The organism is Enterobacter cloacae complex sp. 402C9 (assembly GCF_050030745.1).
GTDB classification, from domain to species: domain Bacteria; phylum Pseudomonadota; class Gammaproteobacteria; order Enterobacterales; family Enterobacteriaceae; genus Enterobacter; species Enterobacter intestinihominis.
This window is the reverse complement of the sequence record NZ_JBLGUW010000001.1, coordinates 2120174-2235516: the sequence shown is the minus strand read 5'-3', so window position 1 is coordinate 2235516 and position 115343 is coordinate 2120174. Positions and strand designations below refer to the sequence as shown.

Genomic DNA, 115343 nt, shown 5'->3' with positions numbered 1-115343 from the left:
ATGGGTCGTCTGGCCGCTGTTACCGGCTTTATCGTTGACCACGGCGGTCACCGTCAGCGCACCCTGGTTCAGTGCGACCAGGTCTGCCGCCGGAACGTCCAGCGTCCAGGTGCCATCGCTGCCGACAAGCGCAGTGTAGGTTTTTCCGCCCAGCGTGACGGTCACCGTCTGGCCTGCTTCCGCGCTGGAAGAGCCGTGTACGGTGAGCGGCTGCTGGGCTTCCGCCGCATTCAGCACGTCGTCGCCCGACAACGTGTTCACGCTAATAACCGGCGCGGTGGTGTCCACGCTGATGGTATGCGTCGCCGAGGCGCTGTTCCCGGCGCTGTCCTGCGCCGAAACAGAAATCTGGTAGCTCGCGCCGTCGGCCAGAGCGCCCACGTCGGCGGCCGGAACGGTGGTCTGCCAGGCACCGTCGCTCTGAATGGTGGCCGTATAGCTCTTACCATTCAGGGTGATAGTGACCTGCGTACCGCTGGCGAACTGCGCACTGGAACCGTTGATAACCAGCGACGCGCCCGCTTCTGCCGCATTGATCACGTCATCACCGCTGAGGGTGTTGACGGTCAGCGCGACCGATGCGGTATTTACCACCACGTCATGGGTCTGAGTGCTGCTGTTGCCTGCGCTGTCGGTGATAGTCGCGCTGAGGGTTACGGTGCCGTCGGCCAGTGCGGAAATCACGCTGGCAGGAACGCCCACGCTCCATTTGCCACTGGCGTCAACGGTGGTGGTGTACTGATTCGAACCGATGGTGATAATTAGCTTATCGCCGACGCTGGCGCCGGTTGCGGTGCCGCTGACGATCTGCGCCTGCCCGTGCTCCACGCTGTTGATGACGTCATCGCCCGCCACAACGTTAAAGCTGACGGTCGGCGGTGTGGTATCAAGCGTAATCGCTTTACCCGCGCTGCCAGGGTTACCCGCGGCGTCACTCACGCTCACCTGCACGGTGTAGCCGTTATCCGCCAGGGCGGACAGGTCTGTGCCCGGCACGTTAACGCTCCAGACGCCGCCCTGCTGAACCTGCGCGGTGTAGCTGTTCCCGCCGAAGGTTACGGTTACCGTCTGACCGACTTCCGCCGTGGTGGTGCCGGAAATGGCCACGCCCGCAGCCGCTTCGCTGCCGTTGATCACGTTGTCGCCTGCGACCGTGTCAATCGTCACGGTTGGCGCGGTGGCATCTACACTGTATTCGCGGCCCGCCGAAGCGCTGTTGCCGTGCGCGTTGGTGATGCTCACCTGCACGCTGGCGTCGCCGTCTTTCAGACCCGCCAGATCCGAGGAAGGCACGCTCGCCGTCCAGTTGCCGTCGGCATCGACTTTGGCGGTGTAAGACTTGCCGCCAAAGGTGATGGTCACGGTCTGGTTCTCTTCCACATTGGATGTGCTGCCGGAAAGCACCAGATCCGCGCCTTTCTCCGCCGCATTAATCACGTCGTCGGTGGCGATGGCATCGATGCTGATTGCCACGGCTGCCAGATCGACGGTGACGTCGTGGCTGATGGAGACCGGATTGCCCGCCGCGCTCTGGCCCGCTACGGTGACGGTCATCGTGCCTGCGGCCAGAGCGCCCACGTCTGCCGCCGGGATCGCCGCGGTCCAGGAGCCGTCTGCCAGTACCGACGCGGCATAGGTCTTGCCATTCAGGGTCACGGTGAGCGTAGTGCCCGCCGCCAGCCCGTCGCTTGAGCCAGTGACGATAAGATTCTGACCATGCTCAATGCTGTTGATCACGTCATCGCCCGCCACGGTATCCACGCGCAGCCCCGGCAGGCTGGCGTCGATAGTGATATCGCGCTCGCCCGTTCCCGAATTGCCATGGTCATTAGTGACGGTCGCAGACACCGTTAAATCGCCGTTGCCCAGCGCCGTCAGAACCGACTCAGGCACGTTCACGGACCAGGTCAGATCGCTCTGCACCGTCGCGGTGTAGCTGTTGCCGCCGATGGTCACCGTCACGGTGTTGCCCGCCTCAGCGTTCGTTACCCTGCCGCTGAGGGTCTGCCCCGCAGCCACTTCCGCCGCGTTAATCACGTTGTCGCCCGCCACTGTGTTGATGGTGACGGTTGGCAGCGCGGTGTCGACAAGCAGGTTCGCGGTATTGCTCACGCTGTTGCCCACGCCGTTGGTGGCGGTCGCGCTCAGGGTGTAGTTGGCTTCGCCCAGGCTCGCCAGATCCGCCGCCGGAACGGTCAGGCTCCAGGTGCCGTCTGCCGCAGTTGTCGCCGTGTAGTTTTTGCCGTTCAGAATTACGGTCACCACGGTGCCTTCCGTCAGGTTGGCGCTGGTGCCGCTGACGCTCAGGTCCTGCCCTTTTTCAACGGCGTTCAGGACGTTGTCATCGCTGATGGCGTTGAAGCTGACCGACGGCAGACCAGTATCGACGGTCACATTATGCGTGCCGCTGCCGGTGTTGCCCGCCGCGTCGGTGACAGACGCAGTGACGGTCACGGTGCCGTCGCTGAGGCCTGAAATCACGCTGGCCGGGACGCCCACGCTCCAGTTACCCGCCGCGTCCAGCACGGTGGTGTAAGTCTGGCCGCCGATCGTGACGGTGACCTTATCGCCCGCTGCCGCGCCGGTGGCGGAGCCGCTGACGATCTGCGCCTGATTGTGTTCAGCCGCGTTAATCACATCGTCACCTGCAACGGTGTGGATGGTCACCCCAGGAACGGTCACATCCACCGTCAGAGTGTGATCAACCGATGCCGGGTTACCCGCCTTGTCGCTGACTGAGGCAGTGACCGTCACGCTGCCGTCGGTTAATCCTGCCAGATCCGCCGCCGGAACGTTCAGCGTCCAGCTGCCGTCCGCGCTCACGGTTGTGGTGTAATCTTTGCCGTTCAGCGACACGGTCAGCGTCTGGCCCGCTTCGGCGGTGCTGGTGCCGGAGATTGCCAGGTCAGACTGCGCTTCCGTGGCGTTGAGGATATCGTCTGTGGCAATCGTGTTGATGGTCACGGACGGCGCGGTAGCATCCACGCTGTACTCGTGGCCCGCAGACGCGCTGTTGCCGTTCACGTTGGTGACGCTCACCTGCACGCTGGCATCGCCGTCCTTCAGGCCAGCCAGATCCGCTGACGGCACGGTGTAAGTCCAGTTGCCGCTGTCGTCCACGGTGGTGGTGTAGATCCTGCCGTTCAGACTGATGGTCACGGTCTGCCCGGCTTCCACGTTGGTGGTCGCACCGGACAGCACCAGATCCGCGCCCTTCTCCGCCGCGTTAATCACGTCGTCGGTGGCAAGCGCATTGATGCTGATGGCAACGGTAGCCAGATCCACGGTCACATCGTGGCTGATGGTGATCGGGTTACCCGCCGCGCTGTCGCCGGTAACGCTGATTTTCACGGTGCCTTCCGGCCACGCGCTCACGTCGGTGGACGGGATCGCCGCGCGCCAGGTGCCGTCTGCCAGTACCGTTGCCGCGTAATCTTTACCGTTGACGGTAACCGTCAGCGCCGTGCCCGGCGCCAGCCCGTCGCTGGAGCCTGAAACAATCAGGTTCTGCGCGTGCTCAATGGTGTTGATCACGTCATCACCCGCCACGGTATTCACGCGCAGGCCCGGCAGGTTAGCGTCGATAGCGATCTCGCGCTCGCCGGTCCCGGTGTTGCCGTGGCCGTTGGTGACGGTTGCCGTCACGCTCAGGCTGCCGTTGCCGAGTGCGGTCAGCACGTCAGACGGCACGTTGACGGACCAGGACAGATTGTTCTGCACCGTTGCGGTGTAGCTGTGGCCGCCGATAGTCACCGTCACGGTGTTGCCCGCTTCGGCATTCGCCACGGTGCCGCTCAGGGTCTGACCTGCCGCCACTTCCGCCGCGTTAATCACGTTGTCGCCCGCCACGGTGTTGATGGTGACGGTTGGCAGCGCGGTGTCCACCAGCAGGTTCGCGGTGTTGCTCACGCTGTTGCCCACGCCGTTGGTGGCGGTCGCGTTCAGGGTGTAACTGGCCTGACCGAGACCGGCCAGATCCGCCGCCGGAACGGTCAGGCTCCAGGTACCGTCTGCAGCAGTTTTCGCCGTGTAGTTTTTACCGTTCAGAATTACGGTCACCACGGTGCCTTCCGCCAGGTTGGCGCTGGTGCCGCTGACGCTCAGGTCCTGGCCTTTTTCTACCGCGTTCAGGACGTTGTCATCGCTGATGGCGTTAAAGCTGACCGACGGCAGACCGGTATCGACGGTCACATTATGCGTGCCGCTGCCAGTGTTGCCCGCCGCGTCGGTGACAGACGCAGTGACGGTCACGGTGCCGTCGCTGAGGCCTGAAATCACATTTGCCGGAACGCCCACGCTCCAGTTACCCGCCGCGTCCAGCACGGTGGTGTAAGTCTGGCCGCCGATCGTGACGGTGACCTTATCGCCCGCCGCCGCGCCGGTGGCGGAACCGCTGATAATCTGTGCCTGCTTGTGTTCAGCCACGTTAATCACGTCGTCGCCTGCCACGGTGTGGATGGTCACAGTCGGAACGGTGACGTCCACCGTCAGGTTGTGGTCCACCGACGCCGGGTTACCCGCCTTGTCGCTGACTGAGGCAGTTACCGTCACGCTGCCGTCGGTTAATCCTGCCAGATCCGCCGCCGGAACGTTCAGCGTCCAGCTGCCGTTCGCGCTGACGGTTGTGGTGTAATCTTTGCCGTTCAGCGATACGGTAAGCGTCTGGCCCGCTTCGGCGGTGCTGGTGCCGGAGATTGCCAGGTCAGACTGCGCTTCCGTGGCGTTCAGGATATCGTCTGTGGCAATCGTGTTGATGGTCACGGACGGCGCGGTAGCATCCACGCTGTACTCGCGGCCCGCCGAGGCGCTGTTGCCGTTCACGTTGGTGACGCTTACCTGCACGCTGGCATCACCCTCTTTCAGACCGGTCAGATCCGAAGATGGCACCGTGGCGGTCCATTTACCCTCAGCGTCCACCGTGGTGGTGTAGTTCTTGCCGCCGAAGGCGATGGTGACGGTTTGATTTTCCTCCACGTTCGCAGTGGTGCCGGAGAGCACCAGATCTTCGCCCTTCTCGGCGGCGTTGATCACGTCATCGGAAGCGATGGCGTCAATGCTGATGGCGACGTTTGCCAGATCCACCGTTACATCATGGTTGATAGTCACCGGATTGCCCGCGCTGCTCTGCCCTTCAACGGTCACGGTGACCGTGCCTGCGGCAAGGGCACTCACGTCCGCAGAAGGGATCGCCGCACTCCAGGTGCCGTCTGCCAGCACGGTAGCCGCATAGGTTTTACCGTTTACGGTGACGGTCAGCGCCGTACCCGCCGTCAGGCCGTCGCTTGAACCCGTGATAATCAGATTCTGCCCGTGTTCGATGCTGTTAATCACGTCATCGCCCGCCACGGTATCCACGCGCAGGCCCGGCAGATTCGCGTCTATCACGATTTCGCGCTCGCCCGTTCCGCTATTGCCCACGCCGTTGGTGACACTGGCTGACACGGTTAAATCGCCGTTGCCCAGTGCGGTCAGCACCGACTCCGGCACGCTCACGGACCAGGTGAGATCGCTCTGCACCGTTGCGGTGTAGCTGTTGCCGCCAATGGTCACGGTCACGGTGTTGCCTGCTTCGGCATTCACCACCTTACCGCTGATGGTCTGGCCGGTTGCCAGCTCCGCCGCGTTGATCACGTCGTCGCCCGCCACGGTGTTGATGATGACGCCAGGCAGAACGGATTCCACGTTCACGGTGTGCGAGGTGCTGGTGCTGTTGCCGACGCTGTCCGTCGCGGAGGCCGACACGGTGTAAAGCGCTTCACCCAGTTGCCCCACCTCGCTCGCCGGAACGGTTGTAGTCCATTGGCCATTGGTAGCTACCGTGGCGCTGTACGCTTTGCCGTTGAGCATCACGGTCACCACCGCGCCCGCCGCCAGCCCGGAAGCCGTACCTGTGATGGTCAGATCCTGGGTTTTCTCGGTGTTGTTGATCACATCGTCACCGGACACGGTGTCAATGGTCAGCACCGGCGCGGTGAGGTTGACTTCAACCTCGTGCGTTGTGCTGTTGCTGTTTCCGGCTTTATCGGTCAGCGCCGCGGTGATGGTGTGATCCCCGGCAGTCAGAGCACTCACGTCCGCCGCAGGCACGCCCACGTTCCACTTGCCGGAAGCGTCCAGGGTCGCCGTGTAATCTTTGTTATTGATGGTGACGGTCACCACGTCACCCGCCGCCGCACCGGTCACGGAACCGGTGACAATCAGCGCCTGCGCATGCTCGGCGCTGTTGATCACGTCGTCGTCGGAAACGGCGTTAATGGTCAGCTGTGGCACCGTGGTATCCACCAGCACATCGCGATCCGTCGAGGCCGGGTTACCCGCTTTATCCTGGACGGCTGCCGTGATGGTGTAATCGCCGTCGGAAATCGCGCCGACATCCGCAGACGGTACGGTGACGCTCCAGCTGCCATTCGCCTGCACGGTGGTGGTGTAATTCTCGCCGTTCAGGGTCACGGTCACTGTCTGGCCCGCTTCCGCGTCAGAGACGCCGTTGATGACCAGATCCTGCTGCGCTTCGGCAGCATTGATGATGTTGTTGTCGCTGACGATTTCAATCGACACCGTCGGCGCGGTGGCATCCACGCTGTACTCGCGGCCCGCAGAGGCGCTGTTGCCGTTTACGTTGGTGACGCTGACCTGCACGCTGGTGTCGCCGTCTTTCAGTCCGCCCAAATCGGCAGACGGTACGGTCGCCGTCCAGTGGCCGCTGGCATCCACCGTCGCGCTATAGGTCTTACCGCCGAAAATGATAGTAACGGTCTGGTTTTCTTCCACGTTGGTGGTCGAGCCGGACAGCACCAGATCCGCACCCTTCTCGGCTGCGTTAATCACGTCGTCGGTAGCTACGGCGTCGATGCTGATGGCGACCGGCGCCAGATCCACCTTCACGTCATGGCTGATGGAAACCGGATTACCCGCCGCGCTCTGGCCGTCAACGGTCACGGTGACTGTACCTGCGCTCAGCGCGCCGACGTCAGCCGCCGGAATGGCTGCACTCCATGTCCCGTCCGCCAGCACGGTTGCCGCGTAGGTTTTGCCGTTGACGGTGACCGTCAGCGCCGATCCGCTCGCCAGCCCGTCGCTGGAGCCGGTGATAATCAGGTTTTGAGTATGCTCGATGCTGTTGATCACATCGTCGCCTGCCACGGTATCCACGCGCAGGCCCGGCAGGCTGGCATCAATCGTGATGTCGCGCTCGCCGGTGCCGGTGTTGCCGTGGCCGTTGGTCACGCTCGCTGTTACGGTGAGATCGCCGTTACCGATAGCGGTTAAGACGTCAGATGCCACGTTAACCGACCAGCTCAGATCGTCCTGAACCGTCGCGGTATAGGTGTTGCCCCCGATACCGATCGTGACAGTGTCACCGCTCGCCGCGCCGCTCACTTTCCCGCTCAGGGTTTGTCCGGAAGCCACTTCCGCTGCGTTAATCACGTCGTCGGTGGCAACTGCATTAATGGTGACCTGCGGCAGCGCGCTGTCGACCAGCACGCTATGGCTGGTGTTCGCGCTATTACCCGCGGTATCGGTCACGCTGGCCGTCACGCTGTAGCTCGCTTCGCCCAGTGCCGAGACGTTTGCCGCCGGAACGGTGACGCTCCAGTTACCGCTGGCATCGGTGGTGGCGGCGTAACTGATACCGTTCAGGGTTACGGTGATGCGGGTCCCGTCCGGCTGGTTGCTGGTGCCGGAGACCAGCAGATCCTGACCTTTCTCGGTCGCGTTGATCACGTCGTCAACCGCCAGGGTAGTGATGGCAATCACCGGCGCGGTCAGGGAGACGTCAAACGCGTGCGTCGTGCTGGTGCTGTTGCCCGCTTTATCGGTGAGCGTGGCGGAGATCGTCTGATCGCCGTTAGCAAGCGCGCCCACGTCCGTCGCCGGAACGCCAACGCTCCAGTTACCGGCACCGTCCAGCATGGCGGTGTAGTCTTTGCCGTTCAGGGTCAGGGTAATCACATCGCCCGCCTGCGCGCCCGTCACCTTGCCGGTGACAATCAGCGCCTGGCCGTGCTCGGCAATATTAACAATGTCGTCGCCCGCCACAATGTTGAAGGTAATCTGCGGCACGGTAGTGTCGACCAGCACGGACGCCCCCGCGCTGGCCGGGTTGCCCGCTTTATCGGACACGGTCGCCGTGACCGCCGCGCTACCGTCTGCGATCCCCGCCAGATCCGCCGCCGGTACATCCAGCGTCCAGCTGCCGTTTGCCTGCACCTGGGCGGTGTACTGATTGCCGTTGAAGGTCACGGTGACCGTCTGACCTGCTTCGGCAGTAGACGTCCCGCTCAGGGTCAGATCCTGCGCCGCCTCTGCCGCATTTAGCATGTTGTCGCCGCTGATGGTGTTGATGGTGACCGCTGGCGCGGCGGTATCGACGCTGAATGCCTGCGAGGAAGAGGCCGCGTTGCCGTTCATGTTGGTTACGCTAACCTGTACACTGGCGTCGCCATCCTTCAGGCCGCTCAGTTCGGCAGCCGGTACGGTGCAGGTCCAGTCGCCGTTGGCATCGACCATCGTGGCCCAGGTTTTACCCGCAAAGATAATGGTAACGGTCTGGCCCGCTTCAACGTTCGAGGAGGAGCCGGACAGCACTAGATCCTGGCCTTTTTCTGCCGCGTTCAGCACGTTGTCATCCGTCACGCTGTTGATGCTTATCGCCACCGGGGCGAGATCGACATCCACCACGGTACCGATGTTCACCGGGTTGCCGGAGGTATCCTGCGCGCTGGCGCTGATGGTGAGCGACCCGTCCTCCCACCGGGAGACGTCCGCGGCCGGAACCGCAGCCTGCCAGGTGCCGTCCGCCAGTACCGAGGCGGAATAACTTTTGCCGTTGATGCTCACGGTGACGGTGCTACCCGCCGCCAGGTCGGTGCTGGTGCCGGAGATAACCAGGTTCTGCGCGTGTTCAATAACGTTAATGACGTCGTCACCGGCGACGGTATCAATGCGCAGGCCGGGCAACTGGGCGTCAATGGTGACATCCAGGGAAGACGATCCGGTATTACCGTGCGCGTTCGTCACGCTGGCCGAGACGGTCAGGTCGCCGTTGCCGAGCGCGGTTAACTGACTCTGGGTTAACGGCAGGCTCCAGGTGAGATCGTCCTGTACGGTAGCCGTGTATGTCTGCCCGCCGATGATAATGGTGACGGTATCGCCCGATGCCGCGTTCGATACTTTCCCGGTCAGGGTTTGCCCTGCGGCCACTTCCGCCGCGTTAACGATATTGTCGCCCGCGACGTTGTTGAGGGTAACAACCGGCAGCGAGCTGTCCACCAGCACATCGTGCGTGGCAGAGGCGCTGTTGCCCACATTATCGGTGACGCTCGCCGTCACGGTGTAATTGGCTTCACCCAGCGCGCTCACCGCAGAGGCGGGTACGGTAACGCTCCAGTTGCCGCTGGAGTCGGTGGTGGCTGCATAGTTGATACCGTTCAGATTAACGGTGATGGTGGTTCCTTCCGGCTGGTTGCTGGTACCGGAAAGCAGCAGATCTTCGCCCTTCTCTGCCGCATTGATCACGTCATCCGCTGCCAGCGTATTAATACCGATTACAGGCGTGACTGTATTGACCACCACATCCACTGAACTGCTGCCGGTGTTGCCGGACCGATCGGTCACGGAGACGTTAATGGTCCAGGTGCCGTCCGTCAGCCCCTGAACGACGGACGCAGGCAGGCCGAGGCTCCAGTTGCCCGCCGCATCCACCACGGTGGTGTAGTCCACGTTATTGATGGTGATGATGACCAAATCACCCGCCGCCGCGCCGGTGACGGAGCCGCTCAGGATCTGCGCCTGTGAATGGGCCAGCTGGTTAACGGTGTTGGTGTCGGTGACGAAATCGTTGATGGTCACCTGCGGCACGGTGGCATCCACCAGCCCAACGCGGTCCGCGCTGCTGCTGTTGCCCGCCACGTCACTGACGGTGGCCGTGACGGTGACATTGCCATCGGTCAGCGCGCCAACGTCGGCGGCAGGCACGTTCAACTGCCAGCGACCGTCCGCCTGGACCGTGGTCTGGTAAGATTTACCGTTCAGCGTCACGGTGACCGTCTGGCCCGCTTCAGCGGTTGTGCTGCCGCTGAGCACCAGATCCTGCTGCGCTTCTGCCGCATTAATGATGTTGTCGTCGGTCAGGTTATCAAGCGTAATAGCTGGCGGCTGTGTATCGACAATCACCACGCGTGAGGCGTCCGCGCTGTTGCCGTTGACGTTAGTCACGCTGACGCTCACCTGCGCCCGCCCGTCGATCAGCGTTTCCATCGCGCTCGCCGGAACGGTCAGGCGCCAGGAGCCGTCCTGCTGCACCTGTGCGGTAAAGGTTTGATCCGCGAATTTCACCACCACGGTTTGCCCGGCCTCTACGCCCTGCGTCTGACCGGAAAGCGTGACATCCGCGCCTTTTTCCGCCGCGTTGAGCATATCGTCAGTGGTTACGGTATCGATGGTGACGGCCACCGCGTTCAGGTCAAGCTCGATCGGGTGTTCAGCCGCCACGGTGTTGCCCCAGGCATCTTCCGCACTGACGCTGACGGTCATGCCTCCCGCCGTCCATGCCTGAAGGTCCGCCGACGGCACGCCAATCTGCCAGCTGCCGCTGGCGTTAACCGTGGTGACGTATTCAACATTATTGATGGTGACGGTGATCTGTGTGCCTTCGGCCAGATGAGTGCTGGAGCCGGTCACGGCCAGATCCTGCTGCTGCTCGATGGCGTTAATCACGTCATCGCCAGAGATCGTGTTCACGCGCAGGCCCGGCAGTTCGGCGTTGATGTTGATATCACGTTCGCCGGTGCCGGTGTTGCCGTGCGCATTCGTGACAGAGGCGCTGAAGGTTAACTCGCCGTCGCCAAACGCCTGAAGGTCGGCCGATGGGATGGTCACGCTCCATTTCAGGTCGCTGCCAACCGTCGCGGTGTAGCTCTTGCCGCCCACGGTGACAGAGACGGTATCGCCCGCCGCCGCGCCGGTGACGCGTCCGCTGAGGGTTTGGTCAACCGCCGCTTCGGCGTTATTGACCATGTTATCCCCGGCAAAGGTGTTGAGGATCACCTGCGGCAGCGCGGTATCGACCAGCAGATTCGCCTCGGCGGAGCCGCTGTTACCCACGCTGTCGGTGCCGCTGACGCTCACGGTGTAAAGGGTATTCGCCAGATCCAGCACGTCGGAAACCGGCACCTGAACGGACCAGCTACCGTTCTCAACGGTGGCCTGATAGTTAACGTTGTTCAACGTCACGGTGACAGCGCTGCCGTTCGGCAGATTACTGGTCCCGCTCAGGCTCAGGGGCTGCATGGCCTCCTGCGCATTCAGGACGTTATCCTGGCTGATGGGGTCAAGGGTAAATTCCGGCGGGTTGCCGCTGAGCGTAATGCCGTGCGTCGCGCTGCTGGTGTTGCCCGCCGCATCGGTAACGGAGACCGAAATGCTGTGGCTACCTTCACCCAGCGCGCCAATGACAGAGGCTGGCACGCCGACGCTCCAGCTGCCGTCCGCCTGGACGACACCGGTAAAGTTCTTGCCGCCAACGGTCACGGTGACAACGTCGCCCGCCGCCGCGCCGTTCGCCTGGCCGGAAATAATCTGAGCCTGCCCCTGCTCGCTGGTGTTCAGAATGTCGTCGCCCGCGACAGTGTTGATAGTGACCACTGGCGCTGCGGTATCGACCGTGAAATCGGCGGTGGTGGAGGCCCCGTTACCCGCTTTGTCGCTGACGTTTGCCGTCAGGGTGTGCTCGCCGTTAGCCATCGCCTGTACTTCACTGGCCGAAAGCGTAACGGACCAGGTGCCGTCGCTGCCCACGGTCGCCGTGTGATTTTTGCCGTTCAGCGTGACCGTCACAATCTGGCCCGCTTCCGCATCGGTTTTTCCGGTCAGCGTCAGCGGCTGATTATGTTCAGCCGCGTTGATGATGTTGTCCTGGGCGATCGTGTCGACAGAAATCGCTGGCGCAGCGGTATCGACGCCAATCGTCTGGCTGCCGGTCACGGTGTTGCCCGCCGCGTCTTTGCCGCTGACGTTGACCGTCCAGGTACCATCGCCCAGCGCCTGCGCGTCAGCAGCAGGCACCTTCACGCTCCATGCGCCGTTTGCCCCCACTTCTGCGGAATAGGTTTTACCGTTCAGCGTGACGGTAAGCGCCGTTCCCTGCGCCAGGTTTTTGCTGGTGCCGGACAGCGTAAAGCCAGCGGCCTGCTCGCTGGCGTTGATCACGTTATCGCCCGCCGTGGTGGCGAGCGTCACGCTGGTATCCGCTGTAGAAACGGTTACGGTAATACTGCCCGCAGAGGTCGTTTTACTGCCGTCGATCTGGACGACGGACCAGGTATGTTCCCCGTCCGCCTGGGTCGGAAGTGTTACCGTCCAGGTGCCGTCCTTTGCGACCATGGTGCTGGCGATGGTGCTGCCGCTGCTGTCTTTAACCTGAATGGTCGCGCCCGGCTGCCCGGTACCGCTGAAGGTTGGGGTGTTATCATCCGTGACCTCTTTTGCACTCAGCACCCCCTGCTTGTCACCCGCGTTATCCGTCAGCAAAAATGTTGGCGTGGCGCTTTCGACTTCTTTCGTATTATCAATAACTTTTGTTTTGGTTTCGCCGTCACCGCCGTGAGCCAGCAGTGCGCCAATCGCACCGCCTCCCAACGCCGCTCCGGCAATCCAGCCCCACGGCGCATCGCTTAAGACGCTTCCCTGCTCCAGAAAAGGTTCAATGCTGCTAATGGGTGCAGCCTGGGCGGTTAATTCGGTGGCGGCAACGCCTGATGCTTCCCCGGCATCGGCAAATGAAATATGCGTCAACTCCTGGTTATCGTTAAATACCAGTTCGGAATGATTATGGGTTTCCGTGTCTTCGACAAAATAATTATTGCAGCGGATCACGCTGCCATCTTTCATATAAATGAGGAGGTCATTCCCCTGGCGGACATAACGCACCACGTCCTGAGCAGAACCCTGAATTTCAATCACGCTCGGCGATGAAATAGAGACCGAGAGATTCCCTTCACCGGTTAATTTCGTTTTTTCTGCCGTTTTTCGAATGATAACATCAACAACTTTTGCGTTACTCATATTCTTCTCCTTGCAGGTGCGCGTATTCCTGTGGTTATGTCCACCAGAGGGATGTAACTATCCCTGGGAAAAACCACCCATTATTGTCTGACTTATTTCGCGCAGAAAGGCGCGCCTTTTTTAACTCAAATCAGGTAATTTCGCGGCAGCGTTTTTCTCTATTCCGATAAGCGGCATGAGATTATCCACCGCGGAGGCGTAATTAATCGCCGCGCTCCAGCCATCGTATTCAGCCATTATTTTCGCTGAGGTGGCAGACCAGACATCCTGCTCCACGCTGAGCAGATCGTTAATGCTGCGCTTGCTCAGGGTATATTCATTTTTGTAGACGTCGCGGGCGCGCAACGCATTTTCCAGCTGACGTTTTCCGGCCTCCATTCGTCCTCGCGCCCCGGTCCAGTCGGCCTGTGCGACGGAGGCCTTTTGCAGGACATCAAAACGGGCCTGATCAACCTGAGACGATGCCATTGCCCTTGCGCCCTCGGCCTGACGGACGCGCGCCGAGACCGCGCCGCCCTGATAAAGCGGTGCATCAATATTGAGCTGGATCTGATCATCCCAGTACGCGCGATTATCAGACTCGTACCGGGTGCGGCCCCCTTTCAGGCTTAAGGTTGGCCAGTGCTGTGACTTCGCGGTTTCTACTCCGTACTGGGCTGATCGCTCCATGTTCTGCGCGGCCATCACCGTTGGGATCAGTGAATAATCAATCCGATTGAGAGAATCCGGCTCCACGGCCAGACCTCCCGGAACCGGTGAATAGCGTTCAGTCTGTATGCCAGTCAATACCGCCAGCCGCGCGCGGGCGCTGTTCAGGGACGCATTGTACTGCTCTACCGTCGCCTGCATTCCGGCAATACGGGTGCGGGTCTGAAGCTCATCAGAGGTGGAGCTTACGCCTGCATCGGCGCGGAGTTTTGCCAGCTGCTCAACGTTTTTAAGCGCCTGCACGTTCTCTGTTGCCGCCTGTAGCAGATCGCTGTAGCGTTTCACTTCCACATAGCTGAGGGCCGTTTTTTCCGCGACGGCAGACATCGTGCTCATCAGCTGGTAGCGATAGCTGTCACGCTGAGCTGAAGACTGGCTGATGCTGTTATTGGTCTTGCCAAAATCGTACACAAGCTGCGTCAGGCTCAGCCCCCAGGCTGCGGAATTTCGCAACGAGCCGCTCGAATCGGTGGTCTGGCTGTGACCCGTACTCCCGTTCAGGGCTATTTGTGGCATCCAGCCACTACGCGCTTCGTCTATTTGTGCCTGGCCAATCCCCAGCTGTGCAGCCTGCTGACTCACCGACGGGTCGCGGTCAAGAGCGAAAAGAATACTTTCTTTCATCGTCATTGCCGCAACGGGAGATATCCCTACCAGACCGTTAGTTGCATGAGCCGCAGTCACCACCAGTGAAATTAAGGTCAGGGAAGCAGATAATCTGAGCATCCTGTTATTGCATTTCATCTTTATAATACCCCCGGACTTCAGGTGATGGCTAAATAATTACCAGGAAGAGGTACAAATAATTCACCCTATTTGCCCCACTCCTGTTTGATAAATTCCGCCAATAGTCGCCCACACCCATTTCAATTGAGATGAGAGCCGTACAATCTCTTTTTTTCTTTTAAGAATTTACTTAAATATTTATTGATTCGCAGCATAACAAAATGTGATATGAGCGACCACATCCGTAATGTTAATGTGGTGTTACAAATAAGAAAAAAGATGGGGTTTCTGGACAAATGGCTATTAGATGCGTTTACGCTGAAACATATAAACCCTCTGTAATTTAAGGAAAATTCTGAAAGACCTTGATGTACATTTTTGCGTTTATTTCATCTCGAATCAGACACAAAGATTTTCAAAGAACTGTCAATTTAAGTCATTCGCTGATTAATATTAAATTATTTTACTTTAAAAAGAATATCTAATAGATATAAGCACCAATTTATATTTATAATCTGGTTTTATATTCTTATTCGAACTCCTTATTCGGCAGCTTTAACCAAATTTCTATGTAAAACATAGCGTTAACATCAGGTCTAAACGATACATACATGTTTTTGATGACTGATTAATGCTAATTCAATATTCACCTTATCAAACTGTTTTTGGACAACATCCCCCTCCTGTTACGATTCCCTTTCCTGTAAAATGCTGTAAACTGCATAGTATTGCGACATTTTGCAGGATGCTGCACCCATGCATAAAACCGCCAGACAGAAATATGTACTTGAAATTATTACTGAACAAGGCCAGGCCAGCATCACTGAGCTGGCAGAAAAGTTGCAGGTTTCGGCGGATACCATCCGTCGCGATCTGACCGATCTGGAAAAACAGGGATTGGCGCAAAAAAACCATGGCGGCGCCATCGCGCTGAATCTCTCGACGATGAACCGAGTTAGCAGGAATACCTTACTGCCTGAAATCAAGCAGCGGCTGGGTAAAAAGGTTGCGCAGTGCATACCTGCGGGCTCGACGCTTTTTCTGGACGCCGGAAGCACACTTCTGGCCGTTGCCTCTTTCCTGCAGGGACCGCTGACCATCATCACCCCTTCTCTTGATATCGCCCAGCAGGTTAGCGATCGGGAAGATATCGATCTGATCCTGCTTGGTGGAAAGTGGGATCAGAAACAGCGCCTGTTTGCCGGAAGCGCCACCCTTTCGCTGCTCTCTCGCTACCGGGCGGATATCGCCATCCTTGGCGCATGCGCCATTCATGCCGAGCTCGGATTGAGCGCCAGTCAGGAGGCGGATGCCGAGGTGAAGCGTGCCATGCTGGCCGCAAGCCAGGCGCACTGGGTAGTCGCCGATCATCTGAAACTCAACCAGTGCGAACCTTATCTGGTTTCAGGGTTATCCCAGATTCATCAACTGTTTTTAGATCGTCCCTGGGCAGAGCTCGGGGACCATAGCGCCGTGCAGGTTACCGTTTGCGCGCATTAACGTGGAGAAGGTCATGAATAAAGTGAAGACAATGAATATTGCGCTGATCGGGTATGGTTTTGTGGGTAAGACGTTTCATGCCCCGCTGATCCAGTCCGTCGACGGCCTGAAGCTGGCGGTGGTCTCATCCCGGGATGAAGAAAAGGTCAAACGCGATCTGCCGGACGTCCTCGTTGTTGCCACCCCTGAAGAGGCTATTCAGCACCCGGATATCGACCTGGTGGTTATCGCCTCCCCTAATGCGACCCATGCGCCGCTGGCCACCCTGGCGCTCAACGCCGGCAAGCACGTAGTGGTGGATAAGCCATTTACGCTGGATATGCAGGAAGCGCGAGATCTGATTGCGCTTGCGCAAGAAAAACAGCGCCTGCTCTCTGTCTTCCATAACCGCCGCTGGGACAGCGATTTTCTCGGCATTAAGCAGGTGATTGAGCAAGGCAGTATCGGCAAGGTAAAACACTTTGAATCGCATATCGATCGTTTCCGCCCGGAGGTTCGCGTGCGCTGGAGAGAGCAAAATGTTCCCGGCAGTGGCCTGTGGTTCGACTTAGGCCCGCACATGATTGACCAGACGCTACAGCTTTTTGGTCTGCCGCTGTCGGTACAGGGCAACATCGCCACCCTGCGTGATGGTGCGGAAATTAACGACTGGGCGCACGTGGTGCTGAACTATCCTGAACACAAAGTGGTCCTCCATTGCAGCATGCTGGTGGCAGGCGGCGTTGCCCGCTTTACCGTCCACGGCGATAAGGCCAGCGTGGTGAAAGCGCGCATCGATCAGCAGGAAGCCCAGCTTCTGGCAGGCGTCATTCCGGGTAGCGAAAGCTGGGGTGAGGACAGCGACGCTATGGTGCTGTTTAATGCCCAGGGTGAAGCCAGCGCTATCCCTGCGCCAAAAGGCGACCAGCGGCAGTACTATATAAACGTGCGCGATGCCCTGAACGGCAAGATTGACAATCCGGTCCATCCGGTGGAAGCCCTGGCGGTGATGGCGGTGCTGGAAGCGGCGGTAAAATCTTCAGAAACGGGTACAACTCAGGAACTGGATTTAACGGCGCAGGAGCGCGCGCAACTGCAATAAGCCGCAAAAAAAATGCCCTGCGGGTTGGCAGGGCATTATCGGTCACTGACGCTTTTTCGGCATCATGCGCAGCAGCGTATTGTCTCTCCAGAAATAGTGATGCATCAGCGCGGCAAAGGCGTGCAAACCAATCACAAAATACCCCAGATTCGCCAGCGTTACGTGCCACGCTTTTAGCGTATCCACCAGGTCAAAATTCCCCTCCGCCGCATGCGGCATCGTCAGGCCAAACGCAAACCAGTCATTTCCCCGGTTATACATCATCACCATGCCGATCAGCGGCAGCGCAATAAACAGCAGGTAGATAACCAGATGCCCCAGATGGGACAGCCCGGTGATCATCGCTTTTGGTTTCGGTTGAATGGGCGGAGCCGGGAATTTCAGGCGGATAAGCAGGCGCGCCACCATCAGCACCAGGATGCTGATCCCGCAGGAAACGTGGATCATATTAATAAGCGGACGATCGGTTCGCGGGAACCAACCTGTGAATTCCATGGCGCAATAGGCCATAATCACTAACAGAAAAACCAGCCAGTGAATGCTGATTTGCAGACCCGTATATTTTGTGCGCATGTTGTTTCCCGATAAATAACAGTTATCGCGCCAACATAACCACCTTTCCTGAAAATGTGAACCCCCTTTTACGGAGGGCCGAGTATTCCCAGTTATTTGAAATCAGAAGCATTAACGTGCCTTCAGAATAACGGAGGGATTACAGCGATGCCCAGGTCCGGCTGTAAATCGCTGAGGCGTTTGCCTTCCGGCCGGGGCGAGGCGCAGGGATGCGCCGAGAGGGCGGGCTTTACAGGGATGTTACCTCCGCCCGTCCCCGATAAGCCGGAAGGAATAAGCCGAAGGGACCGCGAAGCGGCGATTTACCGCCGGGAGCCCGGGTCGCCAGGGTGGTGGCGACTGAGCCACCCTGGCACGTTCACCGGTCATTTTGTTACAGAGTAGCAAGGAACCTAAAGTGAACGGAATGACCACCAGAGCCGTATGTTCCCCTCACCCTAATCCTCTCCCCAAAGGGGCGAGGGAACTGCTCCGTGCACACATTATCTCGCATGGAGGGGGCTCCTGATTACGACTGTAAATAGACTACCTGCGTCTGCAAATACTCATTCAGCCCATGTTTGCCATCCGCCCCGCCGATCCCGGATTTCCGCCAGCCCGCATGGAAGCCCTGCATCGCTTCAAAGTTTTCACGGTTAATGTAGGTCTCGCCGAACTTAAGCCCTTTAATGGCTTTCATGGCGACATTCAGATCCTGCGTATATACAGACGAGGTTAAACCGTAGTCGCTGTCGTTGGCCATTTTCAGGGCCTCTTCCAGGGTGTCGAAAGCCACCACCGGCAACACCGGGCCAAAGGTCTCTTCGTGCATGATGGCCATGTCCTGATGTACGTCCAGCAGCAGCGTTGGGGGATAAAAATACCCTTTGCCCTCTGCCGCTTTACCGCCAAGGACCACTTTAGCCCCTTCCTGCACCGCGCGCGCCACCTTCTGCTCCACACGCTCCAGCGCGGCGGCATTGATCAGCGGCCCCATGGCAATATCCGTTCGCTCAGCCGGATTGCCAAACTGGACGGCTTTCATTGCCTCGCCCAGACGATTCACAAAGCGGTCGTAGATCCCCTTCTGAACATAGACACGTTCCGCGCAGTTACACACCTGCCCGGTATTGATGACGCGTGAATCCACAATGGCCTTCACGGCCAGCTCAAGGTCGGCATCGTCCATCACGATGGCCGGGGCTTTACCACCCAGCTCCAGCCCCACTTTGGTGATGTTTTTCGCAGCCGCAGCCATGATCTTTTCACCCGCCCCGACGCTGCCGGTCATGCTGACCATCGCCACTTTCGGGTTCCCGGCCAGCTCCTGTCCGACGGTTTCACCGCGGCCCAGCACCAGGTTGAAGACGCCTTTCGGCAGGCCAATCTCGTCGACGATTTTGGCAAACGCAATGGCGTTGTTTGGGGTAAATTCGCTCGGTTTGATAACGATGGTGTTGCCGGTGATTAGCGCAGGAGCGAGCTTACGGGCAATCAGGAAGAAGGGAAAGTTCCACGGCAGAATGCCGGTGGTGACGCCAAGGGCGCGCTTAAACACCAGAATATTCTCGCCCGGACGGTCGCTCTGAATGATTTCCCCTTCATAACGGCGCGCCCACTCGGCCATATAGTCGATATAGTCAGCTGTAAAGTTAACTTCCACTTCCGCCAGCTGCTGGATCTTGCCCCCTTCGGCCACAATCAGCGCGCTGATTTCGCTGACGCGCTCGCGGATCCCGGCGGAAATTTTGCGTAGCCAGCTGGCGCGTTCAATGGCAGGCAGCGCCTCCCAGCCAGCCTGCGCGCGCTCTGCCGCGTCAATGGCCTTGCGGGCGTCCTCGGCGGTGCCGTCGGGAATACGGGAAATGACCTCTTCCGTGGCCGGATTGATCACGTCAATCCAGGCATCACCCTGCCAGGCAACAAACTGTCCATCAATATACATAGGATGTTGTACGGGTACTGTCATAACCTGCTCCTGTAATCACACTGTTTTTAACAAGTAAACTTAATGTTAAAAACTATAATTACCGGGGCAATTGCCTACTCTATGAGTCTGTTTTTGTGAGATATCTCATAAAAGAAACGGGTCAGCCCGTTTCAAAAATCACAAATCGGCAACAAAGGCTGCCCGTTTGCGTAAAAGATGGCGCAAACGGGCAAGAGCATTACAGCAGAGAACGGCTCACCAGCGCGTCGGTGAGAATGACGTCGTTTCGCAGGATCTGCCACGCGGCGTCCACGTCGGCAGGGATATCGACATGGGCAATGAAATCACGTCCCGCCGGACCGTAGCCGTTGATGTCGTCCCTGAGTCGCGGAAATTCACCCAGCACCAGCGACAGGTAACGTTCTACCGGCCATAACCCCTCGACCGGGCCGCTGAACGCCAGACCGTCGTCACTGTTTTGCAGCACGGGCGTCAGGCCGGGATGACTCATCCATGCGGGCGATGCAGCCTCGTCGCGGCAAACGCGGGCAAACGTAGCCATTATGCGACGCTGCATCGTCGGGTCCTGCACTACCAGCACCCGGGCGGCGTTCAGTCCGGACTGTTTCATCAACGCCCGGCTGAAGCGGGCGTTTTCGCCACAGTTGGTCGACTGATCCTCAACGTGAAGATGCTCAGCCGGAATGTTCCAGAATTCACGGGCGATGTCGGCCAGAATAGCCGCCTCAGCCCGCCCGGTGGTGGGTATCCTGTTATAGCGGGGGTGCTTAGCAATCGCGGCGTAGAGGAAGGTCGTCGAGTGACCGATCCCGCCGCTGATGATCAGAGGAACCCCCTGTTCAGCCGCGATTTTACAGGCAGCATCAATCGCGGGTATCACCGCGTTACCCGCCAGAATCACCAGATCAACGGGCTGGTTGTCCTGATAGTCGTCCTGAGCAAGCCACGCCCCAACGGTATTCACGGCGTCGAGGGTTGTGCCAGGCAGACAGGGGAAAAGTGCCATTGTCATCGTTACCTCCTTACAGCATTAATCTCTAGAGTACTTCACACAACGGGGTTGAAAAGGAGATCACTCTGAAAGCCGAGGTGCTCATTACACTGCATATTTGTCATTTTGATGAAATAACCAGAAACATCCAAAAACAATTGGGTTGCACCCTGGGTTTGTGCTTTTGATTATCTGCCCTTCAACACATCCTGCCACAACAGCGTGCTGAAAAAGCACCAGTTGCTGCTTAATCCATCGTGATCTGACCCGTTTTAGTTCTGGCTGACTTGCCAAACGTAACATCCAACCCTAAGTTGCTTAACAATTTCACAACCATTACACACCGACAGGTTGCACCTGAAGCGCGCCAGGTAACACCTCTATTATCATCCACGTGGCGGAGTTTTGAGTCATGACACAACATGAGAGCACGACAACGGTATTGCGGAAAAACAAAAAGGTATTAATTGCCAGTCTTACGGGAAGTTCTATTGAATGGTTTGATTATTTTCTCTATGGCACCGCTGCCGCGCTGGTGTTTAACAAGATTTTCTTTCCGATGGTCGACCCGGTAATCGGGCTGATCCTCTCCTATCTCTCCTTCTCGTTGACCTTCTTTATTCGCCCCATTGGCGGCGTTCTCTTTGCACATATCGGGGATCGTATCGGTCGCAAAAAAACGCTTGTCCTCACCCTTTCATTGATGGGAGGTGCAACCGTGATGATTGGCCTGCTGCCCACCTACGACATGATCGGGATGTGGGCGCCCGCGTTGCTGATCCTGATGCGTATTATTCAGGGGATGGGTAACGGCGGTGAATGGGGTGGCGCGCTGCTGCTGGCTTACGAGTATGCGCCAGAAAAACGCAAAGGCTTCTTCGGCAGTATTCCGCAGGCGGGCGTTACCATCGGCATGTTGATGGCGACATTTATCGTCTCGCTAATGACGCTGTTCAGCGAAGAGGATTTTCTCTCCTGGGGCTGGCGCATTCCGTTCCTGCTCAGTTCCGTGCTGGTAATATTGGGGCTTTGGATTCGGAAAGATATTGACGAAACGCCTGATTTCCAGAAAGTGAAAAAATCCGGCCAGGTTGCGAAAGCTCCGCTGCGCGACACCATAAAACACCACTGGCGTGAAGTGCTAATTGCCGCCGGGCTTAAGGTTGTGGAGACAGCACCGTTCTATATTTTCTCCACGTTTGTGGTGAGCTACGCCACTACCACCCTGACCTATCAGAAATCCCAGGCGCTGGAGGCAGTAACTCTTGGCGCACTGGTCGCCACTATCATGATCCCGCTGATGGGGCTGCTCTCCGACAGGGTTGGCCGCCAGCGTATGTACGCCGTCAGTGTCTTCGTGCTCGGCCTGTTTATCGTGCCCTGGTTTATGCTGCTGAATACCGGTACCACCTGGGGAATTGTGCTCGCGACCGTTATCGCTTTTGGCGTACTGTGGGCACCGGTGACGGCAGTTCTCGGCACGCTCTGCTCTGAAATTTTCAGTGCCAACGTTCGCTACACCGGTATCACGCTGGGTTATCAACTTGGGGCCGCGCTGGCGGGCGGAACGGCACCGCTAATCGCTACCGGACTGCTGGCGAAATACGACGGCGACTGGGTACCCGTGGCCTGGTATCTGGGCGTGACGGTCTCTATCTCCCTCATTGCAATTTTTTGTGCCAGCCGCATCAACCGTGAACGCCACCTTCAGGCGCAGCCGGAACAGCGATAATATTATTGCGGCTCCGTTCGCGAGCCGCACTTTTTCTTCATCATTCCCTCTACATTTGATTAACATACAATATTCGTATTCACTTGAATTATGATTTGCGTCAGCCGTAGAATCATTAGCCCGCTCACAATTCAACATTTTGAAAGGTAAACCCCGTTATGCGCCTGCCCCAACGCGATCCTTATGCTCCTCGCGAGTGGCAGCCACACGAGAAACCCGCTCTGCTGGGTTCCCCTTCCACCCCGGAACATCCGACGTCGAAACGGATCGCCTATGGCGTGGTCGGCCTGCTGGTGTGTCTGACCGGGGCGCTGGGTAACGCGGTCGTCACCGCCAATCTGCAAAATCTGCAAGGCACCTTCGGCGCCTGGTCGACTGAAATCGCCTGGCTGCCTGCCGTCTATGTCATGACCAACGTCTCCATCAACCTGCTGCTGGTAAAATTTCGCCAGCAGTACGGTTTGCGCGCGTTTACGGAAGGCTTCCTGGTGCTGTATGTGCTGGTCACCTTTTTCCACCTGTTTGTGAACGATCTCAGCTCGGCGCTGATGGTACGGGCGGCACACGGGATGGTCGCCGCCGCGCTCAGCTCGCTCGGCATTTATTACCAGATACAGGCCTGGCCCGCGAAGCACCGACTGAAGGCGCTGACCATCGGCATTACCGGTTCGTCGCTGGCGATACCGCTGGCGCGGCTGTTCTCCACCGAGCTGTTGCAGCTTGATGAGTGGCGTGGGCTGTACTTCTTCGAGCTGGGTTTGGCCCTGATCTCACTGGCCTGCGTGATGGTGCTGAAACTGCCCCCGGGCGATCGACGCAAAGTTTTCGAGAAGAAAGATTTCATCACCTTCTTTTTGCTTGCGCCCGGTATGGCGCTGTTGTGCGCGGTTCTGTCGCTAGGGCGTCTGGAATGGTGGTTTGAAACACCGTGGATCGGCTGGGCGTTGGCTCTCTCGCTGGTGCTAATTGTCTGTGCAATCGTTTTTGAACATAACCGCAGCAACCCGCTGCTCAATACCCGCTGGCTGTCCAGCGGCAGCATCGTACGCCTGGGTTTGATTATGCTGCTGATCCGCATCGTACTGGCGGAACAGAACACCGGCGTCATCGGCTGGCTGCAATATGCGGGCCTACAGAATGAACAGATGACCCATCTGGCGTGGTCTATTTTCGCCGGAATCGTCTGCGGTATCGTCACCAGCTGTCTGACGATCAAACCCACTAAGCTGGCCTGGCCGATTATCACCTCGCTGGCGCTGATGATTGTTGCTTCGCTGCTGGACAGCCAGTCCAACAACCTGACCCGGCCGGATCAGCTGATGTTCAGCCAGTTCCTGCTTGGTTTCGGCAGCGCTTTCTTCCTCGCCCCTGCGATGCTGGCCGCCATTGGCGGGGTGATCGCCGAACCACGCAATCTGGTCAGCTTTTCCGTAATGTTTGGCATGAGTCAGAACCTTGGTGGCCTGCTGGGTTCTGCAATCCTTGGTACCTTCCAGACCTGGCGCGAGAAGTACCATTCCAGCCTGCTGGCTGACCAGCTCACCACCCTCAACCCGCTGGTGAACGAACGCATTCAGCTTTACACCCAGATGTATAAAAGCCTGGTTGGCGACAGTTCCCTGTTGGGAACCCAGGCCATTATTCAGCTTCAGACGGTGACGACGCTTGAGGCAAACATTCTGGCTTACAACGATACTTATCTCCTGACGGCGAGCATTGCCACAGCCACGCTGGTCTGGATTTTATGGCGCTTGCTGCGCCTGCGCATCACCGCCCGTATGGCCCTTAAGAACGCCACTGGCAATAAGTAATGACTATTTTTCAGGAGAAGTTATGAGTCAGCAGGATGCCGCCAAAGAGCAGGCCAACACCCGCAAAAATGTACGCGTCGTTTCCATTTTCACCGCCGCGGCTATCGGCATTGTCGGGGTGCTGGTGATCCTTTATGCCTGGCAGTTGCCCCCGTTCACGCGTCATACCCAGTTTACTGATAACGCCTACGTGCGCGGCCAGACCACGTTCATCAGTCCGCAAGTCAACGGCTACATTACTGAGGTCCATGTTCAGGATTTTGTGCAGGTTAAAAAAGGCGACCTGCTGTTGCAGATTGATGACCGGATCTATCGCCAGCGCGTCCATCAGGCCGAGGCGCAGCTGGCAATGAAAATTGCTGCGCTGAACAACAACCTGCAACAGCGTAAAAGCGCGGAAGCGGTGATTGCCAAAAACGAAGCGGCACTGAAAAACGCCCGTGCCCAAAGTCTGAAAACCCAGGCGGATCTGAAACGCGTGAAGGATCTGACCGCAGACGGCTCCCTGTCCATTCGCGAGCGCGATGCGGCGCTGGCCAGTGCCGCCCAGGGGAGCGCCGATATCGACCAGGCGAAAGCAACGCTTGAGATGTCGCGCCAGGATCTACAAACGGTTATCGTCAATCGCGCTTCGCTGGAAGCGGACGTTCAAAATGCGAAAGCCGCGCTGGAGCTTGCGCAGATCGATCTGCAAAACACCCGCATTGTCGCTCCGCGTGACGGTCAGCTCGGGCAGATTGCGGTGCGTCTTGGAGCGTACGTCACCGCCGGGACGCACCTTACCACGCTGGTCCCGCCGCAGCACTGGGTGATCGCCAATATCAAAGAGACGCAGCTGGCGAATTTACGCGTCGGACAGCCAGTGAAATTCACCGTCGATGCGTTAAACGATAAAGCCTATCAGGGCCGCGTGGAGAGCATATCCCCGGCCACAGGCGTCGAGTTCAGCGCTATAACCCCGGATAACGCCACGGGCAACTTTGTTAAAATCGCCCAGCGCATCCCGGTACGCATTGAGGTACTCGGTGAGCCGGAGGCGTACCGGCTGCTGCGACCTGGCATGTCGGTGCAGGTCACCATCGACACGCGGGAGGCGAAACAATGACGCTTCGCCCGATAGCCGGCCTGCTGATGATGGCTATCCTTGCGGGTTGCCAGTCGGTTGACGTTGAGCCCGCCACATCGTCCCTGCACATCCCGGCCCAGTGGCGCGCGACGTCGGGGCCAACCAGCCCGACAGAACAGCTCTGGTGGCGCAATTTCCACGACAGCAATCTGAACCGCTATGTGGATCAGGCGCTGAAGAACAACAGCGACGTGCTGATTGCCCGCGAGCGGATTAACGAGTATCAGGCCCGGGTGTACGCTGCCGACGGCAGCCTGTTCCCGTCGCTTGACGCGGGCGTGACCGGGACGCGCGCGCGCTCGCAGTCCGCCGCAACAGGCCTTCCGGTATACGGTACGTTGTACAAAGGCAGCCTGACCGCCAGCTACGACGTGGATATCTGGGGGGTAAACCGCAGCACCTCCCGTGCCGCCGAAGCGTCGCTGGAGGCACAAAAGGCGGCGGCCGCGGCGGCAGATCTCACGGTCGCATCGTCGGTGGCCTCCGGGTACGTCACTCTCCTGTCGCTGGATGAACAGCTTCGCGTTACCCAGTCCACGCTGAAATCGCGTGAAGAGGCGTTCAATCTTGCTAAACGACAGTTTGAGACGGGATACAGCTCTCGCCTTGAGCTGATGCAATCGGATTCTGAGCTGCGCGCCACCCGCGCTCAGGTTCCACTGCTTCAGCACCAGATTGCGCAGCAGGAGAATGCGCTCAGCCTGCTGCTGGGCAGCAACCCGGGTGACGTTGTGCGCGGTGAAAGCTTTGATGCCCTGATGCCGCTGAAACTGCCCTCCCAGTTGCCGTCGACGTTACTGAACCGGCGTCCGGATATCGTCCAGGCTGAACGTCAGCTGATTGCGGCGGACGCGACGCTGGCGGCATCGCGTGCCAGCCTGCTGCCGTCGATCAACCTCACGGCCACAGGATCGGTGCAGGATCGCACGCTGTCGGGATTGCTGGATAACCCCCTCCAGCTCTGGAGCGTGGGCGGCAGTATTCTTGCGCCGCTGCTGAACCGACAGACGCTGAATGCACAGGTGGATATCTCCCAGTCTCAGCGTAATCAGGCGTTGTACAGCTACGAAAAAACCGTACGTAATGCGTTTGCCGAGGTGAATGACAGCCTTGATGCCATCACCCGTTATCAGGAACAGCTTAACGAGCTGCTGGCTCAGCAGGCGGTCGCGCAGGAGACGCTGCGGATAGCGCAAAACCGCTACCGCAACGGGTACTCTTCTTATCTGGATGTGCTCGATGCACAGCGCACGCTGTTCTCGGTGCAGACCAGCGTGGTACAGGTGAAAAACAACCTGCTGCTGGCGCAAATTGATTTGTATAAAGCGCTGGGCGGCGGTTGGGTCAGTGAGTGAAAACATGCCGGGTGGCGGCTACGCCTTACCCGGCCTACATTTCGCCTCTGGCGATACCCCCATGGCGCGCGCCCTGCCGCCGGACGGAAAGTTGATTACGCTAGAAGCGGACCCGACACATGCCGCAGTTGCACGACAAAATATTCATCTTGCGGGACTCGGCGATCGTATCGAACTGATTACAGGCCCGGCGCTAAAGTCGCTCGAGAATTTCGGTGACGTCCCGCCCTTTGACCTGATCTTTATTGATGCCGATAAGCCAAACAATCCCGGCTACCTGGAGTGGGCGCTGCACTACTCCCGTCCCGGCACGGTCATAATCGGCGATAACGTGGTGCGCGACGGCGAGGTGGTTAACGGGCAAAGCGACGATGCACGCGTGCAGGGGGTACGGAAGTTTATCGAGATGACTGGAGATAACCACGCTTAACCGCCACCGCGCTGCAAACGGTGGGCGTTAAGGGGTGGGATGGGTTTACGCTAGCGATGGTGGAACGATAAAAAAGCCGGGTGGCGGCTACGCCTTACCCGGCCTGCATGTTCTCCCGTAGGCCCGGTAAGCGCAGCGCCACCGGGCAATGGTTTTAGCCGGAGATCTGCTCCATCGCCTGCAAGATACGCTTATCCGAAATGGGATACGGCGTACCGAGCTGCTGGGCGAAGAAGCTGACGCGCAGCTCCTCGATCATCCAGCGGATCTCCCGCACATCGTCATCATCGCGACGCGCTGGCGGCAGTTTGTTGAGCCACTGCTGCCACGCCTGCTGCACGTTTTCGACTTTCAGCATCTGCGCTCGATCGCGATGCGGATCGACCGCCATTTTCTCCAGACGCTTCTCAATCGCCTGCAAATAACGCAGCGTATCACCCAGACGCTTAAAGCCGTTGCCGGTGACAAAGCCGCGATACACCAGCCCCGCCATCTGCGCCTTCACGTCCGACAGACCAAGGGCCATGGTCATATCCACCCGCCCCTTCAGGCGCTTGTTGATATTGAACACGGCGGTGAGGATCTGCTCGACCTGTTTGGCAATCTCCACCACGGTGTCGTTCAGCTCCGCGCGCACCTTTTCATGAAGCTGAGCAAAGCCCTCTTCCGTCCAGACCGGACCGCCCGCCTCGTGGATCAGTTTGTCCACACCGCAGGAGATGCAGTCGTCGATCAGATCCAGCACCTTACCGTACGGGTTAAAGTAGAGCCCCAGCTTGGCTTTGTTCGGCAGCTTCTCGTGCAGATACTTAATCGGCGACGGGATGTTAAGCAGCAGCAGGCGACGCAGCCCGCGCCACATCATCTGCTGTTGCTCCTGCGGATTGTCAAAGAGCTTAATCGCCACGCTGTCGCGCTCATCCACCAGCGCGGGCCAGGCTTTCACCTTGTAGTTCCCGCGCTTCTGCTCATAGCTTTCCGGAAGCTGACCAAAGCTCCAGATGTGCAGCCCGCTCTGCTCAATACCGTCATCGGCCACCGCAGAGAGCGTCTCCTGGACTTTACCTTTCAGCGCTTCTTTCAGCTCCGTCAGAGAACGGCCTTCGAGCAGCTTTTTGTTTTTATCGTCCACTACGCGGAATGTGATTTTCAGGTGATCGGGCACCTGATCCCAGTTCCAGTCGTCGCGGTCAATGGTGGTCCCGGTCATGCGTCGGAACTCACGCTCCAGTGCGTCCAGCAGCGGCAGTTCCAGCGGCGTGACGCGGCCTAAAAACGCTTCGGCGTAGTTCGGCGCCGGTACAAAGTTGCGCCGCACTGGTTTAGGCAGGGATTTGATTAATGCAATGACCAGTTCGCGGCGCAGGCCGGGAATTTGCCACTCAAACCCGCTCTCATCCACTTGGTTTAACAGCGGCAGCGGAATGTGCACCGTCACGCCATCGGCATCCGCGCCCGGCTCAAACTGATAGGTCAGACGCAGCTTCAGGTTGCCCTGATGCCAGAAGTTCGGGTAGTCGAGCTTGCTGACCGACTCCGCGCCCTCTTTGATCAGCATGCTCTTTTCAAAGTTGAGCAGGTCCGGGGTCTCTTTGCTGGCTTTCTTCCACCAGCTGTCGAAATGGCGCGCCGAGATCACATCGTGGCTGATGCGCTGGTCGTAAAACTCAAACAGCGTCTCGTCGTCCACCAGAATGTCGCGGCGGCGGGACTTGTGTTCAAGCTCTTCCACCTCGGCGCGCAGCTTGAGGTTTTCGCGGAAGAACACATGGCGCGTCTGCCAGTCGCCTTCCACCAGCGCATGGCGGATAAACAGCTCGCGACTCAGCGCCGGGTCAATCTGGCTGTAGTTAACCTTACGCGCTGCAACCACCGGCAGGCCGTAAACGGTGACTTTTTCCGTCGCCATCACCGCGCCCTGCCCGCGCTCCCAGTGCGGCTCACTGTACGAGCGTTTCAGCAGGTGCTGCGCCACCGGCTCAACCCACTCTGGATCGATACGCGCGGCGATACGCCCCCACAGACGGCTGGTTTCCACCAGCTCGGCGACCATGGTCCACTTCGGCGGCTTCTTGAACAAACCGGAGCCCGGGAAGATGGAGAAACGCGCGTTGCGTGCGCCGGTAAATTCCTGTTTATCCGCATCCTTCATCCCGATATGAGACAGCAGGCCGGTCAGCAGGGCGATATGAATTTCGCGGTACTCCGCCGGTTCACTGTTCACCGGGATGCCCAGCTCTTTCACTACCTGGCGCAGTTGGGTGTAGATATCCTGCCATTCGCGCACGCGCAGGTAGTTGAGGAAATCCACCCGGCACTGACGGCGGAACTGATTCGAAGAGAGCGCTTTTTGCTGCTCGCCGAGGTAGTTCCACAGGTTGACGAATGCGAGGAAATCGGACTCTTTATCGTGGAAGCGACGGTGTTTTTCATCCGACGCCTGCTGTTTGTCCATCGGACGCTCGCGCGGATCCTGAATGGAGAGCGCCGAGGTGATGATCATCGCCTCGCGCACGCAGCCGTGTTTTTGCGCCTCCAGCACCATGCGCGCCAGACGCGGGTCGACCGGCAGTTGGCTAAGCTGGCGGCCCAACGGCGTTAGCTTGTAGGCCGTCGCCTGCTCGTCGGTGGTAATGGCACCCAGCTCTTCCAGCAGCCGCACCCCGTCCTGAATATTGCGCTTATCCGGCGCTTCCACAAACGGGAAGGCGGCGATATCGCCCAGCCCCAGCGCGGTCATTTGCAGGATAACGGATGCCAGGTTGGTTCGCAGGATCTCCGGATCGGTAAACTCCGGGCGCGACAGGAAATCGTCTTCCGAATAGAGACGAATACAGATCCCTTCCGACACGCGGCCGCAGCGGCCCTTACGCTGATTAGCTGACGCCTGCGAAACCGGCTCGATCGGCAGACGCTGAACTTTTGTTCTGTAGCTGTAGCGGCTGATGCGCGCCGTACCCGGGTCGATCACGTATTTAATGCCCGGTACGGTCAGCGAGGTTTCGGCCACGTTGGTCGCCAGCACGATGCGGCGCCCGCTGTGCGGCTGGAACACGCGGTTCTGCTCGCTGTTGGACAGGCGCGCATACAGCGGCAGGATCTCGGTATGGCGCAGATCGCGCTTGCTGAGCGCATCGGCGGTATCGCGGATCTCACGCTCGCCGCTCATGAAGATCAGAATGTCGCCAGAACTCTCGTTGCCCAGCTCGTCGACGGCATCGAAGATGGCCTGAAGCTGGTCGCGCTCGGTATCGTCCGCCTCTTCAACAATCGGGCGATAGCGCACTTCAACCGGGTAGGTTCGGCCGGAGACTTCAATGATCGGCGCATTGTTGAAATGTTTTGAGAAGCGCTCCGGGTCGATGGTCGCGGAGGTGATGATGATTTTCAGATCCGGACGCCGGGGCAGCAGCTCTTTCAGGTAGCCGAGCAGGAAGTCGATGTTCAGGCTGCGCTCGTGCGCTTCATCGATGATGATGGTGTCGTACTGCATCAGCAGACGATCCTGCTGGATTTCCGCCAGCAGGATACCGTCGGTCATCAGCTTAACCATGGTGTTATCGCTGACGTGGTCGCTGAACCGCACCTTGTAGCCGATGCAGCCGCCCGGCTCCGTTTGCAGCTCGTCGGCAATACGGTTCGCCACGGTGCGCGCCGCCAGACGACGCGGCTGGGTGTGACCGATCAACCCTTTCACCCCGCGGCCTAATTCCATGCAGATCTTCGGCAGCTGAGTGGTTTTACCTGAACCGGTTTCCCCCGCGACGATCACCACCTGGTGGTCGCGCACGGCCTCAAGAATGTCCTGTTTTTTCTGGCTGACGGGCAGGTTTTCCGGATAGGTAATCTCCGGGCGTGCGGCTTTACGCAGCACAACTTTCCCTGCCGCCTGTTCAATCTCTTTGGCCATCTCCTGGTAAATGGCCTGTTGTGCATCAGGATTTTTAACCTTCTTAACGCCGTGCAGACGGCGCGCAAACCGCTGTTTATCGCGCAGCATCAGCGAATCAAGCTGTTGCATCAGCAACGGGAAGGATAATTTCTGTTGTTCTGTCATAGCGTTAACGGGCAGTGCACTGCCGGATAAAATCTCTTTTTAATGATTGCTATAGAGTACCACATCAGTGCTTTTCGCGCCTTATTCAAAAAATTCGAACATAGGCTTCGATATATTGCGCTATCCCTGTGGCAGGATTGTGAATAAAGTGTCAACAAGCAACGGGGCAACCCCCTCAATCAAATACAAAACAGGAAATTCCCATGAGCAAAGTATTAGTGTTGAAATCCAGTATTCTGGCAGGGTATTCACAGTCTGGTCAGCTGGCTGACTATTTCGTTGAACAGTGGCGTGAACAGCACAGCGCGGATGAAATCACCGTGCGTGACCTGGCGGCAAACCCGATTCCTGTGCTGGACGGCGAGCTGGTTGGCGCGCTGCGTCCGAGCGATGCGCCTCTCACCCCACGTCAGCAGGAAGCCCTGGCGCTCTCCGACGAGCTGATTGCTGAGTTGCAGGCCCACGACGTTATCGTGATCAACGCTCCAATGTATAACTTCAACATTCCTACGCAGCTGAAGAACTACTTCGACCTGGTGGCGCGCGCTGGCGTAACCTTCCGTTACACCGAGAACGGCCCGGAAGGTCTGGTGAAAGGTAAACGCGCTATCGTCCTGACCAGCCGCGGCGGTATTCACAAAGATACCCCTACCGATCTGGTCGCACCGTACATGACGCTGTTCCTGGGCTTCATCGGCATTACCGACGTGAACTTCGTGTTCGCTGAAGGTATCGCTTACGGCCCGGAAGTGGCCACCAAAGCGCAGACCGACGCGAAAGCCGCTATCGACAGCCTGGTCGCAGCCTAAATTTTCCCCCTCTCACCGCCCGGTGGGAGGGTTTTTCTTTCCCCCGTATTTCGTTATCATCCGCACCCACTCTCCAGCCCGGCGGCCTGATGTCTGTCATTATCGATACGTTTATTGCACCACCCTGTCACGACGACATTGAGATCCTCTGGCAGGACGAGCATCTGCTGCTGATCAACAAACCCTCAGGTCTGCTCAGCCTGTCCGGGAAAAATCCGCAAAACCGCGATTCCGTCCACCACCGTCTGGTGCAAACCTTTCCCGGCTGCACGCTGGTGCATCGTCTTGATTTTGGCACTTCGGGCCTGATGGTGATTGCACGTAACAAAGCGATTAACGCCGCGCTTTGCCACCAGTTCAGCCAGCGCGCCGTGACCAAGGTTTACACCGCCCTGTTGTGCGGACATGTGGAACAGGACGAAGGGAACGTGGATGCCCCGATTGCCAAAGATCCGGCGCTGTTTCCGCTGATGACGATCTGTGCGCGCACTGGTAAGCCCGCTCGCTCCCGCTATCGGGTGATGGAACGTATTTACCAGGATACGACAATGCCGTTGACGCGGGTTGAGCTTACCCCGGAGACCGGGCGCACCCACCAGCTGCGCATTCACTGCCAGCAGTTAGGCCACCCTATTTTGGGGTGCGATCTGTATGGGGGTCTGGAATGGCCGGGGGCGGAAGAAACGCCCCGGCTGATGCTGCATGCAAGCGTTCTGAGTTTTATTCATCCGCTGAGCGGCGAGACCATGAATGCCCGTCACGCCGCGCCATTCTGAACGATGTTTACCACATTAAATCGTCAGGGATTTTGAAGTGTGCGTACGGATCGTCTTCGTCCTGCTCTTCCTGACTCAGCGCGCTGTTAAGCACAATGCTGTCCGCATCGCGCTGGGCAATTTTATCCGCCACTACCGCCGGGATAATCGCGTAATCACAGTCGCCATTCGCGTTAATCACCAGTCGGGCAATCGCCAGGCGACCGTTGATCAGCTGGGTTTGCGTCTGCTTATCGACGTCGATTTTTTTGATCAGGCTGCCATCGGTAAAGTTAAAGGTAATGTTGCCCTTCGCCACGGTGATGCGGTTCATCTCAATCAGCTGCTTCACCTGCGCCCTGAACTCTTTTGCCAGCACCGCCTGTTTTTGCTGTTCGCTCAGCTGCTTATCACGCTCCAGCTGGGCTTTCTTATTCTCTTCAACAGCCTCTCTCGCCTCGCGAGCCTGGACGCGGGATTTTTTCGCCGTGCGCTGAACCTTCGCCATCTTTTTACTGCTGACTAAGCCCGCTTTCAGCATCTGCTCTTGTAGGGTGAGTTTTGTCATGATCGTTTAAACCGGTTGGAAATGTCGGGGGATTATACCTGAATCGCGCAGTTCATGAAGAACCCTCATGACGCAGTGAAATTAAGTCACTTCCCCTGCGCCAGTGGCTCAGGCATAAATTATGCATTGATAACGTTTAGGCAACATGAACTTAGGATGCATAACCAAATGAGTCAGGCTTTCACATTTACCCTTAAGCGCAGTTGCTTTGATGAAAATTATAACCCGTCAGAAAACACGCGTACCACCACCAACTTCGCCAACCTGGCGCGTGGCGAGAAGCGTCAGGAGAACCTGCGCAATACGCTGATGATGATCAACAACCGCTTTAACGCGCTGGCGAGCTGGGATAACCCAAAATCCGACCGCTATGCCGTCGAGCTGGAGATTATTTCAGTCGATATGAATATCGGCGGCGATTTTACTTTCCCGGCCATCGAAATTCTGCAAACGACGATCGTGGATAAAAAGACCCACGAGCGCATCGAAGGCATCGTCGGGAATAACTTCTCATCCTATGTTCGTGACTATGATTTCAGCGTCCTGCTGCTGGAGCATAATAAAGATCAGCCCCGTTTTACCCTCCCCGAGAATTTTGGCGAGCTGCACGGCAATCTCTTTAAAAGCTTCATTCATTCTGCGGAATATCAGGCGAACTTTAAAAAAGCGCCGGTGATCTGCCTGAGCGTCTCCAGCAAAGACACCTATCGTCGTACCGGTAACCACCACCCGGTGCTGGGGTATGAGTACCAGCCGGACGGCGAGTCGCTAACGGAACAGTACTTCGCGAAGATGGCCCTCAAGGTTCGCTATTTCATGCCGGAAAACAGCGTCGCGCCATTTGCCTTCTTCTTCACCGGCGATTTACTGCGTGATTACACCAATCTGGAACTGATCGGCACCATCAGCACCATGGAGACGTTCCAGAAGATCTATCGACCAGAAATTTACAATGCCAATTCCGCTGCGGGACAGTGCTATCAGCCCGACCTGAATCAGCAGGATCACTCATTAACAAAAATCGTCTATGACCGTGAAGAGCGCAGCCGGCTGGCCATTGAACAGGGTAAATATACCGAAGAGCGGTTCATCAAACCCTATAAAACCCTTCTTGAGCAGTGGTCTCATCACTTCACGCTTTAATTTAATACGAATAAAAGGTTCTTCTTATGAAAACATTGCTCCCGACATCGACGGCTGGCAGCCTGCCGAAACCCACCTGGCTTGCGCAGCCGGAAACGCTCTGGTCGCCGTGGAAACTCCAGGACGAGGAATTACTGGCAGGGAAACAGGATGCGCTTCGTTTGTCTCTGGATGAACAGATTCGCGCCGGGATTGATATCGTCAGCGACGGGGAACAAACCCGCCAGCATTTCGTCACCACCTTTATTGAACATCTCAGCGGCGTGGATTTTGAAAATCGTCAGACGGTGCGGATCCGTAACCGTTACGATGCGAGCGTGCCGACCGTGGTAGACGCGGTGGCGCGCCAGAAACCGGTGTTTGTAGACGACGCGAAATACCTGCGCCAGCTGACGGACAAGCCGATCAAGTGGGCGCTGCCCGGCCCGATGACCATGATCGACACGCTATACGATGCTCACTATAAAAGCCGCGAAAAGCTGGCCTGGGAGTTCGCTAAAATTCTCAATCAGGAAGCCCGCGAGCTGGAGGCGGCCGGCGTTGACATTATTCAGTTCGACGAACCTGCCTTTAACGTCTTTTTCGACGAAGTGAATGACTGGGGCATCGCCGCGCTGGAGCGCGCCATTGAAGGGCTGAAATGCGAAACCGCAGTACATATCTGCTACGGGTACGGCATCAAAGCCAATACGGACTGGAAAAAAACGCTCGGCTCCGAGTGGCGCCAGTATGAAGAGGCGTTTCCTAAGTTGCAGACCTCAAAGATCGATATCATCTCGCTGGAGTGCCACAACTCGCGCGTGCCGATGGATCTACTGGAGCTGATCCGCGGTAAAAAAGTGATGGTCGGGGCAATTGATGTTGCCACCCAGACCATCGAAACGCCGGAAGAGGTTGCCGATACGCTGCGCAAGGCGTTGCAGTTTGTGGATGCAGACAAGCTCTATCCGTCCACCAACTGCGGCATGGCTCCCCTTTCCCGCCAGGTCGCCAACGGTAAGCTGAAGGCATTAAGCGCCGGGGCTGACATTATCCGTCGCGAGCTTGCCCGCTAACCTTCAGGTTTGCCAGTACAGCGGCGTACCGAACCGCTCTATATAGTAGTCAATCACCGCCCTGACGTTCAGGGGCGGATGACGCGCGTTCGGGTAAATCGCCGCAATCGTCAGTGGCTCCGTATTAATAGAACACTCCATTTCCGGCAGCAGTGCCACCAGCTCACCGCTTTTGAGCCGTTCGCTCACCATCCAGTCCGGGAATAGCACAACGCCCATGCCGCCCAGCGCCGCAATCAGGAGCGTTTCCGCGTTATTGGAAGTCATCAGCGGTACGATGGGATAGTGAACCCACGCCTCGCCCGGCTGCCGGATTAGCCAGCGGTTAGGCCCGGACGAGCCGCGGTAAACCAGACAGTGGTGACGGCTGAGATCGTCCGGCCCCTCGGGTGCGCCATGTTTTTGCAGATAGTCCGGCGAGGCCGCCAGATGGTAGAACTGCTGACCGAACACCCGGGCGTGAAACGAGGAGTCCGTCAGCGCGCCGATGCGGAAGATAACGTCCGCGGCGTCGCGGTGCGGATCGATAAAATCGTCGGTGAGGGTCAGTTCAATGGAGAGACGAGGATAACGCGCCAGAAGCCCCGGCAGGCCCGGCGCGATGTGCCGTTGTCCGAAAAAGACCGGGCCATTGATACGCAGCGTGCCCGACGGCTCGCGGGCGCGTTCATCCAGCTCGCGTCGCGCATCCTCCAGATTTCCGGCCATCGCCCGGGCATAGCGCACAAAAAGATGCCCGCTCTCTGTAGGCATAATCGCCCGCGTGTTGCGGTAGAAAAGCTGTTGCCCGAGGGCGTCCTCAAGCTGGTGGATCACGCGGGAAACCTGCGACGCAGAAATCCCTTCCCGCCTCGCCACCACGGAAAAATTCTGCGTTTCATAAACGTCGATGAAGATCAGCAGCGCGCGAATGCTGATATGTCCGGCATCCATCATTAATGCATTTCCTGCACAGGTGTTTCCTGCATTATGGCATTTTTCTCAATGATGTTCAGACGTAATCTTCTCCGCCTGGAAAAAGGAGAAAAAGCGTTATGCACATTATTTTAATTTTACTGGTGATTGCCGGCGGCATGGGGCTGTCCGTGGAAGCCGGGCTGCTGGGGCCGCTGGGCGCGGAGGTGGGCGACCTGTGGGCGGCGTTCAGCATATTTAGCGTGGGAACCGGGCTGACGTTTCTGCTGATGCTGTTTTTCAGCCCCCGCAACAGTCCCTCATTTTTTGCGCAGCCGTCATGGCACCTGCTGGGCGGCGTGCTCGGCCCGGTCTACGTCATCATTCTCACCATTGCCACGCCAGCGATCGGTATTGCTATGACGATGATCGGCATTCTGGCAGGCCAGGTCTTTAAAAGCCTGATTATTGACCACTATGGCCTGCTCGGTACGCCGCACCGCAGGATCGATACAAAACGCATTATTGCGCTGGGATTTATCATCGCCGCGCTCATTCTCGTGGCGCAGGGGTAACGTTATGACCGTGATTATGATTATTCTGGCGGTGATTGGCGGCGCGACGCTGAGCATTCAGGCTGCCATTAACGGGCAATTAGGCAGCAGCGTGGGGGTATTCAAAAGCGCGTTTCTGACCTTTTCCGTCGGCGCGCTGGTAACCGCCCTGCTCATTTTCTTTTTTGAGCCGAAACAGGCGGTCAGCCTGATGGATGTGCCCAAATGGCAGCTTCTGGGCGCCCTGTGCGGCGTCCCTTATATCGTGATTATGGTGCTCGCGGTGCAGCGTATCGGCACCGCCGTTGCCACGGTAGCGGTGATCCTGGGTCAGCTGGCCATGAGCATGCTGATTGATAACTTTGGCTGGCTGAACAATGAAGCCATTCCGTTTTCAGCGAGCCGTTTCGGGGCCGTGGTCTGCCTGAGTATCGCGCTCTTCTTCATCTACTCAAGCAGTAAACCTCAGCCCGAAGAGGATTAACCGCCCTCTTTGCGGGTAAAGAACAGCGTCACCGTGGCGACGGTGACGCCAAATTTCTTCATCTCGGTTTTATTGAACAGACGGGTGCTGTCCTGCAAATACATCCAGTCATCAAAGTGCAGCAGCCAGGTTTTACCGTCCGCCTTCACGTTCATGCTGTAGCGCCAGTTAAGGGCGTTGCCCGAAACCTGACCGGTCGCGACACCTTCTATGTCACCCGCCGTGCCTTCGTAACGATCGTGGCCAATGCGGCGGATATGCCAGACGCGCTTTTGCTTCTCGCCGTCGTCATAGACAAAATGCTCGTTCAGCGTCAGCGTATCGCCGATGACATCTCCGGCGATCTCGACGTGAAAACCGCGGATCTGCTTACCGCTGCGGTCCTGCACCATCCCCCACGCCTCGGTTTTGCCCTGGAAGTAGTGGAAAATATCAAGCCTTGGCTGCTGCTGACGATACTCGGTCACTTCTGTGCTGCACCCGGCCACCAGCATTGTCAGTGTAAGCGCCATTAACAGGAATCGTTTCATTGTGGTCCTCCGATTAACTGCTGACGCAGTTCAGGATACTCGGTGCGGGGATCGAGCCAGATCGCCAGAAAGCGCGAGCTAAACGCTGCCGACTGGCGCGGCCCGAGGGGCGTAAATTTTTTCTGCGACGCCGTGGGGCGATACCAGAATTGCCCCTGACCGTTATTAACCACAAACGCGAGCTGCGTGCCGGGCGTGACGTCGGGCCAGAGCGCTTTTAGCATCCGCAGCCAGGCTTCACTCTGCGGCTCCTGCTGCAAAATGCCCTGCGCCTGCCACTGGTCACGGGTCGCCTCGACCAGGTCGTCGCCATCGATGTCGCGGGCATAGGTGATAATCAGCGCGTTATCGCTGTCTGTTCCTGTATAGCTGCCGTCGGGCGTCAGCAGCTGAGAGGTATAAACGGTAAACGGCCCCCAGGTGAGGGTGGCATCGCCTACCTTGCGCCAGCTCAGCCAGTCAGTCGCCTGCGCGTTACAGGCCATAACGGTTAGCGCGAGCGCGAGTAACAGATGTCTCATTGTTGTCTCCCCATCAGCAGGTGGAAAAACAGCATCAGCACCAGCCAGCCCGGGATCATCCAGCTGACGACGATAAAAGTCGGATCCAGGAACGTGATGGCCCCCAGACGCTCGCCAAACAGGTAGGCCAGCGGCCCGCCCAGGGTCGCCAGCGCCGTCAGCAGCCAGCCCGGCAAGGTGGTCGTGCGGGTCAGTTGCGTCCAGACGGTGGCAAACATCAGCCACAGCGCCACCATCCATAGCGGCATCAGAGACGTGCCAGTGAATGAAATCAACCCCGTCAGCGCCCAAAGGGCGTCCAGCATCGCGCCCGACGCCGCCAGCACAAGAGCGTATACCCGGTGTGATGGCGGTAACAACAGCCAGGCAATCAGCGCCAGCGCGATCCAGATGACCAGCCCCTGCTCGCGAAACAGCACCACCAGCGTCCAGTAGAGATCAAACCCGATGGCCAGCAGAAAGACCTGCCCGTAGCGCTTCATACGCGTTCCGCAGTCAGTTGCACCACGCTGATGGTGCGGGCGTTAAACCCTGCTTCACAGTAGCCGAGGTAGTACAGCCACATCCTACGGAAACGGTCATCAAATCCGAGCTTTTCAATCTCCTGCCAGGCGTGAACGAAGCGCTGACGCCAGTGCGCCAGCGTGCGGGCGTAGTCCGGCCCCATATCGAAGAGGTTACGCACGACAAAATCGGTATGGCGGGTCATCAGTTCATTCATGGCGGTGATGCTGGGCAAAAAGCCGCCGGGGAAGATGTAGCGCTGAATAAAATCGACGCTTTTGCTGTAGTCGCGATAGCGCTGATCCTGAATGGTGATGGCCTGAATCGCCATCCGCCCGCCCGGACGCAGACGCGCCTGGCAGGTGCGGAAAAACGTTGGCAGGTAGCGTTGGCCGACGGCTTCAATCATCTCAACCGACACCAGCTTATCGTACACTCCGGTCAGATCGCGGTAGTCGCAGAGCAGCACCTCAACGCGATCCTGTAAACCTGCCCGCGCGATCCGCGCGGTGGCCCACTGGTACTGCTCCTGCGATAGCGTGGTAGTTGTTACCCGGCAGCCATAATGACGGGCGGCATATTCCGCCATCGCCCCCCAGCCGGTACCAATCTCCAGCAGATGATCGTTTGCGGTGAGCGCCAGTTGGTCGCACAGCCTGGCCATTTTTGCCTGCTGAGCCGCCGCCAGATCCTGCTCTTCCCCGGTAAACAGCGCGCTGGAGTAAAGGAGTTGTTCATCAAGGAAATGGGCGTAAAAGGCGTTGCCCAAATCGTAATGGGCGGCAATATTTTCCCGTGCCTGCGCGCGGGAGTTGCGCCGCATCCAGTGCCGTAGCCGCTCTACCGGTTTCCCGAGCAGGCGAAACCCTTTTTCCAGTTGCCCGAGGATCTGGCTATTGCGCGCTATCAGCTCCAGCAGCGGCGTCAGGTGGGCCGTCTCCCAGTCGCCATCTATCCACGCTTGTGCCGCGGCGAGGCTGCCCCCGGTTAGAATGCGCCAGTAGACGCCCGGCGCGAGTACCTGCACCTCAGCGTGAAGCGCGGTGGAGGCGTCGCCGAACTGGAATGTCTGCGCGCCTTCACGCAGCGTCAGCGAGCCGCCGCGCAGCCCGTTCAGCAGGCGAAAAAGCAGCCATCGCGCGACGCGGACGTTGCGCGGGATATCGGGTTCAAGCGCAAAGACGGGATCGGTCATGAGCGTTCACTCCTGCTTAGGGGATGGTTATGCAGCGGCACGCGCTTCAGCCACAGCCTGAGCGCCTGCCAGTAAATAGCGAGAACGGTTTTGAGGGTCATCAACGGGATCCGCGCCAGCAGCGACCGCAGCGCTGCGCGCGTCAGCGGCTCACGGCGCAGCGTCAGAGTGGCATCAAACACCTTCGTCTCCTGATGGTTTTCGATATGCATGCGCAGCGTGCTGGCCGGACTGTTGAAGCGCCAGTGGTAGACCATGTCCATCGGATTAAAGGGCGAGACGTGAAACGCTTTTTCCGTCGGCGGGGCGTCCCGCCCCGCTACCGCGTAGTAGTGTCGTTCATTCCACGGCGTGTTGCGGACTTCGGCGAGAACCCAGCGCAGGGTGTCTTCCCCGTCATAGCAGTAGTAAAAATTGACTGGGTTAAAATGAAAGCCGAAATAACGCAGTTGGGTTAGAAGCATGACCCGCCCCGCCGGGCGTTCGCCGGTCAGATTTTCCAGACGCTCAAGGACGCACTCTTTGAGCGGCGTGCCCAGCGGGTAGTCCGCATCATAAAATGCCGCGGGCGCAACGCGGTTACGGCGCACACCGACGGAGGGCAGCGCGTCCAGCTCATCGAGATCGAGCCAGGCCATAAAGACGCTGTAGGTAAAGTGGTGCGCTTTTGGCGAAAGACGGCGATGGCGCAATGTGCCGTGGTAAAGGCAGCTGTTCATCTCAGTTGCCCTCCCCGGCCGCGATAGCGTTTACCACATCCAGCGCACTGCGTACCCCATCTTCGTGGAAGCCGTTGTACCAGTACGCGCCGCAGAACCAGCTCCGCTGGCGACCGTTTATTTCTCCGCGTCGGGCCTGGGCTTGCCAGCTTTGCGGGTTAAAAAGCGGATGCTCATAGACAAAGCGGCGCAGCACATAGCGTTCTTCCACCGGCGTTTCCGGGTTGAGGGTGACGCAAAACAGCGGGCTACCCGGCGGCAGTCCCTGTAAGATATTCATGTTGTAGGTGACGCAGGCGCTGGCCCGATCCTGCTCGCTGAGGCGGTAGTTCCAGCTCGCCCACGCGCGCTTGCGCACCGGCAGCCAGCGCGGATCGCTGTGAAGCACCACCTCGTTACGCTGCCAGCCGATATCACCCAGCACCTCACGTTCAGCCTGCGTTGGGCTGGCGAGCATCGTCAGCGCCTGAGCGGAGTGGCAGGCGAAGATCACCTGATCAAAGTTGTCTGTTACGCCCTCACGCGTTATATCAACCCCGCGATCGTGGCGAATAACCTGCTGCACCGGCGCATTGAGGTGCAGCGTCAGGCGATCGCCAAGCTTGTCCATCATCGCGCGGATGTACTCCCGGGAGCCGCCCGGCACCACGTACCACTGCGGACGATGGGTAATGTCCAGCAGACCGTGGTTCTCGAAAAAGCGTAAAAAGAGCGGCAGCGGAAAGCGTTTCATCTCCTGTAGCGAGGATGACCAGATAGCCGCCCCCATTGGCAGAATGTAGTGACGCGCAAAAAAAGGCGTGAAGCGGTGCTGGTGCAGGAACGTCTCCAGCGTGGCGGACTCGCTGACGTCACCCCGGAGCGTCTGTTTCGCCAGCCGGTTAAAGCGCACGATCTCCTTCAGCAGCGTCCAGAAGGCAGGGTTTAACAGATTACGACGCTGGGCGAACAGCGACGTCAGCGTGTGGCCGTTGTACTCCAGCCCGCTCTGCGGGTTATGCACCGAAAAACTCATCTGCGTTTTTTGCCCGCTGATGCCCAGTTCGCTCAGCAGCCCCATGAAGCGCGGATAGGTGCGGTCGTTGTAGACAATAAAACCGGTGTCGATGGCAAAGTTGCCCTGCGGCGTGTCGACATCCACCGTTGCAGTATGCCCGCCCGGCGTAGCCTGCGCTTCAAACAGCGTGACCTGATGATGTCCGGCGAGCCGCCAGGCACAGGTTAACCCGGCGATACCGCTGCCGATAATCGCGATCTTCATGGTCGCACCATCCTGCGCAGCAGTGCGCGCTGAAGTATATCGGGCAGACCGGAGAGCAGGCGCAGCGCCAGGCTAAACCCGGCGGGAAACGCGATATGATCCTTCCCTTTTGCCAGACCGCGACGAATGGCATGGACGGCGTCCTCCACGCTGACCCGGCCCGGCATCGGGAAATCATTTTTTCGGGTCAGCGGCGTGTCGACAAAACCAGGTGAAACGACCGTGACGGCGATCCCTTTCGGCTCCCAGTCGAGGCGCAGCGTGTCGGCAAACCAGGTTAACGCCGCTTTAGAGGCGCCATAGGCTTCGGCTCGCGGGAAGTGAAGCCAGTGCGCCATCGAACTGATCAGCACCACGCGGTTGCCGGATATCAGATGCGGCTGCAACGCCGCAAGGCAGTTTACCGGCCCCATAAAATTGGTGGTCATGACCCGCGCCACCAACGCGGCATCCACCTCGCCACGGTCGAGATACTCGCAGGTTCCGGCGCAAAGAATCACCGTGTCGGCAGCACAGTCCGCCAGCGCCTGGCGACAGGCGTCCCTGTCTGTCATATCGAACAGGCGCACCGTAATGTTGGGGCTGTGCTGATGCACGGCTGCCAGACGTTGCGCATCGCGCCCGCAGGCAATCACCCGGTAGCCATCGTCGGCAAAAGATTTCGCCAGCCCGGCCCCTATGCCCGAGCTTGCGCCGGTGATCAGAACCGTTTTCATGATTTCACTCTCCGCTTAACGCCGCGTACGGCCCAGCCGAGCACCGGAAGATGTTCGTAAATCATCTCTCCGGCATCGTAGTAATCCCGCTGGCGAACTATGCGATCGTCGCGCATGTCGACCACAGAGCAGCCCGGCAACTGGCGCATTGCCCCCCGAGCAATACGCGGGTGCGACCAGTGCATCATCCAGGTAACAACAAAGCGATCGCCCTGCTGCAAGGGTGCATCGACGGTAAAGCGGCACCGCTGGACGTTAGCCAGCAGGTGAGTGAAATAGCGCTGAATCGCGAACAACCCGCTGTGTTCGCCAAAGGGATCGATAAGCGTGGCATCGGCGCGATAAATCTTTGCCAGAGCCGAAGGTGGCTGGGTATCCAGCGTGGCGTAATAATCAACGAATCGACTGATGACGGACGGCAACGTGCTCATGGGTCGCATCCTGGCTGTAAACAACGTAGCGAAATCGCATAATTAAAACTTACACAATTAGCGTTATTTGTCCAAGTTTGTGCAGATATATTTTTTATACTTCTTTTAATTCAGTACTTTAAAAACTTTCCCTGAGGTGCCAATTTGAGTCAAAAGCAGATTCTCACCGCCGTGCCGTTATTTTTTAGGGATAACCTTAAGGCAAAGGTGCCATTTATCTTCCAGACTTATCCTTTTAATTCATAAGGATGTCACGCGATGAAAAATTTACTGATGGCGCTCTTTTCCAGCCCGGAATCCTTGTTGCAGGTTATGAGTCACCAGGAAATTATCGAAGCCGTAGAGGATGGCGACCGCATCATCATCGATCAGGATGGAAACGCCTCGGTTAACTACAAAAGTAACGAGGTTCGGCAGGACTTTCTGCGCCATGTCAACGCGCTGAAGAGGGCCTGAAATGGGAACGGCAATATTCATGGTATTGATGGTATGCGGCTACTGGTACACCAGCCGCGATCTCTCAACCCGGTTCAAAATTAAGCGTTCATTCGGCTGGGATGTCTATTTCCTTGTGGCGCTGTATGGCTGCATTTTCGTTTTACAGGGCGTGATCGCCACCGGCCTGCTCTGGCTGCTGTTGTTCGCCCTCTCCGCCGCCGACAACACGTTCCATTTCACGTCCGCAAAATACGCCGACTGGCAAATTGATTTTATGAACTGGAGCTTTTTAGGGATTCAGGCTCCGGTCGTGGTGATGCTGGCCTTTGCGATCCTGTTTTGTCTCTATCGTTCTAACTGGGCCGGTAGCGCGCGGCTGGACGGCGAAGGCCGGAAAAAGCTCTACAAGCGGCTGGCACAATCGAGCGGGATTGAACAACTGCTCTATCAGTGCATGGAGGAAGGTGAACTTGCGCACGTCACGCTGAAGTCGCGGCGGATTTATATTGGCATGATCCATACCGCCACGCTGGAGTATGAAAAAACCGCCAATATCGTGCTTATCCCGATGCTGAGCGGCTACCGCGACGGGGAGAACATGCAGCTGTGTATTGAGCACAACTACAGCAAATGGTACGCCGAGCATGAGGTTACGCTCGACTCAGAGCCAAAAAGCGCTATGGATTTCCGTAAGGTGATCATGCTTGATCAGATCGAGAGTATTTCACTGTTCGATCCGGCAAGTGCCAGCGCGCTGGCGATGCGTGAATAAAAAAATGGCGCCTTATTTCTAAGGCGCCAGGATTATGTGGATGAAACCTGAACTTATGGCGTTACTATATTGAACCAGAAGTCAAATTTGTCCATGTAGCTCAGCATCTCTTCCAGCTTCGCCCCGTTTCCACTCACCTTCACGTCACCTTTATCCATCGCCTGCTTCAGCGTCTCTTTCTTAAGGATGATGTTGTTCAGCGTGGTGCGGTCAAGCGCGATAGTTGCGTCGGCATCCTTCGCCTGCGCGTTGGCGGTATGGTTCAGCACGCCGTTTTCCAGCTCCAGCTTGTATTTGCCGCCATCCTTACCGAGATCGACATTGAAGACCGCCTTCGCGTTACCGGCCCGCACCCCGTTGATGTGCACACCCAGGTAGTCGAAGAACATTTCCGGGGTCATCGCTCGCACGGTATCCGGGCTGGCGGTGTTCGGCGTCGGCAGCTTCTTCACGCCATTACGCAGTTCTTGCGCGCCGGTCAGGTAGAAGTTACGCCAGGTGCCCGCTTCCGCCTGGTAACCTAACTGCTCAAGCGCGTCGGCTTCCAGATTACGGGCAGCCTGGTTGTTAGGATCGGCAAAGACCACTTTGCTGACCACCTGAGCAACCCAACGGTAATTACCCTGCTGATAATCCGCTTTGGCTTTCTGCATGATGGCATCAGCGCCGCCCATGTACTGCACGAACTTCTTCGCAGCCTGTTCAGGCGGCAGCTCGTCGAGGGTTGCCGGGTTGCCGTCGAACCAGCCGAGATAAAACACGTAAGTGGCTTTGACGTCGTGGCTAACGGAGCCGTAGTAACCGCGGCTTGCCCACTGTTTCTCGAGCGATTCCGGCAGCTTAAATTCTGCGGCGATCTCATCGCGAGTCAGGCCTTTGTTGGCCATACGCAGGGTCTGGTCGTTGATGTAGCGGTACATATCGCGCTGGCCTTTCATCAGCTTGACGATATTCTCGTTACCCCAGGTCGGCCAGTGGTGCTGCGCAATAATCACTTCCGCGTCCGCGCCCCAGCGCTCAATGGCGGCGTTAATGTACTTAGACCAGGCCAGCGGGTCGCGGATTTTCGCGCCGCGCAAGGAGTAGGTGTTGTGCAGAGTATGGGTCACGTCCTCTGCGGCCTCGATCATTTTCTTCTCTTTGACGTACCACAGCATCTCCGACGGAGCTTCTGAACCCGGCGCCATCATAAAGTCGTAGGTCAAACCGTCGATCACTTCTTCCTGACCGGTATGGGTAATGTAGTCGGTCGGCGGGATGAGGGTGACAGTACCCGCAGAGGTGGTGGTGCCAAGGCCTGCACCCACCTGGCCTTTTGCATCCGGCTTCAGCAGGTTGCCGTACATATAGCTCGCACGGCGGCTCATCGCGTTTCCGGCCATAATGTTTTCGGAAACCGCCTCTTTCATAAAGCCATCCGGCGCGTAGATTTTCACTTTGCCAGACTTGACGTCAGCTTCGTCAACCACGCCGCGCAGGCCGCCATAGTGGTCAACGTGGCTGTGGGTGATCACCACAGCGACGACCGGTTTCTTGCCGCGGTTTGCATAGTAGAGATCCAGCGCTTCTTTCGCCGGTTCAGCGCTTAACAGCGGGTCGATAACGGTAATGCCCTTCTCGCCCTCAATGATGGTCATGTTGGAGAGATCGAGATTACGGATCTGATACACGCCGTCGGTGACCTTAAACAGCCCGCCAATGTTGATCAACTGTGACTGACGCCACAGGCTCGGGTTAACCGTATCCGGGGCTTTTTCACCCTCTTTGACGAAATCATATTTCGCCGGGTTCCAGATAACGTTCCCCTGCTCGCCTTTGATCATGTTTTGCGGCAGCGGGGCGATAAAGCCTTTATGGGCATTTTCAAAGTCGGTTTTATCGGCAAACGGTAATTTGTTATACAGGGCGTTATTAGCCTGCTGGGTTGTAGGAGTGGCATCCTGCGGCTGTACTTCCGCAAACGCGGAAAGCGACAGCGACGTCAACACACCGGCCAGCGCCAGATGTTTAGCGATTATCGTTAATTTCATTAAATGGCCTCATAGATTAATTGCGCCGCCAGCGATATTTAATTGTGGCGGATAATTTTAATGCGAACTCATTGAGGACCATTCTAACCAGAATACCTTCCCTTCATAGTCCCATATGGGACTGGTTATTTATCGATTCGTAATCCGTGGGCTATTGCTGCTATACTCGCTACCATAGCAGACGTTGCGGGGAGAGGCTTAGCGTGAATTTTCAGGATATCCATACCTATTATCAGCAACTCAATATTGGGCAATTTTTTCCGCAAATGCTTTGTGAAGGCGAGGTCTTAACCGTTGCCGCAAATAAAAAACTCACCGTTGAACCTGGCTATATTTATTTCTGTACTGAAGGGTCGCTGACGATATTAATGCCTGATGATGGGCTGAATATTGGCAATACTATTGAGTATATGCCGATCGGGTTAATGGAAAGGTATTGTCCACTGGCGAAGTATGAATATCGCAGCAGTGCCAGGGTGAAACTGGTGAGAATATCCTGGGCCGACTTCGACCAGATATTTTTCCAGGGTGGGCCTGAGCGCATGCAGGCGCTGGCCACCATACTGACTTACATGTCGATATTCACCATCGACCTGCATAACGAACGCAGGCAGGTCACCAGCTACCAGACCATTAAACCCATGCTCTATCGCTATCTTTATCGGCAGGAAACCCACACGGGAGAGAATGAGGGTCTGGCGCTGTTTATCATCAAGCGCACTAACCTGTCGCGAACGCATGTCTTTCGCGTGCTGGCGGATCTTAAAGCCGGGGGCTATATCACCATGAAGCGCGGAAAGCTGGTGTCGATAGACCGTCCGCTGCCGGAGGCGTATTAAATTACGCCCCTGAAGCGAATGCTTCAGGGGCTGGCTGATTAACGCACCAGGTGCAGGAAGTGCAGATGTTTTTCATACTGGTCCAGGATATCGTTAATTAACTGCTCCTGGTTCCAGCCCATCACATCGTAATTTTGCCCACCTTCCTTGAGGTAGATTTCTGCCCGATAGTACCGGTGCTGTTCTGCCTGATTCTCATCATTCTCCATGGCCGCTAGCGCGAAGGTCGGCGAGTTATAGCCACGCAGCCTGACTTCATAAATGAAATTCAGCTCATTGCCTAAATCCACCTCAAGGCGAATACGATCGTCCGACGCGTCGCTGATATGGCTCTGCGTTCCCTGCTTATTCAGTTCATCCTGCACCAGCACCATGGCCGGTTTGATCACCTCTTCCATAAAGCGTTTCACCAGGGAGCGTTTAGGTAAGTATGCGATGTTACGCAGTCTGCGCTGCCACGGAATGGGGTTACGGGCCGCTGTCGGCGCGATCGTGGCCATACTCAGGCTCTCGCGTTTGGTCAAATCGCGTCGGAGCGCCTTCAGCAACCCATAGATTGAGACCAGCAGGATCATCGAGAACGGTAGCGCGCTGGCGATGGTCACGGTTTGCAGCGCACTCAGCCCACCCGCGAGCAGCAGCGCGATAGCGACTACGCCCATCAGCGCGGCCCAGAAGATGCGCTGCCAGACGGGGGTATTGGCCTCGCCGCCGGACGCGAGGGTATCCACCACCATCGCCCCGGAGTCGGCTGAGGTCACAAAGAAGACGATGACCATCGCCATGGCAATAAATGACAGCACGGAAGAGAACGGGAAATGCTCAAGGAAATTAAACAGCGCCAGCGCCACGTCCTGCTGGACGGTATTCGCCAGATCGGACGCTCCCTTGTTCATGATGAGGTAAATGGCGCTATTGCCGAACACCGTCATCCACATCAGGGTAAAGCCCGCCGGGACAAACAGCACGCCGGTCACGAACTCGCGGATGGTTCTGCCGCGGGACACACGGGCAATGAACATCCCGACAAACGGCGACCAGGACAGCCACCAGCCCCAGTACAGCAGCGTCCAGCCTCCCAGCCAGTTGCTGGATTTCGGTTCATAAGCGTACAGGTTAAACGTCTTGCTCACCAGCTCGGACAGGTATCCGCCGGTATTTTCCACAAAGGATTTCAGCAGGAGTACGGTTGGCCCCAGGCACAACACCAGCACCAGCAGCAGTACCGCCAGCCCCAGATTGAGCTCTGATAAAATGCGAATGCCTTTATCCAGACCGGACACCACAGAAATGGTCGCCAGCCCGGTAATCAGGACGATAAGGATCACCTGCACGGTATCGTTGATGGGTACGCCAAAAAGGTGGTTCAGCCCGGCATTGACCTGTAAAACGCCGTAGCCTAACGAGGTCGCCACGCCAAATACGGTGCCGATTACCGCGAAGATATCCACCGCATGACCTATCGGGCCGTAAATACGGTCGCCGATAATCGGATAAAGCGCCGAACGAAGCGTCAAAGGCAGGCCGTGGCGGTAGCTGAAGAACGCCAGAATCAACGCAACGATGGCGTAGATAGCCCAGGCGTGCAGCCCCCAGTGGAAGAATGTCAGCCGCATGGCCTCTTTGGCCGCAGCGACCGTTTCAGGTGTCCCCACCGGCGGGGAAAGGTAGTGCATGACCGGCTCCGCCACGCCGAAGAACATCAGGCCGATCCCCATCCCCGCCGAGAACAGCATCGCGAACCACGAGTGATAGCTGAAGTCAGGCTGGGAGTGGTCGGGCCCGAGTTTAATATCGCCGTAGCGGGACAAGCCGAGGAACGTCACGCTCATTAAAATCAGCGCGACGGCAAGAATGTAAAACCAGCTGGCGTTGGTGAATATTTGCTGTTGCAGTAGCTTAAAGTTTTTATCGGCAACGTCAGGGAAAATCGCGGCAAAGGCGACAAGAAGGAAAATTAACAAAGCAGATGTGTAAAATACCGCTTTGTTAATCTGGCTTTTGGACTGCTTTGGGATAGTGTCGTTTTCACTCATATAGTGTCTTCCATAAACGCATTGACCGCTCTGAATGAGAGGCGTGATCTGCGTCAGGGTAACAAAATCCCTTTATGAATGCAGGTCTGAAACGTTCAATTATACACTATCCCCAAAGGGTATTTGTTGCGCGTTAACGCATCCTCATGCCATTGCATTATTTCGCAGGCAAGAAATGGTTAATTATCCCGGCCAGCCGACTTGGGCCGTAAGTTCTCATCGAATACCAGCCGTTTGCGTCCGGGCTCTTCTTCCCGCAGCGGCTCTACCTGATGCAGCGTTTGCTTACAGCGATCCACCAGCACCTGATACTCCCGCGTGCCCTGCTTTTTCCACTCTATTTCCTGCGCGCTTAGCTCACGAATCGCTTTCGCCGGACTGCCAAGAATTAAGTGATTCGCAGGCATTTCCGCTTTGGCCTTCACAAACGCCGCCGCCCCGACGATGCTGTTTTCGCCGATCGTCGCTCCGTCCATCACCACCGCATTCATCCCCACCAGCGCATTACGACGGATAATGCAGCCATGCAGGATCGCGTTGTGGCCGATATGCCCGTCCTCTTCCACCACCGTGTCCTGCTCCGGAAAACCGTGCATCACACAGTTATCCTGAATGTTCGCGCCGTCTTTCACCACGATCCGGCCAAAATCACCGCGCAGGCTGGCGTTGGGGCCTACGTAAACACCTTTGCCGAGGATCACGTCGCCAATCAGCACCGCGGTCGGGTGAACATAGCTCTCTTCAGGCACGACCGGCGTCAGACCATCAATTTGATAAACAGGCATACCCTCTCCTTATGTGATATTCAGACCACCAAAACGCTGGTGATAAAGCGTGCCGGGCGCGGGCAGCTCGCCGACGGAGGTTTCCCCCTTCTCACTGACAAACGCCAGGGCTCCCGCTGCCACGCGCTGGTAGATGTTAATGCACAGCTGTCGCGCGCTCTGTCCCGCCCAGTGCGCCGGGAGTAACTCCTCCGGCAACAGCGGATCTTTCAGCACCACGCGACGATAAAAATGAATGAGTAACAGCTGGATCTGGAAGCAGCGTTCCGGGGTTAAATCCTCGGGCGACGCCTCTTTCAGCAGCGGCAGCAGCGGACGGAACGAGTTGATAAACGTTTCGTACATCGCGTTTTGTTCGGTCAACTGCCAGCACTCTTCCACGCGGGATCGTAACGCCGCGCGTGACAAAGCCAGCGGCGAATGAGCTTCAAAGAAAATGACGTTTTCCGCCACGCCCGCGTCATGCAACAGCGACTGCACGTCCGCGAGGTTCTGCGACGGCGAGGCCATCAGGCTCGGCGCCAGCGTGCCGAACCCTTGCCAGATGAGCTGTTTTTTCACGTCCGCGAGCGTGGTTTTATCCAGCCCCTCGGAAAGCAGCAGCAGCCATTTACCATCCCACGCCGGCAATTCTGCACGGTAGATTTTATTTTCCGCGCGTCGGGTCAAACGCAGCCCCTTGTCGCTGAGACGGTAAAAGCTGCGGCGGCCAATGCGGGACACGTCCAGCCAGCCCTCTTTGTTGAGGCGAAACAGCGCGGTGCGCACAAAGCGCTCCCCGAATCCCATCCCTTCCAGCAGGGCCGCCAGGCTGCCGAGCCAGATCTCTCCGCCGCGATGGGAAAGCGCGTCGCCATACAGCGAGGAGATAAGCGACGTTCCGCTGACGGGAACAGAGCTGACTGCGTGCTGGATAAAGGCATCAAGTTTATTCATGTGATTCATTCTGTTGTTATTTTTTTCCTGGATGAATCATAGCATAGGAATTTGGGGTTCCCCCCTCACCCTAACCCTCTCCCAAAGGGAGAGGGAACTTAATACACCCTCTCCCTTTGGGAGAGGGCTGGGGTGAGGGAATTCAACCGTTGGCCGCAACCTTACGCAAATCAAACACCCGGCAGGCTTTACCCTCGGATCGCGGTATGCTTCCGCAGTTAACGATCATCACATCGGTTGAAATCCCCACCATCGATTTAATCCGATGACGCAGCTGATGGCAGACCTGACAACGCTGTTCATGCGTCAGCGTTAAGCTACTCTGTTTCAGCTCGACCTTCACCGAAAGTGAATCAAGATGCCCGCGGCGGTTCACCTCCAGCTGATAGTGCGGCGAAAGATGTTCGAACTTGACGATCTCCTCTTCCAGCTGTGACGGGAAGACGTTAACGCCGCGAATGATGAGCATGTCGTCGCTGCGCCCGCTGATGCGATCCATCCGGCGCATGGTGCGTGCGGTGCCCGGCAGCAGGCGCGTCAGGTCGCGGGTGCGGTAGCGGATCACCGGCAGCGCCTCTTTGGTCAGCGTGGTGAACAGCAGTTCGCCCTGCTCGCCGTCGGCCAGCGGCGTGCCGTCATTCGGGTTGACGATCTCCGGGAAGAAGTGATCTTCCCAGATGGTCGGACCGTCAGCGGTTTCAAGACACTCCATCGCCACGCCCGGCCCCATCACCTCGGAGAGACCATAGATATCCAGCGCGGTAATGCCCAGCCGTTTCTCGATTTCGCGGCGCATCGCCTGCGTCCACGGCTCGGCGCCAAACACGCCGACGCGCAGGGAACAGGCGCTGGCATCACCGCCCATCTGACGCTCCAGCTCTTCGATCAGGTTCAGGCAGTAAGAGGGCGTCACCATGATCATATCCGGCTGGAAATCGCGGATCAGCTGCGCCTGCTTCTCCGTCTGGCCGCCGGACATCGGGATCACCGTCGCCCCCAGACGCTCTGCACCGTAGTGCGCCCCCAGCCCGCCGGTGAAGAGCCCGTAACCGTAGGCGACGTGAATTTTATCCTTCGCGCTGCCCCCGGCGGCGCGCAGGGAACGGGCGACGATATTGGCCCAGTTGTCGATATCATTCTGGGTATACCCCACCACGGTCGGCTTTCCGGTGGTGCCCGACGAGGCGTGAATACGCACCACCTGCTCCATCGGCACCGCAAAGGTATCGAACGGGTAGTTGTCGCGCAGATCCTGCTTGGTGGTGCACGGGAATTTTTGCAGGTCCGCCAGCTCGTTGAAATCGTCAGGGTGAACGCCCGCGGCATCAAACTTGCGTTTGTACATCGGAACGTTGTTGTAGGCGTGGTTCAGCGTCCACTTCAGGCGCGCGGTCTGCAACGCCTGCAATTCATCAATGGACGCGGTTTCGATCGGATCAAGCTTTGTTGTATTTATCATCGCAGGGTACTCACATTATTGTTCGCTCAAACACGCTCAAGGATCATGGCAATGCCCTGACCCACACCGATGCACATCGTACACAGCGCGTAGCGCCCGCCGCGTCGGTGCAATTCATTGCTCGCGGCCAGCGCCAGTCTGGCACCGCTCATTCCCAGCGGATGACCTAGCGCGATCGCTCCGCCGTTCGGGTTGACATGCTCCGCGTCATCCGGCAAGCCCAGCTGACGCAGCACCCCCAGCGTCTGTGCGGCGAAGGCTTCGTTAAGCTCAATGACGTCCATATCGGTGATACTGAGTCCGGCACGTTCCAGCACCTTACGGGTGGCGGGAACCGGGCCTAATCCCATCAGACACGGCTCGACGCCCGCGGTCGACATGGCCACAATGCGGGTGCGCGGGGTTAACCCCTGGGCAAGCGCCATCGGCTCGCTGGCGATAATCAGCGCCGCCGCCCCGTCGTTGACGCCAGAGGCGTTCCCCGCCGTCACCACACCGTTCTTGCGAAACGGGGCTTTCAGCGCGGCAAGCTGTTCAAGGGTGGTTTCGGCGCGCGGATGCTCGTCTACGCTCACTTCCGTTACCGCGCCTTTTTTCCCCGTTACCTGTACCGGGATTATCTCCTGCGCCAGAACGCCATTCTGCTGCGCCAGCGCGGTGCGCTGCTGGCTGCGCAAGGCAAATGCGTCCTGATCGGCACGGCTTATATTTAACAATTCCGCTACATTCTCTGCCGTTTCCGGCATGCTGTCAGTTCCGTATTGCTGATGCATGAGCGGATTCACAAATCGCCAGCCGATGGTGGTATCGAAGATCTCCGCCTGACGCTGAAACGCCGCGGTGGCTTTACCCATCACGAACGGCGCACGGGACATGGATTCGACGCCACCGGCGATCAGCAGATCGCCATCCCCGGCCTTAATGGCGCGCGCCGCAAAGCCAAGGGCATCCAGACCGGAGCCGCACAGGCGGTTAATGGTGGTACCGGAAACGGTCTGCGGCAGCCCGGCCAGCAGCGACGACATGCGCGCCACGTTGCGGTTATCCTCTCCGGCCTGATTTGCGCAGCCGAAGATCACGTCATCTATGCGCTCCAGATCGAGCTGCGGGTAACGCGCCAGCAGCGCACGCAGCGGAACGGCCCCTAAGTCATCGGCACGCAGGCTGGATAATCCTCCACCGTAGCGACCGACCGGGGTACGCACACCCTCACAAATAAATGCGTTACGCATCAGGCTTCTCCTGTCACACTGCCGCCGGTGCGGTGGGATTTCCCGCGAAAAAGAGCGACGGTTTTCTGTTGTTGATTCTGAATTTCAATGTCATAGACGCCGGTCAGTTTGCCCTGATGCTTCACCCGCGCGGTAGCAGTCAGCTTATCGCCGCCAAAGCCCGGACGCAGAAAATCGATGGCGCAGCCTGAGGCCACCGCCGCCAGCCCCTGACTGTTGCAGGCGTAGGCAAAGGCGGTATCGGCCAGCGAGAATAGCTGTCCGCCGTGGCAGGTTTTATGCCCGTTAAGCATCTGCGGGGTGATGGTCATGGTCACCACCGCGTAGCCCTCGCCCATCTCGATAATGTCCATCCCCATCGCCTGCGCGCAGGCGTCCCGTTCGTACATCGCGCGGGCGTTATGCCAGGCGTTATGACTCATAACTACTCTCCAGAAGCGCACGCTGGCGCAGCAGTGAACAGGGGCGATAACGTTCCTCGCCGTAGTGACGTTGCAGGTTCTCCAGCAGCGTTAACAGACGCTGCCAGCCAAGGCGCTCGCCCCAGGCGATGGGGCCGCAGGGATAGTTGACCCCTAAGCGCATGGCGGTATCGATGTCTTGCTCACTGGCGACCCCTTTTTGCAGGGCATCCAGCGCTTCGTTGGCAATCATCGCCACCGTGCGCCAGATCAGCAGGCCGGGGTAATCCGCAATCTGGACCACACGTTTCTCCTGGTGCTGCAACCAGTAAATGGCTTTCTGCGTGGCGGCGTGCGGGTTGCCGGGCGCGGCGGCTATAACGGCCACATCCCGCTCGATGCGGTCGACCACCACCACCGGACAGCCGTGGCGCAGCGCCAGCGACTGCGCGGTTTCACCCTGCGTTTCGATCAACAACAAATCGTCAATTTCCGTGACACCGTCACTTCTTCGCTGTGCGCGCATCGGGCTGAAGCTGTGGCTGACCGGGGCGAGCCAGCTGACGGCGGGTTTGTCCTCCTGCCAGCGGTAAACGCCCTGCCCGCTTTTCTTACCCAGACGCCCCGCCAGCACCAGCTCCTGCTGCACCAGCGACGGCAAAAAACGACGCTCCTGCCAGAAGGCGTTAAATACGGAGCAGGTCACGGCAAAGTTGACGTCCTGACCAATCATGTCCGTCAGCTCAAGCGGCCCCATCGGGAAACCCCCGCCGTCTCGCAGGGCGGCGTCGATCACCTCGGGCGCTGCCACCTGCTCTTCCAGCGCGCGCCAGGCTTCCGAGTAGAAAGGACGCGCTACGCGGTTGACGATAAACCCCGGTGTGGACTGGCAGCGTACCGGCTGCTTTCCCCAGCTCAGCGCCAGCTCGCACAGCGCATCGGCCACTTCGGGTGAGGTCGCCAGCCCGCTGACCACCTCCACCAGCTTCATCACCGGGGCAGGATTGAAGAAGTGCAGCCCGGCGACGCGTTCAGGGTGGTTTATCTCCGCCGCAATCGCGGTAACGGAAATAGACGAGGTATTGCTGGCGAGTAGCGTCTGCGGCGGGCAAACCTCTGCCAGCTGGGTAAACAGCGCCTTTTTCACTTCAAGCCGCTCGGAGGCCGCCTCGATCACCAGATCGGCTTTCGCCAGAGCACTGATATTCGTTACCGGCGTCAGGCGGGCGAGGATCTGTTCCCCGGCGTCGGCAGAGAGTTTTCCGCGCGCAACGCGAGAGGACAGCCGCTGGCGAATGCCGTCGACGGCGCGGGAAATCGCCGCAGCGTCAATGTCGTACACCAGAACCGGATGACCGTGGCTGGCTGCCACTTCGGTAATCCCGGCGCCCATGGTGCCGCTGCCAATGACGGCGACCGTATGGATATTCACCATCTTATTTCCCCGTAAAGTTCGGCGCGCGTTTTGCCAGGAACGCGCTGACGCCTTCCCGGTAGTCGTCGCTGCGTCCGGCCAGACGTTGATAGTCGCGCTCCAGATCAAGCTGGGCGTCGAGGGTGTTGGTTTCGGCGGCGTTGATCGCCTGCTTGATCAAGCCCAGGCCAAAGGTCGGCTGCGAGGCAAAATGCAGCGCCATCTGCTGTGCGGTGGCGGAGAGCTGCTCGTCGTCCACCACCTGCCAGATCATTCCCCAGGCCTGTGCCTGCTCGGCGCTGAGCTTGTCGCCCAGCAATGCCAGCCCCATGGCGCGGGCGCGTCCGGTCACGCGCGGCAGCAGCCAGGTTCCGCCGCAGTCCGGTACCAGCCCGAGCTTGCTGAAGGCCATCACAAAGCTGGCTGAACGGCCCGCAATCACCATGTCACAGCCGAGGGCCAGCGTGGCTCCTGCCCCCGCCGCCACGCCGTTAACCGCGCAAATCACCGGCTTCGGCAGTTTTGCCAGGCGGCGCACCAGCGGGTTGTAAAAAGTCTCAACGGACATGCCCAGATCCGGCGCAGGGCCGGTCGGGTCCACGTTACGGTCGTTGAGATCCTGCCCGGCGCAGAAACCGCGTCCTGCCCCGGTGATCAGCAGGCAGCGGATAGCGTCATCGCGCTCGGCCTGCTTCAGGCATTCGGAAAGCTGCTGGTGCATGACGTCGTTAAAGCTGTTCAGGCGCTCCGGGCGGTTCAGCGTAATGGTCATTACGCCCTGCTCAACATGGCTCAGAATAAATTCCACAATTAGCGTCCTTTAAAGTCTGGGGTGCGTTTTTGTAAAAAGGCGTTGATACCTTCCCGGCGATCGTCGGTGGCCGCGAGTAGCGCAAACAACTGACGCTCCTGCGCCAGCCCGGCCTGAAGCGGCACTTCCTGCGACTGGCGAAGCGCCTGCTTCGCCGCCTGTAACGCCAGCGGCGAGTGGCGCGCCATCAGCCCCGCCTGCTTCAGGGCGTACTCCAGCGTCAGCGAGGCCGGGTAGACGTCGCTGACCAGCCCGGCGCTGTGCGCCTGAACCGCCGTGATGCTTTCGCCCGTCAGCACCATTTTGCTGGCCAGCGATTTGCCCACGCTACGGATTAGCCGCTGTGTGCCGCCTGCGCCCGGCATGCTCCCGAGGGTGATTTCCGGCAGGCCAAAGCGGGCGTTATCACCGGCAATCACCACGTCGCAGAGCAGCGCCAGCTCACAGCCTGCCCCCAGCGCGTAGCCGTTCACGGCGGCAATCAGCGGTTTGGTGAAGGCGTTTATCCGCGCCCACAGCTGCGGGCGGATATCGTTCAGGGTGGCGGGCAGGTCTTTCTCCGCCATTTCGTTGAGATCGGCCCCGGCGGCAAAGCAGCGTTCGTTGCCGTAAATCACACAGACGGCGATCTCCGCATCCACGGCGGCGGCTTCAAGCTGCTCCGCGATTTGCGTGAGCAGCGCATTGTTGAGCGCGTTGCGCGCCGCCGGACGGTGAAGCGTCAGCTGCAACACGCGGCCATGACGGGTGACAATCAGTTCGCTCATGCCATCCCCTTCGCATCAAAATCGACGATAACGTCAGCGGTTAACGGCAGCGCCTGACAGCTCAGCACATAGCCTGCGGCCAGCTCGTCCGGCTCCAGGCTGTAGTTGGTCGCCATGTCCACCTTCCCGCGAAGCACTTTGCATTTGCAGGTGGCGCACACGCCGCCCTTGCAGGCGTAAGGCAGATCCGCCCCCTGACGCAGGGCCGCGTCAAGAATGCTCTCGTCGTCCGCCGTCAGGGTGATCTCCCTGTCGCGCCCGTCCTGACGGACGGTGACCTTCTGCCCGTCGGCCTGCACGCTGACTGTCCGTTTAACGGGGGTTCCCGGCGTGTTAAAGCGTTCAAGATGGATCGCTTTTTCCGGCATACCCAGCGCTTTCAGCGCCGCCTCAGCCTCGTCCATCATCGCCGACGGGCCGCAGATGAAGGCTTCATCGTACTGGCGGAAATTCACCAGCGTTTTTGCCAGCGCCTGGAGCTTTTCCCCGTCAATACGGCCATGGAGCAGATCGCTGTCGAGCGTCTCCTGGCTGAAGATAGAGATCAGCTGCAAACGCTGCGGGTATTTATCTTTCAGGTCCGCCAGCGCCCGGCGGAACATCATGCTCTGGCTGCTGCGGTTACCGTAAATCAGGGTGAAGTGGCTGTGGGCTTCAGTGGCCAGCGTAGCGGACATAATCGCCAGCATCGGGGTGATCCCGGACCCGGCGGCAATCGCCAGATAGTGGCCTTCGCGTTCGGCCTGCGGCTGGTAGCCAAAATGCCCCTGGGGAACCATCACCTCCAGCGCCATGCCAGGTTTGATCTCGTCCCGGGCATAGCGGGAAAAACGTCCGCCCTCGATGGCTTTGACCGCCACGCTGATCTCACCGCACGCGGTGCTCCGGCAGATGGAGTAGCAGCGGCGCAGTTCATCCCCGCCAGGACTGGCTTTCAGGGTCAAATGTTGACCGGGACGGAAGCGGTACGCCTCCTGTAACGCCTGCGGCACCGCGAAGGTAATGGTCACCGCGTCGCGGGTTTCGGGTTCCACTTTTGCCACTGTTAATGAATGAAACGTTGTCATGGCAGCCTCAAATACATTTGAAATAGTCGAAGGGCTCACGGCAGGTATTGCAGCGGTAGAGCGCTTTGCAGGCCGTGGAACCAAATTCACTGATGAGCGAGGTATCGGTGCTTGCACAGCGCGGGCAGCTCACCTCCGCGGGAACGTGGGCATGGCAGCTATGGCCGACAGGCGGGCTGATGCCATATTCCCGCAAGCGCCTGCGGGCATCGTCGGTCATCCAGTCGGTGGTCCAGGCGGGCTCCAGTTGCAGCACAATATGTACCGGGGAAAAGCCGTTCCCGGTCAGAGTTTCGCGGATCGCCCCCAGCAGATGCTCCGTTGCCGGACAGCCCGAATAGGTTGGCGTGAAGCCTATAACCCAGCCTTCCCCCTGCGCCTTCACGCTGCGCACCATGCCTAAGTCGGTGATGGTCAGCACCGGCACTTCCGGGTCGGGGATCTGGCTTAACAGCGCCCAAATCTGCGGGATTTGGGCAGGCGCAATGTCGACGAGGCGTTGCATAGTGTTCTCCTTTACCACTGCTGGTCGGGGTAAACGCGCTGGAGATACTGCATCTCAGCCAGCATCGGTCCGAGGTGTTCAGTATGTAGCCCCTTCTTGCCGCCCGTGCGATACGCCACTTCCTCGGGCACGCGGAGGGTAGCTTCCGCCAGCCCCGCAAACACTTCGCGCTCCCACGGTTCCCGCAGGGCGCGCGGATCAACCGCCACGTCGGTGTCAATCAGCCCCAGCTCGACGTCGTCGGCGTCGAACAATTCAGCCGTAAAGCGCCACAGGCTATCCACCGCCTGTTGCATTTTCTGTGAGGAGGTTTCTGTCCCGTCCCCCAGCCGCACCAGCCAGCCGCGGCTAAAACGCAGATGATAGCGCGCCTCTTTAATGGCTTTTGCCGCGATGGCGGCAAGCTGACTGTCGCTGCTGTGGATCAACCGTTCGTACAGCGCTACGTTCCACGCATCCATCAGATACTGACGGGCAATGGTGTCGGCGAAGCTGCCGTTTGGCTGTTCCACCAGCAGCAGATTGCGGAACTGACGCTCATCGCGGCCATAGGCCAGGGTGTCTTCATCACCCTTACCCTCCCGTTCAGCGGCGTAGGTCAGGAAATTGCGCGCCTGCCCGAGCAGATCAAGGCCGATATTGGCGAGCGCCAGGTCAATTTCCAGCTCCGGCGCATGGCCGCACCAGGCGCCCAGACGCTGTGAGAGCACCAGACCGTTGTCGCCCAGACGCAGGGCATAAGCAGATACGTTGTTCATCCCCAACCTCACATATGCTCAATGCCATCAGGGATGGTGTAAAACGTCGGATGGCGGTAGACCTTGCTTTCCGCCGGATCGAAAAACTCCCCGCTCTCTTCCGGCTGGGAAGCGACGATTTCACTCGCCTTCACCACCCAGATAGAGCAGCCTTCGCTGCGGCGGGTATAGGCATCGCGCGCGTTTTCCAGCGCCATGCGGTCGTCGGCAGCGTGAAGGCTGCCCACATGGCGGTGCGACAGCCCCTGCTTCGAACGGACAAAAACTTCGTATAACGGCCAGTAAACATTGCTCATGGTTGATTCCTCTTATGCGGCCTGGCGGGCGCGTTGTTTTTCCGCGTGGGCCAGAGCGGCTTCACGCACCCATGCGCCGTCGTCCCAGGCTTTACGTTTTGCGGCCAGACGTTCGTGGTTGCAGATCCCGCGCCCGTTGATCACCTCGTCAAATTCGTGCCAGTCGATTTCGCCGAAGCGGTAGTGGCCGCTCTCTTCATCGAAACGCAGGTCGGGATCCGGCACGGTCATGCCGAGCATCTCCACCTGAGGCACCGTGTTGTCCACGAAGCGCTGGCGAAGCTCATCGTTGCCAAAGCGTTTGATCTTCCAGGCGAGACTGCGGGCGCTGTTTGGGGAGTTGTCGTCGTTGGGTCCGAACATCATCAGCGCGGGCCACCAGAAACGGTTGATGGCGTCCTGCAACATCTGCCGCTGTGCTTCGCTGCCCTGCGCCAGCGCCATGCAGGCCTCAAAACCCTGACGCTGGTGGAAGCTCTCTTCTTTACAGATTTTCACCATCGCCCGGGCGTACGGGCCGTAAGACGTACGGCACAGCGCCACCTGGTTCACAATGGCCGCCCCGTCCACCAGCCAGCCAATGACGCCGATATCGGCCCAGCTCAGGGTCGGATAGTTGAAGATGGAGGAGTATTTCATCTTGCCGTCGAGCATCTTTTGATAGATGTCCTCCCGGGCGCAGCCCAGCGTTTCCGCCGCGCTGTAGAGGTACAGGCCGTGTCCGGCTTCGTCCTGCACCTTCGCCAGCAGAATGGCTTTCCGGCGCAGCGTCGGCGCGCGGGTGATCCAGTTTCCTTCCGGCAGCATGCCGACAATCTCAGAGTGGGCGTGCTGTCCAATCTGGCGGATCAGCGTCTTGCGATAGGCATCCGGCATCCAGTCCTGCGGCTCGATGGCCGTCTCCTGTGCGATGCGTTGCTCAAAGCGTTGTTCTTGCGTCACATAACCACCTTTGTGATTCGTTAAATCACCAAAAACAGCATAATGGTGAATCATTTGGTTTCTTAAAAGTTACACAAAGGTTAAATATAACCCCAAGAAGCGTTTGTTTATTTTGTGACGACGCTCGCAAGCCTTTTTATGGAAGGCCGATTATACAAGGCTTTCGGGTGGTCAGGCTAAGCAATAGAGATCACAACGTTAACAATTCATTAAAACTCAGCTTGCTTTTTATGATTCGCGATCAAACTATTTATAGTGAAATCACGAAACACCTGGAGAGAAGAAATGCAGCAGTTAGCCAGCTTCTTGTCCGGCACCTGGCAATCAGGCCGGGGCCGCGAGCGCACCATCACCCACGCCATCAGCGGGGAAACGCTATTTGAAGTCACCAGCGAAGGGCTGGATATGGCGGCCGCGCGCCGTTACGCCATTGAACACGGCGGAGAAGCGCTCCGCGCAATGAGCTTTATCGAGCGCGCCGCCATGCTGAAGGCGGTGGCCAAACATCTGCTGAGCCAGAAGGATCGGTTTTATGCCCTGTCAGCCCAGACCGGCGCGACGAAGGCCGACAGCTGGGTGGATATTGAAGGCGGTATCGGCACCCTCTTCACCTACGCAAGCCTCGGCAGCCGTGAGCTGCCGGACGATACCCTGTGGCCGGAGGATGAGCTGATCCCGCTGTCGAAGGAAGGCGGCTTTGCGGCACGTCACGTGTTAACGTCGAAATCCGGCGTGGCGGTGCATATCAACGCGTTCAACTTCCCGTGCTGGGGGATGCTGGAAAAGCTCGCACCCACCTGGCTTGCCGGGATGCCCGCCATCATCAAGCCCGCCACCGCCACCGCGCAGGTGACTCAGGCGATGGTGAAAGCGATCGTCGAGAGCGGACTGGTGCCGGACGGCGCCATCAGCCTGATCTGTGGTGGCGCGGGCGATCTGCTGAACCAGCTCGACAGCCAGGACGTGGTGACGTTTACCGGGTCGGCCAGCACCGGGCAGAGCCTGCGCGTACATCCGAATATTGTCGCGCATTCCATTCCGTTTACCATGGAAGCAGATTCCCTTAACTGCTGCGTGCTGGGTGAGGACGTGACGCCGGAGCAGCCGGAGTTTGCGCTGTTTATTCGCGAAGTGGTGCGCGAGATGACTGCCAAAGCCGGGCAAAAATGTACCGCCATCCGCCGCATCATCGTGCCGGAAGCGCAGGTTGAAGCCGTCAGCCAGGCGCTGATTGCGCGGCTGGAGAACGTGGTCGTCGGCGATCCGGCCCAGGAAGGGGTGAAGATGGGGGCTCTCGTTAACAGTGAGCAACGTGCTGACGTGCAGGAAAAAGTCGATCATCTGCTTGCCTCGGGCTGCCAGATCCGTCTGGGTGGTAAAGCCGATATGCAGGCGGCTGGCGCATTCTTCCCGCCCACCCTGCTGTTCTGCCCGCAGCCGGACGAAACTCCGGCCGTTCACGCCACCGAAGCCTTTGGCCCCGTCGCCACCCTGATGCCGTACCGCAACAGTGAACACGCCATGCAGTTGGCGCGGGCGGGCGGCGGCAGCCTGGCGGGAACGCTGGTCACGGCAGATTCAAACGTGGCGCGCCAATTTATTGCCGGTGCCGCGCGCGCCCACGGACGCATTCAGATCCTCAACCAGGAATCCTCGAAAGAATCCACCGGCCACGGTTCACCGCTGCCGCAGCTGGTGCACGGCGGCCCGGGACGTGCGGGCGGCGGCGAGGAGCTGGGCGGCCTGCGTGCGGTGAAGCACTATCTCCAGCGCACGGCAATTCAGGGCAGCCCGTCCATGCTCGCCGCCATCGGCAAACAGTGGGTCCGTGGCGCGGAGGTGCAGGAAGATCGCGTTCATCCTTTCCGTAAATACTTCGAGGGGTTACAGCCGGGCGACAGCCTGCTGACCCCGCGTCGTACCCTGACGGAAGCGGATATCGTGAATTTTGCCTGCCTGAGCGGGGATCATTTCTATGCCCATATGGACAAAATTGGCGCGGCGGAGTCGATTTTTGGCGAGCGCGTGGTACACGGTTATTTCCTGATTTCCGCCGCGGCGGGGCTGTTTGTCGATGCCGGGGTTGGGCCGGTCATTGCCAACTACGGCATGGAAAACCTGCGCTTTATCGAGCCGGTCAAGCCGGGCGATACCATTCAGGTGCGCCTGACCTGTAAACGTAAAACGCTGAAGAAACAGCGCGCTGCCGAGGAAAAACCGACGGGCGTGGTGGAATGGGCGGTGGAGATCTTCAACCAGCATCAGCAGGCCGTGGCGCTTTACTCCATTCTGACGCTGGTGGCGCGCCAGCAGGGTGACTTTTAATCAAAGCAATGGCATTAACCTTGCTGCCTCGAGTGTTTGAGCGCATCAAAATAAACGGAAGGTAATACAGGGACTGGTTGGCTTTGATTAATCGAACCATCCAGTCTGCCTGGTTTGGATAAGTTACAACCGGAAACACTAAGCAAATTGACCGCATAGTTAGCATAGTTATTATTTATCGCCGGGAATATTCCCGCGTTAAATTACATGGATGATTAACAGACTATGGCAATTCCTGTTTACCTTTTCTTGACTGACGATGGTGGTACAAAAATTACAGGCTCGGTGGATGTTTGTTACCGTGAGGGAAGCATTGAAGTCACTGGCTTTACACACAATCTTCGCCTCCCAACCGATCCATTGACCGGGAAAATTACCAGTAAACGTAATCATGCCCCAGTCGTATTTCAAAAAGAAATCGATTCCTCCTCCCCTTACCTGATGAAAGCCGTTGCGACTGGCCAAACCCTTAAAACGGCCGAGTTCAGGTGGTATCGCATTAATGACGCCGGACAGGAAGTAGAATATTACAATATGCGTCTCGATAATATTCGCGTCGTTTCCGTTACGCCATTGATGCATGACATTAAAGACCCGACGAAAGAAAAACATAATCATCTTGAAGTCGTGGAACTACGCTATGATAAAATAACATGGACATATTGCGATGGTAATATACAGTTTGCAGACTGTTGGGCTGAGCGTTAAATATGCGAAATCCTTCCTATTCAACACCCTATAATATTGCATCCTTTGCACCACCTGGCGTGGACGTCGTTAGCCACATGATAATAGCGCGATTTCATGGTGGCCCCTCATTAATGACCTACATATGGTTTTATCAAATGGTCAGAAACCATGGCCCCTGGGATTATAAACAAGGCCGTGCAGAGTATGCCAATTTTGGCAATTTTCATTACGGTGCCGTTGGTGCGGCAGCAGGCATTCCTGAGGGAATTCTGCTCCGGGGGGCAGGCACTGCACAGATTCTTGCCGGGACAAGCGATCCTGCCGAATTTGCAAAATTCCAGAACAATAATAATTACGGTGATGATCCAGTCGATCAGTTATGGATAAGGGCAGGAATAGATTATGCGCGACGTTCGGGTTTTTAACTGGCGAGCTGGAATTATTATCTTTAGTTTTCTCATATTCATTGCATACCCTTTCCGCGATCTTTTTACCGTGTATGAAAATTTGCAGGAAAAAATCAAGGTTAACGATCGTTTAACTCTTTACATCACCCAGGTTGAGACGGGCTCACTGTCTAAAAACAGGTCTCATATTTATCTCTTTGATGCGAAAAAAAGTCCGGAAGAATTCATGTCTAACATTAAGAATATCAATCCCGTCATGATCACCGATGATGATAAAGCTTCAGTGGCAATTAAAAATGGAGACATTTATCTTCGCGTTCGCGGTACGGTTTATTCGTTCACGACGGTAGGTTTCGATGTCTGCATTCATCTCGACAGTTCACCTTACTGAAGCACACTTTCACTTTCACGGGGTGTGATGCACCCCCGGTCTTTTTTTAACCTGGCAAGACTGACAAACAACCTGGCAGATGCAGGCAAACGCTTTTCGTGCGCGCCTGTCAGGATAAGGCTGACACAACACAATAAACACAACAAGATGAGGTCTGCGATGGGAAGCAATTCTTCTTTTTTTGCCCGTAGAACGGCACTGGCCATGGCCGTTGCGCTCTGTTGCGCCTGGCAATCCCCTGTTTACGCTCACGGCAGCGAGGCGCATATGGTCCCGATGGACAAAACGCTTCAGGCGTTTGGCGCGGACGTGCAGTGGGATGATTACGCCCAGATGTTCACCATCGTTAAAGACGGTGCCTTTGTGAAGGTCAAACCCGGCGCCAACACCGCCATCGTTAATGGCAAACCGCTGACGCTCCAGGTGCCCGTGGTGATGAAGAACAATAAGGCCTATATCCCGGAGACTTTTATCAACGATGTCTTTCAGTCCGGTCTTGATCAGACATTCCAGGTTGAAAAACGCCCCCATCCGTTAAACGCGCTGACGGCTGATGAAATCAACCAGGCCGTAGCCATTGTGAAAGCCTCTGCGGATTTTAAACCCAATACCCGCTTTACCCAGATTGCGCTGGCGGAGCCAGAAAAAGCCAAAGTCTGGGACTTCGTGCTTAACGGCACGGCGGTGGATGCGCCCCGCCAGGCCAATATCATCATGCTTGATGGTAAACACATCATCGAAAGCCGGGTGGATCTGAAGGACAAAAAGATCCTCCGCTGGGAGCCGATCAAAGACGCGCACGGCATGGTGCTGCTGGATGACTTCAATACCGTGCAGCAGATCATCAATGAAAGCCCGGAGTTTGCCGCCGTGCTGAAAAAGCGCGGCATTACCGATCCGAAGAAAGTGATCACCACCCCGCTTACCGTCGGCTTTTTTGACGGCAAGGATGGGCTGAAACAGGAAGACCGCCTGCTGAAAGTGATCAGCTATCTCGACGTGGGCGACGGTAACTACTGGGCGCACCCGATCGAAAACCTGGTTGCGGTGGTGGATCTTGAGCAGAAGAAAATCCAGAAGATTGAGGAAGGCCCGGTCGTGCCGGTGCCGCTCACCCCGCGTCCTTATGATGGCCGTGACCGCGTTGAAACGGTGAAAAAACCGCTGGAGATTATCGAGCCGGAAGGCAAGAACTACACCATTACCGGGGATATGGTGCACTGGCAGAACTGGGATTTTCATCTGAGCCTGGACTCGCGCGTCGGCCCGATGATCTCCACCGTGACCTATAACGACAACGGCAAAAAGCGACAGGTGATGTATCAGGGATCGCTCGGGGGCATGATTGTGCCGTACGGCGACCCAGATATCGGCTGGTACTTTAAGGCCTACCTGGACTCCGGTGATTACGGCATGGGTACCCTGACCTCCCCGCTGGTGCGCGGCAAGGATGTTCCGTCTAACGCCGTGATGCTCAACGAAACCATCCCGGACTATACCGGTGCGCCAATGGAGATCCCCCGGGCGATCGCCATTTTCGAGCGTTACGCCGGGCCGGAGTATAAGCATCAGGAGTTAGGTAAACCCAACGTCAGCACCGAGCGCCGCGAGCTGGTGGTGCGCTGGGTCAGCACCGTGGGTAACTACGATTATATCTTCGACTGGGTATTCCACGAAAACGGCACCATCGGCATTGATGCAGGGGCCACGGGCATTGAAGCGGTGAAAGGCGTGCAGACGAAAACCATGCATGATGCCACCGCGAAGGATGACACCCGATACGGTACGCTGATCGACCATAATATTGTCGGCACCACCCACCAGCACATCTACAACTTCCGTCTGGATATGGACGTGGACGGCATCAACAACAAGCTGGTGGCCATGGATCCGGACGTCAAACCGAACACCGCTGGCGGACCGCGCACCAGCACCATGCAGGTTAATCAGTATGATATTGATACCGAACAGCAGGCGGCGCAGAAGTTTGATCCGGGCACCATCCGTCTGTTGAGCAACACCAGCAAAGAGAACCGCATGGGCAACCCGGTCTCGTATCAGATCATCCCTTACGCGGGGGGCACACACCCGGTGGCGACGGGCGCGAGGTTTGCCCCGGACGAGTGGATTTATCACCGCCTGAGCTTTATGGATAAACAGCTGTGGGTGACGCGTTACCATCCCGACGAGATGTACCCGGAGGGAAAATACCCGAACCGTTCCACGCATGATACGGGCCTCGGCCAGTACAGCAAAGATAACGAGTCGCTGAACGACCAGGATAACGTCATCTGGATGACCACCGGCACCACCCATGTCGCCCGCGCCGAGGAGTGGCCGATAATGCCGACGGAATGGGTGCACACGTTACTCAAGCCGTGGAACTTCTTTGACGAGACGCCAACGCTCGGTAAGAAAAAAGAGCAGAAATAACACGTTGACCGGGCACGATGCCCGGTTTTTCATTCGCTTTCTTGCTGAATACCACTCCCCGATTATAGTTAATGTTACTTCGCTTAATGCTTTTGCAACATCTGAAACATTTTGTAGATATCGAAGTGTCCATGAACAACGCTATACATAACCGAGAGGTTTTAGGATGAAAGTCAATGAGATAGCAAGAAGCCTTGCGCTGGCCGGTTTTTTCATTTCCGCCAGTTCAGCCTGGGCCGCAGAAGCCCCTAAGGATGCAACCGCAGCAACTCAGCAGGCCAACAACGCACTCTTCAACCAGCTTCCTTTCTCCGATAACACCGATTTTACCAATGCCCACAAAGGGTTTATCGCCCCGCTACCTCAGGAAATTATCAAAGGGGAGCAAGGCAACACCGTCTGGGATCCACAGCAGTACGCCTTTATCAAGGAAGGCGATAAAGCGCCCGATTCGGTTAACCCGAGCTTATGGCGTCAGTCCCAGCTGATTAACATCAGCGGCCTGTTTGAAGTCACCGAGGGCGTGTACCAGATCCGTAACCTCGACCTGTCAAACATGACCATTATTGAAGGTAAAGAAGGCATTACCGTGGTCGACCCGCTGGTGTCGGCGGAGACGGCCAAAGTCGGGATGGATCTTTACTATAAAAATCGCGGCAAGAAACCTGTCGTCGCTGTTATTTACACCCACAGCCACGTTGACCACTATGGCGGCGTGCGCGGCGTGGTGGACGAAGCCGACGTGAAGTCCGGCAAGGTTAAAGTCTACGCGCCAGCCGGATTTATGGAGGCCGCCGTCGCGGAAAATATCATGGCGGGCAACGTCATGAGCCGCCGCGCCAGCTATATGTACGGCAACCTGCTGAAGCCGGATGCGAAAGGCCAGGTGGGTGCGGGGCTCGGCACCACCACCTCCGCCGGGACGGTGACCCTGATTGCCCCGACCAATATCATCGAGAAAGATGGTCAGAAAGAGGTGATCGATGGCCTGACCTATGATTTTATGCTCGCGCCGGGCTCCGAAGCGCCTTCTGAGATGCTCTGGTATATCGAAGAGAAAAAGCTGATCGAGTCTGCGGAAGATGTCACCCATACCCTGCACAACACCTACTCCCTGCGCGGTGCGAAAATTCGTGAACCGCTGCCATGGTCGAAATACATCAACCAGGCAATTGTACGCTGGGGTGATAAGGCCGAAGTTATCATGGCGCAGCACCACTGGCCGACCTGGGGCAACGAGAATGTGGTTAACCTGCTGAAAAGCCAGCGCGACCTCTACCGCTACATCAACGACCAGACCCTGCGCATGGCGAATGAAGGGCTGACGCGTGACGAGATCGCCGCCAACTTCAAGCTGCCGAACTCCCTGGCCAATACCTGGGCCAACCGAGGCTATTACGGTTCAGTCAGTCATGACGTCAAAGCCACCTACGTGCTCTATTTAGGCTGGTTTGACGGCAACCCCGCGACCCTGGATGAACTGCCGCCTGAAGAAGCCGCGAAGAAATTTGTGGAGTATATGGGAGGCGCGGATGCCATCCTGAGTAAAGCTAAAACCGATTTTGACCAGGGCAACTATCGCTGGGTGGCTCAGGTGGTCAGCAAAGTGGTATTCGCCGATCCAAACAACCAGGCCGCACGTAACCTTGAAGCGGATGCCCTGGAGCAGTTGGGTTATCAGGCTGAATCCGGCCCATGGCGTAACTTCTACCTGACCGGCGCGCAGGAGTTGCGTAACGGCGTGGTGAAAGGTCCGACCCCGAATACCGCCAGCCCGGATACCGTGCGCGCAATGACGCCAGAAATGTTCTTTGACTATCTGGCGGTGCATATCAACGGTGAAAAAGCAGCGGATGCAAAATCGGTGTTTAACATCGACCTCGGCAGCGACGGCGGCAAATACAAGCTGGAGCTGGAAAATGGCGTGCTGAACCACACGGCGAACGCCGAAGCGAAGGATGCTGACGCGACCGTGACCCTCAACCGCGATACGCTGAATAAAATCATCCTGAAAGAAGTGACGCTTAAACAGGCTCAGGATAATTGCGATATCAAAGTGACGGGCGATGCCGCAAAACTCGATGCCATGCTCGGTTACATGGATAAATTTGAATTCTGGTTTAACATTGTGACCCCGTAAAGGCATGCACTCGCGGGCGGTCTTTCCGCCCGCCACAGGGACATTCTCTCTCATGGAAAAAAGACACAACGCCACTCCGGAGCCCGCGACCTGGCCGACCCGTAACGCCATGGTTGTCCACGGGCTGGCCATGAACCTGCCGTGGCTCGCCTTCGTCAACGCGAGCTTTGCGCTCATGATCCTGCTGCGCAATTCCCTGTTCGGCCAAATTGATACCCTCTTACACGTCAGCCCACCTCTCACACAGATGATTGACGCTTCCATGCTGGGGGTAGTCATCCTTTCCGTGGCGTTGGTAATAATGGCCTGGCGCCACATCCGCGGCGTCAGCGCCGTGCTGTTAATGTGTAGCCTGCTATGGTCGATAAGTTGTTACTGGTTTATCAACGTGATACAGCTTCCTCATCCCTGGCCGATATTCGTTACCCTGCTGATGGCCGGTATGACCGCGCTCTATTTTCATCCGGTGGGGCTGGTGTGCTTTATCGCGCCGCTGTGGATCACCATGCCCGTTGCCAGCATGCTGCTGAATCAGGAGATGAACCTTCGCTTTGCCGGGCTGTGGGTGGTGTTCACGTTCATTCTCGTTTGCGGACGCTACATCCTCTTAAGCTGGTTTGAAGAGGCCTGGCGTCGCAACCAGCAGAATCAGCGTTTAATTTCGCGGCTGGATGCGCTGGCCCATCAGGATCCGCTGACGAAAACGGCCAACCGCAGGGCGATGGAGCTGGTGCTGGAAAATGCGGTGGAGCAAGGCAAACGCTTCACGGTCCTGATGCTGGATGTCGACTACTTCAAACTGTATAACGACACCTATGGTCACCAGGCGGGGGACGCATGTCTCGCGCGGGTCGCGGAGGTGCTGAACACTTCGGTGCGCACGCCAGAGGATGTGGTTTCGCGCTACGGTGGTGAGGAGTTCGTCGTGATCCTCTTTGACTGTGAAGAAAGCGTTGCGGAGAAAGTCGCCGCGCGGATCCAGGCTGGCCTGCGCACCGCAGCCATTGCGCACAGCGCGTCGAAGGTGAGTGAATGTGTGACGGTGAGTATGGGCATTGCCGGCTATACCCCAGGACTGGCCGGCCCGGAAATCATCGCCCGCGCCGATGCGGCGTTGTATCGGGCGAAGGAGTCCGGGCGGGATAGGTGGTCGCTGTAAGTTACGCCGGGTGGCGCTGCGGTATGAACCGGAAACATGGGTAACACTTTAGACCGGATACATGGGTAACAGTTATAACTGGCATAGAAGAGGAGACTCGCTATGCCCTGGACTGAGACGCGACCTATGCAACGCCTTGATTTCATCCGTGCCTGCCATGCAGGTACGGATTCTTTTTCTGCCCTCTGCCGTCTCTTCGGCATCAGTCGAAAAACCGGTTACAAATGGCTTCAGCGTTTTGACCCCTCTGACCTGTCATCTCTCTCTGACCGGTCGCGTGCTCCGCACTCCCACTCCCGGACAGTTCCTGATGATATCGCCGGGCAGCTTACGGCCCTGAGGCAAAAACACCCTGACTGGGGCCCCAAAAAACTGCGGATGTGGCTGCTCAATCATCACGTCGATTTTACCGTCCCCGCTGCCAGTACTATCGGCGATATCCTCAAGCGTGAAGGCCTGGTTCCGGATAAAAAGCGAAAACGCAGAACCCCGGGCAATCGCCAGCCCCTGACCATCATCAGTGAGAACAATCAGGTCTGGAGCGCTGATTTTAAAGGCAAGTTCAGGCTGCTGAGCCGGAAATACTGTCATCCCTTCACCCTCACCGACAATCACAGCCGGTATCTTCTGAGCTGCCGGGGAGCAGACCGGGAGAGCGAGCCCTTCGTCAGGCAGTGCCTGACGGATGCGTTCCTGGAGTACGGTCTGCCGGAAGTCCTGAGAACGGATAATGGTCAGCCTTTCGCAGGAACAGGTATCGCCGGGTTAAGTCGCCTTGCAGTCTGGCTGATAAAGCTGGGCATCAGACCGGAACGCATCAGAAAGGGGCATCCGGAAGAAAACGGCCGTCATGAGCGAATGCATCGTTCGCTGAAAAGTGCAGTAAAACAGGGCAACATATTTATGACGATGGAAGAACAACAGCGGTGGTTCAGTGGCTACCGGGAAGAGTTTAACTACGAAAGGCCGCATGAAGCCCTGGCGGGTGCAACGCCCGGAACGGTATGGCAACCCTCAGGCCGGCACTGGGATGGCAGGGTTCCTGAATATGCTTATCCGGAAGGAGGTACGGTCTACAGGGTGAAATCAAGGGGGACACTCTATATGGGGAAAAAGGGGACGGTGTTCCTGAGTGAAGCGCTGACTGATGAGTACATCATGCTGGAAGAACAAGATGATGGCCTGGAGGCCATCATCTTTAATGGAATAACGCTTGCGTACTACGACCGAAAAACCCAGAGTGTGCTCCGGATAGACTGAAAAGTGTTACCTATGTTCCCGGTCTGATCTGTTACCTATGTATCCGGTCATACACTGCGCTTACCCGGCCTACAAAACCAACCTTTTCCTTGCTCCCGTAGGCCGGGTAAGGCGTAGCCGCCACCCGGCGTTTTTTTAATACCGCACACACACCGACTTAGTTTCGCACCAGCCGTCCAGCCAGTCGGGGCGGAAATCATTGCCCGCGCCGATGCGGCGCTGTACAGGGCGAAGGAGGCCGGGCGGAATCGGTGGTCGCTGTAAGTTACGCCGGGTGGCGCTGCGCTTACCCGGCCTACAAAACCAACTTTTTTCCTCGATCCCGTAGGCCGGGTAAGGCGTAGCCGCCACCCGGCGTTTTTTTAATACCGCACACACACCGACTTGGTTTCGCACCAGCCGTCCAGCCAGTCGGGGCGGAAATCATCGCCCGCGCCGATGCGGCGCTGTACAGGGCGAAGGAGGCCGGGCGGAATCGGTGGTCGCTGTAAGTTACGCCGGGTGGCGCTGCGCTTACCCGGCCTACAAAACCAACCTTTTCCTCGATCCCGTAGGCCGGGTAAGGCGTAGCCGCCACCCGGCGTTTTTTTAATACCGCACACACACCGACTTGGTTTCACACCAGCCATCCAGCCAGTCGGGGCCGAAATCGCGCCCAGTGCCAGACTGCTTCATGCCGCCGAACGGCAGGTTGGCATCTATCAGCGTGTGGCTGTTCACCCACACGGTTCCGGCCTGTAGCCTGTCGGTGTACTCCAGCGCTTTACTGATGTTCTGCGTCCAGACGCTGGCCGTTAAGCCGTATTCAGTGTCGTTCGCCAGCTGAAGCGCCTCTTCCCCGTCAGCTACACGGACCAGATTCACCACCGGCCCGAAGACCTCTTCACGCGTCAGTCGCAGATGATTATCCGGGTTGACCACCAGCGTTGGCGAAACGTAATAGCCTTTGCCGTCTGGCCCCCGGTTCCCGGCGATCAGCTCCGCATTGTGCGCCTTCGCCTCATCCAGAAACGCCTGGACCTTATCGCAGTGGGCGCGCGACACCAGCGGGTTGATAAACGCATCCGGCGACATGCCCGGCCCGACGCTCAGGGATTTCACGGCCTGTTCAAAGCCGCTGACCAGCGTGTCGAACAGCGGAGCTTCAATATATATACGTGAACTGGCCGCGCAGACCTGCCCCTGATTCAGGAAGCTGCCGGTCATCAGCCCTTCAATCACCCACGCCGGATCGGCATCTTTCAGCACGATGGCCGGGTTTTTGCCGCCCAGTTCCAGCGTCACGCCCGTTAGCGTATCCGCCGCCGCGCGGGCAATCTGCTTGCCCGTCGCCGTCGATCCGGTAAAGCTCACTTTGGCAATGTGCGGGTGCGAGGTCAGTGCCGCGCCACAGACGGCGCCACTGCCGGTCACCACGTTGAATACGCCATCCGGGATCCCCGCCTCGCTCGCCAGTTCCGCCACCCGTAACAGGGTGAGCGGCGTGGTTTCCGAGGGTTTGATCACGATGGAGCAACCTGCCGCCAGCGCGGGCATCACTTTCCACATGCCAATCATCAGCGGGAAGTTCCATGGCACAATCCCCGCCACGACCCCAACCGGCTCTTTACGCGTCCACGCCTGATAACGCGCGCCCTGCGGCAGTGGAATCGAGAGATCGAGGGTTTTACCGGCAATTTTGGTGGTCAGCCCTGCCGTGTAGCGCATCCAGTTCAGGGTGCAGCCCACCTCGAAGGCGCGGGAAATGTTAATCGATTTCCCCTGCTCCAGGGTTTCGAGCTGTGCCAGCTCTTCGCCATGCTGTTCCACCAGATCCGCAAACCGCAGCAGGATGCGTTCCCGCTCTGCCGGAAGCCGCCCGGCCCAGCTTCGGGCGATAAAGGCGCGCCAGCCAGACATCACCGCACGATCGACATCATCAACGCTGGCATCGGCGGTGGAGGCAATGACCTCTCCGGTCGCCGGGTTGTAGACGTTCAGACGCTTTTCGCTATCGGATGCCGCCTGACGCCCTTCGATCCACAGGCCGTGCTGGCGATCTAAAAACTGCTGCACGCCAGGCAGGACGGCGACGTGTGATTCGGACATAGGATACTCCTTCGTTATGCTTCGCAGGGTGTGTATGCAGTCTAAGAGGGGATTCGCATTCCTGCTTTTGTCTGTGTGACATTCGCTTTGCCAGCTGTGACAGGCTCCGCAAATCGTGATAATTCCCGCTTATATCGCTGTAACCGTTGAGTGTTCTTTCCTATAGTCAGCCTCGTAGCCCTGACAAAATGCAACATAAATGCAACAATGCGAAAACAGTGACGGTGCAGCGAGAAAATCAATGGCATGTGCAAGCGAACAGGACAATTTTCAGCAGTGGCTGGCGCAAATTAACCAGGTTTGTGGGCGCTTTGCGGCACGTCCGTTAGAGGGGACGTTTCTCGGCGAACTGGAAACCAGCTATACCCAAAGTCTGAAGCTGAGCACGGTGACCGCCGCAGGCGTTAACCTGTTTCGCACCCGTCAGGAGATCAAAAACGGCAACGATGCCTGGTTCTACACCGTGTTTCAGCTGGAAGGCAGCGCCGGAATCGAACAGGACGACCAGCGCGCGCTGCTGAAAGCCGGGGATATCACGCTGATTGACGCCTCCCGCCCGTGCTCCATTTACTGGCAGGAGCGTTCCCGCCAGATTTCGCTGCTGCTCCCGCGACAAATCATTGAGCAACACGCGCGTTTTCAGGAAGTGAGGTGCGCGTTGCCCCTCTCCCGCAGTTTGCCTACCGTACAGCTGAGCTACCGACTGTTACAGGAGAGCATGGGCAATGCCGATCTCAGCGCCAGTGAAAGCGAAGCGGCGCTGGAGGCGATGGTGTGTCTGCTGCGTCCGGCCTTCCAGCAGCATGACGAGGTGCTGCCGCGCAAGGAGCGTCAGTTCCGCCACGTTCTGTCCCTGATTGACGATCATATTCAGTCGGAGGCGTTAAGACCGGAGTGGATAGCCTCAGAGAGCGGCATGTCCGTGCGTAGCTTGTACCGCATGTTTGCCGGGAAAGGGCTGGTGGTGGCGCAGTATATTAAGAACCGTCGCCTCGATTTATGCGCTCAGGCGCTGCGTTCCATCGGCGATGACGAAAAGCTGGCGGGCATTGGCTACAGCTGGGGCTTTACCGACCATAGCCATTTTTCCACCGCCTTCAAGCAACGTTTCGGGGTTTCGCCGGGCGAATACCGTAAGCGTTACCGCTAGTTACTTTTTCAGCCACTTGCCGTTAATCCCCTTCACGTACTCACCCGGCTGCGCGCGGGCCACCAGCTTTTGCCCCGCCATTTTCGCCACCTCGTCGACGGGCAAATTATTGCTGTCAGCAAGCTGCTGGTAACTTTCCGTGCGTGCGGCGTTGATACGGTTCACCAGCGCCAGGGTTTCAGCGTCGTGCTGAACGGGCGCAAGATAGCCGCTCAGGGTTTCCCCTACGCGCCCCTGGGTGCGCGCATCGTTGAGCGTAAGCGTGGCGGCGTGAACGTTCATCCCCAGCGCCAGTAACATCAGAGCTAATCGTTTCATGGCATCCTCAGAACAGATCGCTGCGGGATTTCAGCAGGGCTTCGACGTCTTTATCCACCTTGATATGGATTTCATGCTCGATTTTCACGTTCATGTTGATGGTGATCGGCTCTTTGGGCGCCGCCACTTCAATGCGCGGCGTGCAGCCTGACAGCAGCGCGACGACGGCCACGGTGAGTACACCAGCCCTCTTTTTCATTGTTGTTCCTCACTTTCCTTGCCTGTCGAACCGCGGAGAAGGGGTATCGCCGCATGTTGCTCAAACCATGTTTGCAGATTGTCCCCAAAGCGCAGGCTGCGCCAGAGGGTAAAAATGTTCTCTTCATGGGTGTAATTCAGGTTAACGAAGCTGCTTTTGCCCTCGACGCGGCTGGTGCCTTTAATGGCCGCCTGCATGGTTAACACACCCAGATTATCCACATTGAGTTTTGTCCACGACTGCGAAATTTCCATATAGCGGAGCCAGTTGATCGCCGCCCCGGCAACCACGTTGTCTTTCACAATGGCATCCGCCGTGTCCTGGTCGATGCGCAGCGTCATCGGCCCCGGGTTGGTCAGCCAGCCATCTTTAATGATCCATTTCTCATTGTCCAGCCAGAACGGCAGCGCGCCGCTCACCGGGCCGGACATGGCAAACTGCTTCGGATTTACCGCGCTTATCAGTTCGCTGGAGGAAATATTATCCACGCGCAGTAAAGCCGGATCGTGCTGCGGCATTCTCAACTGCTGCATGGTGATTTTCCCGCCGAGTGCTTCCACCTTCACGTTGGTGAGCAGGAGCGGGTTCGCTTCGGTCCAGGGATAATCGCCCTGAAGATCCGCGGTGAGATTTCGGGCTGTGACCAGGTTTTTCACCTCGTCGATTCGTAACGTTACCGGTCCGCGCGTGCCCAGTGACCAGGTGCCCTGGCTTAAGCGGAACGGCAGAACAAAATCAACGCCGTTGATTTCGTTATCCGGCATCCACGCGCTGCCCGCTTTCAGCACGCCGTGCCCCCCGGCCTCAAACCCCTGGTCGGGGGCCGCCGAGAAAGCCACCTGCGCGTACATTTCGCCGCCGCGCAGGGTCATTTTCCAGTCTGGCGGGATCAGCGGCTGGAACACTGTAAGAGACTGTTTTGGCCACCAGGCCTGACCGCGGAGGCGTTCGCCGTCCCAGCGTCCATTCACCTGGACCGGGCCGATGTCGTCCGCATGAAGGTTCCCTTTAAACTGGAACACCGTCGGGTCTGTCCCGTCAACGCTGAAGGTCAAAACGGACGGCGGCAGCACGCTTCCGCCTGAAAAGCTTGTTTGCCCGGCATTGAGCGCGAGCGCGCCGCTAAAGGAGGGGTTATCCGGGTCCCGCGACCAGCGCACCGGGTGATCCAGCACCAGGCGTGGCTTGCTGACCAGCATCGTGCCGTACTGCAATTTGTCGAACCCCGTGGAAAGATCGGTCAGTTCGATAACGTTGTCGCGCCACTCCCCGGTTCCCCGGACATCCCAGCGCGCGTTCATCGGCGTGAAGTTCCCTTTACCCCAGTAGCGCCACTGCCACAAACCGTTGTCCGGTAAAAAGTCGTTAGCCTGGCCGTCCAGATGCAGCTCAAAATTGCCCATCTCGTTTTCATGCGCCCGCAGAATGGCTTGCAGGCGGCCGTCCACGCCCTTTTGCGTGAGCTTCACGCCCGCCAGCGGCCAGCGGATCTCATCGATATCCAGCGAGTCAATGATGCGTCCGCGCGAGCGCAATAGTGCGCCGGGTTCAAACGTAAGCTGCGGATCGTAAAGGCTGCCGGTCAGCTTCGCCGGGAGTCTGGCATACAGGATCAGATCGTTTTGCTTGGCTTCCCCGCTCAGGTGCAGCGGCATAGCGCTGTTTTCCATACTGAGCGAGCCGGGACCGATATTCAGCACCGCGTTGCCCTTACCCGCGTCCCCCTGGGTCAGCACGTTGAGCCGCCCCGTGAAGGTGGCTTTCTCCAGCCCCTGCTGCCAGTTATCCACCTTCAGGCCGATGCGACCACTCATCGGCATACCGGAGGCTGACCAGTTCCAGCGCCCGTCGCTGATGGTCAACTGCTGAGCGGTGATCTGCCACGGTAAATCGAGCAGCGGATCGGGGTTGTCCCGCGCCATAACCACCAGCTGGCCCTGATTATCCTCCCAGTCCAGATCGGCATCGACCAGCGAGGATAACTGTGGCACGTTAAAGGTCGCGACCGTATGCCCTTTCACCGGTACGCCGTCCGGCACCAGCGGCAGGGTAAATTCACCGACCAGCTTCACGGGCTGCGACTGGTCCGGCAGCTGCACATCGAACTGGCTGATGGAGAGCGTCTGGCCGCGCAACTGCCCCTTAATGCTCACCTGCTCGCCTTTATAGGTGATGTCCTGGCGGGCTGGCGTCAGTGAGGCATGCAGTTCACCCTCCCACTGCTGCCAGGGAGAAAGGGTAAAACGGTGGATGGTCAGCCAGGTGTTGGGCAGGATGGCCTGCCACTGCGCCAGCGTTTTCGGCGCCACCGTAGACGGCGCCGATTGCGGTAATTTGCTCAGGCAGACAGAGTTAAGTTCAAGTGCGCCAATATCCAGATCCCAGCGGCTGGGGTGTGACAGGGTCACGTTTTCCACGCGGGCAATTTCGCACTCTTCTACCAGATAACGGAGATCGGGGATGACCAGGGCGTGGCGCGTGAGCCGTGGGCTTTTTTCAAACGCGATGCGTGTTCCAACGGGAAGCCAGATCCCGGCGAGCGTGGGCACCCACTGGGCGAGCGTCATCAGCAGCGTCAGCGGCACAAGAAATAGCAGCAGTAATAGCGCGATTGCGGCTTTGTATTTACCCTTCATGGGCAGTTAATATCCTGATTTTGCGAAATAAATAAGCCGTTCTTGCCGCTCATTGTCGCATGTTTAGCCAGTCAGTTGAAGGTAATGCCATTTTTAAGAGTAGATGCTCTACAATAATTCATAGAACTTATTGATTTCAATGAATTTTGAAAAATTGTAAGATAATTTTAAACATGCTAACGTGGTTCCAAAATCACTGGAGAAAGTTTTATGAAACTCGCGGTATATAGCACAAAGCAGTACGACAAAAAGTATCTGCAACATGTTAACGAGACGTACGGTTTCGATCTTGAATTTTTCGACTTTCTGCTGACTGAAAAGACGGCTAAAACCGCCCACGGCTGCGAAGGCGTGTGTATCTTCGTTAACGATGACGGTAGCCGACCGGTACTGGAAGAGTTGAAAAAACAGGGCGTGAAATACATTGCCCTGCGCTGCGCGGGCTTTAACAACGTCGATCTCGATGCCGCCAAAGAGCTGGGTCTGAAGGTTGTTCGCGTTCCGGCCTATTCTCCGGAAGCCGTGGCAGAACATGCGGTCGGGATGATGATGTCGCTCAACCGTCGTATTCACCGTGCCTATCAGCGTACCCGTGATGCCAACTTCTCTCTGGAAGGGCTGACCGGCTTTACCATGTACGGTAAAACCGCAGGCGTGATCGGTACCGGCAAAATTGGTGTGGCCGCCCTACGCATCCTGAAAGGATTTGGCATGCGCCTGCTGGCGTTTGATCCGTACCCAAGCGCCGCTGCGCTGGAGCTGGGCGTGGAGTATGTCGATCTGAAAACGCTCTTCTCGCAGTCTGATGTTATCTCCCTGCACTGTCCGTTGACCCCGGAAAACTATCACCTGCTTAACCAGTCGGCGTTCGACCAGATGAAAGACGGCGTGATGATCATCAATACCAGCCGCGGCGGACTGATCGACTCTCAGGCCGCTATCGAAGCGTTGAAAACGCAAAAAATCGGCGCGTTGGGTATGGACGTGTATGAGAACGAACGCGATCTGTTCTTTGAGGATAAATCTAACGACGTGATTCAGGACGACGTGTTCCGTCGCCTGTCGGCCTGCCACAACGTGTTGTTCACCGGCCACCAGGCGTTTCTGACCGCCGAAGCGCTGATCAGTATTTCGGAAACCACGCTGGGGAATTTACAGCAGCTTGAAAAGGGCGAAGCGTGCCCTAACGCGATCGTTTAAGACCGTCAGGCCGGGTGGCGGTAACCTCTGCCCGGCCAATAATAAGCCCATCAGAAAAATAAGCACAGGTTAACTATTAAGATGGCTAACGTTCATCGTAAATATAACAATCAAGGATATGACTGTTCCGGTGTGACCATATCAGAATGAGGCTCTGCTGAAGGCTGCGTGATTTGCTGCACTATCGTAACCAGTTGTTCAAAAACAGCTCTCATTTGCGTCGGGTAGGTTAAAGACAACCAGGTTGCCAGCACTGCTCCAGCCAAAAAGCCCAACTTCATACACCATCCCTAATAAATTTAGCGAGATACAAGCTTTAACGTATGTGTGGTGCCGGGTGCCTCCCGGTGAGTCGTTGGTCAGCCACCTTGACCCGCTACTGATTGCCTAAGCTACACGTGCTGTTTAGCCCCTCCGCACAGGGGGATTCACCACGCGAGAAAAATAACACAGTGCCCCGGCTGGTTTAGGGGATATTTCGTTTAAAAATAAATAATGACCATACAAAATTAATCTATAACTGTTTTCAGGAACCCTTCTACACTTTAAGCGGATATATCAGTAATAAGATTAATATAAGTCAGTTTTATTACGTCCCTAAATGCTGGGCTATTTACTTAGCCTTCACACATGTTGCCATTAGCAGAGGAGTCTGAAATATGGCATTCGTAACAACGAAAGATGGTGTCAGTATTTATTACAAAGACTGGGGTCCGAAGGATGCGCAGCCGATCGTTTTCCATCACGGCTGGCCGCTGAGCGCCGATGACTGGGATAACCAGATGCTCTTTTTCCTTGCAGAAGGTTTCCGCGTCATCGCCCTCGACCGTCGTGGTCATGGTCGTTCCGACCAGGTAAGTGAAGGTCATGATATGGATCATTATGCCTCCGACGCATCAGCCGTGGTCGAAAGCCTTGATTTGCGTAATGCCGTGCACGTCGGCCACTCCACCGGCGGAGGCCAGGTCGCCAGATACGTTGCGAAGTACGGCCAGCCTCAGGGGCGAGTGGCCAAAGCGGTACTGGTCAGCGCCGTTCCTCCGCTGATGGTAAAATCAGACACGAACCCCGGCGGTACGCCCATTGAGGTGTTCGACGGCTTCCGCCAGGCGCTGGCCGCTAACCGCGCCCAGTTTTACCTCGACGTCGCCAGCGGTCCTTTCTATGGATTTAACCGAGACGGAGCAGAGGTTTCGCAGGGAACAATCCAGAACTGGTGGCGTCAGGGTATGATCGGTAGCGCCAAAGCCCACTATGATGGCATTAAGGCATTTTCAGAAACCGACCAGACGGACGATCTCAAAGCCATCACGGTTCCCGTCCTGGTGTTGCAGGGTGATGACGATCAGGTCGTCCCGTATAAAAATGCCTCCCTTCTTCAGGATAAGCTGCTCGCAAACAGCGAGCTAAAAATCTATCCAGGCTTCCCGCATGGGATGCATACCACGCATGCAGATACCATAAATGCCGATATCCTGACGTTTATTCGCTCATAAAGACGTTGATTATCCATAAAACAACCGGGCACCACGCCCGGTTCTCTTTTGCGGCAAGAATTGAGCGACCATTTCAGGAAGAAACGCTTACAGGAGTTTGATTTTTACTTCATACCCCTCCAGGCCTGTCATGGCCTCACGAGCGATAAACTCAATTTCAGATACTTCCTGCCCTGTTTTTTTTCGTAATTCTGCAATTTTTTTGGCTATAAGCGCTGAAATTTCTTCCTCTGCCTTTTGCGTCATTGCGTCAACTTTCATATTTACCTCTTGCGGCCGTTTACTGTTTCCAGTATCTAACTGGTTTTAACCATAACCCTATGTAAAGCGTAGACTATCTGCGTTACGTATGCTGCCTTCACCTTGAGATGAGGGGCAGATGGGGCCATTGCATTTAAATATGCATTTAGATTGCATTATTTGAATAAGCTGTTATTGTGCCAACGCCTTAGAGCACATAAACATAAGAAAAGATTTGACTCAAACTCGCCCCGCACCAGGGGCATTTTTTTTGCTCCCTATAAGCAAAAACCCGCCATGAGCGGGTTTCTGCGTTATTCGGAAAGATTATTTGAAGACTTCTGCTACGGCCTGGAAGTTAGGGCCATGCTCTCGAGCAGCGATGATGACATAGTATTTCCCGCCCTTCTCATCTGCCAGTTTCGAGAGTTTTTGATGAAGATCTGAAGGTGAAGAAATTTGTCCACCTGAAGCCCCTACAGATACATTGCCCAGGTATTCAAGTTTGAAGTGGTGCGCTTCATCTTTGGAAATCATATCTGCCGCAGATGCGCCAAAGCTTGCAACTGTTAAAGCCAATACACTCCCTAATAGTGCTTTTTTCATATCATTCCTCCTGTTAATAAATCTATCTATTTAACATTAGCATCAAATATGGGAATGATCCGTGCCAATGTCGTAGAGAGACTGAGCGATAAGCGTCGCCTGTTGAGCATTATTACCTGCCCTCTCTGACGCAACCTGCGATTACAGCAGGTTCATCTACTATACTGACCTGTGCAGTTAGCATTTATCTGCCCGGTTGCGCGTTAGGTAACCGAAACTTACCTGTACCATGACCATCAGGAGAACAATATGCACACGAGTAAAACCCTGAAAAGGCTGCTAGCCGTATCAGCAGTTGCAGCAATGTTCAGCACCGTTGGCGTACAAGCCCAGACGACAAGCGCCGCGCAAACTAACGCTGCGGGCCAGGCTCAATCGGACGCCAGACTCAGCTCCGGCGACGAGAAAGCGTTGAAGGACATGGCGCAGGCCAATATCAACGAAGTCGCCGCCGCCAGGCTCGCCCTGGACAAGGCCCAGACCAGTGAAGTGAAAACATTCGCCCAGAAAATGGTCGACGACCACGGCGCCGCCCTGACCAAAGTGCAGGCCGTTGCCCAGAAAAAGGGCGTAGAGCTGCCGACCGAGCCAGACGCCGCCCATAAAGCCCTGAACTCAAGGCTTGAAAACCAGCGCGGTGACGCTTTTGACAAAATGTATATGGAATATGCTGGCGTGAAGGACCACGAGAAGGTGCTGTCGAAGCTTAAGAGCGACGCCAGTAAAATCGACGATCCGGATGTGAAGGCTTTGGCCAACGAGCACACGCCGGTCGTTGAGCAGCATCTGAAGTCCGCCGAGCAGATGTCAACGCGTGCTGGCGCATCAGCCGATAAATAAGCGCGTCGGTGAAACGACTACTGCAAAATAAAGTGGGGCCCGCAGGCCCCACGCTTATTTCACCTTCCTGATGAATTATTCCGGCAACGCGTAGACAACCACCTGATCGCCTACCTGATCCTTCAGGATCGTGTTCCCGCCAGCCACGAAGGCCACATACTGCCGACCCTTATATTCATACACGGACGGGTTCGCTACCGCTGGAGCTTCTGCCTGATCGGACCACAGCTCTTCACCGCTCTCTACCGAGTAGGCACGCACTTTGGCATCCATTGAAGCACCGATGAAGATCACGCCACCCGCCGTCACTGCAGGGCCACCAATGGTAGGCGAACCCCAGCTTTCCGGCATGAAGAAGCCATACTGCTGTGAGGCGCCAACCGGACGACGCCATTTCACATCGCCCGTGTGCATGTCTATCGCCACGATTTCACCAAACGGCGGTTGCCAGCACGGCATGCCCAGCCAGTTGCTCGCCACCAGCAGACGCATACCGTACGGGGCGCCTTCCTGTGGGGCAAAGCCGCTTTCGTTGCCGGAGTCTTTGTCCGCGTTATCGTAATCCTCACGGCTGTAGAGCTTCACGTACTGAACGATATGCGAGGTGTTGACGATGGCGATCTGTTTTTGCGGATCGAACGCCACCCCGCCCCACTGCACGCCGCCGGCGCTATCGGGATAGGTGAGCGTGCCTTCGCCTTTGGTGGTAGGCGGAGTATACATTCCCTCATAGGTCAGGTTATCCCACAGGCGAGAGCACTGGCCGCCACCGACGATATCCGCCAGCTTCCAGATTTCCGGCTTTTTCGACTGGTCGAGCAGCGGCGCAGGTTTGGTCGGGAACGGCTGTGTAGGCGAGAGAACTTCGCCCTGGACCGAACCATCACCCTGCGGAACCGGACGCTCTTCGATTGGCCATACGTCCTCCCCGGTCAGGCGGTTAACCACAAACAGGAAGCCCTGCTTGGTGGCCTGAACCAGCGCCGGGATCTGCTTGCCGTCTACGGTGATATCCATCAGCGTCGGGGCAGAGTTGATGTCGTAATCCCAGACGTCGTGGTGTACCCACTGACGGGACCAGACCACTTTACCGGTGTTGATGTCCAGCGCGGTGGTGGAGGTGCCAAGCGGAATTGCGTCGACGCGGTTGCCGCCCCAATAGTTGGGAGACGGCGATGAGACCGGGAGATAGACCAGCCCATTGGCCTCATCGGCGGACATGTGCGTCCAGACGTTGGCGGTACCGGTACGCTTGCGGATCTCTGCCGGTATCGCCTCAAAGGTCCATTCAAGCTTGCCGGTCTGGGCGTTGACAGAAAATACGGTACCCGGAGGCGCTTCGGCATAGGCCCAGTCTTTCCCGGCCCAACCCACCAGCAGATGGTTGCCGACGACGGTTGGCGGTTGCAGGACAGAGAGCGGATACTTGGCGTTAACGGTGTTCCACTGGTTCAGATCCAGCACCCCGTTGTCCGCAAAGCCGCTGCACGGTTTGCCTGAATCGGCGTCCAGCGCAAAGAGCTTGCCGTCAACGGTGCCCATATAGACCATCTTCTGGCACGCCTCTCCCTTCACCGGATTTTTGGCCTGCCAGTAGGAAACGCCGCGGTTTTTCAGCACCGGTTGGGTCAGTGCCTTGCGCGACGATTTGGTGTCATAGTGCCACTTCTCTTTACCCGTGCCCGGATCCAGCGCAATCAGGCGATCGAAAGGGGTGCCGATGTAGAGCGTGTCGTTAGCGAAAATGGGCGTTGCGGACCACACGGTCGCTGGCGTATCACCTTTACCATCCGAGACGTCGCCGGTATGGAACTCCCAGACTTTCGTTAATTTACTGACGTTATCCGCCGTGATCTGGGTAAGCGGGCTGTATTTCTGCGCGTTAAGCTGGCCGTGGAAGCTGTCCCAGGTTGGCGTGCCGGGCACCAGCGGCGTCGCTGGCTGGCTGGCCGAGGCGACTTTCTTTCCGTCACCGCTACTGGTTGAGGCATCGTCTGTGGTTTTTGTGGTTCCAGGCGCCTGCTGATCGGCCGCATCAATATTCAGTGATTCCTGGGTCCCCTGAGAGGCCTCAGCGGCTTTATCCTGCGCCTGCAGCGCGAACGGGGTGACCAGCAGCGCCAGCGCCGTCATGCTGACTTTTATGAAGGGATAATGCTTATCGTTATGCACGGGCGGCTCCTCAGGTTCTGACGGAATGGTTGTAACGGGCGGAATGGCTGCTCAGCATAATCAGACCAATCAGGCCGACCACCATGGCTGCCGTTATGATGTACTGGTGCAGCAGCGCGGCGGCAAAACCAATACCCGCCAACACCACCAGGGTGACAATAATCAGGAAAACACGCGCCCCGCGCCCCGATGCCGCACGTAACGCAAAGATCAGTATCGCCAGCACCGCGCTGGCAATGGCCACGCCCAGTGCGCCAATGGTGTCTGTGACGCCGGTAAGCGGCGTCCACCAGGCGTATAGCGCCACCGCGAAGCCTATAACCGCGGCCAACAGCAGCAAAATAGTGCCGACGCGCGAAGATTGAGAATGCAACATACCAGGAATCCCCCTCTAAAAAATGCAAAATGGACCAACATTAAGGCGTTTTCGTGGATATATGTCCCTGCTGTTCGCGCGTGCAATGGCTATTAAAACAACGCGACGTGAAAAACGGCGGCATATTTCCCTAAACGTAACTGAGTATAGAAGAGGATTTTTTAAAGGGGCGTTTATCCGGCGAGTACCCTTCCTCACGTTGAGCCCATAAGGCAGTGTGTTTCGCTAAAAACGCTCGGGCGAGGTTTATTGTCTGCTTTGAGCGAGGGACAAACGCTGGGGTGTAAAAAAAATCGCCAGATGGGGTAGTAAAGGCTAGATTTAATTCAGGCATAACTGGTATGACCACATAAATAAGGCTCTATGAATGCGTTCAGTCATAATACCCGTCAATGAAGGTGGATTTCTGGCAGCCACAATTTGGGAAAGAAGCGATGCCAAAGCGATAGTGCTCCTTCATCCGGCAACGGCGGTTGTACAGGGGTTTTATAAGGGATTCGCAGAATATCTTTTTAACAGAGGATTCAACGTCCTCACATACGATTATCGCGGCACCGGCCTCTCTAAATCCGGGCTGGTCCGTACTTACCGCGTTTCGATGTCTGACTGGATCGACCAGGACGTCGGATGTATAACCGCCTGGGCTAAAGCACATTTTCCAGGGCTTAGCCTGTTGGCGGTAGGACACAGTGTGGGCGGGCATGCCGTTCTGCTTTCAACAGCCACCCACGCCCTGCAAGCTGCGGTCATTGTAGCCTCACATGCCGGGGTGACGAGCACCATCAAACGCACCACAGAAAAGGTGCGTGTCTGGTGCGTATTACGTGTTCTGGCTCCGATTCTGTGCCGTATCTTCGGTTACATGCCTGCCAGGCGCCTGGGGCTGGGTGAAGATTTACCGGCGCCAGTCATGCTTCAATGGGGGCGCTGGAGCGCAATGCCTGGATATTTCTACGATGATCCACACTGGAATGCACGCCAACGGGCAAGTGAGATCACCCTACCCGTGCTGGTAATGGGATTTGATGACGATCCCTGGGCTAACCGTGAAGCTATTGCGCGGCTGATGGAGCCGGTGCAACAAGCAAAAATAGAACGCTGCGAGATACGGCACGCAGAGTTTGGTCTTTCGTCCATTGGGCATATGGGATTTTTTCGTACGCGATGTGCGGAGAAATTATGGCCCGTCGTCGGTCAATGGCTGGAGAGTCAGTGCCCGGATTGAACGACGCGTGAACATGACCTTTCTGAGTATTCAACATGTTAAAACCTGCCGGCATAAAAATTTGGAAATTTAACGGAAATGGTTAAGCTTCTTAGACACATGCTTAAGGGATAGTCAGGAAATGATTGTTAACTGTATGGTCTACCGTTCAGGCCACCCCGCCGAAACCGTAGATATTGAGGATATCAGTGAAGTCATCCAGAATACCGATGCGTTTATCTGGCTGGGGCTTTGGCAGCCTGAACCTGCGTTTATGTACAAAGTCCAGGAGGAGTTCGGTCTGCACGATCTGGCCGTTGAGGATGCGCTTAATGCACATCAGCGGCCTAAAATAGAGCGTTATGGCAGCTCGGCATTTATCGTTGTAAAAACCGTCAGTGGACAGGACGACAATATTGAGTTTGGCGAAACGCATTTGTTTGTGGGCCGAAACTTCCTTATTACGGTGCGCCATGGTGCTTCAGTGAGCTATGCACCTATACGCGCCCGTGCTGCTGAGGCCCCGGACATGCTTTCGTACGGTCCGGCTTATCCTCTTTACTGTATTCTGGATTTTATTGTTGACAGTTATGCAGAGCTGACTGCGCGCCTCAACACCAAAATTGGTGATATAGAAGCGACACTTTTTCACAGTGAATTTGACCGTGAAGCTATTCAGGACGTGTATTCCCTCCGCCGTAATCTACTCGGGCTTCGCAACGCCGCTCAGCCAGTAGAAGAAATCTGTACAGAGCTTATCCGCATTCATGAAGAACTTATTCCAAAACCCCTCAGGGCGTATTTCAGAGATATTCAGGATCACGCAAGCCATGTAGTAACGGATGTAAATGACATGCGTGAGCTGCTAAGCAGCGCGATGCACGTTAACCTGGCACTGGTTTCTGTGCAGCAAAACGAAGTCGTGAAGAAACTGGCCGGCTGGGGGGCCATCCTCGTGATCCCGACGGTAGTCTTTAGCATGTATGGTATGAACTTCGAACATATGCCGGAACTGAAGACGCTCTTTGGCTATCCGGCTACGGTCGCTGTCACGCTGGGAGCCTGTGTATTACTGTGGCTTCGGCTCAAACGCTCTCGCTGGCTTTGATTGATAAGCGATCTGATAGTTTTTGGTGTCGTGAAGTACAGTAAAGCCTCACGCTTATGTCGATTATGCCACGACACCATACCCTATCCGTTATTTCCCCTGCATATGTCGGTATATTCCTGTTCACCGGGACCCGGTTTCTCAATCCGGGATCGCCCGCTCCACCGTTTATAAAATCCTGAAAAACGAGGCTATCACAGGGCAAGGTCACTCGTTATTCTAAATTATCAAACCACATCGATAATTATTATATTTGTTTATGATTCATTGAGCTCAGATGTGAATTTATATTGACGGACGTAAACATTATTTTTTCACACATGGATGGTTAATATGAAAAGGGTTTTTATGACGGCTGCATTAACGGGTTTATTTGTCAGTAATAATCCGTATGCAGGAGAAAGCTATCTGGTCTATAACCCACATAATATTGCGGTATTTGAAGTGCGTTTCTTTAATGTTGGCGACGGTCCCTTTATGCCGGACTGGCCGAATGCGTCTGAGTCAACCTGGGATCTTGGCCAGCAACAAAAAGAAAAAATACTCGATGCTATGCGTTACTGGGCTGAGGTTATTACCCCCAGCCCGGGGCAACTGCCTGCCATTATCAATGTGGGGACGTTTAACGACGAGAATGCCGCAGGTTCCAGCGATTCAGTTACCGACGGCATTATAAGTCTGACGCAGTTGCAAGGCGCATTGAACGGCATTGATACCGGAGAGCTGACCTTTGGTTCCCACGCCCAGTTCATCATGGGCAAACTGGATTTTGATAACGTTCCCTATGTGCCCGCGCAATTGCCGCGCACTGGAAAGGCCGATCTGGTCAGCGTCGCTGTTCATGAGCTGGCACATGGACTGGGAATATCCAATATGGTTACCGATCTGCAAGGAAGTGGCACATTCACGCCTGCTTTTGATACCGTGCCTTTTGGCTCCTGGACCAGCCATCTGCGCGATGACCGTGGCAATCCTGCCCGGCCAGGGCAAGTAATATTGTGTAATGGATGCAATAACAGATGGGATCCACAAGGCTTTGATGTACGGCTTGATAAAGGCTATTTCACCGGCAGGCATGTGGATGAAGTCCTTGCAGGCGCCATGCCTGGCGTGCCGGTGAAAATGTTAGCAGACGACGGCTCGGTCGATGATAACTACATGAGCCATATCGAGCTGAAAAACAGCATGATGAGCCATCAGAACTACCGCAATTACACCACGTTTATGGAAGCGGAACTGGCGTTGCTGCAGGATATGGGATATCAGATTGACCGGCGTAACTTTTTCGGTTTTTCGCTATATGGCAACGGGCAAACGCTCGTTAACCGCAATGGCTATTTTCAGCGTAATCAGCAGGCGGATGGCTATCTGGCTGGTCAATACAATACCGCTAATCTGGGAGTTGGCCTGCATGTGTATGGCAGTAATAACCATATCTTTCAACAAGCGGACCTGTTGACGTCAGGGGCTGGCGGCGCGGGCATCCGTATAGATGGGCAAAATAACACCCTGAGCATCGATCCCGGTGTACGGATATACGCCGATGGCGTTAATGGCCGTGGAGTGATGTTTGCCTACGGTAAACAGCACAGCCTTATTCAACGTGGCGACGTTCAGGCACTGGGAGCCAGTGGCGTCGGTATCAGTTTTGATTTTGGCAATAACCTCCTGGGTAACGAGGTGGACTATCGTGGATCCTGGCTTCATATCGTGGACGGCTATTACGATGCGTTATTACCCGAGTTGCAGGGAGCGCTGGTAGACAATGCCGACATCAGCGGACGGGTTGCCGGTAAAGGCGCGGCGATATATATATCACCGAACGCGCTGGTCGGTAATATAAATATATTAACGGGTGCCCGGCTGGAGGGTGATATTTATTCGGACTACGCCCAGCGGGATGACTATGGCCAACAGCGGTTAACGCTGCTTACCTTCGGTCGGAAGGCCAATGCGTACGGGCAAGCGACGGAAGCTGCCGATGCTGATTTCAGCTTTACGTACCGCGGAAACATTGAAGGTATCAATAATCTGGCACTGGACGCGCACGGAGGGAAAACCTCGCTTAATGGCGATTTCCAGATTTACAGCATGACTATCGCGCCAGGTGCCAGCCTGTCCGGCAACGCCAGCTATACGCTTAATGAGGAAGGCCGCTTTGTAAATAACGGGATCCTTGCGCCGGGTAATTCACTTGGGCAAATCAATATATCCGGTGCTTATCAACAGGGGAATACCGGGCAGTTGTTGTTGGAAGTCGACGGGCGCGGCAGGCATGATACTCTGCGAGTGGACGGTCACGCACAATTTGACGGTCAACTGACGTTTGCGCCGCAGCCGGACTGGTACGCAACAAACTGGCGTCTGAATACGCAAGATTTGCTAAAAACGGACGCTTCCGACGGCAATTTCAGTGCGGTGAACAGCGTGCTCCGTTCACCCACGCTAACGCTGCAAACAACGCCACAGGGAAAGAATGGCTGGCAGCTCTCAATGCTGCGCGCTTCAAACGCATACAGCCGGTATGCGCAGGACGCTAATGCGCGGCAGGTAGGGCAAGCGCTGGATAAAATTGTGGCGGAAGCTAAGTCGGATATACAACCGCTGTACCGTACTCTGGATTTCTCAGCCACTGATGGCGGGAGTATCAGCAATGCCTTGCCGCAACTTTCTGCGGGTGCCTACAGCGCCATGTTCGCAAGTTCCCTGCAGCGTGAACAGCAGATAGCGCGGATCGTGGGCGGGCCAAATCCTGTGGTTATGCCGAAGCAACTGACGGAAGGCGAATGGCGCAGCTTTGCCATACCCTTTGGCGGCGGCTTCTGGCAACAGCGTCAGGGTGACAGTGTAGGGTACGACGCCAGCAGTTATGGCATTGTATTCGGTGCTGAAAAACAAAACGATGAGAATCACAACTGGATTTATGGCTTTCATGGTGCGGTCAGCGCTCAGTCGGTGACGGTGAAATCACCAGATACCGCAACCGGGAAAACCACTGCTTTCGATCTGGGTGTTCATGCTCGTTACGGCGCTGAAAGGTCCGAAGGAATGTATTTATTCGGCACTGGCCGATTGGGTATTGAAGACAGCTGGCTGGACAGAAACATTAATGTAGAAACTTACGGAGCAAGCCACCATGCCACCTGGACCGGATTGTCAGGTTCTGTTACGGCCGGCGGAGGCTATCGATGGGCGCTGAATAATAATGTGAACGCCGGACCGGTAACGTCATTGAATTACACCACATTACATCGTCCCGGCGTGAAGGAAAGCGGCAATGACGGCAGCCGACTGATGCTGGGTTCGCAGACCTTCGATTCTCTGAGATCAAGTATCGGGGTGAATGGTAACTGGAATGTACCCCTCGCTTCAGGGGCATCGTTCGCAGCTGAGCTGCAGCTCAGCTGGGATCATGAACTGCTTGATGGCAACGTAGTGCAACAAGCCTCTTTCGCCAACTATCGAAGCACAGGGTTTAGTTCCAGGAATCAGGTGACTGGTCGTGACACTCTGGGTGTTAAGGCAGGTATGAGCTATAAAATCAACGCTGATGTCGAATTGGGCATCGGGGTTGAAAGCGAAATGTTTCGTTCTGGCTATGACTCGATTGCAGGTACTCTTTCAGCCACATGGCGTTTCTGATGCCTGAGGACGAGAAAATAATAGGACTGGCCCTGTCCCCGGCGTTGCCGGGGTATTCCTGAAGGCTTTTGATATCAAAAATGGCTTGTGTCGCCCTGGCCATGCTCACCAGAACCTTTAACCCGCTTAAGCTGGATCTCTTCACCACGTTGCCAGGCATCCGCTCCCTTAGCAACTGGGTGCGCCACAATATCCTTACGTTCTTCTTTGATGGCTTGCGTGCTCACGTCAAAGCGTCGATTTCTGTCCGCCAGAAGTTTAGGGTCTAACTGCCCTTCCCCGGTAAAGCCCATCATCAGTGCCGGAATGCCGAGCGGCAGCTTTTTATCGCGGTCGGTGTGCCAGGTATGCCAGGTCTTGCCGTAGGTATTCACAATTTTGCTCATCAATGCTTTGTCAGCCACTGCAGGTAAACCTGGAGCAATCAGGCTGCCGGATTTCACTTCATATTGATGGCTGTGCCACAATTTTTTTTCTTCCGGCGGCAGTGTGTTAAACAAACGCTCACTAATGATGTACTCAACGCCCATTAAACGGGCATCTTTGGTGTTACCGTCGTAGATCACCGCCTGCATCACGTCTTCATTCAACACGGTTACATAATGATGGGCTTCCATCTGGCCATTTTTATCCCCGCTATAAAAATGGAAACCGTCAAGGTAGGCACTCATTGCATCAATGGGCGGACGGGACTGGATAAGCTGAGCACCGGCTTCAAGCGTGCTCGTCCCGACGGAGGTTTTTACACCCGGAAGAGGCGTATTTGAAGGGGTATTGTTCGCGCCACAACCCACTAACGTCAGGCTCGACAATAATAAAAGCGATAATGGTTTCATTGACCCTCCCTGTAAAAGTCACTTTACTGAAAGTAGTACATTCGCGCAGACACGCCAGGAGAGTTTTTATTAAACCATCCGGCAAACTGGCGTACGTTCCGTTTAAGAACACCATTTAAATACTGGCAGAAAGAGCATCAGAGATTTTTCAGCCGCGAAGGCCATTTTTCTGAAGATATGGAGTTGATCGCAGAAGAGTTTGAAGTGGTTGAGATCCTGTAGGACAAAGTAAAGGGGCTGGCGTTTGATCAATTGCCATTTATATCAATGTCCGCTTCTGGCACAAAACAGCCATTAACATTCATCGAATTCTCAGTAAATCTGAATACCGGGTCGTATACCGCGGCGAAAGCATTTCACGCTTCATCTGCCATTGCTGCTGTATGCCCTGCCCGGCAAAATAAAGCGTACCCTTTCCATCTTTCGCGTTCAGACGATCCAGCACTTCCATCAGCTTTTCACTTCCGGCACGCGGCGCGCTATTGTCAAACAAATTGAGCTGGGCAACGCCCTGGCTGAAGAAGTCCCCGAGCATAATGCCGGCTTTCTGGTAGCGGTGGCCCTCCTTCCAGATTTTGTCGAGGCACTTTACCGCGGCGTTGATAATGTCGCGGGAGTCCTGAGTGGGTGTGAGAAGCGTCATTGAGGCACTGTTGCCGTAATAGGGTTCGTTCAGAGCGAACGGAGAGGTCTTTACGAACGCCGAGATAAAGCGGCAATACTGGTGCTCGCCACGTAACTTCTCAGCGCCACGGGCCGCATAGCTGCATATAGCCTGGCGCACCTGCTCGTATTCTGTCACGCGCTCACCGAATGACCGACTACAGACGATCTCCTGCTTTGTCGGTGCAAACTCTTCCAGATCGAGGCACGGCTCGCCGCGCAGCTCCCGGACCGTTCGCTCCAGCACTACATTGAAGTGCTTGCGGATAATCCACGTGCTCTGCTCTGAGAGATCCAGCGCCGTTTTGATACCCATCGCATTGAGCTTCTTGCTGATGCGCCTGCCCACGCCCCATACGTCCTCTACAGGCACGATAGCCAACAACCGGCGCTGGCGGTCGATATTGGATAAATCAACCACCCCACCCGTCTGCTGCTGCCATTTCTTCGCCGCGTGATTTGCCAGCTTCGCCAGCGTCTTCGTCTGGGCTATGCCAACGCCGACCCTCAGGTGAGTACGCTTCAAAACCGTTTCACGGATCTCCTTGCCAAAATCAGTCAGGTCCCGGCAATTACGAACCCCGGTGAGATCACAAAAGGCCTCATCAATGGAATATATTTCGACGCGAGGGCTTATTTCTTCCAGCGTGGTCATTACCCGGCTGGACATGTCAGCGTAAAGTTCGTAGTTACTGCTGAAGCAAACCACGCCGGCGCGCCGGAACAGGTCTTTCTGCTTAAAGTATGGCGCCCCCATGGTAACGCCAGCGGCTTTGGCCTCTGCGCTGCGCGCTATCACGCAACCGTCGTTATTTGAGAGGACAACCACCGGTCGGCCTCTCAAATCTGGCCTGAATACCGTCTCGCATGATGCATAGAATGAATTCACATCACAGAGCGCAAACATATCAGCTGGCCGATTTAACAATAAAAGTGACCACACCAAAAACGTCCAGCGTGTCTTCACTGCCAACGATAATCGGTGAATAAGCGCTGTTCATCGGATTGAGTTGAACATTAGGCCGCAGTTGCAGGCGCTTAACGGTGAATTTCCCTTCCACCGCGGCGATGACGATATCGCCGTGCTCAGCCGTTCGGGAACTATCGACCACCAGTAAATCGCCGTCGCTTATTCCCCCTTCAATCATTGAATCACCCGCGGCTTTAACGAAATACGTCGAGCTGGGGTGGGCAACCAGAAGTTCATTAAGATCAATGCGCTGCTCCACATAATCGGCAGCCGGGCTTGGGAATCCGCACTGAACTAAATCACTGAAAAGTGGAAGCGCGATAATCTCACGCAGTTCTGTAGGTCTGATAAATTCCATTACGCATACCTCTAATACTGTTTTTATATACAGTAGTTTTGTTTTGAAGCACGCGCAAGGCAGCTGAACCGTAGCGACTGTTTAAACCTTCACCGTTTCGTTTGTAAGTTTCTCTCTGGCTTCAAATTATGGTTTTTGTAAATTTTACGATTAAACGCTTCGACTGCTCGTTTTAAAGGCTAAATGAATAGATTGTCATCAACATAAACAAGGTGAAGGGCGGCATGGCATTTCTTTAGCCGGAATGCCGTTTGACTGTACCCATATACAGTAGTATTTTTACGTGCAGACAGAATCGCACAATTAATATTCATAGGGAAAAAATAATGTTTGTTGAACTGGTTTATGACAAGCGAAACGTACAGGGGCTGGAGGGAGCCAGGGAGATAATTCTGGCTGAACTGACAAAACGTGTGCACCGGATTTTTCCTGATGCCAGCGTGACGGTTAAGCCAATGCAGGCGAATGGCCTGAATAGCGATGCCAGCAAAAGCGACCGGGAAAAGCTGAACCGTATGCTTGAGGAAATGTTTGAAGAGTCGGACATGTGGCTGACGCAAGAGTAACAAGGTTAACAAATACCAGCCCACCGGGGAAAAACCGGGCGCAATGCCCGGTTCTGTTTTCAGCCAGTAATGCCTTTAATCACTCACCCGCGGTTCTCCAGCATCGGTTCATTTCTCGGATCGTGCCCGCAAGATAAAAACGCCTCCCGGAATTTCTGCCCATTTTCTCGCGTTATCTTGTACAAAATACAGCTTTTGCATGTCGATCAAGTCATCTTATCCCTGCCCTATACTTTGAGTATGACATCCGACTGGAGGTTTCTATGTGTGGACGCTTTGCACAAGCCCAAACCCGTGAAGAATACCTGGCCTACCTTGCCGACGAAGGCGATCGCGACATCGCGTATGACCCGGCCCCCATTGGCCGGTACAACGTCGCGCCCGGTACCAAAGTCCTGCTGCTGAGCGAACGCGACGAACTACTGCACCTCGATCCGGTGTTCTGGGGCTACGCACCTGGATGGTGGGACAAAGCACCACTGATTAACGCACGTGTAGAAACCGCGGCCACCAGCAGAATGTTTAAACCTCTGTGGCAACATGGCCGGGCGATCTGTTTTGCCGATGGATGGTTCGAATGGAAGAAGTCAGGTGACAAGAAACAACCCTACTTCATCCACCGGGCCGACGGTCAGCCAATCTTTATGGCGGCGATCGGAAGCACACCGTTTGAGCGCGGCGATGAAGCCGAGGGATTTCTGATTGTGACGTCTGCGGCTGATAAAGGCCTCGTCGACATTCATGACCGCAGGCCACTGGTTTTGTCACCAGAAGCGGCACGCGAGTGGATGCGCCAGCATGTTGGCGGGAAAGAAGCTGAAGAGATAGCTTCAGATGGTGCAGTGCCCACCGATAAGTTCGTCTGGCATGCGGTAACGCGTACAGTAGGAAATGTAAAAAACCAGGGGAGGAATTTGATAGAGCAAATAGAAATCAAATCTGATCTTAGTTAGACCTGCACTTTTTAGATGGGATAATAAAACCCTTCCTTCTATTGAAGTCAAAACCTTTGACAACTCCTGTCATTTTACGAGACAAATTATTTCCTTGCTATAAATCAAATTTGACGACACAGGAAAAATTTGGATTGGCTAATCTAATCTGTATGGCCTCCCAGATGGCTAAAATAAGATTTGCTTAAAAGATCTACACGTGCCTTAATGATGCGGTTGGTTCGATGCAATGTGAATCTGACTTTTCCAAAGTAGTCCTCATAACCAGGTGCTATCTCTGATATCCCCTCCTCTTGAGTCCATACGTATGCCATCATGCGTTTCTTTTCATGAACTTGTAACTTTTAAGTGTTCAAGTGGAGTTTTTATGTCATCAAAAATGATAGGTCTTGTTAAGTGGTTTAACGATGATAAGGGTTTTGGCTTCATCTCCCCACTCGATGGAAGTAAAGATATCCTTGTTCACTCTTCTTCTCTACAGGGAGAGACATTCAAAACTCTTTTTGAAGGCCAAAAAGTTAAATTTGCTGTCATTGCCGGTACCAAAGGTCCGACAGCTGCAAATGTTACGCTTTGCGATAAATAACCCCCCTCAATGACCGCTTAAGCTTCTGTGAATTAAATAATCAGAAGCGTCATTTATCGTTTGCGAATATCATTACAACAGGCCAGCATATTTACAGCACCGTCAAATTTGCTGACCGATGTGATGAAATGCAGGACTGCTGCATGAATAGTCTCAAAGCAGAAACTAACTGCTTATAAAATATTAAAGTGCGTAAGAGGTTAGGCAGCCTCCAAAAGCATCACTTCTTAGTTATTATATGAGATTTTTTAGTAATGTTGAGGGGATTTGAACAACGCGTTGCAGTAAGGGCAAACCAGTTGAGCTCCCTTTTGTACACGATTGTAACTATGCTCCGAGTCTCTTGTGCAGTTTGGACAAGGGCATTTGACTAAATAATTTCGGCGGAATTGCGTGTTTTTACGTGCAGACATAAGCTTCTCCAGTACAAATGGACTGCTACAGTACACGTTAAGGCAGAATATTGCTTGTTTTAATTTCGAAAGAGGTAACTAAACGTCAATAAATCAACCCCTTTCGAACAACCCCGGGCCATAAAACCCCCTGAAATACATGGTGATACATGAAAAAAGTAATTATTTTCTTTAATGGTAAACCAGGTAAAGTAATCACCGTACTTAAGGGCGTGACATCAATACGCGAACAATACCCTAATGGAGAAGGGATAAACCTTCCGATAATGTCAGCCGGTTTTCCCTCTTTAACAGGTGACCATGAAGTTGTCTATGTTGCATCAGATCGAGAGCTTACATCTCAGGAAATATTAGATGCAGCCAGGAAGTATCTATAAGCTTCAATATCTTCTACCAACACTGCGGATAACCTTCAGTAACAAGCATTATTAAAACAATTAGGAATTATCAGTATTGCCTACCTGGCGTAGGCTTTTTTTTCATTTAGCAGACAATACATTCCTGTCTAATGTCATATATTTTTTAGGACTCGGAACATTTTTTGATTCAAACAGTCTAAAAGATATACTCACAAAGGGGGCCTTTATGACAACGCTTATCATCTCTACTATCGTGGCAATGGTACTGGCATTGATGATTTTAAGTCTGATCAAGATCGGGATCAGCGTATCGAACAATCCTGATGAACTGTAATGTATTCAAGTTTCCATAACCTCTTTATTTACTGGGCAGCCTATTCACCTTTCCTCGCAGGCAGCGCCACTCCAGCCCCGGGTACGTTCCACAATTAATTCCCTCTTCATTGGCGCAGCAGGAAGCTGCCCAGTCGTTCGCCCTGATATATAGGGTCAGCCATAAGAAAGTTATCCTGCAAATTTCGCAGAATTCAAGGATTCATTTTGGGGAGGAATTTGGAGGAGTTTCGGGGAAGAAAAAATCGAACAAAAAACCGGGCATCGCGCCCGGTTCTGTTTCCACACTAAAAAGCCCTTAAGCACTCAATCCACGATTCTCCAGCATCGGTTCGATCCTCGGATCGTGCCCGCGCCAGTTCCGGTAAAGTTCAGCTAAATCAGTGCTGTTCCCGCGGGACAAAATCGCCTCGCGGAATGTCTGTCCGTTTTCGCGCGTTAAACCACCCTGCTCGACAAACCACTGATAGCCATCGTCCGCCAGCATCTGCGTCCAGAGATAGGCGTAATAGCCCGCCGCGTAGTCGCCGCCGAAGATATGAGCAAAATAGCTGCTGCGATAGCGCGGCGGTACGGCTGGAAGATCCAGCCCTTCTTTTTTCAACGCGGCGGCTTCAAAGGCTTCCACGTCTTCAATGGGCTCATGAATGCCGTGCCAGTTCATATCCAGCAGCGCGGCGCTCAGCAGTTCCGTCATGTCATAACCCTTATTAAACTGGGTCGCATTGAGCATTTTTTCCCGCAGCGCATCCGGCATCGGCTCGCCGGTTTGATAATGGCGGGCAAAGTGCGCAAACACCTGCGGATGGCTGGCCCAGTGTTCATTGATCTGCGACGGGAATTCAACGAAATCACGTGGCGTGTTGGTGCCTGAAAGCGTGGCATAGCGCTGGCTGGCAAACAGGCCATGTAGCGTATGGCCAAACTCGTGGAACAGGGTAATCACATCATCCCAGGAGATCAGCGCAGTCTGCCCGTTCGCTGGTTTTTGATAGTTGCAGACGTTATAAATCACCGGACGCGCGGCAAACTCGTAAGACTGCTCAACAAAATTCCCCATCCACGCCCCGCCCGCTTTGGAATCACGCGCGAAAAAGTCGCCGTAGAACAACGCCATGCCTTCACCCGTGTGGTCGAAAATCTCCCACACGCGAACGTCCGGGTGATAAACCGGAATATCGAAACGCTCGACAAAGCGGATACCGAACAACTGCGTGGCGGTCCAGAATACGCCATCTTCCAGCACGGTATTGAGCGCGAAATAGGGTTTGATCTGCGACTCATCCAGCGCGTATTTCGCTGAACGCACGCGTTCGGCATAAAACGCCCAGTCCCAGGCCTGCACCGTAAAACCGCCCTGCTCGTCGTCAATGACCTTCTGAATATCCGCCTGCTCCAGCGCGGCCCTGCTGCGCGCCGCAGGAACTATCCCGCGCATGAATTCGAGCGCGGCATCCGGCGTTTTCGCCATTTGATCGGCAATGCTCCAGCTGGCATAGTTGTCAAAGCCGAGCAGCTGCGCCTGTCTTGCCCGCAACGCGGTAAGCCGACGGATCAGGTCGCGCGTATCGTTTTCGTCGCCTTTTTGAGTGCGTTCCCAGCCCGCGCTAAACAGCTTTTTACGGGTCTCGCGCAAAGACAGCGCCGCCAGCGCGGGCTGTTGCGTGGTATTCAGAAGCGGGATCAGCCAGCGATCCGTCAGCCCTTTTTCTGCGGCAGCATGAGCCGCGGCAGCAATCTCCTCCGCACTGAGTCCGTCAAGCTGGTGAACATCATCCACCACCAGCCCTCCCGCCTTATTCGCCGCCAGCAGGCGCTGGTTGAACTGGCTGGTCAGGGTGGCGGCTTCGGTATTCAGGGCTTTCAGCTCGGCTTTTTCATCGGCGTTCAGACGCGCGCCCGCAAGAACAAAGTGCTGATACGTCACCTCCGTCAGTCGGCGGGATTCGGCATCCAGCGTGTCGCGATCCTGCCAGACGGCTTCCACGCGGGCGAAAAGCGTATCGTTTAGCCAGATATCGTTCGCCAGCCCGGCCAGTTCGGTGGAGAACTGCTCGTCCAGTGCCTGAAGATAATCGTTGGTGTGTGCGGACGTCATGGCGAAGAACACGCTGCTGACGCGCGACAGCATGGCCCCGCTCTTTTCCAGCGCCAGCACGGTGTTGTTGAAGTCCGGCACGGCGCTCTGCGCGATAATCGCGTCAATATCTGCACGCTTGAGGCGCATTGCTTCATCAAACGCCGGGCGATAGTGGCTGTCTTCTATCACATCAAAACGCGGAGCCTGATAAGGCAGCAGGCTAACGTCAAAGAAAGGGTTGTTGACCGACATCGTTTACTCCTGAGCACGGTATTTCTCACCAGAGTAGGCCAGCCTGCTCCGGCCTGCAATGGCGTCATACAAATGTTGCCTTAACGATGTGCCCGAGTGCGTGCTATGGTAGTACAACACAAAAAGCGTTGAGGAACAGTGAGATGATTATATTAGTTACCGGGGCGACAGCAGGTTTTGGTGAAAGCATCACGCGTCGCTTCGTCGCCAACGGACATAAGGTGATTGCAACGGGTCGTCGTCAGGAGCGTCTCCAGGAGTTGAAAGACGAGCTGGGCGACAGCATCCTGACCGCACAGCTGGACGTGCGCAACCGCGCCGCCATTGAAGAGATGATTGCCAACCTGCCTGCCGAATGGCGTGAAATCGACGTGCTGGTCAATAACGCTGGCCTGGCGCTGGGCATGGAGCCTGCCCACAAAGCCAACGTCGAAGACTGGGAGAACATGATCGACACCAACAACAAAGGCCTGGTGTACATGACCCGCGCCGTGCTGCCGGGCATGGTTGAACGTAATCGTGGTCATATCATTAATATCGGTTCCACCGCAGGCAGCTGGCCTTACGCGGGCGGCAACGTCTATGGCGCAACCAAGGCCTTTGTACGCCAGTTCAGCCTGAACCTGCGCACCGACCTGCACGGTACCGCGATCCGCGTGACCGATGTTGAGCCGGGTCTGGTCGGTGGAACGGAATTCTCCAACGTGCGTTTCAAAGGCGATGACGCGAAAGCGGATAAAACCTATGAAAATGCGAATGCGCTGACGCCGGAAGATATCACCGAAACCGTCTGGTGGGTCGCGACGCTGCCGAAGCATGTCAACATCAACACGGTTGAGATGATGCCCGTCAGCCAGACCTATGCCGGACTCAGCGTGCATCGCGGGTAATTCACCCTTCCCGGCCTGCGGGCCGGGTATGTGATGACGGGTAAAAGAATGGTAGTATGTTCAGGTTAACTCTCTGAGAAATCACAACCCATGGCCGCTGAATCGCAACTTAATCCTACCCAGCCTGTAAATCAGCAAATTTATCGCATCTTACGCCGTGATATCGTTCGCTGCCTGATCCCACCGGGAACGCCACTCTCAGAAAAAGAGGTTTCGGTACGTTTTGACGTTTCCCGTCAGCCCGTGCGCGAGGCGTTTATTAAGCTCGCAGAAAACGGCCTTATCCAGATCCGCCCTCAGCGCGGCAGCTATGTAAATAAAATTTCGCTTTCGCAGGTACGGAATGGCTGTTTTGTTCGCCAGGCCATTGAGTGCGCCGTTGTGCGTCGCGCCGCGTCGCTCATCAACGATAACCAGTGCTACCTGCTGGAGCAAAACCTGCATCAGCAACGCATTGCCATCGACCGCAAACAGCTGAACGACTTTTTCCAGCTGGACGACGAGTTTCACCAGAAACTGGCGCAGATCGCCGAGTGCCAGCTCGCGTGGGATACCGTCGAAAACATCAAAGCTACCATCGACCGCGTGCGCTACATGAGCCTCGACCATGTTTCTCCGCCAGAGATGTTGCTGCGCCAGCATCACGATATTTTCAGCGCACTGGAAAAACGCGACGTGGAAGCCGTAGATAAAGCGATGACGCTTCACCTTCAGGAAATTAGCGAGTCAGTTCAGTTAATTCGTCAGGAAAACCGCGAGTGGTTTAGCGAAGAATAAAGCTTCGCTGCCCCCTTTCGGTTGCGGCGAAGTGATTAGCGGACCACTAATACCGGAATAGTGGCGTAGCGCAGGATAGTTTCAGCATTCGAGCCCAGCAGATGTGTTGTCATGCTCGGGTTTCTTGATCCAATAACAATAACGTCATATTTCCCCTCTTTGCTGAGCTGGATGATTTCATCGCGTACGTTGCCGAAACGTACTTCACAATCAATATTTTCCGGGGACATATCAAAGAGCCGTTTCAGTGCCTTCATCTTCTTATCCGACTCGGCGGTCATATACTCTTCGAACTTCTTAATATCGGCATTGAACCCCCGCAGTAACGAACGGCTGCTGTTAGGGAGAATGTTGACCAGGGTGATCGTCGCGCCTTCCGATTTCGCGAGGTTGACCGCGTGGCGTACCGCTTTATCGCTTAGATCCATTTCAAACACGTCAACAGGCATCAAAATTTTCTTATACATAAGCCTGACTCCTTTTCCGATGAAGGGTTATTTTCTGCCTCCAGAATGGCATTGTGGATATAAACAAAGCCTAAACACTTGCGTCTGGAAACTATCAATTAAGGAAAATAACTGTCCGCTTTGTAAAGCGGTGTCCTGAACCGTCAACGCCATCAGGAAATAAGAAAAAAGTGTGAGCTTGATCAAAAGCAAATAATTCTGTTTAAGAGAGGCGTATTAATAGTGCCCCGTGAACGGCAGCCGTTGAATTAGCGCCGTAACGGATAAGTGCGAGAGGAGAAAATACCATGATGACATACGACCGTAACCGAAATGCAATCACCACTGGCAGCCGCGTCATGATTAGCGGCACAGGTCAGTTCGGCGTGATTAAAGCGATCCACAGCGACGGCCTTAATGCCGAGCAGGTGCGTCGTGGTAAAACGGTTGAAGTGGAAGGATGCGAAGGTAAGTTCGAACCGATTGAGCTGATTCGCCTGGGGATGCACTAAGCTGTGCCCCGACATGCCGCCGCGAACGGCGGCATGTCAAAGCGTTAAAGCCGGGCTGCGTACTCAGCAACCGTGGCCTTCGCGCCTTTTTGCAGCAACGTTTGATAGGCCTGCATGACGGCAGCCACGAATACCGTGTCCTTCGGCAGCTCATTACCGAAAATAGCCTCAATGCCCAACAGCGCGCTAACGCGGCTTTCACCTTCAGCGCTACCGTTTACCGCCGCCTGAATCACCGCCAGCTGCGGATCGCTCACCTCAATCGCGTTACCCTGCTCATCCACACCGCCGACATAACGCATCCAGCCCGCCACGCCGAGGGCCAGCAACGGGAAGGGTTTCTGGTGAACAAGGTGCCAGCGCACGGAATCGAGCATGCGCTGCGGCAATTTCTGGCTACCGTCCATGGCGATTTGCCAGGTGCGGTGACGCAGGGCCGGATTGCTGTAACGCGCAATCAGCTGGTCGGCATAACGACCCAAATCCACGCCCCGCACTTTCAACGTCGGCGCCTGCTCTATCAGCATCAGCGCATGCGCGGCTGCGCGATAATGTTCATCTTCCATGCAGTCGTTAATGTGCTGATAACCGGCCAGATAGCCGAGATAGGCCAGGAACGAGTGGCTGCCGTTAAGCATTCGCAGCTTCATCTCTTCAAACGGAATGACATCAGAAACCAGCTCCGCACCGGCCTTTTCCCACTGGGGACGTCCGGCAACAAAATTATCTTCCACCACCCACTGGCGGAACGGCTCGCAGGCGACACCTGCCGGATCGCGTACGCCAGTCAGCTGTTCGATTTTATCCAGCGTATCAGCCGTGACGGCGGGCACAATGCGGTCCACCATGGTTGACGGGAAGGTGACGTTCGCTTCGATCCAGTCCGCCAGTTCGCCGTCAACAGCGCGCGCGTAGGCACAGGTCACATTGCGCATCACGTGGCCGTTCTCCGGCATGTTATCGCATGACATCACGCTGAATGCCGGTAGCCCCGCCGCCTTGCGACGCGCCAGCGCCTCAACCACCACGCCCGGCGCAGATTTAGGCTGATGCGGGTTTTGCAGGTCTGCAACGATTAACGGATGATCGAACATCAGTTGTCCGGTTGCCGGGGAGTGGCAATATCCTTTCTCGGTGATGGTCAGGGAAACAATGGCGACCTGCGGCTCGCACAGCGCCGCCAGCACGGTTTCCAGCCCGTCGATCTGCGCATGCAGCGCGTTTTTGACGACGCCGACCACGCGCGCCGTCCACGCATCGGCAGACATCTCTGCCACGGTATAAAGGTTATCCTGTGCCTTCAGATCGGCGATCTGCTGTTCGCCGCCAATCAGGTTAACTTCGCAGTAACCCCAGTCGCTGCCCTGTTCTGCGGCGAGTATATCGGTGTACACAGCCTGGTGCGCACGGTGAAACGCGCCAAACCCTAAATGAACAATGCGTGCCTTGAGGCTGTCGCGATCGTATTGAGGATGCGTTGCCTTCGCCTGTAATAACCGGTTTTCCATGATTGAGACTCGTTAATTAATGAAAGCTGTGATCCACTGCCGCTTCCTTTTAAGAGCGGCAGCGCCTGCTGACTACACCAACTAGAATGGCAGTCGGAGTCAAAAAACGCTGCCATTAACCATACTGATACATCGTTTTCAGATCTTGATTTACATTAACTTTTCGCCATGTGGTGTGACATCAGTAAAAAGTTGTGTGACAGGTAACGCAAGATGTAAACCACTAGCGGCGTGAAGAGAGCGCGCCGTAGGCTACCGAGTCCTTATGAGGAGCCTCCGCAGCATCTTCGGCTTCACTCAAATCGCGGTCGCGCACTTCCGGCATCAGCAACGCGGAGACCAGCCCAATCAGCGAGTACGCCACCAGCATCACCACAATCGGCCACCAGGACCCGGTCATGTTGCAGAAGATCCCCGCCAGCACCGGACCAAAGCCTACGGCTACCAGCCCGCCCGCCTCTTTCGAAATGGCCATGCGGGTAAAGCGGTTCCGCGAACCAAACATCTCTGCCATGGTGATATTTTCCAGCGCGAACAGCCCGAGCACCGCAAAGTTATGAATAACGATGATAGAGAGCATAATCACGCCCGGCGCGTAACTCTTATCGACGATAATCGACAGCATCGGGTAAGCCAGAATAATGGCTGAAATGTTAAGGAGGATATACGGCAGACGGCGCCCCACTTTATCGGACAGCCAGCCCAGCAGCGGGATGGAGAGGAAGCCGAGAATCGAACTGATCATCAGCGCATCGGTTGGGATCGCCTTATCAAACAACAGCGTCTGCACCAGATATCCGGCAAGGAAAGTCTGAATCAAACCTGAGTTGCCGGCCTGACCAAAGCGCAGCCCCGTCGCCAGCCAGAACGATTTGCTCTTAAACATCGCACCTAATGAGGTATCCTGCGCAGCAACCGGCGCAATGGTTTCAGCGTCGTTAACCTTCTCAAACACCGGGCTCTCTTTAAGGTTCATACGCAGCCAGATGGCGAAGATCATCACCACCACGCTGGCGAGGAACGGCACGCGCCAGCCCCAGGCAATAAGTTCTTCACGATCGAGGGCAAAGAACATCACGGCCCAGATCGCCGTGGCGCTCAGCGTCCCGCAGTTGGTTCCCATGGCCACCAGCGAGGAGATGATGCCGCGTTTACCCTTCGGCGCGTACTCCGCCAGCATGGTACCTGCGCCGGAGATTTCTGCCCCCGCGCCCAGCCCCTGAATAATGCGCAGCGTCACCAGCAGCACCGGTGCGAAAATCCCGATCTGCGCGTAGGTTGGCAGGACGCCGATTAAGGTGGTGCAGATCCCCATCATGGTGATGGTGATAAACAGCACCTTTTTGCGGCCAATTCTGTCGCCCATTCTGCCGAAGATAAATGCCCCGACGATACGCGCGATGTAGCCTGCCCCATAGGTCCCCATCGCCAGGATCAGCGCCATGGCCGCGGATTGTTCAGGGAAGAAAATTTCATGGAATACCAGCGCGGCGCCAAGGGAGTAAAGCTGAAAATCCATAAACTCCAGGGCGGTGCCCAGCCAGCCGGATACGGCGGCTTTCACCAGGTCTGACGTACTTCTTTGAGGTTGTGCTTGAGTCATAATGGCTATCTCTGCAAGGTAAGATGCGTACCACTGAGAGCCTGTCTTCGCAGGCTCTTAACCGCGTGAATTATTATTGGTCGAACGTGAGCAAGACTTTGCAGCACTGCCGCTGGTCTTTTTCAAACAGTTCGATGGCGTCTGTAACGTGGTGATAGTCAAATGTATGGGTGACCAGTTTTTCAGGGTCGATCAGCCCTTTTTCCAGCCAGTCAATGACCACCGGAAATTTGTTGGCATTCAGGCGCGAAGAGAAGATCGACAGCTCTTTGCCGGTGATCCCCTGTTGCACGATCTGGCTCGGGTCGCTGGAGAAGCCCATCAGCACGATGCGCGCCGCCGGAGACGCCAGCGTAATCGCTTCCTGCAAAATGGATGGATGACAGGCAGCATCGATGATTAACGTCGGCTTGATGCCTTTTTCATCCAGCGCGGCCTGTAACGAGTGCTCGCTGTTGTTGAAGACCCAGTCTGCGCCGCTGCGTTGCGCCATCCCCAGCCGCTCATCAATGCGATCCACCACGATGACCTGCTTCACCTTGTAAACGCCCTTTAGCGCCTGCACGGTGACCAGCCCCATCGGGCCTGCGCCATAGATCAGCGCCACGTCCTGTTCGGTGGGTTTCGCCTGCCCCGTCACGTTGGCGGCAATGGTGAAGGGCTCAACCATCACCGCGTGTTTGTCAGGGATCGCATCCGGAATGTGCCAGGCATTTTTCGCCGGCACGACGGCGTATTCGCTGAAGCCGCCGTCACGGTGGACGCCCAGCACCACCAGCGAGGTACAAACGTTCGGTTTTCCGACGGAACACGGGTAGCAGTGTCCGCAGTTGATCACCGGATCAACAGACACGCGCTGGCCCAGTCGGGTGCTCTCCACACCTTCGCCAACCGCGTCTATTTCGCCAAAGAACTCGTGACCGATTACCCGCGGGTATTTCGCAAACGGGTTATGCCCGCGATAGATATGGCTGTCTGAACCGCAGATACCGGCGAGTTTAATTCTGACGCGGACGTCGCCTGCGCCCGGCAACGGGAGAGGACGCTCCTCAATCACCAGCGCATTCGGCTGTTGGATCACTACGCTTTTCATTATTCGCTCCTCGTTTACCAGTTCCAGAGGGTGCCGTCTTCCAGACGGGCCACCGGCAGACAGGCCGGTTCGTACGGGTATTTCGCTGCCAGCTTCTCATCAAACTCAATGCCCAGCCCTGGCTTGTCGCCCGGGTGCATATAGCCGTTATCGAAGCGCCAGCTGTGCGGGAACACTTCCAGCATCTGCTCTGAATACCCCATATACTCCTGCACGCCAAAGTTCGGTACCCACAGGTCAAAATGCAGCGCCGCGGCGTGGCAAATCGGCGACAGATCCGACGGGCCGTGTGAGCCGGTGCGCACCTGGTAGAGTGAGGCAAAGTCAGCAATGCGACGCATCCCGGTGATGCCGCCCGCATGGGTTATGGTGGCGCGGATATAGTCAATGAGCTGCTCTTCAATCAGCTGCTTGCAGTCCCAGATGCTGTTGAACACTTCCCCCACCGCAATGGGCGTGACGGTGTGCTGGCGGATCAGGCGGAAACACTCCTGGTTTTCAGCGGGAGTCGGGTCTTCCATCCAGAACAGGCGGTACTCTTCAATGCTTTTGCCGAATCGCGCCGCTTCGATGGGCGTCAGACGATGGTGCATGTCGTGAAGGAGATGTTCGTTGAAGCCGAACTGACTGCGCACTGCGTCGAACAGTTTCGGCGTGAAGTCGAGGTATTTCTCGGTGGACCAAAGCTGCTCGTCCGGCCAGTCGCCCTTGGTTGCAGGCTCATACGCCAGCCCTTTTCCTTTAGACATACCATAGGTGGTTTTCATACCCGGCACGCCGCACTGCACGCGAATAGCCTTGAAGCCCATCTCTTTATGACGGGCATAATCTTCCAGTACGTCGTCAATCGTGTGCCCGGTGGTATGACAATAAACCATCACCCCTTCCCGGGAGGCTCCGCCCAGAAGTTGATAGAGCGGCATTTTCGCGGCTTTCGCTTTGATGTCCCACAGCGCCATATCCACGGCAGAAATCGCTGACATGGTGACCGGGCCACGACGCCAGTACGCGCCTTTATAGAAGAATTGCCAGATATCTTCGATGCGGTGCGCATCGCGGCCAATCAGCTGAGGGCACAGGTGATCTTTCAGGTAGGAGGCAACGGAAAGTTCACGTCCGTTAAGCGTGGCATCACCCAGGCCGACAATGCCCTCATCGGTGGTGATTTTAAGGGTGACAAAGTTACGCCCCGGGCAGGTGACAAATACTTCAGCCCCGACAATCTTCATAATCCATTTCCTTACATCGCTCGTTGTGATGCAGGAAATTTACGCAACTACACTACTACCATACAAGTATAACGATCGAAAAATCAGTGGGCGATCACACTATGAGGACGACTATGCGCGTCCCCAGCCGGCCACGATGATCAACATGCCGCACAGGGCAACCAGCGCGCCTGCCCAGTCATACAGGCTTAGCCTGATGCCATCGACAAAGCGCAGCCACAGCAGCGCAGTACAGACGTACACCCCTCCGTAGGCCGCATAAACCCGCCCGCTAGCGGCCGGATGCAGGGTGAGCAGCCAGACGAAAAGGACCAGAGACACACCCGCCGGGATCAGCAGCAGCGCGGAAGCGCCCCGCTTTAGCCAGAGCCACGGCAAAAAGCATCCGATGATTTCACACAGCGCGGTCGCGAAAAAAAGCAGCGTCGTTTTGAACATTTTTCTCGTTTCGTGAGGATTGATTTAGACATCATACGCGATAATGCTCTCATCGTTCCCATACCTGCCGCGCGGGTATGACACCCTTTCGGATTGGTGTAGAATCCAACGGGGTAATCCGATTGTCTGCACCAGTTTAAAGGAAACGCTATGACTACATTAAGCAAACGCCTTTGTCTGACAGCCGCACTGGCGCTGTCCTCGTTCGCCTTCGCCGCAACGGCATCAGCCGAAACCAGCAAACTCATCATTGAGTCTGGTGACAGCGCGCAAAGCCGCCAGAACGCCGCCATGGACAAAGAACAATGGAATGACACCCGCAGCCTGCGTCAGAAAGTGAATAAGCGCGTGGAAAAAGAGTGGGATAAAGAAGACGTCGCGTTTGATGCCCGCGACAAATGCCAGCAAAGTGCCGACGTCAACGCTTACTGGGAGCCTAACACCCTGCGCTGTCTGGATCGTCGCACTGGCCGCACGGTAGCACCGTAATGTCGATGCCGTGTGACGTAAAGCTCCGTCCGCTGGAGCGCGAAGATTTACGCTTTGTCCACCAGCTCGACAACAATGCCAGCGTGATGCGCTACTGGTTTGAAGAGCCTTACGAGGCCTTCGTCGAGCTGTCCGATCTCTACGATAAGCATATCCACGATCAAAGTGAACGCCGGTTTGTGGTGGAGTGCGAAGGTGAGAAAGCCGGGCTGGTTGAGCTGGTTGAGATCAACCATGTTCACCGTCGGGCGGAATTTCAGATCATTATTTCACCGGAGCACCAGGGGAAAGGTCTTGCGTCGCGGGCGGCAAAGCTGGCGATGGATTATGGGTTTAACGTCCTGAATCTCTACAAGCTTTACCTCATCGTCGATAAAGAGAACGAAAAAGCGATTCATATCTACCGTAAGCTCGGCTTTATGGTGGAAGGTGAACTGATCCATGAGTTCTTTATTAATGGCGAATACCGTAACACCATCCGCATGTGCATTTTCCAGCATCAGCATCTGGCCGGGCATAAATCCTCCTCCGCCAACCTGCTTAAACCCACCGCGCAGTAACCTGCGCGGTATTATTCTTAATAATATTCAATGCTGTTTTTGATGGTGTACTTGCGCTCAATGGCAGGTTTAACGCTGTCATCGACGATAACCAGCTCACAGCTCACCGGGTTGTTGTGGCGATCGTAATCGCAACTCTGCTTTACATTGCCCATCGGTTTATCGTTCAACAGGCTTACCGCCGTATAATCCATGCGCTTACGCAGATCTTTCGACGGCATCGCTTTGACCGATAATCGCTGGTCGCCGGAGACCGTGGTTTTACCCAGCGGGTAGCCGTCGGCGTCATACTGGTACTTCACTTCCATCTCTTTGCTGTGCGCGGCAACCACAAACCCGTTATCGTCGGTGTCCCACGTCAGGCCGGCAGACGGCAGTTCCGCCAGCTGACATTTTCCCTGCAACTTCACCTTCTGCTGCTGGGTTTCCGCATCGACGTAGTAGTTAGCATCCAGCACCAGCGCAACGCCCGTGTTAGCCTCCAGATCGTGCAGTTCAAGGGTATCGAAACACCCCTCCGACGACATCGTTCCGGTCACGCGTTTAGAGACTTCACCCTTATCGTTCAACAGCGTCTGGGTAAAATCTTTCACCGGCCCGCGCAGAGGGTCAAAGTCAAACTCGTTCGAAAAGCTCGCCATCTCCGGCGTAAATGACAGCGGCGCGGTGTTGTTGTCACATCCCACCAGTACCGTTGCCAGTAGCGTTATCGCTGCGTATTTATTCACATCATTTACCGTTCAGAGAGAGATACAATCATATTAGCAAATACAGCAACTTACATAACAGCACTTCATTTGACTCTTTACGCTGTATAAATCCGTCATTTGCATTGACGAGACCTGCCAAAGTGGCTACTTTGGGCGCGGAAAATTCCACATTATTATAAAATTAGATTCTTAAATTTTCGGGTTAACATCATGATTTACGACTGTTTTTTGTACTATGACGAAGATATGTTGCTCGACATCAGATTACATACGCTCGCTGATGTCGTTGACCGTTTTGTCATTGTAGAAGCAACACACTCTTTTACGGGCATACCGCGAGAATTACATTTCGATATTACGAAGTTTGCCAAATTCAGAGACAAAATTATTTACGTGCCTTTTGACGCGCAGCCTATTTTAAACAGTGCTGACAATAACCAGGTTGATGCCTGGGCAAATGAAGCAGCGCTTCGCAACTCCATTATGAATGGGTTAAAAGACGCGGCAGACGACGATCTGATTCTGGTGTCAGACGTTGATGAAATTTTCTCTCCCGAGACGGTCAGGGCCATTAATCCACGCGCGCTCTGCACGACTATTCATCAAAACGTGTTCAACTATCAGTTTAATCTTCAGGTTCACAACATGGATGGTACGCCGAGAAAATGTACCTTGCCCCGCGCGACGTCCTATTACAACCTTAAGCATTTCTTCCACGGTGAGCCTGAATCTTTCAGAAACTGGAAGCGGGCACGCAAAGATAAAAACTGGTCATGGTTTAAATGGAACTGGCTAAAAATCAATAATAAGGTTGTGAAAGATGGCGGCTGGCATTTCTCCTGGGTAATGACCCCAGAAAGAATTTCCGAAAAAATGTCTACCATTTCTCATACCGAATACGATCTGCCGGAATTTAATAACCCGGAACATATTATGAAGGTTATCACCAACGCCGAAGATATCTGGGGACGAGACCGGAAACTGGTCAGGCAAGAGGTATCAAAACGCACCCTGCCTTCTTATCTGGTAGACAATCAGCACCATTATTCGCAATTTATTTTATGACGCAGGCGGGGCTCCAGGACAATTCAGAAAGAGAGACACAAAAACAAAAGCTTACCCTAACCCTGCTATGCTTACAGTCTACACAGTGAAAAGGAGCTACAGATGAAACGGTTACCCTGGATTACCGCCCTGCTGTTAATGAGTGCTTCACCTGCTATTCTTGCGGCCCCGGACTCCTGCGAGCGCGTGAAAAGCGACATTCAGCAGAAAATTATCAACAACGGCGTACCGGAGTCTGGCTTTACCCTGAACATCGTGCCGAACGATCAGGCGGACCAGCCGGATGCGCAGGTCGTTGGGCATTGCGCCAACGATACTTTCAAAATTTTGTACACTCGCACCAGTAGCGGAAACTACCCGGTAAGCGGTGCAGGTACGCAGGAGAATGCACCCGCTGAGCCGCAATGATTTTCCCACTCAATTCCCCTGAGTTGACGAGGATTAATATTTAATACCTCTAAATAAGTAACACTCCCCCCATCATTAGCCCGGTTGTAGTCACGGGTGAAAATAATTATTAACAATGATGGGGTGAGTTATGTCCGAAGTTGAACATCACGACGGGATAAGCCGTCGAACTCTGGTTAAATCTACTGCCATAGGATCTCTGGCGCTTGCCGCCGGTGGGATCGCATTGCCTTTTGGTCTGAAAAGCGCCGCCGCCGCAGTGCAGACCGCTATTCAGCCAGCGGAAGATAAAGTCGTCTGGGGCGCCTGCTCGGTAAACTGCGGTAGCCGCTGCGCGCTACGTCTGCACGTTCGCGATGACGAAGTCTATTGGGTTGAAACGGATAATACCGGCGAGGATGTTTACGGCAACCATCAGGTTCGCGCCTGCCTGCGAGGCCGTTCAATTCGCCGTCGCATTAATCATCCAGACCGTCTGAACTATCCGATGAAACGCGTGGGCAAACGCGGAGAAGGCAAGTTTGAACGTATCACCTGGGAAGAAGCGCTGGACACCATCGCCGCGAGCCTGAAAAGCGTGGTCGAAAAATACGGCAACGAAGCGGTCTACATTAACTACTCCTCCGGAATTGTCGGCGGCAATATCACCCGCTCCTCCCCTTACGCCTCGCTGGTGGCACGCCTGATGAACTGCTACGGCGGCTTCCTCAGCCACTACGGCACCTACAGCACCGCGCAGATCGCCTGCGCAATGCCCTACACCTACGGCAGCAACGACGGCAACAGTACATCGGATATCGAAAACACCAAACTGGTGGTGATGTTCGGCAATAATCCGGCAGAAACGCGCATGAGCGGCGGCGGGATCACTTACTACCTTGAACAGGCACGTGAACGGTCTAACGCACGAATGATCGTTATCGATCCGCGCTACACCGACACCGCCGCAGGCCGCGAAGACGAGTGGATCCCGATTCGTCCGGGCACCGATGCCGCACTGGTGGCAGGTATTGCGTGGGTGCTGATTAATGAAAACCTCGTCGATCAGCCCTTCCTCGATAAATACTGCGTAGGTTATGACGAAAAAACCCTGCCGGAAGGCGCACCTGTTAACGGTCATTACAAAGCCTATATTCTCGGCCAGGGTGATGACAAAACCGCGAAAACCCCGGAATGGGCGTCGCGCATTACAGGCATTCCTGCCGATCGCATCATTAAGCTGGCCCGTGAAATCGGTTCGGCAAAACCGGCCTACATTTGCCAGGGCTGGGGCCCGCAGCGTCAGGCCAACGGCGAGCAGACATCCCGCGCCATCGCCATGCTGCCGATCCTGACCGGCAACGTCGGCATTAACGGCGGCAACAGCGGCGCGCGCGAATCGACCTACACCATCACCATCGAACGTATGCCGCTGCCGGAAAATCCTGTGAAAACGCAAATCTCCTGCTTCAGCTGGACGGATGCCATCGTGCGTGGACCGGAGATGACCGCCCTGCGCGACGGCGTACGCGGTAAGGATAAGCTGGATGTGCCGATCAAGTTCATCTGGAACTTAGGTATTAATACCAATAAGCAATTAACTTACTGTTAATACTTAAGTTTCATAGAATTACCGGAAAGTTCTAAGCCCCATCCTGACACAAAATCAGAAGGGCTGAGACAATGTTACAAACATCAGTATTCAAAAAGAGCAACTCAAAGTATTACCATATCCGAATCAGAAGGACAGGCTCCCCGGTAAACCACATGACAATCTCCTCCCAATCTGACAGCTATTCTGAGGCCACACGGTTCATGATTAAAATCCAGCAAACAATAAAGCTGTTCTCTCTCGACCAGCCAGAAGCCACACTCGAAGAACTCAGAGAGCGCATTAAGGATGTGGCGGCTGATTGGCTGAGTCAGAGTGTCAAAGCGGGAGAGTCTGATATCTTCATTGACCAGTGTCAGGAGACAATGATTAACCTGCGCCATATAGCGGCAACCATGAGCCTGACCATTGACCAGCATAAAGCCATCACTGAGGCCGTGAAGATGCTCAAAGCGTCCCAAGGGCGTCTTAACGGCAAGGCTGATGCTCTGATAGGATTACTTGAAGAACAGCGCGGGGATGCTCCTGTTAATCCCTCTCCTGCTCAATGCTCTATAGTTGCTCCTGTGGTTGTAACTTTCCGCGAGCTTTCAGACGCTTATTTGTCTGAACATAAAGTGAACCTGAAAGCATCCAGTATCGCGGATTTAACTTCATCATATAACACCCTATGCCGTTTCACTGATGGCCTGAACCTTGCGGATTATTCAAGGGCTGAACTTGTGGCGCTCAGGGATTCACTTGTTGATGATGAATTTGCTGCCACCACTATCAATAAACTCCTGACCAAACTATCCACGGTTATTAGCTGGGCAGTGATGAACGGTCATATATCCAAAGATTACAGTACAGGTCTTAAACTCCGTGGGGCTGAGAGCCAGCGTAAGCCGTTCTCTGGTGAACAAATGGCGATGCTTACCGAAGCGCTTACAACAACTGAGAATGACGGTCAGCGTTATCTGGTGGCGCTGGGTGCTATTACTGGTGCTCGTGTCAGTGAGTTGGCTCAGTTAACGCCGAAAGATATCCGTGAAGACTCCGGGTTTACTGTCATTGATATAAATACCAACGATGGCAAGACCACGAAGAACAAAAGTTCAATCCGATTGGTTCCACTTACCGATGGCGCTTACGGGTTCGACCTTGAAGAGTTCAAAGCGTGGGTCGCTGGTCTGGATGCTGATAAGCCTATTTTGGGCATGAGTAGTGCTGGGGCGTCCAAATGGTTCAACAATGTCTACCGTAAGAGCGTTCTGGGAGAAACAGAGAATCTCACATTCCATTCCTTGCGCCATACACTGACAGGGACAATGAAAGCCGCTGGCGTGAATCTTACAGACGCTCAAGGGGTTCTTGGTCATAGCTCTCAATCGCTGGCCTTTGACCTTTACGGTAAGGGTCACGCTGTGGGAAGACTGGCAGAAGCATTGAAGGTTTCACTCATAGTGCGTTAGCAAGAATATAGAATCTTAATGCTTGTCAAGAGAAACCAATTGTCATCACTATGGGGAGAGGCTCACTGAGAAATCTTTGTGTCTGCCCCTATTCAAAGACACCTCAAATAAAAAGGGGTTAACTTTGCAAGCATCCTCAAGGCCATGACCTTAGAGACTCAGAAGATTGACCGTGTAGGCTCTGTGTGAGAGACAACCTATTGTAGCAACGGGAGACATCTGCGAGACCTAAGCGAGCTATGAGACAGCGAACAGGAACAATCTAAGAGACGGGTGAGACCACTCTTTAGACCTGCTTTCGTTGATGTGCTTGAGAGACCTTTTAGAGACTCTTAAAGTTTAATCTCAAGTTCCTTGATGAATGGTTATAAGACCATATTAAGAGATTAATAACTCTAAGACTCTTTAAGACCACACGTAGCCTCTGCTGGATTCCTTAGCGACATCTGGTCTATAAGCCCTCGCTTAGATATCATTGAGAGCGAATAGTGGTAATGGTTAACTAACCTCCACCCTCAATGAGTCCCTGGGAGCCTGTAAGCCTTAACTGAGCTGCCTATGGTCTAAGAGGGTCTCAATGAAAATCTTACAGAAAAATCTCTGTGGTCATGTAATAAAGAGCGCCTCGCCAGCTTCCCCCATAGCGCCCGCCAGTGGCTCCCTCTGCGAATCACTTTGTGACAACGTAACGATATCAGACAAATTCCTTATAGCTGTGGGCTTGTGTCACCTATAGTTCACTTGTGTCACCTCTACGAGCTAACCTATTGATTCATTGAGACTCGCTTAGTTTCCCTTGGACTGAGTTGGTTATCTGCTGGTTGTCTGCGTAGGTCTCTGGGTCAGCCTCAAGATAGTTACTTAATGTTATCATTATGAGTTGAATGATTAATTCAAGTGATGACCAGCGAGGTAGTTACCACACTAATAGTTTCAATATTAAATTACTCTGCCTGTGTTCCCTTATCTGTAGAGGCATCATTAAGATTGCCTATGGATTAATTGTCATCACTTTGGGGAAGCTCCCTAAAAGCTATCTCTTCAGGAGCCACTGTATAAACAATCAGCATCACTATAGAAAATAACCCTAAGATTCTGTCAGACGGTCAATCCACGACCTCTATCAATCCAAGCCTCTTTCTGTTTGCCATCTGCTGTCTCTGGTTGTCCCTTCATGGTGGGCGCTTGGTGCTGGCTGACAGGTGGAACAGATGGCAAAACAAAAGGAGTAACAACTATGAATAACGAATATCAAATAGCAATCTTTGGAACCGTCATTAAGTCGCAAGATGGCCTGTTCCGTCTCGATGAGATTCGACGTGAAGGTATCTCTATTGGCAAGGTAGAAGATAATGAGTCAACAATGGTTAACCGATTCACGAAGACCAAGGCGGGAAAGTGGCTCAGGG

95 protein-coding genes and 6 pseudogenes (2 of these 101 running past the window's edge) are annotated in these 115343 nt (G+C 55.9%); 47 read left to right on the top strand and 54 right to left on the bottom strand.

What is annotated here, in order from left to right; genetic code table 11:
• From ACQG1K_RS10700 to ACQG1K_RS10685, 4 genes and pseudogenes are all read right to left on the bottom strand, one after another.
• Positions 1–11724 carry the 5' portion of an Ig-like domain-containing protein gene (locus tag ACQG1K_RS10700; protein ID WP_426760339.1) on the bottom strand. Its footprint begins 4941 nt before the window's first position, so only the first 11724 of its 16665 coding nucleotides appear in the window; it begins with the start codon at positions 11722–11724; its stop codon lies beyond the left edge, outside the window.
• Positions 11716–12639, bottom strand: a pseudogene (locus ACQG1K_RS10695) (Ig-like domain-containing protein); the annotation flags it as partial. The gene ACQG1K_RS10700 and the pseudogene ACQG1K_RS10695, both read right to left, overlap by 9 nt.
• An 81-nt stretch (positions 12640–12720) precedes the next feature.
• A pseudogene (locus tag ACQG1K_RS10690) lies at positions 12721–13065 on the bottom strand (BapA/Bap/LapF family prefix-like domain-containing protein); the annotation flags it as partial.
• Positions 13066–13185: 120 nt separating this feature from the next.
• Entirely contained in the window at positions 13186–14499 is a 1314-nt protein-coding gene (locus ACQG1K_RS10685; RefSeq protein WP_237766869.1) for a TolC family outer membrane protein, read from the bottom strand.
• Positions 14500–15255: 756 nt separating this feature from the next.
• Here ACQG1K_RS10685 and ACQG1K_RS10680 point away from each other — a divergent pair.
• The gene (locus ACQG1K_RS10680; protein WP_319853893.1) at positions 15256–15999 is read left to right on the top strand and encodes a DeoR/GlpR family DNA-binding transcription regulator; all 744 of its coding nucleotides are present in this window, start codon (positions 15256–15258) and stop codon (positions 15997–15999) included.
• 13 nt (positions 16000–16012) lie between these two features.
• A complete protein-coding gene (locus ACQG1K_RS10675; RefSeq protein ID WP_038416023.1) occupies positions 16013–17080 on the top strand; it encodes an oxidoreductase in 1068 nt (355 codons plus the stop codon).
• 42 nt (positions 17081–17122) lie between these two features.
• Here ACQG1K_RS10675 and cybB read toward each other — a convergent pair whose 3' ends face one another.
• The 3 genes from cybB to ACQG1K_RS10660 form a co-directional block, all read right to left on the bottom strand.
• The gene (gene cybB / locus ACQG1K_RS10670) at positions 17123–17653 is read right to left on the bottom strand and encodes a cytochrome b561 (protein WP_367074599.1); all 531 of its coding nucleotides are present in this window, start codon (positions 17651–17653) and stop codon (positions 17123–17125) included.
• A gap of 508 nt (positions 17654–18161) precedes the next feature.
• Positions 18162–19601, bottom strand: a complete 1440-nt coding sequence (gene aldA / locus ACQG1K_RS10665) for an aldehyde dehydrogenase (RefSeq protein WP_032624297.1) — start codon at positions 19599–19601, stop codon at positions 18162–18164.
• A 199-nt stretch (positions 19602–19800) separates the two neighbouring features.
• Positions 19801–20595, bottom strand: coding sequence for a YdcF family protein (locus ACQG1K_RS10660; protein ID WP_367074601.1), 795 nt, complete (start codon positions 20593–20595; stop codon positions 19801–19803).
• 391 nt (positions 20596–20986) lie between these two features.
• Here ACQG1K_RS10660 and ACQG1K_RS10655 point away from each other — a divergent pair, with 391 nt between their 5' ends.
• The 5 genes and pseudogenes from ACQG1K_RS10655 to ACQG1K_RS10635 all read left to right on the top strand — a co-directional run.
• Positions 20987–22306, top strand: coding sequence for an MFS transporter (locus tag ACQG1K_RS10655; RefSeq protein WP_367074603.1), 1320 nt, complete (start codon positions 20987–20989; stop codon positions 22304–22306).
• 158 nt (positions 22307–22464) lie between these two features.
• Entirely contained in the window at positions 22465–24117 is a 1653-nt protein-coding gene (locus ACQG1K_RS10650; protein ID WP_023300055.1) for an MFS transporter, read from the top strand.
• Between the two features lie 22 nt (positions 24118–24139).
• A complete protein-coding gene (locus ACQG1K_RS10645; RefSeq protein WP_022648054.1) occupies positions 24140–25222 on the top strand; it encodes an HlyD family secretion protein in 1083 nt (360 codons plus the stop codon).
• Positions 25219–26598 carry an efflux transporter outer membrane subunit gene (locus ACQG1K_RS10640; RefSeq protein WP_367074605.1) on the top strand — a complete coding sequence of 460 codons (1380 nt, stop codon included), beginning with the start codon at positions 25219–25221 and terminating at the stop codon, positions 26596–26598. The genes ACQG1K_RS10645 and ACQG1K_RS10640 overlap by 4 nt, the downstream gene beginning before the upstream one ends.
• A gap of 61 nt (positions 26599–26659) precedes the next feature.
• Positions 26660–27099, top strand: a pseudogene (locus ACQG1K_RS10635) (O-methyltransferase); the annotation flags it as partial.
• An 83-nt stretch (positions 27100–27182) separates the two neighbouring features.
• Here ACQG1K_RS10635 and hrpA read toward each other — a convergent pair.
• The gene (gene hrpA / locus ACQG1K_RS10630) at positions 27183–31085 is read right to left on the bottom strand and encodes an ATP-dependent RNA helicase HrpA (RefSeq protein ID WP_367074607.1); all 3903 of its coding nucleotides are present in this window, start codon (positions 31083–31085) and stop codon (positions 27183–27185) included.
• 203 nt (positions 31086–31288) lie between these two features.
• Between hrpA and azoR the strand changes: the two genes are divergently transcribed.
• Together azoR and ACQG1K_RS10620 are read left to right on the top strand one after the other, a co-directional pair.
• Positions 31289–31894 (top strand): FMN-dependent NADH-azoreductase, encoded by a 606-nt coding sequence (gene azoR / locus ACQG1K_RS10625; protein ID WP_022648050.1) that lies wholly within the window; start codon positions 31289–31291, stop codon positions 31892–31894.
• Positions 31895–31983: 89 nt separating this feature from the next.
• A complete protein-coding gene (locus tag ACQG1K_RS10620) occupies positions 31984–32670 on the top strand; it encodes an RluA family pseudouridine synthase (protein ID WP_367074609.1) in 687 nt (228 codons plus the stop codon).
• Positions 32671–32677: 7 nt separating this feature from the next.
• Here the strand turns inward: ACQG1K_RS10620 and ACQG1K_RS10615 are convergent, their stop codons facing one another.
• Entirely contained in the window at positions 32678–33217 is a 540-nt protein-coding gene (locus ACQG1K_RS10615) for a DUF2058 domain-containing protein (RefSeq protein WP_367074610.1), read from the bottom strand.
• A 168-nt stretch (positions 33218–33385) separates the two neighbouring features.
• Between ACQG1K_RS10615 and ACQG1K_RS10610 the strand changes: the two genes are divergently transcribed.
• On the top strand, positions 33386–34360 hold the full coding sequence (locus tag ACQG1K_RS10610) for a DUF1852 domain-containing protein (protein WP_367074612.1): 975 nt from the start codon (positions 33386–33388) through the stop codon (positions 34358–34360).
• 26 nt (positions 34361–34386) lie between these two features.
• On the top strand, positions 34387–35415 hold the full coding sequence (locus ACQG1K_RS10605; protein WP_003857302.1) for a methionine synthase: 1029 nt from the start codon (positions 34387–34389) through the stop codon (positions 35413–35415).
• Between the two features lie 3 nt (positions 35416–35418).
• Here the strand turns inward: ACQG1K_RS10605 and ACQG1K_RS10600 are convergent, their stop codons facing one another.
• Positions 35419–36351, bottom strand: a complete 933-nt coding sequence (locus tag ACQG1K_RS10600; protein ID WP_023296570.1) for a LysR family transcriptional regulator — start codon at positions 36349–36351, stop codon at positions 35419–35421.
• Positions 36352–36449: 98 nt separating this feature from the next.
• On the opposite strand from ACQG1K_RS10600, the gene ACQG1K_RS10595 reads away from it, so the two are divergent.
• Together ACQG1K_RS10595 and ACQG1K_RS10590 are read left to right on the top strand one after the other, a co-directional pair.
• Complete coding sequence (locus ACQG1K_RS10595) at positions 36450–36884, top strand: DMT family transporter (RefSeq protein ID WP_003857304.1); 435 nt, start codon at positions 36450–36452, stop codon at positions 36882–36884.
• A 4-nt stretch (positions 36885–36888) separates the two neighbouring features.
• The gene (locus ACQG1K_RS10590) at positions 36889–37347 is read left to right on the top strand and encodes a DMT family transporter (RefSeq protein ID WP_022648044.1); all 459 of its coding nucleotides are present in this window, start codon (positions 36889–36891) and stop codon (positions 37345–37347) included.
• Here the strand turns inward: ACQG1K_RS10590 and ACQG1K_RS10585 are convergent.
• Genes ACQG1K_RS10585 through ACQG1K_RS10550 form a run of 8 tightly spaced genes read right to left on the bottom strand, consistent with a single transcriptional unit; the run spans position 37344 to position 43224 of the window.
• The gene (locus ACQG1K_RS10585; RefSeq protein WP_367074616.1) at positions 37344–37877 is read right to left on the bottom strand and encodes a DUF3833 domain-containing protein; all 534 of its coding nucleotides are present in this window, start codon (positions 37875–37877) and stop codon (positions 37344–37346) included. The genes ACQG1K_RS10590 and ACQG1K_RS10585 overlap by 4 nt on opposite strands.
• Positions 37874–38398, bottom strand: a complete 525-nt coding sequence (locus ACQG1K_RS10580) for a hypothetical protein (protein WP_032624304.1) — start codon at positions 38396–38398, stop codon at positions 37874–37876. The genes ACQG1K_RS10585 and ACQG1K_RS10580 overlap by 4 nt, the downstream gene beginning before the upstream one ends.
• Positions 38395–38880, bottom strand: a complete 486-nt coding sequence (locus ACQG1K_RS10575; RefSeq protein WP_046621641.1) for a DUF2878 domain-containing protein — start codon at positions 38878–38880, stop codon at positions 38395–38397. The genes ACQG1K_RS10580 and ACQG1K_RS10575 overlap by 4 nt, the downstream gene beginning before the upstream one ends.
• Positions 38877–40097, bottom strand: a complete 1221-nt coding sequence (locus ACQG1K_RS10570) for an SAM-dependent methyltransferase (RefSeq protein WP_063145948.1) — start codon at positions 40095–40097, stop codon at positions 38877–38879. The genes ACQG1K_RS10575 and ACQG1K_RS10570 overlap by 4 nt, the downstream gene beginning before the upstream one ends.
• Positions 40094–40816 carry a DUF1365 domain-containing protein gene (locus tag ACQG1K_RS10565; protein WP_063163087.1) on the bottom strand — a complete coding sequence of 241 codons (723 nt, stop codon included), beginning with the start codon at positions 40814–40816 and terminating at the stop codon, positions 40094–40096. The genes ACQG1K_RS10570 and ACQG1K_RS10565 overlap by 4 nt, the downstream gene beginning before the upstream one ends.
• A gap of 1 nt (position 40817) precedes the next feature.
• The gene (locus ACQG1K_RS10560; protein WP_332953101.1) at positions 40818–42077 is read right to left on the bottom strand and encodes an NAD(P)/FAD-dependent oxidoreductase; all 1260 of its coding nucleotides are present in this window, start codon (positions 42075–42077) and stop codon (positions 40818–40820) included.
• On the bottom strand, positions 42074–42793 hold the full coding sequence (locus tag ACQG1K_RS10555; protein ID WP_022648037.1) for an SDR family NAD(P)-dependent oxidoreductase: 720 nt from the start codon (positions 42791–42793) through the stop codon (positions 42074–42076). The genes ACQG1K_RS10560 and ACQG1K_RS10555 overlap by 4 nt, the downstream gene beginning before the upstream one ends.
• Positions 42790–43224, bottom strand: coding sequence for a nuclear transport factor 2 family protein (locus ACQG1K_RS10550; protein ID WP_022648036.1), 435 nt, complete (start codon positions 43222–43224; stop codon positions 42790–42792). The genes ACQG1K_RS10555 and ACQG1K_RS10550 overlap by 4 nt, the downstream gene beginning before the upstream one ends.
• Positions 43225–43482: 258 nt before the next feature.
• On the opposite strand from ACQG1K_RS10550, the gene ACQG1K_RS10545 reads away from it, so the two are divergent.
• Both ACQG1K_RS10545 and ACQG1K_RS10540 read left to right on the top strand, forming a co-directional pair.
• A complete protein-coding gene (locus ACQG1K_RS10545) occupies positions 43483–43680 on the top strand; it encodes a hypothetical protein (RefSeq protein ID WP_022648035.1) in 198 nt (65 codons plus the stop codon).
• Position 43681: 1 nt separating this feature from the next.
• A complete protein-coding gene (locus ACQG1K_RS10540) occupies positions 43682–44434 on the top strand; it encodes a hypothetical protein (protein WP_022648034.1) in 753 nt (250 codons plus the stop codon).
• A gap of 53 nt (positions 44435–44487) precedes the next feature.
• Here the strand turns inward: ACQG1K_RS10540 and ACQG1K_RS10535 are convergent, their stop codons facing one another.
• On the bottom strand, positions 44488–46464 hold the full coding sequence (locus tag ACQG1K_RS10535; protein ID WP_022648033.1) for an alkyl/aryl-sulfatase: 1977 nt from the start codon (positions 46462–46464) through the stop codon (positions 44488–44490).
• Positions 46465–46667: 203 nt separating this feature from the next.
• On the opposite strand from ACQG1K_RS10535, the gene ACQG1K_RS10530 reads away from it, so the two are divergent.
• Positions 46668–47303, top strand: a complete 636-nt coding sequence (locus ACQG1K_RS10530; RefSeq protein WP_032624309.1) for a helix-turn-helix domain-containing protein — start codon at positions 46668–46670, stop codon at positions 47301–47303.
• A 38-nt stretch (positions 47304–47341) separates the two neighbouring features.
• Here ACQG1K_RS10530 and ACQG1K_RS10525 read toward each other — a convergent pair whose 3' ends face one another.
• The 14 genes from ACQG1K_RS10525 to paaA all read right to left on the bottom strand — a co-directional run bounded on the left by ACQG1K_RS10525 (position 47342) and on the right by paaA (position 60712).
• Positions 47342–49339 (bottom strand): BCCT family transporter, encoded by a 1998-nt coding sequence (locus tag ACQG1K_RS10525; protein ID WP_023306141.1) that lies wholly within the window; start codon positions 49337–49339, stop codon positions 47342–47344.
• A 179-nt stretch (positions 49340–49518) separates the two neighbouring features.
• Complete coding sequence (paaY, locus tag ACQG1K_RS10520; protein ID WP_426720861.1) at positions 49519–50124, bottom strand: phenylacetic acid degradation protein PaaY; 606 nt, start codon at positions 50122–50124, stop codon at positions 49519–49521.
• Between the two features lie 9 nt (positions 50125–50133).
• Positions 50134–51069, bottom strand: coding sequence for a phenylacetic acid degradation operon negative regulatory protein PaaX (gene paaX / locus ACQG1K_RS10515; protein ID WP_032622213.1), 936 nt, complete (start codon positions 51067–51069; stop codon positions 50134–50136).
• Between the two features lie 133 nt (positions 51070–51202).
• Positions 51203–52519 (bottom strand): phenylacetate--CoA ligase PaaK, encoded by a 1317-nt coding sequence (gene paaK / locus ACQG1K_RS10510; RefSeq protein WP_023306139.1) that lies wholly within the window; start codon positions 52517–52519, stop codon positions 51203–51205.
• Between the two features lie 26 nt (positions 52520–52545).
• Entirely contained in the window at positions 52546–53751 is a 1206-nt protein-coding gene (gene pcaF / locus ACQG1K_RS10505) for a 3-oxoadipyl-CoA thiolase (RefSeq protein WP_367074620.1), read from the bottom strand.
• The gene (paaI, locus tag ACQG1K_RS10500) at positions 53751–54173 is read right to left on the bottom strand and encodes a hydroxyphenylacetyl-CoA thioesterase PaaI (RefSeq protein WP_337258069.1); all 423 of its coding nucleotides are present in this window, start codon (positions 54171–54173) and stop codon (positions 53751–53753) included. The genes pcaF and paaI overlap by 1 nt, the downstream gene beginning before the upstream one ends.
• On the bottom strand, positions 54163–55587 hold the full coding sequence (paaH, locus tag ACQG1K_RS10495; protein ID WP_426720862.1) for a 3-hydroxyacyl-CoA dehydrogenase PaaH: 1425 nt from the start codon (positions 55585–55587) through the stop codon (positions 54163–54165). The genes paaI and paaH overlap by 11 nt, the downstream gene beginning before the upstream one ends.
• 1 nt (position 55588) lies before the next feature.
• Positions 55589–56377 (bottom strand): 2-(1,2-epoxy-1,2-dihydrophenyl)acetyl-CoA isomerase PaaG, encoded by a 789-nt coding sequence (gene paaG, locus ACQG1K_RS10490; RefSeq protein WP_113772452.1) that lies wholly within the window; start codon positions 56375–56377, stop codon positions 55589–55591.
• Entirely contained in the window at positions 56377–57144 is a 768-nt protein-coding gene (paaF, locus tag ACQG1K_RS10485; RefSeq protein WP_367074623.1) for a 2,3-dehydroadipyl-CoA hydratase PaaF, read from the bottom strand. The genes paaG and paaF overlap by 1 nt, the downstream gene beginning before the upstream one ends.
• Positions 57141–58211: a 1,2-phenylacetyl-CoA epoxidase subunit PaaE gene (gene paaE, locus ACQG1K_RS10480; RefSeq protein ID WP_022648022.1), complete on the bottom strand. Its 1071-nt coding sequence runs from the start codon at positions 58209–58211 to the stop codon at positions 57141–57143. The genes paaF and paaE overlap by 4 nt, the downstream gene beginning before the upstream one ends.
• A gap of 7 nt (positions 58212–58218) precedes the next feature.
• Positions 58219–58716, bottom strand: a complete 498-nt coding sequence (gene paaD / locus ACQG1K_RS10475) for a 1,2-phenylacetyl-CoA epoxidase subunit PaaD (protein WP_003857347.1) — start codon at positions 58714–58716, stop codon at positions 58219–58221.
• Positions 58717–58727: 11 nt separating this feature from the next.
• The gene (gene paaC / locus ACQG1K_RS10470; RefSeq protein ID WP_063138213.1) at positions 58728–59474 is read right to left on the bottom strand and encodes a 1,2-phenylacetyl-CoA epoxidase subunit PaaC; all 747 of its coding nucleotides are present in this window, start codon (positions 59472–59474) and stop codon (positions 58728–58730) included.
• 8 nt (positions 59475–59482) lie between these two features.
• Complete coding sequence (paaB, locus tag ACQG1K_RS10465; protein ID WP_003857353.1) at positions 59483–59770, bottom strand: 1,2-phenylacetyl-CoA epoxidase subunit PaaB; 288 nt, start codon at positions 59768–59770, stop codon at positions 59483–59485.
• A 12-nt stretch (positions 59771–59782) separates the two neighbouring features.
• Positions 59783–60712 (bottom strand): 1,2-phenylacetyl-CoA epoxidase subunit PaaA, encoded by a 930-nt coding sequence (gene paaA, locus ACQG1K_RS10460; RefSeq protein WP_022648019.1) that lies wholly within the window; start codon positions 60710–60712, stop codon positions 59783–59785.
• Positions 60713–60997: 285 nt separating this feature from the next.
• On the opposite strand from paaA, the gene paaZ reads away from it, so the two are divergent.
• From paaZ to ACQG1K_RS10420, 8 genes are all read left to right on the top strand, one after another.
• The gene (gene paaZ, locus ACQG1K_RS10455; RefSeq protein WP_367074626.1) at positions 60998–63037 is read left to right on the top strand and encodes a phenylacetic acid degradation bifunctional protein PaaZ; all 2040 of its coding nucleotides are present in this window, start codon (positions 60998–61000) and stop codon (positions 63035–63037) included.
• Between the two features lie 225 nt (positions 63038–63262).
• Positions 63263–63745 (top strand): Hcp family type VI secretion system effector, encoded by a 483-nt coding sequence (locus tag ACQG1K_RS10450; protein ID WP_022648017.1) that lies wholly within the window; start codon positions 63263–63265, stop codon positions 63743–63745.
• Between the two features lie 113 nt (positions 63746–63858).
• Entirely contained in the window at positions 63859–64152 is a 294-nt protein-coding gene (locus ACQG1K_RS10445) for a polymorphic toxin type 44 domain-containing protein (RefSeq protein ID WP_223825170.1), read from the top strand.
• Complete coding sequence (locus ACQG1K_RS10440; RefSeq protein ID WP_022648016.1) at positions 64130–64525, top strand: hypothetical protein; 396 nt, start codon at positions 64130–64132, stop codon at positions 64523–64525. Before ACQG1K_RS10445 ends, ACQG1K_RS10440 begins: the two co-directional genes overlap by 23 nt.
• 159 nt (positions 64526–64684) lie before the next feature.
• Positions 64685–66958 carry a primary-amine oxidase gene (gene tynA, locus ACQG1K_RS10435; RefSeq protein ID WP_367074629.1) on the top strand — a complete coding sequence of 758 codons (2274 nt, stop codon included), beginning with the start codon at positions 64685–64687 and terminating at the stop codon, positions 66956–66958.
• 166 nt (positions 66959–67124) lie between these two features.
• Positions 67125–69098, top strand: coding sequence for an alkyl/aryl-sulfatase (locus ACQG1K_RS10430; RefSeq protein WP_426720863.1), 1974 nt, complete (start codon positions 67125–67127; stop codon positions 69096–69098).
• A 52-nt stretch (positions 69099–69150) separates the two neighbouring features.
• Positions 69151–70257 carry a GGDEF domain-containing protein gene (locus tag ACQG1K_RS10425; protein ID WP_045309013.1) on the top strand — a complete coding sequence of 369 codons (1107 nt, stop codon included), beginning with the start codon at positions 69151–69153 and terminating at the stop codon, positions 70255–70257.
• A 102-nt stretch (positions 70258–70359) separates the two neighbouring features.
• Entirely contained in the window at positions 70360–71517 is a 1158-nt protein-coding gene (locus ACQG1K_RS10420; protein WP_023305267.1) for a DDE-type integrase/transposase/recombinase, read from the top strand.
• 135 nt (positions 71518–71652) lie between these two features.
• Here the strand turns inward: ACQG1K_RS10420 and ACQG1K_RS10415 are convergent.
• Both ACQG1K_RS10415 and ACQG1K_RS10410 read right to left on the bottom strand, forming a co-directional pair.
• A pseudogene (locus tag ACQG1K_RS10415) lies at positions 71653–71727 on the bottom strand (hypothetical protein); the annotation flags it as partial.
• A gap of 378 nt (positions 71728–72105) precedes the next feature.
• Positions 72106–73605, bottom strand: a complete 1500-nt coding sequence (locus tag ACQG1K_RS10410; RefSeq protein WP_367076586.1) for an aldehyde dehydrogenase family protein — start codon at positions 73603–73605, stop codon at positions 72106–72108.
• Between the two features lie 241 nt (positions 73606–73846).
• Between ACQG1K_RS10410 and feaR the strand changes: the two genes are divergently transcribed.
• Complete coding sequence (gene feaR, locus ACQG1K_RS10405; protein WP_048966598.1) at positions 73847–74755, top strand: transcriptional regulator FeaR; 909 nt, start codon at positions 73847–73849, stop codon at positions 74753–74755.
• Here feaR and ACQG1K_RS10400 read toward each other — a convergent pair whose 3' ends face one another.
• From ACQG1K_RS10400 to ACQG1K_RS10390, 3 genes are read right to left on the bottom strand one after another with little or no spacing between them, the layout of a single operon-like run.
• A complete protein-coding gene (locus ACQG1K_RS10400) occupies positions 74756–75073 on the bottom strand; it encodes a YdbL family protein (protein WP_022648010.1) in 318 nt (105 codons plus the stop codon). It lies immediately after the preceding gene.
• 7 nt (positions 75074–75080) lie between these two features.
• Positions 75081–75272 carry a YnbE family lipoprotein gene (locus ACQG1K_RS10395; RefSeq protein ID WP_003857369.1) on the bottom strand — a complete coding sequence of 64 codons (192 nt, stop codon included), beginning with the start codon at positions 75270–75272 and terminating at the stop codon, positions 75081–75083.
• Positions 75269–77908 (bottom strand): YdbH family protein, encoded by a 2640-nt coding sequence (locus ACQG1K_RS10390; protein ID WP_367076583.1) that lies wholly within the window; start codon positions 77906–77908, stop codon positions 75269–75271. The genes ACQG1K_RS10395 and ACQG1K_RS10390 overlap by 4 nt, the downstream gene beginning before the upstream one ends.
• A 210-nt stretch (positions 77909–78118) precedes the next feature.
• Here ACQG1K_RS10390 and ACQG1K_RS10385 point away from each other — a divergent pair, with 210 nt between their 5' ends.
• Both ACQG1K_RS10385 and ACQG1K_RS10380 read left to right on the top strand, forming a co-directional pair.
• Positions 78119–79108, top strand: coding sequence for a 2-hydroxyacid dehydrogenase (locus tag ACQG1K_RS10385; protein ID WP_022648008.1), 990 nt, complete (start codon positions 78119–78121; stop codon positions 79106–79108).
• A 659-nt stretch (positions 79109–79767) separates the two neighbouring features.
• Positions 79768–80604 (top strand): alpha/beta fold hydrolase, encoded by an 837-nt coding sequence (locus ACQG1K_RS10380; RefSeq protein ID WP_022648007.1) that lies wholly within the window; start codon positions 79768–79770, stop codon positions 80602–80604.
• Between the two features lie 87 nt (positions 80605–80691).
• Here the strand turns inward: ACQG1K_RS10380 and ACQG1K_RS10375 are convergent, their stop codons facing one another.
• Positions 80692–80865, bottom strand: coding sequence for a GnsA/GnsB family addiction module toxin (locus ACQG1K_RS10375; protein WP_022648006.1), 174 nt, complete (start codon positions 80863–80865; stop codon positions 80692–80694).
• A gap of 306 nt (positions 80866–81171) precedes the next feature.
• Positions 81172–81450 (bottom strand): DUF1471 domain-containing protein, encoded by a 279-nt coding sequence (locus tag ACQG1K_RS10370; protein ID WP_003857380.1) that lies wholly within the window; start codon positions 81448–81450, stop codon positions 81172–81174.
• 249 nt (positions 81451–81699) lie between these two features.
• Between ACQG1K_RS10370 and ACQG1K_RS10365 the strand changes: the two genes are divergently transcribed.
• Positions 81700–82290: a DUF4142 domain-containing protein gene (locus ACQG1K_RS10365; protein WP_063849247.1), complete on the top strand. Its 591-nt coding sequence runs from the start codon at positions 81700–81702 to the stop codon at positions 82288–82290.
• Positions 82291–82365: 75 nt separating this feature from the next.
• On the opposite strand, the gene ACQG1K_RS10360 is transcribed toward ACQG1K_RS10365, so the two are convergent.
• Together ACQG1K_RS10360 and ACQG1K_RS10355 are read right to left on the bottom strand one after the other, a co-directional pair.
• Positions 82366–84462 carry a pyrroloquinoline quinone-dependent dehydrogenase gene (locus ACQG1K_RS10360; RefSeq protein ID WP_367076579.1) on the bottom strand — a complete coding sequence of 699 codons (2097 nt, stop codon included), beginning with the start codon at positions 84460–84462 and terminating at the stop codon, positions 82366–82368.
• A 10-nt stretch (positions 84463–84472) separates the two neighbouring features.
• Positions 84473–84838: a hypothetical protein gene (locus tag ACQG1K_RS10355; protein ID WP_032624325.1), complete on the bottom strand. Its 366-nt coding sequence runs from the start codon at positions 84836–84838 to the stop codon at positions 84473–84475.
• A gap of 367 nt (positions 84839–85205) precedes the next feature.
• On the opposite strand from ACQG1K_RS10355, the gene ACQG1K_RS10350 reads away from it, so the two are divergent.
• The 3 genes from ACQG1K_RS10350 to ACQG1K_RS10340 all read left to right on the top strand — a co-directional run bounded on the left by ACQG1K_RS10350 (position 85206) and on the right by ACQG1K_RS10340 (position 90792).
• Entirely contained in the window at positions 85206–86063 is an 858-nt protein-coding gene (locus tag ACQG1K_RS10350) for an alpha/beta hydrolase family protein (RefSeq protein WP_038415997.1), read from the top strand.
• Positions 86064–86184: 121 nt separating this feature from the next.
• Positions 86185–87150 (top strand): magnesium and cobalt transport protein CorA, encoded by a 966-nt coding sequence (locus ACQG1K_RS10345; RefSeq protein ID WP_367076577.1) that lies wholly within the window; start codon positions 86185–86187, stop codon positions 87148–87150.
• Between the two features lie 333 nt (positions 87151–87483).
• Positions 87484–90792 carry an autotransporter outer membrane beta-barrel domain-containing protein gene (locus tag ACQG1K_RS10340; RefSeq protein ID WP_426720866.1) on the top strand — a complete coding sequence of 1103 codons (3309 nt, stop codon included), beginning with the start codon at positions 87484–87486 and terminating at the stop codon, positions 90790–90792.
• Between the two features lie 74 nt (positions 90793–90866).
• On the opposite strand, the gene ACQG1K_RS10335 is transcribed toward ACQG1K_RS10340, so the two are convergent.
• Complete coding sequence (locus ACQG1K_RS10335; RefSeq protein ID WP_367076573.1) at positions 90867–91628, bottom strand: OBAP family protein; 762 nt, start codon at positions 91626–91628, stop codon at positions 90867–90869.
• Positions 91629–91745: 117 nt separating this feature from the next.
• On the opposite strand from ACQG1K_RS10335, the pseudogene ACQG1K_RS10330 reads away from it, so the two are divergent.
• Positions 91746–91850, top strand: a pseudogene (locus tag ACQG1K_RS10330) (ASCH domain-containing protein); the annotation flags it as partial.
• A 79-nt stretch (positions 91851–91929) separates the two neighbouring features.
• On the opposite strand, the gene ACQG1K_RS10325 reads toward ACQG1K_RS10330, so the two are convergent.
• Entirely contained in the window at positions 91930–93198 is a 1269-nt protein-coding gene (locus ACQG1K_RS10325; protein WP_032671166.1) for a Y-family DNA polymerase, read from the bottom strand.
• A 1-nt stretch (position 93199) separates the two neighbouring features.
• Positions 93200–93619: a translesion error-prone DNA polymerase V autoproteolytic subunit gene (locus ACQG1K_RS10320; protein ID WP_426720867.1), complete on the bottom strand. Its 420-nt coding sequence runs from the start codon at positions 93617–93619 to the stop codon at positions 93200–93202.
• A gap of 326 nt (positions 93620–93945) precedes the next feature.
• Here ACQG1K_RS10320 and ACQG1K_RS10315 point away from each other — a divergent pair, with 326 nt between their 5' ends.
• From ACQG1K_RS10315 to ACQG1K_RS10305, 3 genes are all read left to right on the top strand, one after another.
• Positions 93946–94185, top strand: a complete 240-nt coding sequence (locus ACQG1K_RS10315) for a DinI family protein (RefSeq protein WP_006808847.1) — start codon at positions 93946–93948, stop codon at positions 94183–94185.
• Between the two features lie 263 nt (positions 94186–94448).
• Entirely contained in the window at positions 94449–95138 is a 690-nt protein-coding gene (locus ACQG1K_RS10310) for an SOS response-associated peptidase (RefSeq protein WP_023306122.1), read from the top strand.
• Between the two features lie 367 nt (positions 95139–95505).
• Positions 95506–95724: a cold shock domain-containing protein gene (locus tag ACQG1K_RS10305; RefSeq protein WP_022647994.1), complete on the top strand. Its 219-nt coding sequence runs from the start codon at positions 95506–95508 to the stop codon at positions 95722–95724.
• 248 nt (positions 95725–95972) lie between these two features.
• Here the strand turns inward: ACQG1K_RS10305 and ACQG1K_RS10300 are convergent, their stop codons facing one another.
• Entirely contained in the window at positions 95973–96137 is a 165-nt protein-coding gene (locus ACQG1K_RS10300; protein ID WP_213083702.1) for a YnfU family zinc-binding protein, read from the bottom strand.
• A 149-nt stretch (positions 96138–96286) separates the two neighbouring features.
• Between ACQG1K_RS10300 and ACQG1K_RS10295 the strand changes: the two genes are divergently transcribed.
• Positions 96287–96514: a hypothetical protein gene (locus ACQG1K_RS10295; protein WP_071788017.1), complete on the top strand. Its 228-nt coding sequence runs from the start codon at positions 96287–96289 to the stop codon at positions 96512–96514.
• 208 nt (positions 96515–96722) lie between these two features.
• On the top strand, positions 96723–96830 hold the full coding sequence (locus ACQG1K_RS10290) for a YnaM/YnfT family protein (protein ID WP_022647993.1): 108 nt from the start codon (positions 96723–96725) through the stop codon (positions 96828–96830).
• A gap of 297 nt (positions 96831–97127) precedes the next feature.
• Here the strand turns inward: ACQG1K_RS10290 and dcp are convergent, their stop codons facing one another.
• The gene (dcp, locus tag ACQG1K_RS10285) at positions 97128–99161 is read right to left on the bottom strand and encodes a peptidyl-dipeptidase Dcp (protein WP_367075144.1); all 2034 of its coding nucleotides are present in this window, start codon (positions 99159–99161) and stop codon (positions 97128–97130) included.
• 143 nt (positions 99162–99304) lie between these two features.
• On the opposite strand from dcp, the gene ydfG reads away from it, so the two are divergent.
• Together ydfG and ACQG1K_RS10275 are read left to right on the top strand one after the other, a co-directional pair.
• Positions 99305–100051: a bifunctional NADP-dependent 3-hydroxy acid dehydrogenase/3-hydroxypropionate dehydrogenase YdfG gene (gene ydfG / locus ACQG1K_RS10280; RefSeq protein WP_038415990.1), complete on the top strand. Its 747-nt coding sequence runs from the start codon at positions 99305–99307 to the stop codon at positions 100049–100051.
• 90 nt (positions 100052–100141) lie between these two features.
• A complete protein-coding gene (locus ACQG1K_RS10275) occupies positions 100142–100828 on the top strand; it encodes a GntR family transcriptional regulator (protein ID WP_003857403.1) in 687 nt (228 codons plus the stop codon).
• 35 nt (positions 100829–100863) lie between these two features.
• On the opposite strand, the gene ACQG1K_RS10270 is transcribed toward ACQG1K_RS10275, so the two are convergent.
• Positions 100864–101295 carry a universal stress protein gene (locus ACQG1K_RS10270; protein ID WP_023300013.1) on the bottom strand — a complete coding sequence of 144 codons (432 nt, stop codon included), beginning with the start codon at positions 101293–101295 and terminating at the stop codon, positions 100864–100866.
• A 287-nt stretch (positions 101296–101582) separates the two neighbouring features.
• Here ACQG1K_RS10270 and ydfZ point away from each other — a divergent pair, with 287 nt between their 5' ends.
• A complete protein-coding gene (ydfZ, locus tag ACQG1K_RS10265) occupies positions 101583–101786 on the top strand; it encodes a putative selenium delivery protein YdfZ (RefSeq protein WP_003857405.1) in 204 nt (67 codons plus the stop codon).
• 44 nt (positions 101787–101830) lie between these two features.
• Here the strand turns inward: ydfZ and ACQG1K_RS10260 are convergent, their stop codons facing one another.
• From ACQG1K_RS10260 to ACQG1K_RS10240, 5 genes are all read right to left on the bottom strand, one after another.
• Positions 101831–103294 (bottom strand): mannitol dehydrogenase family protein, encoded by a 1464-nt coding sequence (locus ACQG1K_RS10260; protein ID WP_032624328.1) that lies wholly within the window; start codon positions 103292–103294, stop codon positions 101831–101833.
• 223 nt (positions 103295–103517) lie between these two features.
• Entirely contained in the window at positions 103518–104897 is a 1380-nt protein-coding gene (locus tag ACQG1K_RS10255; RefSeq protein ID WP_045621671.1) for an MFS transporter, read from the bottom strand.
• Between the two features lie 73 nt (positions 104898–104970).
• Complete coding sequence (locus ACQG1K_RS10250; RefSeq protein ID WP_108367509.1) at positions 104971–105990, bottom strand: Zn-dependent oxidoreductase; 1020 nt, start codon at positions 105988–105990, stop codon at positions 104971–104973.
• A gap of 14 nt (positions 105991–106004) precedes the next feature.
• Positions 106005–107219 (bottom strand): D-mannonate dehydratase ManD, encoded by a 1215-nt coding sequence (manD, locus tag ACQG1K_RS10245; protein ID WP_165716121.1) that lies wholly within the window; start codon positions 107217–107219, stop codon positions 106005–106007.
• Between the two features lie 111 nt (positions 107220–107330).
• Positions 107331–107657: a YnfA family protein gene (locus tag ACQG1K_RS10240; RefSeq protein WP_023300008.1), complete on the bottom strand. Its 327-nt coding sequence runs from the start codon at positions 107655–107657 to the stop codon at positions 107331–107333.
• Between the two features lie 150 nt (positions 107658–107807).
• On the opposite strand from ACQG1K_RS10240, the gene ACQG1K_RS10235 reads away from it, so the two are divergent.
• Together ACQG1K_RS10235 and speG are read left to right on the top strand one after the other, a co-directional pair.
• Positions 107808–108146: a DUF1283 family protein gene (locus tag ACQG1K_RS10235; RefSeq protein WP_045621668.1), complete on the top strand. Its 339-nt coding sequence runs from the start codon at positions 107808–107810 to the stop codon at positions 108144–108146.
• On the top strand, positions 108146–108706 hold the full coding sequence (gene speG, locus ACQG1K_RS10230; RefSeq protein ID WP_023300006.1) for a spermidine N1-acetyltransferase: 561 nt from the start codon (positions 108146–108148) through the stop codon (positions 108704–108706). Before ACQG1K_RS10235 ends, speG begins: the two co-directional genes overlap by 1 nt.
• A gap of 17 nt (positions 108707–108723) precedes the next feature.
• On the opposite strand, the gene ACQG1K_RS10225 is transcribed toward speG, so the two are convergent.
• Entirely contained in the window at positions 108724–109434 is a 711-nt protein-coding gene (locus tag ACQG1K_RS10225; protein WP_058676697.1) for a YnfC family lipoprotein, read from the bottom strand.
• A gap of 192 nt (positions 109435–109626) precedes the next feature.
• Here ACQG1K_RS10225 and ACQG1K_RS10220 point away from each other — a divergent pair, with 192 nt between their 5' ends.
• The 5 genes and pseudogenes from ACQG1K_RS10220 to ACQG1K_RS10200 form a co-directional block, all read left to right on the top strand.
• Positions 109627–110481 carry a beta-1,4-mannosyl-glycoprotein beta-1,4-N-acetylglucosaminyltransferase gene (locus ACQG1K_RS10220; RefSeq protein WP_023306114.1) on the top strand — a complete coding sequence of 285 codons (855 nt, stop codon included), beginning with the start codon at positions 109627–109629 and terminating at the stop codon, positions 110479–110481.
• A gap of 102 nt (positions 110482–110583) precedes the next feature.
• Entirely contained in the window at positions 110584–110889 is a 306-nt protein-coding gene (locus ACQG1K_RS10215; RefSeq protein WP_006808860.1) for a DUF1161 domain-containing protein, read from the top strand.
• A 130-nt stretch (positions 110890–111019) separates the two neighbouring features.
• Positions 111020–112456 (top strand): annotated as a pseudogene (locus tag ACQG1K_RS10210) (DMSO/selenate family reductase complex A subunit); the annotation flags it as partial.
• 179 nt (positions 112457–112635) lie between these two features.
• Complete coding sequence (locus ACQG1K_RS10205) at positions 112636–113934, top strand: tyrosine-type recombinase/integrase (protein WP_367075152.1); 1299 nt, start codon at positions 112636–112638, stop codon at positions 113932–113934.
• 1237 nt (positions 113935–115171) lie between these two features.
• Positions 115172–115343, top strand: the start of a protein-coding gene (locus ACQG1K_RS10200; RefSeq protein WP_367075154.1) for a hypothetical protein. 281 nt of this gene lie beyond the right edge of the window; 172 of the gene's 453 nt are visible here — the first part of the coding sequence; it begins with the start codon at positions 115172–115174; the stop codon falls past the right edge of the window.

Bases quoted from the DNA above. Each gene is read 5' to 3' on its own strand.
- ACQG1K_RS10685 (WP_237766869.1), bottom strand. From the start codon at position 14,499: ATGCTCAGATTATCTGCTTCCCTGACCTTAATTTCACTGGTGGTGACT.
- ACQG1K_RS10680 (WP_319853893.1), top strand. From the start codon at position 15,256: ATGCATAAAACCGCCAGACAGAAATATGTACTTGAAATTATTACTGAA.
- ACQG1K_RS10675 (WP_038416023.1), top strand. From the start codon at position 16,013: ATGAATAAAGTGAAGACAATGAATATTGCGCTGATCGGGTATGGTTTT.
- cybB (WP_367074599.1), bottom strand. From the start codon at position 17,653: ATGCGCACAAAATATACGGGTCTGCAAATCAGCATTCACTGGCTGGTT.
- aldA (WP_032624297.1), bottom strand. From the start codon at position 19,601: ATGACAGTACCCGTACAACATCCTATGTATATTGATGGACAGTTTGTT.
- ACQG1K_RS10660 (WP_367074601.1), bottom strand. From the start codon at position 20,595: ATGACAATGGCACTTTTCCCCTGTCTGCCTGGCACAACCCTCGACGCC.
- ACQG1K_RS10655 (WP_367074603.1), top strand. From the start codon at position 20,987: ATGACACAACATGAGAGCACGACAACGGTATTGCGGAAAAACAAAAAG.
- ACQG1K_RS10650 (WP_023300055.1), top strand. From the start codon at position 22,465: ATGCGCCTGCCCCAACGCGATCCTTATGCTCCTCGCGAGTGGCAGCCA.
- ACQG1K_RS10645 (WP_022648054.1), top strand. From the start codon at position 24,140: ATGAGTCAGCAGGATGCCGCCAAAGAGCAGGCCAACACCCGCAAAAAT.
- ACQG1K_RS10640 (WP_367074605.1), top strand. From the start codon at position 25,219: ATGACGCTTCGCCCGATAGCCGGCCTGCTGATGATGGCTATCCTTGCG.
- hrpA (WP_367074607.1), bottom strand. From the start codon at position 31,085: ATGACAGAACAACAGAAATTATCCTTCCCGTTGCTGATGCAACAGCTT.
- azoR (WP_022648050.1), top strand. From the start codon at position 31,289: ATGAGCAAAGTATTAGTGTTGAAATCCAGTATTCTGGCAGGGTATTCA.
- ACQG1K_RS10620 (WP_367074609.1), top strand. From the start codon at position 31,984: ATGTCTGTCATTATCGATACGTTTATTGCACCACCCTGTCACGACGAC.
- ACQG1K_RS10615 (WP_367074610.1), bottom strand. From the start codon at position 33,217: ATGACAAAACTCACCCTACAAGAGCAGATGCTGAAAGCGGGCTTAGTC.
- ACQG1K_RS10610 (WP_367074612.1), top strand. From the start codon at position 33,386: ATGAGTCAGGCTTTCACATTTACCCTTAAGCGCAGTTGCTTTGATGAA.
- ACQG1K_RS10605 (WP_003857302.1), top strand. From the start codon at position 34,387: ATGAAAACATTGCTCCCGACATCGACGGCTGGCAGCCTGCCGAAACCC.
- ACQG1K_RS10600 (WP_023296570.1), bottom strand. From the start codon at position 36,351: ATGATGGATGCCGGACATATCAGCATTCGCGCGCTGCTGATCTTCATC.
- ACQG1K_RS10595 (WP_003857304.1), top strand. From the start codon at position 36,450: ATGCACATTATTTTAATTTTACTGGTGATTGCCGGCGGCATGGGGCTG.
- ACQG1K_RS10590 (WP_022648044.1), top strand. From the start codon at position 36,889: ATGACCGTGATTATGATTATTCTGGCGGTGATTGGCGGCGCGACGCTG.
- ACQG1K_RS10585 (WP_367074616.1), bottom strand. From the start codon at position 37,877: ATGAAACGATTCCTGTTAATGGCGCTTACACTGACAATGCTGGTGGCC.
- ACQG1K_RS10580 (WP_032624304.1), bottom strand. From the start codon at position 38,398: ATGAGACATCTGTTACTCGCGCTCGCGCTAACCGTTATGGCCTGTAAC.
- ACQG1K_RS10575 (WP_046621641.1), bottom strand. From the start codon at position 38,880: ATGAAGCGCTACGGGCAGGTCTTTCTGCTGGCCATCGGGTTTGATCTC.
- ACQG1K_RS10570 (WP_063145948.1), bottom strand. From the start codon at position 40,097: ATGACCGATCCCGTCTTTGCGCTTGAACCCGATATCCCGCGCAACGTC.
- ACQG1K_RS10565 (WP_063163087.1), bottom strand. From the start codon at position 40,816: ATGAACAGCTGCCTTTACCACGGCACATTGCGCCATCGCCGTCTTTCG.
- ACQG1K_RS10560 (WP_332953101.1), bottom strand. From the start codon at position 42,077: ATGAAGATCGCGATTATCGGCAGCGGTATCGCCGGGTTAACCTGTGCC.
- ACQG1K_RS10555 (WP_022648037.1), bottom strand. From the start codon at position 42,793: ATGAAAACGGTTCTGATCACCGGCGCAAGCTCGGGCATAGGGGCCGGG.
- ACQG1K_RS10550 (WP_022648036.1), bottom strand. From the start codon at position 43,224: ATGAGCACGTTGCCGTCCGTCATCAGTCGATTCGTTGATTATTACGCC.
- ACQG1K_RS10545 (WP_022648035.1), top strand. From the start codon at position 43,483: ATGAAAAATTTACTGATGGCGCTCTTTTCCAGCCCGGAATCCTTGTTG.
- ACQG1K_RS10540 (WP_022648034.1), top strand. From the start codon at position 43,682: ATGGGAACGGCAATATTCATGGTATTGATGGTATGCGGCTACTGGTAC.
- ACQG1K_RS10535 (WP_022648033.1), bottom strand. From the start codon at position 46,464: ATGAAATTAACGATAATCGCTAAACATCTGGCGCTGGCCGGTGTGTTG.
- ACQG1K_RS10525 (WP_023306141.1), bottom strand. From the start codon at position 49,339: ATGAGTGAAAACGACACTATCCCAAAGCAGTCCAAAAGCCAGATTAAC.
- paaY (WP_426720861.1), bottom strand. From the start codon at position 50,124: ATGCCTGTTTATCAAATTGATGGTCTGACGCCGGTCGTGCCTGAAGAG.
- paaX (WP_032622213.1), bottom strand. From the start codon at position 51,069: ATGAATCACATGAATAAACTTGATGCCTTTATCCAGCACGCAGTCAGC.
- paaK (WP_023306139.1), bottom strand. From the start codon at position 52,519: ATGATAAATACAACAAAGCTTGATCCGATCGAAACCGCGTCCATTGAT.
- pcaF (WP_367074620.1), bottom strand. From the start codon at position 53,751: ATGCGTAACGCATTTATTTGTGAGGGTGTGCGTACCCCGGTCGGTCGC.
- paaI (WP_337258069.1), bottom strand. From the start codon at position 54,173: ATGAGTCATAACGCCTGGCATAACGCCCGCGCGATGTACGAACGGGAC.
- paaH (WP_426720862.1), bottom strand. From the start codon at position 55,587: ATGGTGAATATCCATACGGTCGCCGTCATTGGCAGCGGCACCATGGGC.
- paaF (WP_367074623.1), bottom strand. From the start codon at position 57,144: ATGAGCGAACTGATTGTCACCCGTCATGGCCGCGTGTTGCAGCTGACG.
- paaE (WP_022648022.1), bottom strand. From the start codon at position 58,211: ATGACAACGTTTCATTCATTAACAGTGGCAAAAGTGGAACCCGAAACC.
- paaD (WP_003857347.1), bottom strand. From the start codon at position 58,716: ATGCAACGCCTCGTCGACATTGCGCCTGCCCAAATCCCGCAGATTTGG.
- paaC (WP_063138213.1), bottom strand. From the start codon at position 59,474: ATGAACAACGTATCTGCTTATGCCCTGCGTCTGGGCGACAACGGTCTG.
- paaB (WP_003857353.1), bottom strand. From the start codon at position 59,770: ATGAGCAATGTTTACTGGCCGTTATACGAAGTTTTTGTCCGTTCGAAG.
- paaZ (WP_367074626.1), top strand. From the start codon at position 60,998: ATGCAGCAGTTAGCCAGCTTCTTGTCCGGCACCTGGCAATCAGGCCGG.
- ACQG1K_RS10450 (WP_022648017.1), top strand. From the start codon at position 63,263: ATGGCAATTCCTGTTTACCTTTTCTTGACTGACGATGGTGGTACAAAA.
- ACQG1K_RS10445 (WP_223825170.1), top strand. From the start codon at position 63,859: ATGACCTACATATGGTTTTATCAAATGGTCAGAAACCATGGCCCCTGG.
- ACQG1K_RS10440 (WP_022648016.1), top strand. From the start codon at position 64,130: ATGCGCGACGTTCGGGTTTTTAACTGGCGAGCTGGAATTATTATCTTT.
- tynA (WP_367074629.1), top strand. From the start codon at position 64,685: ATGGGAAGCAATTCTTCTTTTTTTGCCCGTAGAACGGCACTGGCCATG.
- ACQG1K_RS10430 (WP_426720863.1), top strand. From the start codon at position 67,125: ATGAAAGTCAATGAGATAGCAAGAAGCCTTGCGCTGGCCGGTTTTTTC.
- ACQG1K_RS10425 (WP_045309013.1), top strand. From the start codon at position 69,151: ATGGAAAAAAGACACAACGCCACTCCGGAGCCCGCGACCTGGCCGACC.
- ACQG1K_RS10420 (WP_023305267.1), top strand. From the start codon at position 70,360: ATGCCCTGGACTGAGACGCGACCTATGCAACGCCTTGATTTCATCCGT.
- ACQG1K_RS10410 (WP_367076586.1), bottom strand. From the start codon at position 73,605: ATGTCCGAATCACACGTCGCCGTCCTGCCTGGCGTGCAGCAGTTTTTA.
- feaR (WP_048966598.1), top strand. From the start codon at position 73,847: ATGGCATGTGCAAGCGAACAGGACAATTTTCAGCAGTGGCTGGCGCAA.
- ACQG1K_RS10400 (WP_022648010.1), bottom strand. From the start codon at position 75,073: ATGAAACGATTAGCTCTGATGTTACTGGCGCTGGGGATGAACGTTCAC.
- ACQG1K_RS10395 (WP_003857369.1), bottom strand. From the start codon at position 75,272: ATGAAAAAGAGGGCTGGTGTACTCACCGTGGCCGTCGTCGCGCTGCTG.
- ACQG1K_RS10390 (WP_367076583.1), bottom strand. From the start codon at position 77,908: ATGAAGGGTAAATACAAAGCCGCAATCGCGCTATTACTGCTGCTATTT.
- ACQG1K_RS10385 (WP_022648008.1), top strand. From the start codon at position 78,119: ATGAAACTCGCGGTATATAGCACAAAGCAGTACGACAAAAAGTATCTG.
- ACQG1K_RS10380 (WP_022648007.1), top strand. From the start codon at position 79,768: ATGGCATTCGTAACAACGAAAGATGGTGTCAGTATTTATTACAAAGAC.
- ACQG1K_RS10375 (WP_022648006.1), bottom strand. From the start codon at position 80,865: ATGAAAGTTGACGCAATGACGCAAAAGGCAGAGGAAGAAATTTCAGCG.
- ACQG1K_RS10370 (WP_003857380.1), bottom strand. From the start codon at position 81,450: ATGAAAAAAGCACTATTAGGGAGTGTATTGGCTTTAACAGTTGCAAGC.
- ACQG1K_RS10365 (WP_063849247.1), top strand. From the start codon at position 81,700: ATGCACACGAGTAAAACCCTGAAAAGGCTGCTAGCCGTATCAGCAGTT.
- ACQG1K_RS10355 (WP_032624325.1), bottom strand. From the start codon at position 84,838: ATGTTGCATTCTCAATCTTCGCGCGTCGGCACTATTTTGCTGCTGTTG.
- ACQG1K_RS10350 (WP_038415997.1), top strand. From the start codon at position 85,206: ATGCGTTCAGTCATAATACCCGTCAATGAAGGTGGATTTCTGGCAGCC.
- ACQG1K_RS10345 (WP_367076577.1), top strand. From the start codon at position 86,185: ATGATTGTTAACTGTATGGTCTACCGTTCAGGCCACCCCGCCGAAACC.
- ACQG1K_RS10340 (WP_426720866.1), top strand. From the start codon at position 87,484: ATGAAAAGGGTTTTTATGACGGCTGCATTAACGGGTTTATTTGTCAGT.
- ACQG1K_RS10335 (WP_367076573.1), bottom strand. From the start codon at position 91,628: ATGAAACCATTATCGCTTTTATTATTGTCGAGCCTGACGTTAGTGGGT.
- ACQG1K_RS10325 (WP_032671166.1), bottom strand. From the start codon at position 93,198: ATGTTTGCGCTCTGTGATGTGAATTCATTCTATGCATCATGCGAGACG.
- ACQG1K_RS10320 (WP_426720867.1), bottom strand. From the start codon at position 93,619: ATGGAATTTATCAGACCTACAGAACTGCGTGAGATTATCGCGCTTCCA.
- ACQG1K_RS10315 (WP_006808847.1), top strand. From the start codon at position 93,946: ATGTTTGTTGAACTGGTTTATGACAAGCGAAACGTACAGGGGCTGGAG.
- ACQG1K_RS10310 (WP_023306122.1), top strand. From the start codon at position 94,449: ATGTGTGGACGCTTTGCACAAGCCCAAACCCGTGAAGAATACCTGGCC.
- ACQG1K_RS10305 (WP_022647994.1), top strand. From the start codon at position 95,506: ATGTCATCAAAAATGATAGGTCTTGTTAAGTGGTTTAACGATGATAAG.
- ACQG1K_RS10300 (WP_213083702.1), bottom strand. From the start codon at position 96,137: ATGTCTGCACGTAAAAACACGCAATTCCGCCGAAATTATTTAGTCAAA.
- ACQG1K_RS10295 (WP_071788017.1), top strand. From the start codon at position 96,287: ATGAAAAAAGTAATTATTTTCTTTAATGGTAAACCAGGTAAAGTAATC.
- ACQG1K_RS10290 (WP_022647993.1), top strand. From the start codon at position 96,723: ATGACAACGCTTATCATCTCTACTATCGTGGCAATGGTACTGGCATTG.
- dcp (WP_367075144.1), bottom strand. From the start codon at position 99,161: ATGTCGGTCAACAACCCTTTCTTTGACGTTAGCCTGCTGCCTTATCAG.
- ydfG (WP_038415990.1), top strand. From the start codon at position 99,305: ATGATTATATTAGTTACCGGGGCGACAGCAGGTTTTGGTGAAAGCATC.
- ACQG1K_RS10275 (WP_003857403.1), top strand. From the start codon at position 100,142: ATGGCCGCTGAATCGCAACTTAATCCTACCCAGCCTGTAAATCAGCAA.
- ACQG1K_RS10270 (WP_023300013.1), bottom strand. From the start codon at position 101,295: ATGTATAAGAAAATTTTGATGCCTGTTGACGTGTTTGAAATGGATCTA.
- ydfZ (WP_003857405.1), top strand. From the start codon at position 101,583: ATGATGACATACGACCGTAACCGAAATGCAATCACCACTGGCAGCCGC.
- ACQG1K_RS10260 (WP_032624328.1), bottom strand. From the start codon at position 103,294: ATGGAAAACCGGTTATTACAGGCGAAGGCAACGCATCCTCAATACGAT.
- ACQG1K_RS10255 (WP_045621671.1), bottom strand. From the start codon at position 104,897: ATGACTCAAGCACAACCTCAAAGAAGTACGTCAGACCTGGTGAAAGCC.
- ACQG1K_RS10250 (WP_108367509.1), bottom strand. From the start codon at position 105,990: ATGAAAAGCGTAGTGATCCAACAGCCGAATGCGCTGGTGATTGAGGAG.
- manD (WP_165716121.1), bottom strand. From the start codon at position 107,219: ATGAAGATTGTCGGGGCTGAAGTATTTGTCACCTGCCCGGGGCGTAAC.
- ACQG1K_RS10240 (WP_023300008.1), bottom strand. From the start codon at position 107,657: ATGTTCAAAACGACGCTGCTTTTTTTCGCGACCGCGCTGTGTGAAATC.
- ACQG1K_RS10235 (WP_045621668.1), top strand. From the start codon at position 107,808: ATGACTACATTAAGCAAACGCCTTTGTCTGACAGCCGCACTGGCGCTG.
- speG (WP_023300006.1), top strand. From the start codon at position 108,146: ATGTCGATGCCGTGTGACGTAAAGCTCCGTCCGCTGGAGCGCGAAGAT.
- ACQG1K_RS10220 (WP_023306114.1), top strand. From the start codon at position 109,627: ATGATTTACGACTGTTTTTTGTACTATGACGAAGATATGTTGCTCGAC.
- ACQG1K_RS10215 (WP_006808860.1), top strand. From the start codon at position 110,584: ATGAAACGGTTACCCTGGATTACCGCCCTGCTGTTAATGAGTGCTTCA.
- ACQG1K_RS10205 (WP_367075152.1), top strand. From the start codon at position 112,636: ATGACAATCTCCTCCCAATCTGACAGCTATTCTGAGGCCACACGGTTC.